The organism is Streptomyces sp. SS7, assembly GCF_037993025.1.
In the GTDB taxonomy this organism is placed as follows: Bacteria; Actinomycetota; Actinomycetes; order Streptomycetales; family Streptomycetaceae; genus Streptomyces.
Map to the genome: position 1 here is coordinate 5,689,129 of NZ_CP141223.1, position 113,716 is coordinate 5,802,844.

Here is a 113,716-nt window from a genome sequence, read left to right on the forward strand (position 1 = left end):
GCCGAACCGCGTGAGTCGTTTGTCATCGAATGAGAGGGAGAGGGAGAGCGCGTGCTGAACGCCACCCATGAGGAACTGCTGCGCCGCGCCAAGGAACTCGATCCGCCCACGCAGCACCACATCGACGGCAGGAGCGAAGCCGGTGCCGGCGGATCGTTCGCCGTGGTCTCCCCGCGCGACGGTCAGAGCCTGGTCCAGGTGGCCGACGCGAGGGAGGCCGAGGTCGATCTCGCCGTCGCGGCGGCGCGTCGCGCCTTCGACACAGGACCGTGGCCGCACCTGGCGCCCGCCGAGCGCGGCCGGGTCCTGCGGCGGATCGCCGACCTGCTGGAGGAGCGGCGCGAGGAACTGGCGCTGACCGTCAGCCTGGAGATGGGCAAGCCGATCACGGACGCGTACGCCATCGAGCTGCGGGCCGCGATCAACACGTTCCGCTGGTACGGGCAGCTCGCCGACAAGCTCACGGACGAGTCTCCCCATACCGCGCCTGACTCGCTCGCCCTGATCACCCGGGAGCCGGCGGGTGTCGTCGGCGCCGTCGTCCCGTGGAACTTCCCCCTGACGCTGGCCAGCTGGAAGGTGGCCCCGGCGCTCGCCGCCGGCTGCACGGTCGTCCTGAAGCCGTCGGAGAACTCGCCCCTGTCCGCGCTGCTCCTCGGCCGGATCGCCACCGACGCCGGACTGCCGCCCGGTGTCCTCAACGTCGTCACCGGCGACGGGCCGGTGGCCGGGCGGGCCCTCGGGCTGCACCCCGACGTGGACGTGCTGGCGTTCACCGGCTCCACCGCAGTCGGCCGCCACTTCCTGCGCTACGCCGCCGACTCCAACCTCAAGCGCGTCTGGCTTGAGCTGGGCGGCAAGTCACCGAACATCATCCTCCCCGACGCCCCCGACCTGGAGAAGGCCGCCGCCACCGCCGCCTGGGGCATCTTCTTCAACCAGGGCGAGATGTGCACCGCCCCTTCCCGGCTGCTGGTCCACTCCTCCATCGCCGAACAGGTCACGGAGGCCGTCGTGGCGCGGGCGCGCGAGCTGCGGGTGGGCGACCCGCTCGATCCGGCCACCGAGATGGGCGCCCTGGTCGGCGACAGCCACCTCGGCAGGGTCCTGGAACATGTCGCCTCCGGCCTGGACGAGGGCGCCCGACTGCGCGTGGGCGGGGGCCGGACTCTGGCCGAGACCGGCGGCAGCTACCTGCGGCCCACCGTCTTCGACCGGGTCGACCCGGGCATGCGCCTCGCCCGCGAGGAGATCTTCGGGCCGGTGCTCTCCGTGCTGACCTTCGACGACCTGGACGAGGCCGTACGCCTGGCCAACGACACCGAGTACGGTCTCGCCGCCGGCCTGTGGACCTCCGACCTGTCCACCGCGCACAAGGTCTCGCGCGCGCTCAAGGCGGGCACCGTCTGGGTCAACTGCTACGAGGAGGGCGACCTCACCGTGCCCTTCGGCGGCATGAAGCAGTCCGGCAACGGCCGCGACAAGTCCGCGCACGCCATCGAGAAGTACACCGAACTGAAGACCACCTGGATCCAGCTGTGACCCGCACGCACACGCGACCCCTGACACCCGCGCGACCCCTGATCGCGGTTCCGGCCCGGTTCGCCGCCACCACGTCCGCGCTCCGCTACGCCGCAGAGGTCAACGCCCGCGCCTTGATCGAGGCGGTGTGGCGGGCCGGGGGCGAGCCGGTGAGCATCCACCCCGCCGAGCCGGCGGCGGCCGACGTGGCCGATCGGCTCGCCCGCTTCGACGGCGTGCTGCTCCCGGGCGGCGGAGATCTGGCCCCGCACCGCTACGGAGCCGCCGACACCCACGACAGCGTCTATGACGTCGACGACCTCCAGGACGTGTTCGACCTCGAAGTCGCCCGCCGGACCCTGGACCTGGGGCTACCCCTGCTGGCGATCTGCCGCGGGCTGCAGGTGGTGAACGTCGCCCTCGGCGGCAGCCTGGAACAGGACATGGGCGGCGCCGACCGCGAACACCGGCACGTCGTGCACCCGGTCGCGATCCAGCGCGGCACCCTGCTCGAACAGGCCATCGGCGCCGAGAAGACGGAGGCCTCCTGCTACCACCATCAGCGGGTCGACCGCATCGGTGTCGGGCTCAAACCCACCGCGCGGGCCGCCGACGGCACGGTGGAGGGGCTCGAACTGCCAGGACACCCCGGCTGGTTCACGGCGGTGCAATGGCACCCCGAGGACACCGCGGACCAGGATCCGGCCCAACAGGCCCTGTTCGACGCACTGGTGCACGCCGCCCACCACAGACAGTGAACAGGACATGGTGTTCTTCGGCCCCAAGCGACAGGCACCCCGCCTCGCACCCGAACTCGACGACGTCCCGCTGGGCCGGGTGCTGAGAGGCATCGCCGCCGCCCGGGGCCCGGGGCCGCAGGACCTCGCGATCGCCCAGGTGGAACGGCTCCTGCGCGGCACTGGCGAGGACTGGGACCGCCGCTGCCACCGGGTCGGCGTCCTCGCGCAGGCCGCGCCCGCACTGGCCCGGGGCTGGCGCGAACGTCGGCCCCGCGACCCGGACGCCCTGGTGCTGGCCACCTGGGGCGAACTGGCGACCGATCCGCGGGGCGCGCTGGCGCTCTGCCGCGTCGCCGCCGACGCCCGGCCGGCTGATCCGACCCCGTGGGTGGCCGCGTTGGCGGCGCTGCGGCTTCTGGGGCGGCCGAGCTCTGAGCTCTCTCCCGTCTGGCAGGAGATACGCGCGCGTGATCCATGGCACCGGGAGGCGCACCTGCAGATCCTGGGCCACCTCTCCCCGGAGGAGCAGGGCAGCCAGGCCGCGCTGCGGGACTTCCTCGACGATGCCCTCGCGGTCATGCCGTGGGACGCGCCGACGGCCTGCCTGCCGCTGACGGCGGCCGTGCGGCAGTACCACCGCGCAAGGAGCAGCGGGGGGATCGAGGCGCTGGGGGTGAGTCAGTACTGGTCGCAGCCGCACACCGCACGGCTGCTGGACCAGGCCAGAACGCACTGGCTGCGACCCGGCCACCCGCGTCACGCGGCCGCCGTCACGGATCTGGGCACACTCGCCTACGCCCTGGTCAGGGCGGGCCGCGGCGGCGACGCCGGCCCGGTCTTCTCCGCGGTCGGCGGGCTGGTGACGCCTTGGCCGTGGACCTACGAGGGGGACCCGGTGGAGTGCTACACGGACTACTCCGGTCGGGGGTAGACGTGCGTGCGGCTCTCGGCCGCATGGCCGCCGCCGGCGTGCGGGGAGACGGCGGCGGAGAGAGCCCAGCAGGGTGTCCGACGCCCGCGTCCGGAGTCCGAAAGCGATGCCCTGGGGGTCGGTGAGCACGGCGAAGGCCCCCAGGGAGGTGCCGGTACTCGGCACGCGCACCCGTGCACCCGACTCGACGAGGCGGGCGACCTCGGGCCCCAGATCGTCGACGGGGACATAGGGCAACCAGTACGGGGCCACGGACGGCGGCAGAAAGTCGTCCATGCCGAGGATGCCCGCGACGGGGCGCCGGTTCGCGACCAGCAGGCGGTACTCACCCGGACCGTCCACGGGCCCGTCCACCGGACGAAGGCCCAGGGCAGAGCCGTACAGGCGCAGGGCGGCCGGAACGGCCCGGCTGTGGAGGTCCACGAAACCGAGACCGCCCACCGGCTGATCGCCGGGTGAGGTGTCGCCGTCGGACACCGCGAACGCCACACCTTCGCTGTCGGAGAGCACAGCCCAGCGTGTCCGGCCTTCGCGCGGTTCGTCGAGTGCGCTGCCACCGGACCTCAGAACCAGGTGGCGGGTGACATCCGGGTCGCCGACCAGGAAGGCGGGAACCCAGCAGTGCCCGGGGACGCCGGAGCGGTGGTGGGGCCTGATCCAGGCGACGCGCACACCGCATGCGGTCATCCAGGCTTCGTCGCGCCCCCGGTCGAACGCCGCGCGGTAGAAATCGTGGCTCTCGGCGGCGTTCTCGCTGAAGAGGATCACGGGGCCGCCGGCCGTTGCGGGGTTCTGGCTGCTGGTCATCGCCGGCGCTCCAGGTCAGTACGGATTCGGCACCGGCCCGGTGTGCACGCGATGCCCTCGGTCGCGTGCGGTCAGGACGGGCACGGGTCGTCGGGCCCGGGGAGGATCCGCTCGTAGCCGTGGACACGGCTCGGACGTCCCTGGGGGGCGGGCCCGTAGACCGCGAGCATCCGCGCGCACCTGGGAGCCCAGTACGTGCCGACCGCGCCCGCCGGGACCAGGACGAGATCCCCGGCGCTCACATCCGTCGTCTCCCCGTCGCACCGCACGAACAGGTGGCCCTGGAGGACGTAGTGGAGCTCGTCGTGGGGATGCTCGTCGGTCCGGGACTCGCCGCGCAGCTCCCACTCCATGACGGCGAGTCGCTGAGGCCGGCCCGGGGGCGCAGGGGGGATGAAGGCATGGCCGCGAGGGCCCATGCCTCGCCGCGTCAACGGAGTCGCGGGGAACTTCCGTGGAGGCATGATGCCGTCGACTCCGTGGCGTACGGGGATGCGGATCCCGTGGGACGGGGCCGCATCGTCCGCGCGGCGCGGGCCCCGTGCCTTCTCAGCCGCGCTCCGCCGCCTCGACGATGTTGGTCAGCAGCATGGCGCGGGTCATGGGTCCTACTCCGCCGACGGGCGGGGCGAGGGAGCCGGCGACCTGGTCGACGTCCGGGTGGACGTCTCCGAGGACGCCTTCGACGGTCCGGGTGATGCCCACGGACAGGACGGTGGCGCCCGGCTTGATCCAGTCGGGTTTGACCAGGTGGGCCACACCGGCCGCGGCCACGACCACGTCGGCGACGCGAGCATGGGCGGCGATGTCCTGGGTGGCCTCGTGGCACAGGGTCACCGTGGCGTGCTCGGTGCTGCGGGTCAGCATCAGGCCGAGCGGGCGGCCCACGGTGAGCCCGCAGCCGATGACGCAGAACTGCTGTCCGGTGATGGGCACCTGGTTGCGGCGCAGCAGGTCGATGATGCCGCGCGGGGTGCAGGGCAGCGGCCCGGGCATGCCCAGTACGAGCCGGCCCAGGTTGGCGGGGTGAAGTCCGTCGGCGTCCTTGGCGGGGTCGATGAGCTCCAGCACGGCGTGGGTGTCGATGTGGGCCGGCAGCGGCAGCTGGACGATGAAGCCGGTGCACGCAGGGTCGGCGTTGAGCCTCCGCACGGCGTCCTCGACCTCGGCCTGCGTCGCTGTGCCGGGCAGCTCCACCCGGATCGAGGCGATGCCGACCTGGGCGCAGTCGCGGTGCTTGCCGCCGACGTAGGAGTGGCTGGCGGGGTCGTCGCCGACGAGGATGGTGCCCAGGCCGGGAGCGACGCCCCGGCGCTTGAGCACCTCCACCCGCTCGGCGAGTTCACGTTTGGTCTCGGCTGCCGCGGCCTTCCCGTCGAGCAGCGTGGCGGTGGTCATGTCGTACGAGCCTCTCGATGCGGTCGTCAGGCGAAGACGACGGTGCGGGAGCCGGTGAGGACGACGCGGTCCTCCGCGTGCAGCCGGACCGCCCGGGCCAGCACGATCCGCTCGACGTCCCGGCCGATCGCGACCAGTTCGGGCGCGGTGTGGCGATGACCGACGCGCACGACGTCCTGCTCGATGATCGGGCCCTCGTCGAGGTCGGCGGTGACGAAGTGGGCGGTGGCGCCGATGAGTTTGACGCCCCGGTCGTGGGCCTGGTGGTAGGGCTTGGCGCCCTTGAAGCCCGGCAGGAACGAGTGGTGGATGTTGATGACCCTCCCGGACAGCTTGCGGCACAGGTTGTCGGAGAGGACCTGCATGTAGCGGGCGAGCACCACGAAGTCGACCTGGTGCTCGGCCACCAGGCGCAGCAGTTCGGCCTCCGCCTCGGGCTTGGTGTCGCGGGTGACGGGAAGGTGGACGAAGGGGATGCCGTACCGCTGCGCGACCGGTTCGAGGTCGGGGTGGTTGGAGACGATCAGCGGGATGTCGACGGGCAGTTCCCCCAGGTCCCAGCGGTAGAGCAGGTCGACCAGGCAGTGGTCGAACTTCGACACCATCAGCAGTGCCCGGCGGCGCTGCTCCTCGGGCCGGACGGTCAGGACGGGGTCGAAGCGGGCCAGCCGCAGCGTGAGCTCGTCCCGCAGGCGCTCGGTGCCGGCCTCGGACGTCTCCAGGCTCACACGGATGGTGAAGACACCGGTGCCGGGATCGGAGAACTGGGCGCTCTCCAGAATGTTGCCATGGGCCTCCGCGACGCCCGCGGCGAGCGCGTGGACGATGCCCGGCTGGTCGGGGCAGCGGAGCGTGAGAACGTAGCGTTGCACTGTAGGGATCTCCGTCGGGTCAGGCCCGCACGCGGGCGCGCTCGGGGTCGTACACGGGGGTGGGCCGGACGGTGGCGTCGGCCTTGGAGCCGTCGGCGGCGACGGCGGTGAGCGCGGTGCCGGACTTCACGGCGTCGCGGTGGACCCGGGCCAGGCCGAGGGTGGCGCCGTCGAGGACGGGGGAGGGCAGCGCCATCGTCACGTAGCCGATGTCCCGGCCGTCCAGTTCCAGCCGGGCGCCCTCGGCGGCCTCCGGCGCGGCGTCGACGACGACGCTGACGACACGACCGGTGGCGCTGTCCTTCTTGGCCAGCAGCGCGTCCCGGCCCTGGAAGGGGCCCTTGTCGAAGTCGAGCGCCCAGCCCATCCGGCACTCGAACGGGGTGACGGTGTGGTCGTACTCCAGCTCCCCCATGATCATTCCGGCTTCGGTGCGGCAGGTCAGCAGGGCGATGGCGCCGAAGGCCCTGATCCCGAGGTCCGCACCCGCTTCGAAGACCGCGTCCCACAGCGCGAGCGCCTGCTCCCGCGGGACCTGGATCTCGTAGCCGAGCTCGGCGGTGAAGCCCAGACGGCTCACCTGGGCCGGTATGCCCGCGATGAGGGCGTCGCGCAGGAAGGTGTAGTAGGGGAACGCGGCGTTGGACACGTCGACGTGGGTGAGGCGCTGGAGCACGTCCCGGCTGCGCGGGCCCTGCAGGGTGAGCACGGCGGACGCGTCGCGGCGTTCGGTGACCGTGGTCCCGGCGGGGGCGTGGGCGGTCAGCGACTGCTGGGTGGCCGGGTTGCCGCCGGTGACGACGACGTGGTCGGGCGCGAGGACGGCCACGGTCACGTCGTCCAACATCATCCCGTCGGCGTCGACCACGACCCCGTAGGCGATGCGTCCGGCGCCCAGACCCTTGACGCTGCGCGAGAAGACGGCGTCGACGGCGGCGACCGCAGCCTCACCCTCGACATGCCACTTGTAGAGCATCGAGTACTCCGAGGCCCCGACGGCGGTCCGGATGGCCAGGTACTCCTCGACCGGGTCGCTGATGGCCAGCGGTACGGCGTTGCCGTAGATGTCGATCCACTCCTCGACTCGGTCCGCGTAGCGGGGAGCGAACGGGGTGGTGGTCAGTCCTTCGGGGATGGCCATGGGGACTCCAGCGGAGAGAGGAGAAGACGTGCGCTGCAGCGAGAATCTATCCATCTGGATAACTTGTCAATAGGATAGATTGAGTCGAAGGGGAAGAGCGGACAGAGGGAGGGCGAGTGACTGCCGAGGTGGAGGCGGACGGTGAGACCGGCCAGGAGGCCCGGCCCGGTTACGGCGAAGGGCGAGGGGCGCTCCTGGCCGCGGCGGTGAGGGTGGTGGGCCGGGGCGGCCTGCGGAAACTGACCTACCGTGCTGTCGCCGCCGAAGCCGGTGTCACGCACGGACTGGTCGCCCACCACTTCGGTTCGCGCGACACGCTGCTCGAGGAGGCGCTGCGGTGGTGTGTCACACGCAGCATCGAGACGTCGTCGCTGGTGCCTGCCAGCGGAAGGCTGGAGGACTTCGCCGCGACCCTGGCCGAGTTCATCGCGGCCGACCCCGACGTCCAGGCCTTCCAGTACGAGCTGAAGCTCGAAGCCAGCCGGCGGCCGGAGCTGCGCCACCACGTCGACCTGCTCTACGACGCGTACCGCGATGCCGTGCGCGAGGCACTGGCCTGCTTCGACGTGTCGCAGGAGATGACGGAGATCGTGTTCGCGGCCCTGGACGGCCTGGTGTTCCACCAGGTCACGTCCGGCGCACCGGACCGCACCGAGGAGAGCATCGACGCCTTGCGCCGGCTCCTCGCGGCTCACCGCGTGCGGGCATCACCGAAGGCGACCGGCGTACATTGAATGGGCCGAAGCTCTCCTGCACCAACCTCAGGAGCGGCGATGACGAGCATGTTCAAAGGGCGTGACCAGCAGGTCCGGCCGCGCGGTACGACGTCCTCGACCATACCTGCGCCCGTCGGCGCGACCGCGGTGCTGGACCAGCATCTGCGGTTCACCGGCTGGAGCAGGGAAGCCGAGGAACTGTTCGGACGGGCGTCCATGGAAGTCCTCGGCCGGTCCGCCGACGCCGTCCTGGCCGATGCCGAGACGGGAGCCGGCGTCTCAGTCGCCGCCGGCGGTGGCGGTGCGGCGTGGTCGCTCGGCCCTCGGCCGGTCCGCCGCGGTGACGGCCGCCCGGTGTCCGTGTCCCTGTCCCTCATCCCGCTCGCCCTGGGGACGGACGCGACGGGCTGGCTGCTGACGGCCATGGATGCCGAGCTGGCGCACCGGGAGGCCGTCCGCCGGGCCCTGCTAGACGGACTCGACCGGGAAGCGCCCGTTCAGCTGGTGGTCTACGACACGGACGCCCGGGTGCACTGGATCAACGCCGCGATCGAGAAGCAGTTCGGAACCCCGCTCGAGGACGCTGCCGACAGGTTCGTGAAGGACATCCTGCCGCAGGGCGAGGTGCTGGCGGAGGGCGACGGGACGGTCACGAGCGTCGAGGAGATCGTCCAGCGCGTGGCCCGCACCGGCGCACCCGTGGTCGACGTCCGTTACCGCAGCGCCACCCTCCTGGACCCCCATCACGAACGCGTCTGGTCGTGTTCCTACTTCCGGCTCCAGGACGGGGAAGGCCGTCCGGTCGGAGTCTGTGAGGCGGCCCTCGACATCACCGACCGCTATGTGGCGCGCCGGCGTCTCGCCTTGCTCAGCCGGGCGAGCGGCACTATCGGAAGAACCCTGGACATCCGGCGCACGGCCGGAGAGCTGGCGGAACTCGCGGTTCCCGAGTTCGCCGATGCCGTCACCGTGGATGTCTTCGAACCTGTCCTGAGCGGGCAGGAACCACAGCACTTCGGCACTCGTCCCACCCTGTGCCGGGTGACTCACCGCACCGATCACGCCGCGGCCAAGGACACCGCGTACGACGCGCTGGACGCCGTCCGCCTGCGGTGCCTGGCCGAGAACACGTCGGTCACCGACGCGGCCGCCCGTGCGCTCGCCCTTCCGCTCAAGGCCCGTGGTGCCACCCTGGGCGTGGTGGCCTTCGCACGCTCCCGACACGCTGACCCCTTCGAGCAGGAGGAGGTCCAGCTCGCGGAAGAGCTCGTCTCCCGCACCGCGGTCTGCCTGGACAACGCCCGCCGTTACACCCGGGAACACGCGACCGCGCTCATGCTCCAGCGTGATCTTCTCCCTCGTACCCTGCCCCAGCAGCCGGGCGTGGAGGTCGCCCATCGCTATCTGCCCGCGGCAGGTCCCGCCGGCGTCGGAGGGGACTGGTACGACGTCATCCCCCTCTCCGGGGCACGTGTGGGGCTGGTGGTGGGCGATGTGGCCGGACACGGCACGGGCGCGGCAGCCACCATGGGCCGGGTGCGCACCACCGTCGCGGCGCTCGCGGCGCTCGACCTCGCGCCGGACGAACTGCTCGCCCGGCTCGACGACCTGGTGGCGCGGACCGGTGCCCCGGCTTCCGGGCCCGCCGAGGCCGAGGACCAGGCACTGGGCGTCACCTGCCTGTACGCGATCTACGATCCCGTCTCCCGGCACTGCGTCATGGCGCGGGCGGGCCATCTGCCACCCGTACTGGTCACCCCCGACGGACACGCCGAGCTGGTGGACCTTCCCGCCGGACCACCCCTCGGTCTGGGCGGCCTGCCGTTCGAATGCGCCGACATCGAGCTGTCGGAAGGCGCCATGCTCGCTCTCTACACCGACGGACTCGTCGAAGACCGTCAGACGGACATCGACGCAGGAGTCCGCGCTCTCTGCGCCGCGCTCGCCGGACCCGCGGACGACGGACTGGACAGGACATGCGACCGGGTCGTCACCAGACTCCTGCCCCAGGCCCCCGAGGACGACGCCGCACTGCTGCTGCTCCGAGTCCACGCCCTGGCCGAGAGCCTGGTGGCGACGTGGGACGTGGCCCCCGACCCCGGAGAAGTGGCAAGAGCGCGGTCGCTGGCCTGCGATCAGCTCGCCACGTGGGGAGTCGACGAAGCCGCGTCGTTCGTCGTCGAGCTCGTCGTCAGCGAGCTGGTCACCAACGCGATCCGCTATGGCGGCGCTCCGGTGTGTCTACGGCTCATCCAGGAGCGTGGCCTCATCGTCGAGGTCTCGGACGGCGGCCACACCTCGCCCCACCTGCGGCGGGCCGCTATGGAGGACGAGGGCGGCCGAGGTCTGTTCCTGGTCGCACAGCTGACCCGAAGCTGGGGAACGCGGTACACGTCGAGAGGCAAGACCATCTGGACCGAGGTGCCGCTGTCGCCGGCCAAGCTGCTGGCGACCTTCGTCGGCGAGCAATTCGAGCTGTAGCGATGCGGCGTCCTCGTCCGGGATCTCGTCGGGGCCGGTCGCGGCTCAGGCCTTGCGGCGACCGCTGCGGCGTGGTGCGGGGGCGGCACCGCCCAACAGATCCCGGCGGCGCTCCTCGCCCTTCTCCTCCACCTGCAGCACCACCCGGCGCAGTCCGGCGGCGACGGTCCGGCAGTCAGCGTCGCTGAGCTGCCCGGTGACGAAGGCTTCCTCCTCGTTGAACGCCGGAAAGACGCGCTGCATCAGCTTCTCGCCGTCGTCGGTCAGGCTCAGGAGCACCAGCCTGCCGTCGGTGGGATGGTTTGCTCGCCGCACGAGCCCTCGTCTCTCCAGCGTCCGGGCAACCCCTGTGAGCGTGCCCTTGGAAATCCCGGCCTCTTCGGCCACGTGCCGCGTCTCCGACTCGCCCCAGATCCAGACGACCCAGAGCACCACGAAGGCGGTCCAGGTCAGATCGACGCCGCGCAACACGGAGTTCTCCAGGTGCTGCCGTACCGCTGAGGCGGCGCGATAGATGTTGGCGACGACGGCCATCTGGTCATGCCGGACGCGACCGCCGAGCTTGGCCTCTGCCAGCTTCTCGGCTTCGGTGATGGATCGTTGGCCGGGCACGGGCACGCTCCTTCGGGCCGCCTGCGGAGGCGTGGGACATCAGAATTGTTCGGGCCCAAATCATGAGGTGCTCGGCCTCATGTGGCCGATCCCTCCGGGCTCGGGCACCGTCTGCTCGCACCCCACGCGGACTGCTTCCTCCGGCTTCGGACCTGCTGCGGATCTGCTGCGGATCTGCTGCGGATTTGCTGCAACCCCGGCCCACCCCCTTGCCGAGAGGCCAGCCACGCGGTGCGGACTTCGATACAGCCGACCTTTGTTGGCCTACGGTCGACGCTGTCCTCAACGATCTGGCGGCGAGCGGCCCCTGTTCTTCCGGATTCCGCTCGGCGTGAAGCCGGCTGCCGTCGACGACGGTCACGCACCTCCGACAGGGCCTGTCCAGCCGTTCAGAGAAGCAAGCGGCGAGCAGTCGGCTGGTCGTCTCGGCAGTACTACGCCGGCTTCCGCCCCGTACCCACCTCCTGCGGTGCACCTGATCGCTCCAGGAAGACGCGTCTACCGGTGGCTTGTCCAGGGTGCCGACGGCGGATCGTCTGGAACCGGTGACGGTCATCAGGGTGGCGAGTGGAAGGCAGACGACGGCCGGGTACTGGCGGGGGCAGCCGCGGCTGGCCGGCTCCTGGTGTTTCCTACTTGTCCACCAGCGACATGTGGTGCTCGTTGTAGCGGTCTCCCCGGACGCCGACGCGTCCTGCGAGTGCGTCGAGGTCCGACAGTTCGTCGGCGGAGAGCGGAACACGCGTGGCGCCGATGTTCTCCCCGACGCGGGCGGTGCGCCGGGTTCCGGGGATCGGCACGATCGACGGATGCCGGGCGAGCAGCCAGGCGAGGGCCACCTGTCCCGGTGTGGCGGCCTTGGCCTGCGCGAGCGTGGTGACGTGTGCGACGAGTGCCTGGTTCGCCGCCCGGTTCTCGGCGGTGAACCGCGGGATGGTGGTGCGGACGTCGTCGGCTGCGAACGGTGTCGAGGCGTCCACAGCCCCGGTGAGGAACCCCTTGCCGAGTGGGCTGAAGGGCACGAATCCGATACCGAGCGCGGTGCACGTCGGCAGGACCTCCGGCTCGGGGTCCCGGGTCCACAGCGAGTACTCGCTCTGCACCGCCGTCACCGGGTGGACGGCGTGGGCGCGCCGGATGGTCCGCGCACTGGCCTCCGAGAGCCCGAAGCAGCGGACCTTGCCCTCCCGCACGAGTTCGCCGACCGTGCCCGCGACGTCCTCGATGGGCACCTCCGGGTCGACGCGATGCTGGTAGAACAGGTCGAGCCGCTCGACTCGCAGGCGTGTGAGGGAGGCGTCCGCGACGGAGCGGATCTGCTCGGGCCGGCTGTTCAGCCCGACGGCCGCACCGTCCTCGATGCGGAATCCGAACTTGGTGGCGATGACCACCTGGTCGCGCACCGGGGCCAGGGCCTCTCCGACGAGCTCCTCGTTGCCGTAGGGGCCGTACACCTCCGCGGTGTCGAAGAACGTGACGCCCAGATCCACGGCGTCACGGAGCACGGCGATCATGTCGTTCCGGTCGCCGGGGTTGGGGCCGTAACTCTGGGACATGCCCATGGCGCCGAGGCCGACGGCGGAGACGCGTAGCTCGCGTCCGAGGGTGCGCATGTGCATTTTTCCTCCCTGGGGATGTGTCACCGTGGCGGAACGTTCGGGAACAGGCGCGTGGCGTTGGCCGCGGTGAGCGAGCGCCATGTGGCGCCTTCGGCCGGTGGGGCGGCCGCGTCGATCGCGGCGATGTGGGCGTCGGCAAGGGGCGGCGGCGTCCAGCAGTAGTCGCTGCCGAAGAGCACACGGTCGGGGTCGACGAGCTTCAGCAGTGCGGGAACCTGGCGCGGGAAGGCCGTACCCGCGATGTCGTAGTACAGGGCGCGCAGTTGCTCGACGGCGTCGCGCCGGGGCGCCTCCTGCGACGGGACGAAGAGGTGCATGAACTCGTTGATGCGGTCGGCCAGGACCGGGATCGCGCCGCCGCAGTGCGGGACGATCACCCGCAGGTTCGGGTGGCGGGTCAGGACGCCCGCCATCACCAGGTCCGTGACGGTGCGCGCCGTGTCGAAGACGTACTCGACCATCGGACGCGGCCTGCCGAGAGCCGACTGCTCCCAACACGCGGGTGAGGTGGGGTGCAGGAAGACCACGGCCCCCCTGCGGTCCAGCTCCGCGAAGACCGGTTCGAGGCGTTCGTCGCCCAGGTAGACGCCGTGGGTGTGGGTCAGCAGAGCCACGCCGTCGGCGCCCAGTTCGTCGAAGGCGAAGGCGATCTCCTCCAGCGCGCCGTCCACGTCCGGCAGCGGAAGCGAGACGAAGGTCCCGAAGCGGCCGCGATGGTCGCGCGCCAGTTCGGCGCTGTACTCGTTGACGCGCCGGGCGAGGAGGCGGGCCGCCTCGTCGTCACCGAAGTGGACGCCGGGAGAGGACAGGGAGAGCATCGCGGTCCCGATGCCGTTGCGGTCCATGAGATCCAGGTGATCGCGCACGGACCACGACGGCCAGCCACCCATGCCGTCGGGACGGGCGTGGCCCGCCGCGGTCGCCTGTTCGACGTAGAAGCCGGGCAGGTGGTGGGCGTGGACGTCGATGAGACCGGAGGTCATGGCGGCGGGCTTCCTTCTCGCGGGCGGGGACGTGGACGCCAGGTGGTGGCTTCCGGTGGTTGCTTCCGGCGGTGGCCACCGGTGGTTGCTACCGGGGGTTGCTTTCGCTACTCCACCTGCTCGCCTCCGGCCAGCCGGACCTCTTCCGCATCCAGGGCCGCCTGGAGCCGGCGGAGCACGGTGTCGTCGATCTGCGCCTCGTCCCTCAGACGGACGACCGTGGCGCGCTTCGTGGCGATGAGGGCGAGGCGGAGGTCCGTGTAGTGGCGGTTGTGGAGCAGGGCGGGATCGTCGTCCGTGCCCGCGCCCCGCGCTCGTACGGTCGCCAGATGGGCCTCGTACTCCTGCCGCAGCCACTCCATGACCTTGGGGGTGGCGCCCAGTCGCGCCGCGAGCCCGGGCAGTGCCTTGATGGCCTCCTCGGTGGCCGTGGTCTCGGCGAGGATCTGCTCCTCGTCGACGGAGGTGTCGCGGGGCAGCCGGGCCCAGCGCACCACGCCCGGCAGCAGCAGCCCCTGCACCACGAGGGTCACCACGATGACGCCGGAGGTGACGAAGACGATGAAGGCGCGGTCCGGGAAAGGTGCTCCCGAGTCGAGGGTCTCGGGCACCGACAGGGCCACGGCCAGCGAGACCGCGCCCCGAAAGCCCGCCAGCCCGCTGACCACTCGGGCCCGGTCGCTCATTCTCCGCAGCCGCTGCTCGGGACGCCGGTCGACAGCGCGGATCAGGTAGGCGGAGGAGAACAGGAACGCGAACCGGACCGCGACCAGGACCACGCCGACCAGTCCGATCGCGATCAGGGCGTCCCTGAGGTCGGATCGGCTCAAGTGGCGCAGCGCGTACTGGAGTTCCACTCCCACCAGGACGAACAGGGCGCCGTTGATGATGAACGTGGCCAGCGGCCAGAAGGCCAGTGCCTGGCGACGGTGCTCGGCCCGGATGAGGCTGGGCGCCACCTGGGCCATGATCAGGCCGCTCACCACGACCGCGAGGACGCCGGAGGCGTGGATGAACTCGGCCAGCAGATACGCCGTGAACGGCGCGAGGATCATGACGAGGTTGCCGAGCAGGGGATCGTCCAGCCGGCGGCGCAGGTTCATGTTGACCCAGGCGACCGCCACGCCCACCGCGGCCCCACCGCCGTACGCCAGCAGGAACAGCGCGCCCACGTGAGGGACGGTGAGGTGCTCCTCGCCGACGGTCAGGCCGACCGCCAGCCCGAAGATGACCAGCGCGGTACCGTCGTTGACGAGACTCTCCGCACGCAGGACCGTGATCTGACGGCGCGGCAGGGAACCCGCCAGGGCGCTCACCGCGGTGGCGTCGGTCGGTGCCACGGCGGCGCCCAGGGCCCATGCCGGTCCCCACGGCAGCCCCAGCGCGTGGCCCGCGACCGCCACCGCCCCCGCGGTGAGGATCACCAGCACGGTGCTGAGCAGGACGATGCCGCGCAGGTTCGTCCGGATCTCCCGCATCGACGTGGTCAGGCTCTCCCAGTACAGCAGGACGGGAAGGAAGAGCAACAGCACGACTTCGGGCGGGAGTTGTGTCTGGCGGACGGCCGGGACGAGGCCGATGAGGGCGCCCAGGGCCAGCAGCACGACAGGCGGTGCGACGCGGAAGCGCTGTCCCAGGAAGTTTCCCGCGAGCACCGCCGCCCCCAGGACGACGACGAGTTCGAGACCGAGCATGACACTTACTCCGGTGCGGGGCCGGCCGGCGGTGACGGCTCAGCGAGTTCGACGGGGATCTTCCTGGTCATCCGGGCAGCAGCCGCAGCGTCGTGGCACGCGCGGCCACCATGGGATTGACGTACGCGCCGCCGAAACGGCCGTACTTGCTCCGGTACGCCGCGTCCATGCGGTCGTTGGTTCCCGGGTCGGGTACGGCGGCGAAGGTGACGTCCTTGTCGACCCCGCCCGAGCGGACGTGGCCCGCGCGGGTCGCGACGGCGGTGCGCGACCAGTCGCCGCGCTCCCCTCGGAAGGAGCGGATGTACAGATCGTCGCCGTCGCGGACGACCCAGATCGGTACCGGAGGGCGCAGGGTGCCGTCACGCCGGAGCGGGGCCATCTCCAGTTCGTCGGCCTCGGCGATGCGGGCGAGTTCGTCGTCTGTCCGGTCGGTCATGGGAGTCACGATCACGGCCTGTCCAGTCGGTCAGGGGGCACGATCACGGACGAAGCAGCGTCTTGACGGCGCGGCGCTCGTCCATGGCCCTGTAACCCTCGGCGGCTTGGTCCAGGGGCAGGGTGAGGTCGAAGACCTTGCCCGGGTCGATACGGCCGTCGAGGACGCGGTCGATCAGGTCGGGGAGGTAGGCGCGTACCGGGGCGGGACCGCCGCGCAGGCCGACGTGGGAGAAGAAGAGTTCCTGACCGTCGATCTGCGTACCGTGAGGGAAGCCGACGAAGCCGACGTTGCCGCCCGGACGCGCGGACTGCAGGCCCTGGTGCATCGACTCCTGCGTGCCGACGCACTCGAGGACCGAGTCGGCGCCGACTCCGTCCGTCAGCTCCTTGACGCGGGCGACGCCTTCCTCGCCCCGCTCCGTGACGATGTCGGTGGCGCCGAACTCCAGGGCCAGCTTCTGCCGGGTCTCGTGGCGGCTCATGGCGATGATCCGTTCGGCGCCCAGTTCCTTCGCGGCGATGACGCCGGACAGGCCGACCGCGCCGTCACCGACGACCACGGCCGTCGAACCGGGCCGGACCTCGGCCGCCCGGGCGGCGTACCAGCCGGTGCCCATGACGTCGGACAGGGTCAGCAGGCTCGGGATCAGTTCCTCGTCCGGCTGCTCCGGGGTGGCGACCAGCGTGCCGTCGGCGAGGGGGACGCGGAGGTACTCGGCCTGGGCACCGTTGACCCACTGCGCGTGCCGGCAGGAGGTCTGGTAGCCGGCCCGGCAGTTGGGGCAGGTGTTGTCGGAGGCGACGAAGGAACCGATGACGAACTGTCCCGGCCTGACGGTCGAGACCTCGCTGCCGACCTCCTCGACGACGCCGACGTACTCGTGGCCGATCGGCTGCGGCCCGGCGACCGGCAGGACGCCCCGGTAGCTCCACAGGTCGGAGCCGCACACGCAGGCGGCGACGGTGCGGACGACCGCGTCCGTCGGCGCCTCGATCCTCGGCTCCGGGGCGTTCTCCACCCGGATGTCGCCCGGCGCGTGGATGATGGTTGCTCGCATGGTGTCTTCCTGGCTCTCGTGGTGGTGGCGTGACCGTCAGGGGCGGGCGCGGCGGGCGTGTCCCTCAGGCGTCGGCCTGCTCCGCCTTCTCCACGACGGGGAGGCCGGAGCGGTGACGGTGACGAGGCCGCGGTCGCCCTGCGTGGATTCGAGTAGGGGGATTGTGCGGGTCACCGGTGAAATCCCGGATTCCCGGTCGCTCGTCATCCCGGTATTCCGCCACGGCACCGACTTTGTCACTTCCCCGAGGGCCCACAAAGGGGAGAATTCCATCCGGGGATCTGCGTATCCAGGGGAGAAAACCTTACCCCCCTCGCGGCGGCCGGATGATGCCACACTGGCGTCATGACCGGCAACCCGCAACCGAACGAACTAGGGGAATTCCTCAAGGCGCGGAGGGCCGAGTTGAACCCGCGCACCGTCGGTCTGCCCGACACCGGCGGCCGACGGGTGCCCGGCCTGCGCAGGGAAGAGGTCGCCCTGCTCGCCGCCATCAGCACCGACTACTACACACGGCTGGAACAGGGACGCATTCAGCCGTCCGCGTCAGTGCTGGCCACGCTCGCCCATGTCCTGCACCTGTCCGATCGCCAGCGTGACCACGTGTTCGAGCTGGTGGGCCGGCCGCGGGCACGACACCGCCGGCCGGCCGCGCAGAAGGCGCACCCGCAGCTGTGCCGCGTGCTCGACGATCTCACCGCGAGTCCCGGCGTGGTGATCGGCCGCCGTATGGACATCCTGGCGTGGAATCCGCTCGCCGTCGCCCTGTTCACCGATTTCGCGAAGGTGCCGGAAAGCAGGCGTAATTACGTCCGCATTCTGTTCACCGATCCCGCCATGCGGACGCTCTGCACGGACTGGCGGGGCGTCGCCCGTGACTGCGTCTCCCAGCTGCGCAGGGAGGCCGCCGAACACCCCGAGGATCCGCAGTTGATCAGTCTGGTCGGCGAACTCTCCGTGGAGGACAGGGACTTCGGCCGGTGGTGGGGGAGCAGTCGCGCGCCGTCACGAAGGCAGGGCGTCAAGCGGTTCCACCACCCTCTCGTGGGCGAACTCGTCCTGGACCGGGACACCCTCATCTGCGCCGGTGATCCCGACCAGGAACTCGTCGTCTGGACGGCGGAGCCGGGCAGTCCGTCGTATCGAGGACTGCAAGCCCTCGCCTCGCGAGCCGTCGGCCGGCCCGGCGGGCTCACGGCTGGTCGGGCCACCTGATACGGCGCTTCCGTCGAGGGCAGAGGATAGACCTGGGAGGAAATTCTCCCCCTCACAATTCGGCTCAATACTGTGACACTCGTGCTATGTGCACCGAAGGTGATGTGACGGAACTGGGAGAATTCCTCAAGGCGTGCCGGACCCGACTCGGCCCGCGTACCGTCGGTCTGCCCGAGTCCGGGACGCCCCGGCGCGTGCCCGGGCTGCGCCGTGAGGAGGTCGCCCAACTCGTGGGGATCAGCACCCACTCCTACGCGCGGCTGGAACAGGGACGGGCCGCCGTGCCGAGGACGGTGCTCGTCACGCTCGCCCGCGTCCTGCACCTCGACGACGCCCAGCGCGACCACCTGTTCGAGCTGGCAGCGGGAGCCGCCCGCGGACCGCGCCGTCGGCCGGCGCAGAAGGCCCACCCGCAGCTCAGACGCCTTCTGAACGAGCTGTCCACGAGCCCCGCGCTCGTCATCGGCCGGCACCTGGACATCCTCGCCTGGAACCCGCTGGCAGCCGCTGTGCTCACCGACTTCGGCACCGTCCCCGCGAAGAAGCGCAACTACGCGCGGCTGATGTTCACCGACCCCGCCTTCCGGGAGCTCTGCCTCGACTGGAGGACCAACGCCAGGACCTGCGTGACGCATCTGCGCCTGGAGGCCGCCCGGTACCCCGGCGACCCCGGGCTTGCCGCGCTCGTCGGCGAGTTGTCGGTCGCCGACGCCGACTTCCGGCAGTGGTGGGCAGGCCGCCAGATGAACGGCCTGCGGACGGGCACGAAGCGGCTGCGCCACCCTCTCGTCGGTGATCTCACCCTGGACTGGGACAGCCTGACCTGCACCGCCGATCCCGCGCAGAAACTGCTGATCGCCACCGCCGACCCCGGGACCCCGTCCCACGACGGGCTTCTGCTGTTGGCGTCGTGGACCGCGGATCCGAATCAGCCCGCGGGCGATGCGGCGGCCTGAGGCCTCTCGGGTCCGGTCGGGTCAGGGTGCGCCTGATCCGAGCCACGCGCGTCCGAGCCACGCGCGAGGGAATGGACCTGCTCCTCACCGACTCGGGACGCGAGGCTGCGGCAAGGCTCTCGGCCGCCCGCCAGGACTCCTTCGCCGAGCTGCTCGGTGACGTGGGGACCCGACCGGCCGAAGGGAGCTGGTCGAACTGGTCAAACTGGTCGACGAGTTGACGGGTCCGATCTCGTCCAGGGCCTCCCGGAGCACCGGCAGCGACACCTGGCAGTACTCGGCCGGCTGTCCGGCGCGGTCACCGAGCCGCGCAGCCCGTCCTCCCTGAGGAGCCGGGCCGGCGCGAAGGCGAGCAGGACGAGGCGTCGAGGGCGGTCGTCCCGGCGACAGGAGCCCATCGCCATCGTCTCGATGAGCTGCCGCCGCACGTGCCCCGCCTCAGCACGCCAGAACTCAACGCCAGAACTCAACGTCAGGACCAGAGCGGGTCAGGACTCAGAACGTCAGCACCAACCGGCCGCGCACACCGCCCGCCGCGAGGAGCCGGTGTGCCTCGGTGGCCTGTTCGGCCGCGAACGTGCGGGCGACCCGGAGGGTGATCTCGCCGTCTTCCACCTGCTGCCGCAGCCGGTCGAGCTCGGCCCGCTCCCGGGCGTAGCGGAACACGACGATCGGCTGGTAGACGATGCCTCGTTCACCGGGACCGTCATAGCCCAGCAGCGTGACCACCCGCCCCCCGTCACGCACCGCACGGGCGGTGAGCGCACCCACAGCGAGGCGCCGTCGAGGAGTCCGTCGACGCCTTCCGGGACCTCCGCGCGGACCCGGTCCGGGTATGCGGCGCCGCGACGCAGGACGATGTCGGCGCCGAGCTCCTTGACCAGGGCCTCGTCCTGCTCCGACGCGTCGGCCACCACCCGCAGCCCGTCCGCCTTGGCCAGCTGGACGGCGTAACCGCCCACCGCACCGGCCGCTCCGGTGATCGCCACGGTCTGCCCGGCCTCCAGGCCGAGCGTGTCCAGCGCCAGACGGGCGGTGAGACCGTTCATCGGCAGGGTCGCGGCCTGGACGTCGCTCGCTCCGCGGGGTGCGCGCACCACGGACTCCGCCGGGACCACGACGTGCTCTGCGTAGGCGCCGTGGGAGCCGTCGGCGACCACGATCGCCATCACGTGGTCGCCGACGCTCAGGTCCGTGTCCGTCCCCGGGCCGATCCGGTCCACGACGCCGGCGGCCTCCATGCCGGGAACGGACGGCGGACGGACGCCGGGGGAGCGGGCGGGGCCGCTGCGCCGGAGGGCGTCGACCGGGTTGACGGTCGCGGCGCGCACCCGGATGCGTACCTCTCCCGGACCGGCATCCGGGGCGGGCAGCTCGAGAACCTGGAGCACCTCGGGCCCACCGAATTCCGTGAAACCGACAGCCTTCATGCGTAGCACCTCGTTGTCTGACAGGGGTCGTCGAGGTGTTCGACTTTTCCGTCCCGCGTACGCCCGGAAAAGGGGAGGAATCCTGGCGGGGATACGGCCACAGGGGGGACGCGTCCTTCCCCCCCCCATGCGTGACAGCGTTCAGGTCGTCGCGTCGGATGCGGACGCCGTCGGCTTCTGGTCGGCGGCCCAGGAGGCGAGGAGGCGCAGCCCGTCGTGGGAGGCGGTGCCGGGCTCGGCGTTCCACACGATGATGTGCTGGTCGGGGTCCGTGCCGCAGGTCAGCGTGTTCCAGTCGAGGGTCAGCTCGCCCACCACCGGGTGCCGCAGCTTCTTGACGCCCTTGCCCCGCATCGCGACGTCGTGTGCGGTCCACCACTGCCGGAACTGCGCGTCACGGGCGGAGAGTTCCTCGACCAGCGCGGTGAGCGGCTGGTCGTCGGGGTAGCGCGCGCTCTCCATGCGCAGTTGGGCGATGGCCAGCCGGGTCACCTCCTCCCAGTCGACGTACAGCTCGCGCATCCAGGGCTCGGTGAACAGCAGCCGGACGAACACCCGCTCCGGCTCGGGGTAACGCCCGAAGTCGGTCCACAGGGCGGCGGCGAGCCGGTTCCAGCCGAGGATGTCGGTGCACCGGCCGATGACGAAGGCAGGGGAGGCGCTGAGGTCGTCCAGCATGCGCTGCAGCTGCGGGTCCACCTGCTGGCGCTCGCGGTACGCGGACGGGCGCACCCTCTCCTTCGCCGCGAGGTCGAAGAGATAGGCCCGCTGGTCGTCGTTCAGTCGCAACACCTGGGCGATCTCGTCGAGCAGGGGAGCCGATGCCTGGAGCCGGCCCTGTTCGATCCGGGTGTAGTACTCGGTGCTGATCGCGGCGAGGAGCGCCACCTCCTCACGGCGCAGCCCCTTCACACGCCGCCGTGGCCCGCCGCGGAGACCGACATCGGAGGGGGTGAGCTCAGCACGACGCGCCTTGAGGAACTCGCCCAGATCGTTCAGATGAGGGTTGCGGTTCATGACCTTCAGCCTGGCACAGACGCGGCATCTTGTGGGGGGTACGGATTCCTCCCCTGCCTGATCGGCCGGTGTGCGGCGACGGCCGGTGGCCCGGTGCGCGATCACGCGCCGGGCCACCGGCGGAGGCGTTGCCGGGATCGTCAGCCCAGCGCCTTGATCAGCTCCTGGGCGAGGGGGACGGCCGAGTACGGGTTCTGGCCGGTGTACAGGGTGCGGTCGACCTGGACGTGCGGGGTGAACGGGTCGGCCTCGCGGTAGTCGGCCTTGAGTTCGCCCACGAGGCGGTCCTGCAGCAGCCACTTCGCGCGGTCCGCGAGACCGTTCTGCTTCTCCTCGGCGTTGGACAGCCCGGTCAGACGGTAGCCGGTGAACGGGGACGTGCCGTCGGGGCCGATGGTGGCCAGCAGGGCCGCGGGGCCGTGGCAGACCAGGGAGACCGGCTTGCCGGAGGCGAGCCAGTCGGTGAGCAGCCTGCCGGAGGCGGCGTCGTCGGGCAGGTCCTCCATGGGACCCCAGCCGCCGGGGTAGAAGACGGCCACGTAGTCGTCGATCTCCACGTCCTCGATGCGCATCGGGTGCGCCAGCTCGGTGGCCTCCCGCAGTGCGGTGCGCATGCGCTCGGCGCCTTCCTCGCCTCCGTTGAACTCCGCGGTGAGGCTGAGCGCGTCCGCGGTCGGCGGCACACCGCCGGGGGTCGCCGCCGCGATCTCGTGTCCGGCCTCCTTGAAGACCCGGTAGGGGCCGAGGGCCTCCTCGGCCCAGAAACCGGCCGGCTGGCGGGTTCCGTCGGCCAGCGTCCAGTGGTCGGACGCGGTGATCACGAAGAGGATCTTCGCCATGGGGGAGCTCCTGAGAGAGGGGAAGGTCTGAGCTGGGAAGGCCTGAGCTGGGAGGGCCTGAGCGGGGAGGGTCAGCCCTTGAGGGCTTCCTGGAGGACGTGGCTGTCCGCGATCTGCCGCATGCGTACGGCCCGGCCGTCGCGGATCGTCCACAGATGCAGGAACCGCACATCGGCGGTGTTCCCGGTCTTCGTCACGGCGTGGTAGTGGCCGTAGACGAAGACATGGCCCTCGTCGTCCGCGAAGAACTCCTCGGGCGCCGCGCCGAAGGACTCGTAGTCCGGCATGGTCTTGCCGAAGAAGTCCGTGGCCACGCTGTCCCAGCCGTGGTAGACGCCGCTGTTCGGGAAGCCTGGGGTGATGTCCCAGACGAAGTCCGCAGCCATCACCTCCTTCGTGACCTCGGGTGCCATGCGGGACTCGTAGACCCGGCGGATGAGGGCGAGGCTCGGGGAATCGGACATGGCGTACTCCTTGCGGGGGGTGGGTGGAGCGGAAAGAGGGTCCTGGGATCAGGCGGCGAGGGCGGCCGGCCCGGCGCGGAAGATCGCGGCCTGCCGCGCGAAGCGCGCGCCGAGGTGCTCCGCGGTGGCGATGCCCGAGGGGTGCACGGCCTCGGGACCGGCGTCGGTCGGGCTCTGCGCGCCGGCACCCAGGAAGAAGCCCAGCTGGTTGATGTCGTCCTCGCTGCCCTGGGCGGAGTCCCATCCGGGCAGCGGACCCAGGCTGATCCAGTGTGCCCACTGCTCGTCGGTGATGATGTCGACGGAGATCGGGACGACCTCACATATATGTCTTCGGCGGGACTAGAGGGCGGCGAAGAATTTCACCATTTTGGTGAGCGCCTGATCCATGTACTCGGGCACGTCGTACATGGCGATGTGGGTCGCGCCGTCGACGACGAACAGTTCCTTCGGGCCGTTGGAAAGCTCGTACGCCTGGTCGCTGAACACCTTTGTGTCCGCCTTGCTCCCGGCGATGAGAAGCAGCGGCTGGGTCAGCAGTTGGGGAATCTGGTCGAACGCCGAGAAGGCGTACATTTTGTCCATGCTGGTCAGCAGGAAACGGCCCTTGGAACGGGGATGCCGACCACGCGGAGTCCGGTAGTAGTCGTATCCCTCGCGCAGGAGGTCCGGCGTGTTGTCGTCGATCTCCTCCAGCGTCTCCGGGACGAACGGGGCGTAGGCCGGTGCCGCTCCCCTCGCCTCCGCCGTGCGCTGCTGGGCGACCATCTCCAGTGTCTTGATCTGCTCGGCCACCGGGGACAGACGGCCCAGGAAGCCCCGGGAACCCTCGCCCATCGGGGCCGCGCTGACGGTGGCCACCGCCTTGAAGCGGCGCTCGGTCTGCGCCACGCTGATCGCGTAACCGCCGCCGGCGCAGATACCGTAGACGCCCATCCGCTCGGTGTCGACGTACGGGAGAGTGGTGAGGAAGTCCGCCGCGCAGCGGGCGTCCTCGACCCTGACCGTCGGGTCTTCCAGGAGGCGCGGTTCGCCGCCGCTTTCTCCCTGATAGGAGGAGTCGTAGACCACGGTGACGAATCCGTGGGCGGCCAGCCGCCGCGCGTACTGGCCGATGGTCTGTTCCTTCACACCGCCCGCCGGGTGAATTCCGACCAGAGCCGGGTACGTCTTCTTCTCGTCGAAGTCGTCGGGTAGATGAAGGTGTCCCGCTATTTCTATTTCTTTGTTTCGGAATGAAACGGACTCGACCATGGTGCCTGTCCCCTTCTCGCCCCTGTTCCGCCGATTGGCGGTCCGCACACCATGATTCGCCGGTGGCGAGGTGGTGTCCACTCGCGATGGGGGGAAGAAAACGTCCCCTGGATATGAATTACCGGGTAGTGGAGTCCCTGCTCATTCAGTGGTCCGACAGTCGGCGTTCCGGCCTGAGCGAGCCCGGGCTCGGGCGGGCGTCCGGTCCGGGTCATCGGCCCGCGAGGATCTCCAGGTAATGCCTGTTCTCCATGATTCCCAGGACATTGCCGAACGGGTCCAGCACGGAGCCGCCCACGAAACCGTCGCCGAACGCGCGGAGCGGCTCGTGGCGGGTCGCGCCCAGGGCGAGGAGGCGGGCCAGCGTCGCCTCGGCGTCGTCCACGTGCCAGTACGTCACCGCGCCTCCCGCCGCGTCCGCGTGGCCGCCCAGCGTTCCCGTGAACCTGCTGTCCAGCAGGCCCAGTTCGTGCTGGTAGTCGCCGATGCGGAACTCGGCGTAGCCGGGGCGCTCGAAGTACGGCCCGACGCCCAGGAGTTCGGTGTACCAGCGCTTGGCGGCCTCCAGGTCGGCGGCGTGGAAGCGGACGGTCGTGAGGCCTCGCAGCATCGGCGCTCCTTGGGAGAAGGGCTCGTGTGCTGAGGACCGTAGGGGCCCATTAGGTCGGTTCTTGTCCTAGACGGTCGGTTCTTGTCCTGGACGGTGTCCTGGGTGATGTCCTGGACGGTGTCCTGGACTGAACGCGCGTCGCCTCAGGACAGCGGAACCCGCGTGAAGCGGGCGGCCACCCGCAGATCCGTCTCCACGAGCGCGGCGGTCGCCGTCAGTTCCGGGACCAGGTCGCGGACGCACTCCTCGGCCGTCCGCCGTGCCGTGTGGGTGGCGATCCCGAGTGCGGCGACGACGCGGCCCGTCCGGTCCCGTACCGGAACCGCGACCGACCGCAGCCCCTGCTCCAGCTCCTCGTCCACGAAGGCGAACCCGCCTCCGGAGCCGCCCTCGGAGTCACCGGACGCGAACCCGCCCCCGGCGCCGCCGCCCGCATACCCGCCGACGCCGCCCCCGTACCGCCCCGTCAGTACCCGGCCCGCCGCCGTCAGACCGGCCGGGCGCCGGGCGCCCACGGTCACGTCCACGTCCACGCTCATCCGGTGGTGCGCGGCCACCCCGGCCGTGTACTGGATCTCGTCGCCCCCTTCGGTGAGGACCGCGAGCGCCGTCGACTCGTGGACCCGTTCCGCGAGCGCCGCGAGGTGCGGGGTCGCGATGCGGGGGAGCGTCGTACGGGACAGGGGCGGGAAGCCGAGGGAGAGGACGCGCGGGGTGAGCGCGAAGGTCTGTCTGGGGCGGCCGGGTCCCACCAGACCCAGGTGCTCGTAGGTGATGAGGGCGCGGCGGGCGGTGGCCCGGGCCAGCCCCGTCGACTTGGCGACCTCCGTCAGCGTCAGCTCGGCCCGGCCCTCGCCGAACGCGGTGAGGACGGTCAGCCCGCGCGCCAGGGACTCGATGAACTCCCGGCCCAGCTCCTGCTTGGACGCGCCCGTCCACAGCGCGAGCCCGGCGGGCGGCGGCCCCGGACGGGGCGCCGGTGCCCGCCGCAGCTCGTCCTCCATCGCCACGACCGCCGTGCGCAGCCGGGGCAGCAGGGTGTCGCGCAGGTCGGCCGCCGTGTGCCGGCTGGTGTGGCTGACGACGTTCGCGACGCACACGACCTGCCCCGTGCCCGGCGCCCGCACCGGCACGGACACGGCCACCAGCCCCGGCTCGATCAGCTGGTCGTCGAGGGACCAGCCCTCCTCGGCCGCCCGCTCGGCCCGTCGTACGAAGTCCTCGTCCAGCGTCCGGTGCGGGGCGGCCGGTACGGCGGTGAAGGACCGGTCCTGCGGGTCCGCCGCCCGCCGCTCGCGCCACCGCTCCCAGTCGGCGTCCGTCCACTCGGCGGCGAACAGCGGGCCCGGCGCGGTGCGTTCGGCGGGCAGCAGATCGCCGATGCGGAAGCTCAGGGACATCGCGCGGCGGCGGGTCGCCTGGTGGATGAAACGGATGCCGTCCCGGTCGGCGACGGCCAGGGACACCGACTCGTCGAGCTCGTCGGCGAGCGCGTCGGCCCGTGCGCCCAGCAGCGCGGGCAGCCGGAGCGCGGCCAGACAGGCGTTGCCCAGCTCCATGACGCGCGGGGTGAGGATCGCCTCCCGGCCCTCCAGCCGGGCGTACCCCATGCGCACCAGGGTCGCGACGATGCGGTCCACCGTGGAGCGGGCCAGCCCGGTGGCCCGCTCCAGCTCGCTCAGCCGCATCGCCCCGCCCGCCGCCGTCAGCTGCCGCAGCACGGCCACCCCGCGCATCAGCGGCACCACGGCCTCCGTGGGCGCGCCCGCCTCGGGGCCGGGGATGGTGGTCGTCTTCGCGGGCATCGGCTCTCCCGTACGGGGATCTGGGCAGCCCTACGGTAATGCGGCCTCACGGCACACGGCTCACGGCCTGCGGTCCTACGACCTTGCTCTTACCCCTCACCGCCCCCGCCCCCACCACCGCCGTCACGGCCCCCACCGCCTTCGCCCCGCCCCCACCACCTCCGTCACCGCCGGGTGACCCGCACCCGGTAGTCCCCCTTCAGGTCCGCGCCCGTCACCGAGATCCGGATGCCCCGCTGGGTGTCGGTGAAGGACTCACCGGGTGCGTAGGGCGCGTCGGAGAGTTCCGCGTGGACGTTCGGGCTGCGGGTGCAGCCCCCGCTGTCCTCGGCCGAGTCGTACACGGTCACCGGCCCCATGCCGGTGTCGATCCCGGCGTCCACCTTGTAGACGAGCACGCCGGGCCGGCACACCGTCTCGTCGTTGCCGCCGCGGGTGCGCAGCTCGACGGCGTAACCGGTGCGCGCGTCGACGGGTACGAACACCAGCTTCGGGCCGCCGGTCCGCCACAGCGGGGTCAGCCGGTACTCCGCCGACCCGCGCACCGCGGAACAGGCGATCTGCTGCGCGTCCAGCCAGCCCAGCTTCCACTTGTGCCAGCCGAGCAGGTCGTTGTTGGCCCCCCAGTCCTCGCTCATGATGTCCCAGTGCCCGACCGCGCCCCCGCCGTCCTGGGTGTAGAGGTCGGGCAGCCCGAAGACGTGCCCGTTCTCGTGCGGCAGGACCCGGTAGCCGGTGCGGCCGTAGGAGCCGGAGCCGTCGTCCTGGCGGGAGTAGACGAAGGACGCGTTGGCGACGGTCACCCCGTCGGCGACCGGTGCCTCGGTGTTCCCGGCGAACGTCACCGACAGGACCGTGTCCAGCGCGGAGGGGCCCGCGTTCGGGGTGACCAGCACGTTCAGCAGGTCGTACGAGCGGAAGTCGACGCTCGGGTCGGCGGCGGCCACGATGTCCTGGACGAGGCGGCGGTAGCCGGGGTCGAAGGGCGCGCCGCGTTCTATGCCGTACGCCCGGAACGTCTTCGGCATCCGCAGCCAGTGCCGGATCGGGGTCTCGGAGCGGTAGTCGAGACGGCCGTAGGACGCGGTGCGGAACCATTCCTCGGTCTGCGGGAAGAACTCGTGGTAGCGGTCCAGCGCGGTGCCCCGGCCCGGCGCGTCGGAGAAGTCGACCATCAGGGTGAGGGCGCGGACGGTGCCGGTGGATCGGGCGTAGCCGCCGGGGGTCGGCAGGCCCTCGGACATCTGCACGGAGGGGCCGCTTCTGATCATGCACGGGGCGAGGCCCACGGTACGGCCCAGCGAGATCGGGCCCGCCCCGGCCCGGGTCGGCCCGAGGGAGAGGCCGGGGTCGAGGCGGCCGGTGCCGGCCGAGGTGCTGACCGCGAAGGTCAGCGCGGTCACGGAGGCGAGGACGGCGGCGCGGCGCGGGCGTATCCGGCGGCGGAGGGGTTCCGGCGCGGTGCGCGCGGGGTGCGGCTGCATGCGGGGCCTTTCCCTCCGGGCAGCCACCCGGTCACCGGCTGCTCCCTTTCGCTCACCCTGTGACGCGGGACGGGCGGGCGCGCGCTGGGAACGACCGATCGTGTGCATGTGATCCAGGTCACGAAGAAAAGTTGCGGCGGGGGGAAATAACCGGGGATCGCTTCCCCGTTTAGTCAGGTGTCCGAGCGAAACGGGGAGAGCTTCCCCGGATCGCCCCGCCCCAGCTTCGAGGAGTACGCCGTGCAGACCGCGACCGCGACCTCGGCGCAGCCCGCCACGCGCAAGGCGCCCCGCCCCCGGGCCGACGCCCTGCGCAACCGGGAGCGGATCGTCACCGCCGCCCGCGAGATGTTCACCGAGCTCGGTCCCGACGTACCGCTCGACGACATCGCCCGCCGGGCCGGCGTCGGCAACGCCACGGTGTACCGCCACTTCCCCGACCGCGACGCCCTGGTCCGCGAGGTCGTCTGCTCCGTCCTGGACCGCACGGTCCTGGCCGGCCAGGCCGCCCTCGCCGAGTCCGGGGACGCTTTCGCGGCACTGGAGCGTTTCGTGCACGCCTCCGCCGACGAGCGGGTCAGCGCGCTGTGCCCGATGGTCTCCAGCACCTTCGACCAGCACCACCCCGACCTGGAATCCGCCCGCCTGCGCGTGGAGCGGATCATCGAGGAGGTCATGGACCGCGCCAAGGCCGCGGGACAGCTACGGCACGACGTCGGCGTCGGCGACGTGATGATCGCCGTGGCCCAGCTCAGTCGGCCCCCGGCCGGCACGGGCTGCCTGAGTGCCGACCGTTTCGTCCACCGCCACCTCCAGATGCTCCTGGACGGACTGCGGGCCCCGGCGCCCTCCGTACTGCCGGGCACCGCCATGACCATGGAGGACCTCCGTCAGGCCTGACCCCGACCCGTAACCAGCCGGTGCTCCGGCGGCCGTCACCGTGGACGAGCCGCTCCCTCACCTCGCAATTTTTCAGCTCTTCCCAACTTTTTTCCGTCACGAAGTTCCGAAGTGGGTACCTCCATGTCCGAAACAGCCCTCAAGGCCCCCGGCGTCCCGGACGCCAACCGCTGGAAAGCCCTGGCCTTCATCGCCATAGCCCAGCTGATGGTCGTGCTCGACGCCACCATCGTGAACATCGCGATGCCCTCCGCCCAGCAGGATCTCGGCATCTCCGACGGCAACCGGCAGTGGATCGTCACCGCCTACGCCCTCGCCTTCGGTGGACTGCTGCTCTTCGGCGGCCGTATCGCCGACCTGTGGGGCCGCAAGCGCGCCTTCGTCACCGGTCTCGCCGGCTTCGCCGCGGCCTCCGCGCTCGGCGGCGCCGCCACCAACGAGGCCATGATGTTCGGCGCCCGCGCGCTCCAGGGCGCCTTCGGCGCGCTCCTCGCGCCCGCCGCGCTCTCCCTGCTCGCGGTGATGTTCACCGACGCCAAGGAGCGCGCCAAGGCCTTCGGCATCTACGGCGCGATCGCCGGCGGCGGTGGCGCGGTCGGCCTGATCCTCGGCGGCTTCCTCACCGAGTACCTCGACTGGCGCTGGACCTTCTTCGTCAACATCCCGTTCGCGATCGTCGCCGCGGCCGGCGCGTACTTCGTCATCCGTGAGCCCGAGGGCGGCCGCAACCGCTCCTCCCTCGACATCCCCGGCGTCATCCTGTCCACCCTGGGCCTGGTCTCCCTGGTCTACGGCTTCACCCGCGCCGAGTCCGAGGGCTGGAGCGACTCCCTGACCGTCGCGATGTTCGTCGCCTCCGGTGTGCTGCTCCTCGCCTTCGTGATCGTCGAGGCGAAGGTCAAGGCCCCGCTGCTTCCCCTGCGCGTGATCACCGAGCGCAACCGCGGCGGTGTCTACCTCTCCCTCGGCCTCGCCATCATCGCGATGTTCGGCCTGTTCCTGTTCCTGACCTACTACCTGCAGGTCGTCAAGGGCTACTCCCCGGTCAAGACCGGCTTCGCGTTCCTGCCGATGATCGCGGGCATGATCACCGGCTCCACCCAGATCGGTACCCGACTGATGACCCGGGTCGCCCCGCGCCTGCTGATGGGTCCGGGCTTCCTGGTCGCCGCGCTCGGCATGCTGCTGCTGACCCGCCTGGAGATCGGCTCCTCCTACGCGGCCGTCCTGCTGCCAGCGATGCTGCTGCTCGGCCTCGGCATGGGTACGGCGTTCATGCCGGCGATGTCCCTGGCCACGTACGGCATCGAACCGCGTGACGCGGGTGTCGCCTCCGCGATGGTCAACACCTCGCAGCAGGTGGGCGGCGCGATCGGCACCGCCCTGCTGAACACGATCGCCGCGTCCGCGACGACGTCGTACATCAAGGACCACATCGCGGGCGCCGCCTCCCGGCCCCAGCAGCAGCTGGTCCAGCTGGAGGGCATGGTGCACGGCTACACCAGCGCCATCTGGTTCGCCGTGGGCATCCTGGTCGCCGCCGCCGCGATCGCGCTGACCCTCATCACCGCCGGCAAGCCGGAACTGGGCCCGGCGACGGGCGAGGGCGCGACGGACGCGGAGGACGCGGTCCAGATCCCGGTGGTGGCCCACTGACGCAAGCGGCAGCGCCCCCGAGGGGGCGCGGGGCCGCGGCCGTGTCGCTGCCCGGCCCCGCCGCATGGGCGCGACACGCCACGACGGCGCCGCACCCGGAGCACGGCACCGACCGGCGTTCCTAACGGAGCCAGGGAAGGTCGGCCCCCGCCTCGTCCGGCTGAAGGCCCTCGGCGATGATCAGCATGATCTCGCCGAGGGCCTTCTGCTGTTCTCCGCTGAGCCGGTCGAACACCGCGTTGCGTACGGCCGTGACATGCCCCGGCGCCGCCCGTCGCAGCACGTCGATCCCCTCCTCGGTGATCACGGCGAACTGCCCGCGCTTGTCGGAGGGGCAGTCCTCACGCCGTACCCAGCCGCTCTTCTCCAGCCGGGCGACGGCGTGCGAGAGCCGCGAGCGGGTGATCTTCGCGTGCATGGCGAGCTCGGTCATCCGCAGCCTGCGCGCGGGCGAATCGGCGAGTTTGACCAGAAGGCCGTAGTAGATGTGGGGCATCCCCGCGTCCCGCTGGAGCTGCCGGTCCATGTGGTCCTCGAGCAGCATGCTCGCGTGGACGTAGGAGCGCCAGACGATCTGTTCTTCGTCGGTGAGCCATCGGGGCTCTTCAGCGGAAGTGGATGCGGTGTTCATGTAGTCCACTGTAAGCGCACGCTCCTTGAAATTTAAACCAACTGGGAATATGCTGTCGGACGTTGACGTTTTAGATTTCAAGCAACGGCTCCGGAAGGGAGTCGACCGGGAACCGGAAGGAGCCGCCGTCATGTCCGCCGCCACTCAGGAGCGCATGCCCGCCCTGTACCTCAGCCATGGCGCGCCGCCGCTCGCGGACGACCCGATCTGGCCGGGTGAACTCGCCGCCTGGTCCGCGGGCCTGCCCCGCCCCAAGGCGATCCTGATGATCTCCGCCCACTGGGAGGAGGCCCCCCTCGCCCTCGGCGCCGTCGAACCCGTACCCCTGGTCTACGACTTCTGGGGCTTCCCCGAGCACTACTACAAAGTGAAGTACGACGCACCCGGCGCACCGGAGCTCGCCGAGAGCGTGCGCAAGTTGCTGCGCGCCCCCGGAATCCCCGTCCAGGACATCCCCGACCGCGGCCTCGACCACGGCGCGTACGTCCCGCTCGTCGAGATGTTCCCGGCCGCCGACATCCCCGTCCTCCAGGTCTCGATGCCGACCCTCGACCCCGTCCGCCTCATGGAGATCGGCCGCAAGCTGGCCCCCCTGCGCGACGAGGGCGTCCTGATCGTCGGCTCCGGCTTCTTCACCCACAACCTCGCCGCCCTGCGGCAGGGCGGCATTCCCTCCTGGTCCGTGGAGTTCGACGACTGGGGCCGGCGCGCGATGGAGGCCCGCGACTGGGACTCCCTGCTGGACTTCCTCCACAAGGCCCCGGCCGGCCGCTACGCCCACCCCCGCACCGAGCACTTCGCCCCGCTCTTCGTGACCATGGGCGCCGCCGAGGTCTCCGGTGAACTGGACGTGCAGCGGTCGGTGATCGACGGGTTCTGGATGGGGCTGGCCAAGCGGTCGGTGCAGTTCGGTTAGGAGTCTGATGAAGATCTTGCTCCGGCCGCCTGACTCGCCCCGGATTGCCAGTAAATGTCAATCACTATGAACCGGTGCAAGTCGGGCGCGATTTCAAGATCTTCAGGACGCTTCTAGTGTCATGAGTCTTTATTTCGATACAGAAGTAGGCTGGGCTCATGGCGCGTATGGGTCGGCCGACGGTCGAGGTGGTTCTGACGGATGAGGAGCGAGAGACGCTGCTGCGCTGGTCACGGCGGGCAACGTCCTCGCAGGCTCTGGCGTTGAGGTGCCGGATCGTACTCGCGTGTGCTGATGGCGGCTCGAACACCGCGGTGGGAATGGAGCTTGGGGTCCACCCGGTCACGGTGGCCAAGTGGCGTAAGCGGTTCGCGGCCGACCGGCTCCAGGGTCTGTCGGACGAGCCGCGGCCCGGCCCGCCCCGCACGGTGAGCGACGAGAAAGTCGAGGAGGTGGTCGTGCGGACCCTGGAGACCACTCCGAAGAACGCCACGCACTGGTCGACACGGGACATGGCCGCGGCCAGCGGCCTGAGCCAGTCCACCGTCTCGCGGATCTGGCGGACCTTCGGCCTCAAACCACACCTGGTGGACACCTTCAAGCTGTCCAAGGACCCGCAGTTCATCGAGAAGGTCCGCGACGTTGTCGGCCTGTACCTGGACCCGCCCGAGCGGGCCATCGTCCTGTGCGTGGACGAGAAGTCACAGATCCAGGCGCTGGACCGGTCGGCGCCGGTGCTGCCGATGATGCCGGGCATGCCCGAGCGCCGCACCCACGACTACTTGCGCGGCGGCGTGACGACCCTGTTCGCCGCCCTGAACGCGGCCACCGGCGAGGTCATCAGCTCGCTCCACCGCCGGCACCGCGCGGTGGAGTTCAAGAAGTTCCTGGCCAAGCTGGACAAGGAGGTCCCAGACCATCTCGACGTCCACCTGATCTGCGACAACTACGCCACCCACAAGACGCCCGCGATCCAGAAGTGGCTGCTGGCCCATCCCCGGTTCCACATGCACTTCACCCCGACCAGCTCGTCCTGGCTCAACCAGGTGGAGCGCTGGTTCGCACTGCTGACGGACAAGCAGATACGGCGTGGCGTCCACAGGAACGTCCAAGCCTTGGAGAAGGACATCCGGGCCTGGATCGCCGACTGGAACGACAACCCGAGGCCCTTCGTCTGGACGAAGACCGCTGACGAGATCTTCGAACGCCTCACCGGATATCTGAATCGAATCAAAGACTCAGGACACTAGGAGCCCGTCCCCCAGGATCCCGGCAGCTCCTTCTCGTACCAGGCCACGTCCCAGTAGCGGCCGAACTTGCGGCCCACCTCGCGGTAGGTGCCCACATGCCGGAAACCGAAGCGTTCATGCAGCCGCGTGGACGCTTCGTTCGGCTGCGCGATCCCCGCGTACGCCCGGTGCAGATCCTCTCCGGCGAGCGCCTCGAAGAGCGCCTTGTAGAGCAGTGTGCCGATCCCGCGGCCCCCGGCGTGCGGGGCCACGTAGACGGTTACCTCCACCGAGGTCGAGTAGGCGGCCTTCGGTCTGTAAGGGCTGGATGTGGCGTACCCCAGAATCTCCTGTGAGTCCGCGTCCGCGGCAACCTTCAGCCGGTAGGGGCCGTCTTCAGGGTGGGAGAGCAGCCAGGGACGGCGCTCTTCCGGAGTGAAGACCGCGGTATCGAATGTGATGGGCGTCTCACGCACGTAGTGGTTGTAGAGGCCGGTGAGGGCCCCGAGGTCCCCCTCGACTCCTGGCCTGACCTGCACCTCTGCGTGCTCGGACGCCATCGCTTCTCCCCGTGTGGCCCGCCAATGGCCGGACAGGGTACTGCATGATCAGAAAATCCGGGGTGCCGGTTGGGAATTCTGTCCTGATTCCAGTCGTTGTTTCCATCGGATGCAGGGCACACGAGCAGAGTCCCGAAGCGAGTCCCGGGACCACTGAGCGAGTGCCCGGTGTCCACGGACCACCCGCTGACCCCACCATCGCAAGGGAGCACGCATGGCAACCCGTGCCGTCGCCCGTCGTCAGTCCGCCAGTGGCCGGACCGGCGCGGCAAGCAGTGTTCGCGCCCATGGCGGCGAGATCGCCGACCGCGACCTGGTCGGCATGTACCTCGACGAGATCGCGCGCACACCGCTGCTCGACGCCGCCAAGGAAGTCGAGCTGTCCCAGATCATCGAGGCGGGTGTGTTCGCGCGACAGGTCCTCGACGGGTACGAGGAGTCCCGCGCGGACGCCACCCGTGAGGAACTGGAGGCCCTGGTCGCCGAGAGCGAGCGCGCCAAGGACGTCTTCATCCGCTCCAACCTCCGTCTGGTCGTCGCCGTCGCCCGCCGCTACCCGCGCAGCGGTCTTCCCCTGCTCGACCTGATCCAGGAGGGCAACGCCGGACTGGTCCGCGCGGTGGAGAAGTTCGACTACCGCAAGGGCTTCAAGTTCTCGACGTACGCCACCTGGTGGATCCGCCAGGCCATCACCCGTTCGATCGCCGACCAGTCGCGCACGATCCGCCTGCCCGTCCACCTGGTGGAGGAGCTCGGCCGGATCCGCCGCGTCCAGCGCGAGTTCAACCGCGAGCACGGCCGCGAACCCGAGCCCCAGGAGATCGCCGCGGAGCTCGGCTCCACCCCGGAGCGTGTCACGGACGTCCTGGACTGGGCCCGCGACCCGGTGTCCCTGAACATGTCGGTGGACGACGAGGGCGAGACCCAGTTCGGCGATCTCCTGGAGGACACCTCGGCGGTGTCGCCCGAGCAGTCGGTCCTCACGCTGCTGCGCAGCGAGGAACTCGACGGCCTCATCGACCGCCTCGACCCGCGCACCGCCTCCATCATCAAGATGCGGTACGGCATCGAGGACGGCCGGGAGCGCACCCTCACCGAGGTCGGCAAGGAGCACGGCCTCACCCGCGAGCGCATCCGCCAGATCGAGAAGCACGCCCTGCTGGAGCTGAAGAAGCTGGCCCGCGACACCGGGTTCGAGGCCGCGGCCTAGGCACGGGGGTTTCCCGGCTCACGGCTCCCCGCCGAGCGTCCTCGGGACACCCTGGGGTACGCGGTCCCGCCCCGCGTGCGCCTGTGGTCCCGTCCGGCGTGCGCTGGTGGTCCCGGGCCGCGTGCGGTCGCGCGCGCCAGGTGGTCCTCGGTCACGTGTGAGGGGTGGCCGCGGACCGCGTGTGCGGGGCGGGCCCGCCCGCGCGAACATGGCGATACAACGCCGCTTCAAGGCCGGGGACCGGGGAACAAGACTTCAGGGCACGGAAGTTCGAGACCTGCGAGCCACCCGTCCCGCTTCCCTGGAACCACGTCCCGACGCACCATCCCCCCGGCGCCGGGACTTTCCCCGAGCCGGGCTTCGGCGCCTTCCCCCGGGCGCCGGGCCCGGCTCGCCCTTGTCCGCCGGTCCACGCCGGCCGGTGCAGGCCCGGGCCTTGCCGGTGCCGAGGTGGGCCGCCGATGCCGAGGTGGGCGGGTCACCCCGTACCTGAACCACGGGGTGCCCCGCCCGGATGGCAGATTGTGCCACATGGGCATAGCCTGCCGAGCGTGACCAGCTCCACCCCCGCCACGGCCTCCCTGACCGAGCGGCGCAAGGCGGCGACCCGGATGGAGATCGCCAGGGCCGCGGCGGGCCTCTTCGTCGCCCATGGCCTCAAGGCCACCCGCGCCGAGGACATCGCCCAGGCCGCCGGCATCGCCCCGCGCACCTTCTACCGCTACTGCGCCACCAAGGAAGAGGCCGTCGCCCCCCTCTACGCGGCGGGCGCCCAGCGCTGGGTCGAAGCGGTCCGCGAGGCCCCGCCCGCCCTCCCGCTGCCCGACGCGCTCGCCCACGCCGTCCACCACACCCTCGTCCCGGGCCGGGGCGTCTCGGCCGCCTCCTGGGAAGGGGTCCGCACCCTGATCCGCCTGGCGGAGGCCGTGCCCGCCCTCGGGAAGGTCTGGGCGGAGGTCTGCCAGGCATCGGAGGAGTCACTGGCACGGGTGCTGGCGGAGCGGCTCACCGGGGCGCAACGGCCTACGGGTGAGGGTAGGGCGAGTGACGCCGGGATGGGGGACGCCGGGATGGGGGACGCCGGGACGGGTGATGCCGGTACGGGAGGTGGCGGGACGGGCGGTGTCGGGGAGGGTGGGGTCGGTACGGCCGGCGTAGGGGCGGGCGCCGTCGGGGCGGGCGCCGTCGGGAACGCCGGGGTCACGCCGCATCTGCGTTTCGGCGCCGCCGTAGTGAGCGCCGCGGTCCGGGTCGCCGTACAGAGCTGGGCCGCGAACGACACCCCCGCCACCGCCCCGGACGGCCCGGCGGCGCTGGCGCTGCGCAACCTGGAGGCGCTGAGGGGGTTCGCCTGGGAACCGGAGCGCACCTGACTCAACGCGCGCCCCCGGCACCTCCCGCGCGCCCCAACCGCGCCCCCAACTCCCGTACGCACTCCACCAGTTCCCGGGGCTCCCGCACCGCGAACTCGTACCCCAGCATCGCGAGTCGCAGCGCCAGCCACTCCACCGGATCGGCCGTCGTCCCGCGCAGCCGGCTCCCGCCCGCACCGTCCTGCTCCGGCCGGCCCATCCAGGCCGGCAGCCGCGCCGCGACGGCCTCGGGCGGCTCCGCGAAGGTGACGTCGAACGCGTACTCGGGCGCCTGCCCCTGCAGGGACCGCCGCAGGTACCGCGCCGCGTCCCCCTCCGGCAGCTCCCGGGGCGTGAACCGGGCCCCGGTCGCGAACGGCTCGCTCACCCGGTCCACCCGGAAGGTCCGCCAGTCGGCCCGGTCGACGTCGTACGCCACGAGGTACCAGCGCCGCCCCGTCGACACCAGCCGGTACGGCTCGGTCAGCCGCCGCGACTCCGTGCCGTCCTTCGCCTGGTACGCGAACCGCAGCCGCTCGTGCCCGGCGACCGTGGAGGCCATCACGGTCAGCGTCTCCGGCGCGATGGTCGCCCCGTCCCCGCTGGTCAGTGGGGTGGTCGCGGCCTGGAGCGTGGTGACGCGGCGGCGCAGGCGGGCGGGCAGCACCTGCTCCAGCTTGGCCAGGGCCCGTACGGACGCCTCGTCCACGCCCTCCACCGCGTGCCCCGCGCCCGCCCGCAGTCCGACCGCGATCGCCACGGCCTCCTCGTCGTCCAGCACCAGCGGTGGCATCGCCTTGCCCGCGACCAGCCGGTACCCGCCGTCCGCGCCCTTGCTGGCCTGCACCGGGTACCCCAGCTCGCGCAGCCGGTCGATGTCCCGCCGCACGGTGCGCCGGGACACGCCGAGCCGCCGGGACAGCTCACCGCCGGGCCACTCGCGGGGCGTCTGGAGGAGGGAGAGCAACTGCAGCAGCCGTGCCGGAGTGTCCGTGGTCATGCGTCCGAGCATGCCGCAGAAGTAGGACGGGAACCGACCTACTTCGTGATCCTTTGGGGTAAGGAAGTCCGTTCATGCCCGAATCAAGCCCGAACCTGTTTACTTTGCGGAAATCCGGGCGTAGCCTCGGCTTGAAACCACAAGTTCGGGCATGATCCGGAACCAATCGGAAGGGGCCGGACGGTCGATCGGGCGCCGTCGAGCGCAGGCGGAAGGCGAGCGGACATGTACGCACCGGAGCGGCAGCAGGAGATCCTGCGGCTCGCCCGTGAGGGCGGCCGGGTGGACGTCCTGTCGCTGGCCGAGGAGTTCCAGGTGACGGCGGAGACGATCCGCCGCGACCTGAAGGCCCTCGACCGCGCCGGACTGGTGCGCCGGGTCCACGGTGGTGCCATACCGGCCGGACGCCTCGACTTCGAACCGGACCTCGCCGAACGCGAAGGCACCTCCGCCGACGAGAAGGACCGCATCGCCAAGGCGGCCCTGACGGAAGTGCCCTCCGAGGGGACGATGATCCTCGATGCGGGTACCACGGTCGCCCGCCTCGCGGCCGCGCTCCCGCTGGAGGCCGAGCTCACCGTCGTCACCCACAGCCTGCCCGTCGCGGCCCGCCTCGCGGACCACCCCGGCATGCAGCTCCACCTCGTCGGAGGGCGCGTACGGCACCGTACGCGCGCCGCCGTGGACGCCTGGGCGCTCCGTGCTTACGGCGAAATCCGGGCTGATGTACTTTTTGTGGCGGCCAACGGTTTCTCCACCGAGCACGGACTGACCACCCCCGACCTCGCCGAGGCCGCGGTCAAGCGGGCGGCCGTCGCCGCGGCGCGCCGGGTCGTCCTGCTCGCCGACTCGGCCAAGCACGGCCAGGAGCACTTCGCCCGCTTCGGCGACCTGAGCGACGTGGACCTGCTGATCACCGACAGCGGGCTGAGCGACGACGACGCGGCCGCCATCGAGCGCGGCGGCACGGAAGTGGTACGAGCATGAGCGGCACCCCCACGACCCCCTGCGGAGTGATCCTCACGGTCACCCCCAACCCGTCCCTGGACCGCACCTACGAGGTCCCCGCCCTCGACCGCGGCGAGGTCATCCGCGCCACCGGCGAGCGGATGGACCCGGGCGGCAAGGGCGTCAACGTCTCCCGCGCGGTCGCCGCCGCCGGCCGGCGCACGGTCGCCGTCCTGCCCCTCGGTGGTGCGCCCGGCGCACTCGTCGCCGAGCTCCTCCACGCGCAGGGCATCGAGGTCGCCCCCGTCCCGGTCGCCGGGGCCACCCGCTCCAACATCGCGCTCGCCGAGTCCGACGGCGTCCTGACGAAGATCAACGCGCCGGGACCCGAGCTCTCCCCCGACGAGCAGGAACTGCTCCTGGAGACCGTCCGCACGCAGTCGCGCGACGCCGACTGGATCGCCTGCTGCGGCAGCCTGCCCCGGGGCCTCGCCCCCTCCTGGTACGCCGAGGTCGTCGCCCGAGCGCACGCCGGGGGCGCACGGATCGCCCTGGACACCTCCGGACGCGCCCTCCTCGAAGCGCTGCGCGAGCGGCCCGACGTGGTCAAGCCGAACGCCGAGGAACTCGCCGAGGCCGTCGGCCGCCCCCTGGCCACGGTCGGCGACGCGGTGAAGGCGGCCGAGGAACTGCGCGAGATGGGCGCCCGTACCGTCCTCGCCAGCCTCGGCGCCGACGGACAGCTCCTCGTCGAGGACGCGGGCACCTGGTTCGCTAGCGCCCGCGTCGACGCCGTCCGCAGCAACGTCGGCGCCGGCGACTCCTCCCTCGCCGGGTTCCTCATCGCCGGCGGCCGCGGACCGGCGGCGCTCGCCTCCGCCGTCGCCCACGGCGCGGCGGCCGTACAGCTGCCCGGCAGTGTCATGCCGACCCCGGGCGACCTGGACCCGGCGGCGGTGACGGTCACCGCGGACGTGCCGGTGGACCGCGAACTGAGGGAGCCGGCGTCATGACGACCCTCCTGTTACGCGCCGCCCGCCTCCCCTCTCCCCACCTCACCCCCACCCCCGTCCCCACCCTCACCCGCGCCCACCTCACGTCCCGGGCGATACGCGTGCGAAGGAGCCCGCGATGAGCGACATGATCACCGCGGACCTGGTCGACCTCGACCTGTCCGCCGACACCAAGGAAGCCGCCGCGCGGTCCCTCGCCGCACGCATGGTGGCCCAGGGCCGGGTGACCGACCTGGACGGCTTCCTCGCCGACGTGGCCGCCCGCGAGGCCCAGATGCCCACCGGCCTCGACGGCGGCATCGGCATCCCGCACTGCCGCAGCGAGCACGTCACCGAGCCGACCCTCGCCTTCGGCCGCAGCGCCGCAGGCATCGACTTCGGCGCGGCCGACGGCCCCGCCGACCTGATCTTCCTGATCGCCGCCCCCGCCGGCGCCGACGACGCCCACCTCACGATCCTGTCGTCCCTCGCCCGGCAGCTGATGAACACCGAGTTCACCGACGCACTGCGGGCCGTCGGCGACCCGGCCGCCGCGGCGGCCCTGATCCGCGGCGAGGAAGCCCCGGCCGTGACGGCCGAGGGCGCCACCGCGAGCGAGGGCGCCTCCGCGGGTGAGGGTGGCCCTACGGCCGAGGGTGCCACCGCTGGTACGTCAGCTGGTGCCGCAGCGGGTGCCTCCGCCGGCGCCCCCGAGAACTCCGTGTCGGTGTCGGCGGCGGCCTCCGCCGACACCGACACGGCCACCACCCCCGAGCCCGCGGCCCGCCCCTTCCGGATCGTCGCCGTCACCTCCTGCCCCACCGGCATCGCCCACACCTACATGGCCGCCGAGTCCCTGGAGAACGCCGGCCGCGAGGCGGGCGTCGAGGTCACCGTCGAGACCCAGGGCTCGGCCGGCTTCACCCGGCTCGACCCGGCCGTCATCGCCGCCGCCGACGGCGTGATCTTCGCCCACGACGTCCCCGTCCGCGAGAAGGACCGCTTCGCCGGGAAGCCCACCGTCGACGTCGGCGTGAAGGCGGGCATCAACCGCCCCGCCGAACTCATCACCGAGGTGCGCGGCAAGGCGGAGCGCGGCGAGGTCACCGCCGCGACCGCGCCCGGCACCCCCGTGGAACGCGCGGGCGACTCCTCCGAGGGCTACGGCACCAAGCTCCGCAAGTGGCTGATGTCCGGCGTCTCCTACATGGTCCCGTTCGTCGCGGCCGGCGGTCTGCTCATCGCCCTCGGCTTCGCGATCGGCGGATACAAGATCAACAAGGCGCCGTCGGTCATGGACCACTTCGTGTGGACCCAGAGCGACAGCTGGGCCGCGCTGCTCTTCCAGATCGGCGTCGTCTCCTTCGGCTTCCTGGTCCCCGTCCTCGCCGGCTACATCGCCTACGGCATGGCGGACCGGCCGGGACTCGTGCCCGGCTTCGTCGGCGGCGCGATCTCCGTCACCATCAACGCGGGCTTCCTCGGCGGCCTCGCCGCCGGTCTGATCGCCGGTGGTGTGGTGCTGTCGATCCAGAAGGTGAAGATCCCACCGGCCGTGCGCGGCATCATGCCGGTCGTGGTGATCCCGCTGATCTCGTCGGCCGTCGTCGGATTCCTGATGTTCGTCGTCATCGGCAAGCCCATCGCCTCCGCCCAGAAGGCCCTCACCGACGGACTGAACGGCCTCACCGGCACCAACGCCGTCCTCCTCGGCGCCCTCCTCGGCCTGATGATGTGCTTCGACCTCGGCGGCCCCGTCAACAAGGTCGCGTACACCTTCGCCACCGCCGGCATCGCCGTCGCCAGCCCCAGCGACTCCGCCATGAAGATCATGGCCGCGGTCATGGCGGCCGGCATGGTCCCGCCCCTCGCGATGGCGCTCGCCACCACCGTGCGCGGCAGGCTCTTCACCGAGACCGAACGCGAGAACGGCAAGGCCGCCTGGGTCCTCGGCGCCTCCTTCATCTCCGAGGGCGCGATCCCGTTCGCCGCGGCCGACCCGCTGCGCGTGATCCCCTCCTCGATGGTCGGCGGAGCTGTCACCGGTGCCCTGTCGATGGCCTTCGGCGCCACCCTGCGCGCCCCGCACGGCGGCATCTTCGTCGTCCCGCTGATCGGCAACCCGTTCCTCTACCTGATCGCCATCGCGGCCGGCGTCTGCGTCACCACCGCCCTGGTCGTCGTCCTCAAGGGCCTGCGCAAGCCGGCCCCCGGCAGCACCCCCACCACGACGACCCCCGGCGGCGCGTCCGCCCCCGCGTCGGAGACCAAGCAGCCGGTCGCGGCCTGACCCACAGGCCCCGCGCCACCTGCACCAGCGGCCGGTCGCAGCCCCACGAGGGGGCCGCGACCGGCCGCTGTACGTCAGCCCGGAGCCCGGGAGTCAGGAGACCTGCGCCGCCCGGCGCTCCATCGCCTCCCGGGCCTCGGCCTCCGACTCGTACACCTCGCACATGTGCCGCCCGTCCGGCGTCGCCGTGTGCTCGACCTCCCACAGGGAGATCTCCCGGCCGTCACGCAACAGGAACGCGTGCTCGTACAGCGAGAACCCCAGACCCGCCCGGCCCGCCCGGCAGGGCCGCCCGAACGCCTGCGTGATCTGGTGCGCGAACGCCGACCTCAACAGCTCGGTCGTGTCCGGACCCGGCCGGTCGGGGTTCTCCGCGCGGCGCAGCAGCCGCCGCGCGTGGTCCGCCGAGTCGTCCGGGACATACACGTGCCGGGGCGCGGACACCGGCTCCAGCGGCGCCAGCACCGGCAGCTCGAAATCCGGCTCGTCCGGCGGCAACGGCAGCCGCGCGGTAGCCGTACGCAACTCCTCCTCGTCGACGTACACCTCGTGCTGCGGTTCGCTGCCCGGAGTGGCGTTGTGCACCAGCTCCCACAGCGTCAGCGCACACCCGTCGGCCAGCAGCCAGGTGTGCCGGTAGGTCTCACGATGCAGGCCCGCGCTGTGATGCGCGGAGTGCAGCGAGCTGTCGTGCGCCAGCGCACAGTCGAGCCGCCGAAGGACGTCGTCCGGCAGCTCGAACGAGTTCAGGGCACGACCTAGCAGTCGCGCGAGATGCTCCTCCGGAGACTCGGGCGACTCGGCTGGTTCGTACGCTGCGGTCTCGTACGGAACGCTCAAGGTTTCTCCCGGCGTTGCTGCATGTCACCTTGTGGGTGCATACCGTAGCCCCTCGGTCCGACATCATGTCCGGGAACCGAGAAACCTACGTCGGAGAAAACGCGAGGACCGCGCGAAAAGTTCCCGCGCGGCCCCACGGCCCCTCAGAAACCGCCGGTGGGAGGCCTGTTGCCCAGGAACACCGGCATCCGCACCGCCCCGCTCAGGCCGCGCTCCCCGCGGTCCACTCGGCCCACGACATGTTCCAGCCGTTGAGCCCGTTGTCCGGCGCCACCGTCTTGTCCGGCGAGTTCTTCACGATCACGACGTCCCCGATCAGCGAGTTGTCGTAGAACCACTTCGCCGTCGTGTCGCCCTGCGCGCCCTGCACGTCCGCGAGCCCCACGCACCCGTGGCTCGTACCCACCCGGCCGAACGGCGGGTTCCCCTTGTCGTACCAGTAGTTGCCGTGGATGAACGTCCCCGACGTCGTCAGCCGCATCGCATGCGGCACGTCCGGGATGTCGTACTCCCCGCCCAGGCCGACCGTCTGGCTGTTCATCCGCGTCTGCGTGAACTTCTCCGAGATCACCATCTGGCCGTTGTACGTGGTGTGCTGCGGGCTGCCCGAGGAGATCGGCACCTTCCGCAGGACCTGCCCGTCCCGCACGACGGTCATCATCTCCGTGTTCACGTCCACCGTGGACACCTGCGAACGCCCGATCTCGAAACTGACCGTCTTCTTCTGCACCCCGTAGACGCCGTTCGCGCCCTCGACGCCGTCCAGGTCGATCTTCATCGTGACCTTGGAGCCGGCCTTCCAGTACTCCTCGGGCCGGAAGTCGAGCCGCTGCGCCCCGAACCAGTGCCCCACCACCTGCTGCCCACTGCTGGACGTCACCGTGATGTGCGACTGCACGGCCTTCTTGTCGCTGATCACCTTGTCGAACGTGAACGACACCGGCATCCCCACCCCGACCGTCGTCCCGTCGTCCGGCGTGTACGTCCCGATGAAACTGTTCGACGAGGTGACCGTGGTGAAGATCGAGTTGGCGGCGGCGACCTTGCCGCTCCCGTCCTTCGCGGTCGCCGATATCTCGTACTTCGTCCCGCGCTCCAACTGCTCCATCGGCTTCCAGCTGCTGCCGTCGGCCGACAGCGAGCCCGCGACGACCTGCGCCGTGCCGGCCACCGTCATCTTCACCTCGGTCAGCCGCCCGTCACTGACCCTCACCCCGGTGGTGTTGATGGACGCCCCCGTCGAGCCGTCCTTGGCCGAGATGACGATCTTCGCGGTGGACGTCTTGGGCGAGGTCCCCCTACCGCCCTTGCCGTCGTCACCGCTCTTGGCGTCGGCGCTCCCCCCGCAGGCGGTCAGGGTCAGGGCGCCGACCACCAGGACGGCACAGGTTCCCAGTACGCGCCGCGCTGCTATGTCCGGCGTTGTCACGGGCTGCTCCAGCTTCATGTGATGTGCGTGATCCGCTCCAGTACGTGAGAAAGGAGGGCCCCCGCACCCACCGGGGTTCCCGCCTTGGTCCAATGAACGCGATGACGTGACAGAACCAAGACAATGACCCTGCCGCCGGCCCCTCAGCCCCCGTACAACTCCGTGTACGACGGCCAGGCCCCGCCCGCCCCCTCCACCGACTCGGCGGCCCGCACGGCCCGTACGATCGCCCGCGTCACCACGTCGGCGCCCGCCGCGAGGACGTCGTTCAGGGCCAGGGGATGCGCGGGGGTGAGCGGCCGGCCCCCCGTGGCCAGGGTGAACACCGTGTCGCCGTCGTGCAGCAGATGCACCGGACGCACCGCCCGCGCGATCCCGTCGTGCGCCGTACCCGCCAGCTTCTGCGCCTGTGCCTTCGTCAACTCCGCGTCGGTGGCGACCACCGCGAGCGTCGTGTTCAGCGGGGGAGGGGCGTTGCGCGCGGCGCTCTCGGCGAGCCGCCGACGCGCCGCCTCGTGCACATGTGCCTCGGGATACTCCACCCGCCCCTGGAACAACTCCCCGTACAGCACTCCCGTCCCGGGATCCGTCACCGACCCCACCGCGTTGGCCACCACCAGCGCCGCCACCGTGATCCCCGCGCCGAGGACGACACTCGCACTGCCGACCCCACCCTTCATCGCCCCGACCGCCGCACCGGTCCCGGCCCCCACGCACCCCTCCGGCACCGGTGCCCCCGGCGTGCTCGCGGCGGCCGCCTCGACCGCGGCCCTCCCGAGCTGCGCGTCCGGCCGGGCCCGGAAGTCACCGCCCCGCCCCAGATCGAAGACGCAGGCCGCGGGCACCACCGGCACCACGTGCGCGGGGTCCGCCCCCACGGGCACCCCGCGTCCCTGCTCCTCCAGCCAGGCCATCACCCCGGACGCCGCGTCCAGCCCGTACGCGCTCCCGCCGGTCAGTACGATCGCGTCCACCCGCTGCACCACATTGCGCGGATCGAGGGCATCGGTCTCCTTGGTGCCGGGACCACCCCCGCGCACGTCCACGGCGGCCACTGCGCCGCCCTTCGGCGCGAGCACGACCGTGGTGCCCGTGAGCCAACCGTCGCCGACGCGGGTGGCATGCCCCACCCGCACGCCCGCGACATCCGTCAGAGCGTCAACTGTCATGACCGCCAGTCTCGCCCAGCCCCGGCCCCGGTACGGCTATCCCGCTCGGCCCGCTCCGTCCGCCGCGCTCTCCCGCACGGCCGCGCGCGCCGTCAGCGTCGTCCCCGTGGCCACCGTCAGCGCCGCCACCAGGCCGGCCGCGAGCACCGCCCAGTCGCCGAGGAAGGTGCAGCAGATCACCAGCAGCGCGGCGCCGGGCAGCACCAACTGCTGGGCCAGACCCACCTTGAAGTGACGGGCGTGCAGCGCCCAGACCGTCAGCAGATACAGCGCCGTGGGCAGTGTCACCGCCGCCGACGCGGCGAGCGTCGACAGATGCGCCTTGCCGACCGCCTGCTCCACCGCCACCTCCAGGCCCGCACCGATCGCCGCGGCAGAGGCGAACACGAAGTAGTGACCGTAACCCCACACGAACGACTGCTGGTTGGAGCGCAGATGCCCGTGGATGGGTACCACGAAGTAGATCCACCACGCGGCGAAGACGATCAGCAGACCACCCACCGCGATCGGCAGCAGCTCGCCCAGCGCGTCGCTCTCGTCGACGGCCGACTTCACGGCGACCGTGGCCGCCGCGATCGTCTCGCCCAGCACGATGATCGTGAACAGCCCGAACCGCTCCGCGATGTGATGCGGATGCCAGGTCGTCGGATGGTCCTTCTCCGCGTACACCGGCACGCACATCTCCAGCACCGCCATCACCAGGAACAGCCAGGCCCTGGCGCCCTCCGGCAGGACCAACAGCCCCACCCAGCCCACCTGGCACAGCAGCACGCCCCCGGCGTACCGCAGCGCCATCGTCCGCTCCGGGCCCTCGGCCGACCACGCGACGCGCAGCCACTGCCAGCTCAGCGCGAACCTCATGATCACGTAGCCCAACCAGACGACCACGAAGTCGTGGTCCTCGAACGCCCGCGACACGCCCGCCGCCAGCACCAGCACCCCGGCGATCTGTACCAGCGTGACCACCCGGTACAGGACGTCGTCGTTGTCGTACGCCGACGCGAACCACGTGAAGTTCATCCACGCCCACCAGATGGCGAAGAACACCATCGCGTAGTTGAGGATGCCCTCCCCCGCATGGGACTCGGCCACCGCGTGCACCAGCTGCACGCCCGCCTGGGCAACGGCAACCACGAAACACAGGTCGAAGAAGAGTTCGAGCGGGGAGGCGACCCGGTGCGCCTCCCCGCGCCCCCGCGCGGTGAGTCTGCGCAGCGGTCTCGCGTGATCGCGAGCAGTACTGGACGTCATGAGCGACAGCACAGCAGATGCGCGTCGGAAAGTCCTGACCGGGGGAGACGTACCCTGGAGGCATGAGCACCCCGACCGCCCCCGAGCCGCGCGACCCGAAGGCCGCGCTGTCCTTCGACGACCCGCTGGACCAGCAGTCCTCGGACGACACCGACGGCGGCTGGGGCGAGCGTCCCACCTCGTCCGGCGACAGCGCGGCCGACCTCAGGCGCTTCCTGGACGAGAAGCCGCCCCACCACCTCTGAACCGTCCCACGCACCGTCCGAACGGCGCCGCACAGCCTCCGGTAAGCGGCGACTACCGCCCGACGGACCCCGGACCCCGCTGCGCCACCATCACGTCGCGGATCTCCTTCAGCACCTCCAGCTCGGTCACCTCGATGACCTCCTGCGTGCCCTCGCGCGCCTTCCTGCGGGCCTCCACCCGAGCCAGGTACTTCGCCATCGGCAGCACCATCAGGAAGTAGACCACCGCCGCGGTGATCACGAAGTTCAGTGCCGCACCGAGGACGGTGCCCCACAGGATCGGCACACCGCTCTTCACCGTCCCGTCCGCCGCGACCTTGCACGGGGCTTCCAGGCACGAGCTGTAGCTGTCCAGGCTCTTCGTCCCGATCGCGCCGACCAGCGGGTTGATGATGCCCTTCACCACCGAGTTCACGATGTTCGTGAAGGCCGCGCCGATCACCACCGCGACGGCCAGATCGACGACGTTCCCTCGCATCAGGAAGGCCTTGAAGCCGTGCCAGATGCTCGGATTCTGGTTCTTGCTCACCGCGGGAACTCTCCTTGTGTGGACGCTTCGTGGCACACGGGGTGACACAAGTCGTGGAACGAACAGCTCCGCAACCTACGTCACCCTGATCCACGCGTGCCCCGTCCGGTAGCCCCAACGAAGGACTTGACTTCTTCTTCACCACAAGGTCACCGCCAGCAGGGACGATGCGCTCGCGCCCGCCAGGCGCGTTGCGGTCGAGCGGGACACCGACAGCGCCACCAGCGCTCCTCCGTCACCGTCACCGCTGACCGCGGAGGGGTCCAGGGGCTCGGGCACCTTCGTCACGCGCGCCCCGCGGGCGACCACCCGCGCCTCTGTGTCCGCCGCCGTGGGGCCGTTCGAGGGTACGGCGATGACGTCGACCCGGTCACCGGGCCGCAGCAGCCGGACGGTCGCCGCGTCCGCGATCCGTACCGGCGCCGTCACCTTCACCTCCGCGCTCGCGGGGCGCCTGCGGACGGGCTCGCCTGCTGTGGAGCGCGCACGAGTGGATGCGTCACCGTCCGGATGCCCGCGCGCCGGAGCCGGCTCGCCGCCCCCGGGTCCCGCCGCCACGAGGGCGGCGGCGGTGACGGCCAGCCCCAGCGCCACGGCACGCTGCCGGTTCCGCACGAGCCGACGCAGCAGATACCACCCGCCTTTGACCCGCACCGGCGCGAACTGCGGCACCTCGCACGGCGGAGGCACCGGGTGGGCGGGAGAAGAGGAGAAGGGGGAGGAGGCGGAAGGAGAGGAGGCGGAAGGAGAGGAGGAGAACTGCGACAACGGGATCACCACCTGCGGCGAGGGAACGGTCAGCCAGGCCACGATGCCCGCTCACGCAGCCGCCCGCCGAAGCCGGTGGATCATCCACTGATTGTGGAAAACTCCGCCACCCGAACGATGCGTTCCGCTACGGCAGCTCGAAGCCCGGATCCATTCCGCCCAACGCCTTCCCGCAGGCGCAGTCCCGCGCCTCGTTCGACGGCAGGGCGGCCACCGCGTCGAACAGCACGCCCCGGAGCCGGTCCACGTTCGCCGCGAACACGGTCAGTACCTCCTCGTGCGACACGCCCTCACCGGACTCGGCGCCCGCGTCCAGGTCGGTGACCAGGTTCAATGACGTGTAACAAAGCTCCAGTTCACGGGCGAGCGCCGCCTCCGGGTGGCCTGTCATGCCTACCACCGACCAGCCCTGTGCCCGGTGCCACAACGACTCGGCGCGCGTCGAGAACCGGGGCCCCTCGATCACGACCAGAGCCCCGCCGTCCACCGGCTCCCACTCCCGCCCGCGCGCCGCCTTGAGCGCGGCCGCGCGCCCGGCGGGGCAGTAGGGATCGGCCAGGGATACGTGCACCACGTTGGGCACCGTCCCGTCGGGCAGCGGCAGCCCGTCGAAGTAGGTGCCCACCCGGGATTTCGTACGGTCGACCAGCTGATCGGGCACCAGCAGCGTGCCCGGCCCGTACTCGGGGCGCAGCCCGCCCACGGCGCACGGGCCCAGAACCTGCCGCGCCCCCACCGAACGCAGCGCCCACAGGTTGGCCCGGTAGTTGATCCGGTGGGGCGGCAGGTGATGCCCCCGCCCGTGCCGGGGCAGGAAGGCGACCCGTCGGCCGGCGATCTCGCCGAGGAAGAGGGAGTCACTGGGCGCCCCGTAGGGGGTGTCCACCTGGATCTCTGTCACGTCGTCGAGGAACGAGTAGAAGCCCGAGCCACCGATGACGCCGATCTCTGCGTTCGCCATGACCAGCACAGTAGCCGGAAATCGAACACGGTCAGCTCCCGACCTTGAAAACACCGAGGACCCGGCCGTCGTACGACGGCCGGGTCCTCGGGAGGAGGTCTACGCGGCGGAGGTGCCCGCCGAGGTGCCGGAGCTCGACTTCGAGTCCGAGGAGGACGCCGAAGACGAAGAGGAGGAGGACGAGGAGTCCGTGGAGGACGCCGAGGACGTCGACGGCTTCGACGAGGCCGGCGAGCTGCTCGACGAGGAGCCACGGCTGTCGTTGCGGTAGAAGCCGGAGCCCTTGAAGACGATGCCGACCGCGGAGAACACCTTCTTGAGGCGGCCACCGCACTGGGGGCACTCGGTCAGCGCGTCGTCGGTGAACTTCTGCACCGCCTCGAGGCCCTCGCCACACTCGGTGCACTGGTACTGGTAGGTCGGCACTGTCTTCCTCCTGGCACTCTCACTCAATGAGTGCTAACGAGGCTCCATAGTGACGTATTCCTGAGGATCAGTCCACTGTCAGCGGCACGCGGTGACCGACGCCACGTGCCACGGTACGGCCCCGAGGGTGCGCCACCAGCCGCGATCGCCGTGCCAGCAGCGTGGTCAGGGCGAGCAGCGTGCCGCCCAGCGGCACCAGGAATCCGGCACCCGACCACAAGCGGTCCTCCAGCTGGCCGGCGACCGTGACGGCGGCCGCCTGGCCCAGCGCGACCGCGCCCGTCAGCCAGGTGAACGCCTCGGTGCGCGCCTGGGCCGGCACCAGGCTCTCGACCAGCGTGTAGCCGGTGATCAGCGCGGGCGCGATGCACATGCCGACGAGCAGGCCCAGGCCTGCCAGCAGGAGCGCCGAGTGCGCGGCCCACAGACCGGAGGCCGTCAGCGCCAGTGCGGCGTATCCGACGAGCAGACGGTACTGGGGGGCGGTCTTCCAGGCGACGGCGCCGCACACCAGGCCGGACAGCATGTTGCCGGCCGCGAACGTCCCGTACAGGACACCGTTGAGGCCGGGCTCGCCGATCGACTCGCTGAACGCGGCCAGCGAGACCTGCATGCCGCCGAAGACCGAACCGATGCCCAGGAAGGCCACGACCAGCACGCGCACACCGGGGACGCGCAGCGCTGAGGCGTGTTCCACGCGCGCGTGCCCGGCGACGGCGGTCTGCGGCTGGGTGCTCTTCTGCGCAGCGAACAGCAGACCGCCGATCAGGGTCAGCGAGGCCTCGGCGATCAGTCCGGCCGCCGGGTTCACGGCAGTGCACAGGGCCGTCGCCAGCAGCGGGCCGACGACGAAGGTCAGCTCGTCCGTGACGGACTCGAAGGCCGCCGCGGTGGTCATCAGCGGCGACCCGTTCAGCTTCACGCCCCAGCGGGCCCGCACCATGGGTCCGATCTGCGGCACAGAGGCACCCGTGGGCACGGCCGCGGCGAACAGTGCCCACAGGGGCGCGTCGGCCAGGGCGAGCGCCGTCAGCGTCAGGGCCGAGAATCCGTGCACGAGGACGCCGGGAACCAGCACCGCGCGCTGTCCGTAGCGGTCGGCGAGCCGTCCGCCGTAGGGAGCGAACAGCGCCATGGAGACGCCGGTGGCCGCGGCGGCGGCGCCTGCCACGCCGTAGGAGCCGGTGGTGTGCTGCACGAGCAGCACGATGGAAATGGTGAGCATCGCGAACGGCTGGCGCGCCGCGAAACCGGGAAGCAGGAACGTCCACGCGCCGCGCGTGCGCAGCAGCCGGCCGTATCCGATGGAGACCGTGGATGCCACGGCCCGTGCCTTTCTGCCGCCTGGTAGCGCGACCCCACTGTGCGGGCGAGGGGCGCCGAGAGCTGTCCTCTTGCGCTACTGCGGTAGATACCGGACCCGTCGGGGAGGCGTCCCGGCCGCCATACGGTCGCGCCAGCTCTGCGTCAGGCAGAGTTGGTTCGATCAAGGTGCTCGATCATCGTACCGGGCGTGGCGTGCTCATGGCCTGTGAGAGTGAGCACTTCGAAACCTGCCCTTAACGGGTCGCGGACGTGACCGGACGCGGCGCGGGACGTGCTCTCAGCGGTTTCCGCCCGTGCCCAGCCATCCGGCCAGCTTGCCCCCGTGGCCCACGGCGCGCAGGCGCTTCTCGGCGGCATCGCGGACGGGGTCGGTGGCGACGACGAGGAGTTCGTCACCGTGCCGCAGCACGGTTGTCGGCATAGGAACGAACGATTTCCCCTCGCGGACGACGAGAGTGACGGCTGCTCCGGCGGGCAGCCGCAGCTCGTTGACCTCGACGCCGTGCATCTTGGACCCCTCGGGGATCGCGACCGAGAGCAGATGCCCGCGCAGCCGTTCCAGCGGCGCCGACTCGACTCCGAGGTCGGCGGCCTCGGAGTCCTCGCCCAGGCGCAGTTTGCGGGCCAGCCAGGGCAGCGTCGGCCCCTGGACCAGGGTGTAGACGACGACCAGGACGAACACGATGTTGAAGATGCGACGACTGGCCTCGATGCCGCTGACCATGGGGATCGTCGCCAGGATGATGGGGACGGCGCCACGCAGCCCCGCCCAGGACATCAGGGTCTGCTCCTGCCAGGGCACCCGGAACGGGGTCAGGCACAGCACCACGCTCAGCGGGCGCGCGACCATCGTGAGCACCAGGCCGATGACGAGTGCGGGCCATACGTCGTCGCCCAGTTCGTGCGGGGAGACCAGCAGGCCGAGCAGGACGAACATGCCGATCTGCGCGATCCAGCCGAGCCCGTCGGCGAACCCGCGCGTGGCCGGCCAGTGCGGCAGCTTCGCGTTCCCCATGACCATGGACGCGAGGTAGACGCCGAGGAAGCCACTGCCGTGCGCCAGGGCGCCGGCCGCGTACGCCGTGACCGCGATCGCCATGACCGCGATCGGATAGAGGCCGGAGGCGGGCAGCGCGACATGCCTGAGGCCCCAGGAGCCGAGCCAGCCCACGGCGAGCCCGACGGCCGCGCCGATGGCCAGCTCCAGGGCTATCTCGCCCACCAGCACGTACCAGTGCTCGACGGGGCCGGTCCGGGAGAAGGCCACCACCAGGATGACCACGGGGGCGTCGTTGAAGCCGGACTCGGCCTCCAGCGTGCCCGTCACGCGCGCGGGGAGCGGGATACGCCGCAGGACGGAGAACACCGCTGCCGCGTCCGTGGAGGACACCACCGCGCCGATGATGAGGGCCTGCCGCCATTCCAGCCCGGTCAGATAGTGCGCGCCTGCCGCGGTGACCCCCACGCTCACCGCGACGCCGCCGAGCGCCAACGCCGAGGCAGCCGGAAGGGCCGGCTGGATCTCCTTCCACTTCGTGCCCAGACCGCCCTCGGCCAGGATCACGACCAGGGCCGCGTAGCCGATGACCTGGGTGAGCTCGGCATTGTCGAAGCGGATGTCGCCGATGCCGTCCTGGCCCATGAGGACGCCGATGCCGAGGTACACGAGCAGGCTGGGGAGCCCGCTGCGCGAGGAGATGCGTACCGCCGCGACGGCGACGAGCAGGACGAGCGAGCAGACGAGCAGGAGCTGGTTGAGGTGGTGGACAGTCAGCGGCGGTTCCCTTCCCAGGCGCGCACGACTCGCGCGCGGGCGCACACGTACATGGGACACGAAGCGGTCCGCCCCGAGCCCAACTACTTCATTACCTTACCTAACTCTTGACGATTTCTTGACGCTCGAAGAGGCAAGATCGAACATCCTTCCGTGCTGGTACCCGACTCCGCGTCAAGTGGCGCAGACCCCTGCGCCTATGGTTGCTCCAGCACTCCAGGACCGCCTGCCGCTCGCGTTAGGACAGCAAGGACAGCGATGCCCCCCAACACCACCGCCACAACGGGTGACAAGCCCGGCAAGTCCGGCAGGAAGAAGGGGCGAAAAGCCCGTCTTATCGTGCTCGTACTGGTGCTGGCCGTCATCGGCGGCATCGCATTCGGCGCCTACTGGTCCATCAGTACGGTGCGCGCCTCCTTCCCGCAGACCAAGGGTTCGATCACACTCGACGGCCTCTCCGGGTCGGTGGACGTGCAGCGGGACAGCTACGGCATCCCGCAGATCTACGCGTCCTCCGACGAGGACCTGTTCATGGCGCAGGGCTACGTCCAGGCGCAGGACCGGTTCTACGAGATGGACGTGCGCCGCCACATGACGTCCGGCCGCCTGTCGGAGATGTTCGGCAAGAGCCAGGTCGACAACGACGAGTTCCTGCGCACCCTGGGCTGGGACCGGATCGCCAAGAAGGAGTACGACACCAAGCTGTCGGACTCCACCAAGAAGTACCTCCAGGCGTACTCCAAGGGAGTCAACGCCTACCTCAAGGGCAAGGACGGCGCGGACATCTCCCTGGAGTACGCGGCGCTCGGATTCACCAACGACTACAAGCCGGCCGAGTGGACCCCCGTCGACTCGATCTCGTGGCTGAAGGCGATGGCCTGGGACCTGCGCGGCAACATGCAGGACGAGATCGACCGCGCCCTGATGACGAGCCGCCTCGGCCCGCAGCAGATCGCCGACCTGTACCCGGAGTACCCGTACAAGGTCGACGGCAAGTCCAACACGATCGTCCAGCAGGGCGAGTACAACGAGCTCACTGAGGCGTTCGGGGACAGTGACGGCGCCGGCACGAGCGGTGGCTCGGGCGACACCTCGTCCAGCGGTTCCACGGGGACCGGTGGCTCGACGGGCGGCTCCGGGACCTCCTCGGGGGCCTCCGCGGACGGCACGGGCCTGCAGGGCCAGCTGGAGGGCCTCTACGAGGTCCTGGACGACCTGCCCACGGCCGTCGGTGTGAACGGCAACGGCATCGGCTCCAACTCCTGGGTCGTCTCCGGCGACCACACCATCACCGGCAAGCCCCTGCTCGCGAACGACCCGCACCTGTCGGCCTCGCTGCCGTCGGTCTGGTACCAGATGGGCCTGCACTGCCGCACCGTCTCCAGCAAGTGCCAGTACGACGTGTCCGGCTACACCTTTGCCGGCATGCCCGGTGTGATCATCGGCCACAACCAGAACATCGCCTGGGGCATGACCAACTCCGGCGTCGACGTCACCGACCTCTACCTGGAGAAGCTGTCCGGCGACGGCTACCTCTATGACAGCAAGACCAAGCCCTTCGAGACGCGCACCGAGACCATCAAGGTCGCCGGCGGCAGCCCGAAGAAGATCGTCGTCCGCGAGACCCAGGACGGCATGCCCCTGCTGTCCGACCGCAGCAAGGAACTCGTCAAGGTCGGCCAGAAGGCCACCGTCGACAACGAGGCGCCCGACCGCGGCGACGGCTACGGCGTCGCCCTGAAGTGGACCGCCCTGGAGCCCGGCACCACCATGGACGCCGTCTTCGCGCTGGACCGGGCCAAGGGCTGGGACGACTTCCGTGACGCGGCCAAGCTGTTCGAGGTGCCCTCGCAGAACCTGATCTACGCCGACACCGAGGACAACATCGGCTACCAGCTCCCCGGGAAGATCCCCACGCGCGCGAAGGGCGACGACGGCGCCATCCCGGTGGCCGGCTGGGACTCGAAGAACGCGTGGACCGGCTACATCCCCTTCAAGGCGCTGCCCAACGAGCTCAACCCGAAGCGCGGCTTCATCGTCACCGCCAACCAGGCCGTGGTCGACGACACGTACCCGTACACGCTCACCACGGACTGGGGTTACGGCACCCGCAGCCAGCGCATCACCGACCTGATCGAGCAGAAGATCAAGGGCGGCGGCAAGATCTCCACCGATGACATGCGTCAGATGCAGATGGACAACAGCAGCGAGATCGCGAAACTGCTCGTCCCCACCCTGCTGAAGATCAACATCGATGACCCGGACGTCCGCGAGGCGCAGGAGCTGCTCCAGAACTGGGAGCGCACGCAGGACGCCGACTCGGCGGCGGCCGCCTACTTCAACGCGGTCTGGCGCAACATCCTCAAGCTCGCCTTCGGCAACAAGCTGCCCAAGGAGCTGCGCGTCGAGGGCCAGTGCCTGTGGGTCGACCCGGCGAACGCCACCAACGCCGTCGACGACACCTCGAAGGTCCGCGAGTGCGGCCAGCGCGACGCCACCCAAGCGCAGCCCGACGGCGGCGACCGCTGGTTCCAGGTCGTGCGCAACCTCATGGACAAGCCGGACAGCGACTGGTGGACCACGCCCAAGTCGGCCACCGGCCGCGAAGGCGCCGACCACAACCGCGACGACCTGTTCAAGCGCGCCATGATCGACGCCCGCTGGGAGCTCACCGCCAAGCTCGGCAAGGACATCGACACCTGGAGCTGGGGCCGGCTGCACCGCCTGTTCCTGAAGAACCAGACCCTCGGCACCAGCGGCCCCGGCTTCCTGCAGTACATCCTCAACCGCGGCCCCTGGAAGCTCGGCGGTGGCGAGGCGGCGGTCGACGCGACCGGCTGGAACGCGGCCGGCGGCTACGGCGTCGTGTGGGTGCCGTCGATGCGCATGGTGGTCAACCTGGAGGACTTCGACAAGTCGAAGTGGATCAACCTCACCGGCGCCTCCGGGCACGCCTTCAGCGCCCACTACACCGACCAGACCGGCAAGTGGGCCAAGGGCGAACTGCTCGACTGGTCCTTCTCGCGGGAGGCGGTCAGCAAGACCACCAGCGACACCCTCGTGCTCAAGCCATGACCGACTGAGAGCGGGCATGCAGAAGGGGCCCTTCACGCACACGCGCGTGAAGGGCCCCTTCTGCGTCGGAGGCGCGCTAGGAGAAGCGCCGTACTCCGGACGGCGTCACCACCGCCCGCACCGGCAGATCGTGCGGCTCCGCGGGGACGTGCTCGACCACCTCGTTGTCGTACAGCAGCACCACGAGCGAGGGGCGCACCCCGGCGCGTTCCAGGCGGGCCAGGACGCGGTCGTACGATCCTCCGCCGCGCCCGAGGCGCATCCCGCGCGTGTCGACCGCGAGCCCCGGCAGCAGCACCACGTCCGCACCCGTCACGGCGTCCGCGCCGAGCCGCTCGCCGACCGGCTCCAGAAGCTCCATTCTGCCGCCGTGCCGGACCGGCGTGAGGGAGCCCGGACCGTCGTACGCGCCCCAGTCGAGGTCGTTGTCCGGCAGCAGCGCGGGCAGCAGCACGCGCACGCCCCGGGCGCGCAGCGCGTCCAGGAGAGCTGGCGTGCCTGGCTCGGTGCCCACGGAGACGTACGCCGCCACCACGCGCGCGTGCGCCAACTCGGGCAGCTCCAGGGCATGCCCGGACAGCGCCGCGGCCGCCGTGTGCACGTCGTCCGCCGTCAACCTGCTCCTCATGTCGAGGAACCCTCGCCGCAACACAGTCTTGTCAGAGTCCGCTGTGCCGTTCCCACGGCCCATGGATCGCATCCGCACTGCTCCAATACGCTCAAATGAACACTTATTAACCGGAGCTACAGATTCCTCTCAAAGTCACCGGATAAGGTTGCGAACATGACTCAGTCTCACCCCAGGATCAGTAAGGCTGTCATCCCCGCAGCAGGCCTCGGCACCCGGTTCCTCCCGGCGACGAAGGCCACTCCCAAGGAGATGCTGCCGGTCGTCGACAAGCCCGCGATCCAGTACGTGGTCGAGGAGGCCGTGTCCGCCGGACTCGACGACGTCCTCATGGTCACCGGCCGCAACAAGCGCCCCCTCGAGGACCACTTCGACCGCAACTACGAACTCGAGTCGGCGCTGGAGAAGAAGGGCGACGCCCGGCGGCTCGCCAAGGTCCAGGAGTCCAGCGACCTCGCCACCATGCACTACGTCCGCCAGGGTGACCCCAGAGGCCTCGGGCACGCCGTCCTGTGCGCCGCCCCGCACGTCGGGAACGAGCCGTTCGCCGTCCTCCTCGGGGACGACCTGATCGACCCCCGGGACCCGCTGCTGCAGCGCATGATCGAGGTTCAGGAACTGTACGGCGGCAGCGTCGTCGCCCTCATGGAGGTCGCGCCCGAGCAGATCCACCTCTACGGCTGCGCCGCCGTGGAGTGCACCGCCGACAGCGACGTCGTCAAAGTCTCCGGCCTGGTCGAGAAGCCCGAGCCGGCGGACGCCCCCTCCAACTACGCGATCATCGGCCGCTACGTCCTCGACCCGGCCGTCTTCGAGGTGCTGCGCGAGACCGAGCCGGGCCGCGGCGGCGAGATCCAGCTGACCGACGCCCTCCAACTGCTCGCCCAGGACGAGAAGGTCGGCGGGCCGGTGCACGGCGTCGTCTTCAAGGGCCGCCGCTATGACACCGGCGACCGCGGCGACTACCTGCGTGCCATTGTCAGACTCGCGTGCGAACGTGAAGATCTGGGTCCGGACTTCCGTTCCTGGCTTCGCAGTTACGTCACCGAGGAGATGTAGCCACTTTGAGCACCGCCGCGCCCCGCCCCACCGGCCAGGACCACCTCTGGTCGGTGGACGAGCACCTGGAGGACATCCTCGCCACCGTCCGCCCCCTGGAGCCCATCGAGCTGCAACTCCCCGACGCCCAGGGCTGCGTCCTGGTCGAGGACGTCACGGTCGCGCTCTCCCTGCCGCCGTTCGACAACAGCTCCATGGACGGGTACGCGGTACGGGTGGCGGATGTCGCGGGCGCGAGCGAGGAGTTCCCGGCGGCCCTGGAGGTCGTGGGGGACGTCGCGGCGGGACAGGCGGCCGATCTGCTGTACGTGGGGCCCGGCCAGGCCGCCCGCATCATGACCGGTGCCCCGCTGCCCCACGGCGCCGAGACCGTCGTCCCCGTGGAGTGGACCGACGGAGGCCTCGGTGAGGGCCCGGTCACCGGCATGCGCGCCCGCAGTCTCGCCCCCGAGCAGACCTCCGGGCACGTGCGCGTGTACCGCCCCGCGGAAGCACGCGCGCACGTGCGCGCCAAAGGCAGCGACGTCCAGGCCGGGGACCGCGCCCTCGATGCCGGCACCGTCCTCGGACCGCCCCAGATCGCCTTGCTCGCCGCGATCGGCCGCGGCACCGTCCGGGTGCGGCCACGTCCGCGCGTGGTCGTCCTGTCCACCGGCAGCGAGCTCGTGCAGCCGGGCGAGGAACTGGGCGCCGGCCAGATCTACGACTCCAACAGCTTCGCCCTGACCGCCGCAGCCCGTGACGCCGGCGCCATCGCCTACCGGGTCGGCGCCGTCGCCGACGACGCCGAGACCCTCCGCTCCACCATCGAGGACCAGCTGGTCCGCGCCGACCTCCTGGTCACCACGGGCGGCGTGAGCGTCGGGGCGTACGACGTCGTCAAGGAGGCCCTTTCGCACGTCGGCGACGAGGACGAGGCCGGCAGCGGCATCGAGTTCCGCACACTCGCCATGCAGCCCGGCAAGCCCCAGGGCTTCGGTTCCATCGGCCCCGACCACATCCCCCTGCTGGCCCTGCCCGGCAACCCGGTCTCCTCGTACGTCTCGTTCGAACTGTTCGTCCGCCCCGCGATCCGCACGCTCATGGGACTCGAGGACGTCCACCGGCCCACCACGCGCGCGAGGTTGGCCGCCGACAAGGCGATCCGCTCGCCCAAGGGGCGCCGACAGTTCCTGCGTGCCACCTGTGCCGACGGCACCGTCCGCCCCGTCGGAGGCGCCGGCTCGCACCTGGTGGCCGCCCTCGCGCACGCCGACGCCCTGATCGTCGTCCCCGAGGACGTGGAGTCCGTCGAACCGGGCGCCGAGGTCGAGGTGGTCCTGCTCGGCTGAGCACCCCCCGTTGGGGGTACCGTGTCGCGCACAACAGGCCCGGACCGGGAGCGCCGCACCACCATGAGTACGCAGGACCGACTGACGCACATCGACGACGCGGGCGCCGCGCGCATGGTCGACGTATCCGGCAAGGACGTCACGGCACGCACCGCGCGCGCCAGTGGGCGCGTCCTCGTCTCGCCCCGCGTGGTCGAGCTGCTGCGCGGCGAGGGCGTCCCCAAGGGCGACGCCCTCGCGACCGCGCGGATCGCCGGGATCATGGGCGCCAAGCGCACCCCGGACCTGATCCCGCTGTGCCACCCGTTGTCGGTGTCCGGTGTGAAACTGGACTTGTCGGTCGCGGACGACGCCGTGGAGATCAGCGCCACCGTGAAGACGACGGACCGTACGGGCGTCGAGATGGAGGCGCTCACCGCGGTCTCCGTCGCCGCGCTCACCGTGATCGACATGGTGAAGGCGGTCGACAAGGGAGCGGTCATCACGGACGTGCGCGTGGAGGAGAAGACGGGCGGCAAGTCGGGCGACTGGAGTCGGACATGACCTTGGACGCGTCGACAGGAGGTGCCCTCCTCGCGCCCTACAGCGCGCTGGTGGTCACCGCCTCCAACCGGGCCTCGGCCGGGGTGTACGAGGACCGGGGCGGCCCGCTGGTCGCCGAGGGTCTCGGTGGCCTCGGTTTCGCCGTGGACGGGCCGCAGGTCGTGCCCGACGGCGACCCGGTGGAGGAGGCGCTGCGGGCGGGCGCCGAGGCCGGCTTCGACGTGATCGTCACCACCGGCGGCACGGGCGTGTCGCCCACGGACCGCACCCCGGAGGCGACCCGCAGGGTGATCGACTACGAGGTGCCGGGCATCGCGGAGGCCATCCGCGCGTACGGCCGTGACAAGGTGCCGACCGCGGCGCTCTCCCGGGGCCTGGCCGGCGTCGCGCGCGGGACCCTGATCGTCAACCTGCCCGGCTCCACCGGCGGTGTGAAGGACGGCCTCACGGTCCTCGCGCCGCTGCTGAAGCACGCCGTGGACCAGATCCGGGGCGGAGACCACCCCAGACCGGCCCCCACCGCGGGGGGTGCGAGCTGAACGGCGCATCCTGGCCCGTGGAGCTGACGGAGGGCGACATCGTCCTGCGGCCGATAAAGCTGCGCGACCAGCGGGCCTGGCGCGAGGTGAACCGGCGCAACCGGGACTGGCTGCGCCCCTGGGAGGCGACCATCCCGCCTCCGGCGCCCAGCGGGCCGATCGCGCACCGGCCGACCTACCGCCAGATGGTGCGCCACCTGCGCTCCGAGGCGAACGCGGGACGGATGCTGCCGTTCGTCATCGAGTACCAGGGGCAGCTCGTCGGGCAGCTGACCGTCGCCGGGATCACCTGGGGGTCGATGTGCTCGGGGCACATCGGCTACTGGGTGGACGAGGCGGTGGCCGGCCGCGGGGTGATGCCCACGGCCGTGGCGCTCGTCGTCGACCACTGTTTCCGGACCGTGGGGCTGCACCGCATCGAGGTCTGTATTCGCCCGGAGAACGGGCCCAGCCGACGGGTCGTGGAGAAACTCGGATTCCGTGAGGAAGGGCTGCGGCCGCGCTATCTCCACATCGACGGCGCCTGGCGCGACCACCTCGTGTTCGCGCTGACGGCGGAGGAAGTTCCGGAGGGCATGCTGGGCCGCTGGCGGCGCGCACGCTCACAGAACGCCTCCAATTAAATACGGCACTCCGGAACCCGTGCGGGAAAGGCCCCGCACTCTCCGAATAAACGTTCGAAAGTGATCGGTTGATCGCACTGGTCGCAAAAAAAGCTCGAAATATCAGCCAGATCGTGCGACACACCGGCCCAATTGGCGGATGGCCCCACGCGAATCCCTCTACGGTGTGAGGCGTGAGCAGCAGCGGCCTCATCTACGCAGTCATCGTCGGGGCCTGGGCCGCCTACTTGGTGCCGATGTGGCTCCGTAGGCAGGACGAGCTGAACGAGGCCCGTCCGACGGAACGCTTCAGCACCGCCATCCGGCTGCTGTCCGGACGGGCGGGTATGGAGCGCCGGTACGCCAAGGACCTGCGGGCGCGCTCCACCGACGAGGGGGAGCGGGACTCCGGCGCCCCGGACGCCGTCACCGATTCGGTGGACGTCCGGGCCTTCGCCATGCCTCCCGCACGTCCGCAGGTGAAGGCGCCGGTTCAGGAACGGACGCCGGAACGGACGCAGGAGCGAGCGCCGGAGCGCGGCCACGCCCGCCCGGACGCGGCACGCGACCCGGGGCGCGAGCCGAAGCGTGATCCCGCGCCGAAACCCGCACGCGAGCAGGTCCCCGCCGCGAGGCGCTCTCCCGGCGGGCAGGCGGCCGCAGCGCGCGCCCAGCGCTCGAAGGCGCTCGCGCGCCGCAGGCGCACCACGATCATGCTCTTCCTCGCGTTCACGCTCGGCACGGTCGTCGCCGCCGTAGGAGGGCTCGCGTTCCTCTGGGCGCCGGGCGTGCCCGCCGTCCTGCTCAGCGGGTACATCGCCTACCTGCGCGCCCAGGAGCGCCGCCGCTTCGCCTTCCAGATGGACCGCAGACGCGCCGAGGCCGCCGCGCAGCGGCTCCGCGAGCGCCAGCCCCGCCGCCGCGCCCCCGCTGCGGCCTCGCCCGCCGCGACCGCCGAGCCGGCCGCGGACGCAGGCGAAGAGGAGCCGCACGAGGCCGCCGAGCCGGAGACCGATCCCGGCCTGCTGGCCCTCGCCGCCGACCGCAGGGCGCTCGTCGAGCAGACCGACCACGCGGAGTGGGTCGACCAGCAGCGCGAACGGCAGCGCAGGCCCGGCCACGGCGACAGCTGGGACCCGGTGCCCGTCCCGCTGCCCACGTACGTGACCGCGCCGGTCGCACCCCGGGCCACCTCCGACGTCGACCTCGGCGCCCCGGACGCGTGGAGCTCCGCCCGCTCCAGCGCGGTCGTGCCGGAGCAGGCCCCCGCGGACGCCGGCGCCGTACCGGACGCGGAGCCGCGGGAGCCGGGGCACGCGGACGGCGGGACGGCGGACGGCGACGAGCGCAGCGACGCCCGCCGTGCGGTCTCGGCCCGGCGCTCGCGCGAGCGCGGCCACACCCCGCTCTTCGACCAGTACGAGGACGGCGAGCGGCCCCGGGCGGCCAACGAGTGACACGCGCGTGTGCCCCGCGGCGGTCCCGGGAAGCCTCCGCGCGCCCGGCCCCCCGGCCTCCGGGAACGGATTTTCAAGCAGCCCGATCGGGGTGCTAGAGTTTCACTCGTTGCAAGGGCCTGTGGCGCAGTCCGGTAGCGCACCTCGTTCGCATCGAGGGGGCCAGGGGTTCAAATCCCCTCAGGTCCACGCAGCATGAAGGTCCGCCCCCGTCGGGGGCGGACCTTCTGCCATGTCCGGGGTGACCGTTCACCCCCCGGACAGAGTCCTCCGCGCGGCCGACACGGCCACCGGTACGACCGCCGAGCCCACCGCCAGCACCGCGCACGCCGCCGTCACCGCGCCGAGCGCCGGCCACGGCACGACGAGCGTTGCCGGGGCCGACACCAGACGCAACGCGCCCCACATGCCCGCCAGGTTGACGAGCGTCACCAGCAGGCCCAGCACGGCACCCACCCCCACGACCGTCAGCGCCTCCGCCACGGTCAGCCGCAGGATCTGCCCGCCGGTGACCCCCGCCAGCCGCAACACCGCCCTCTCCCGCCGCCGTTCCGCCGCCGCCATGACCAGGGTGTTGACGAGCGCGATGCCCGTGTACACCAGCGCGACGCCCAGGACGAGCAGCACCCCCAGCCGGGTCGTCCGGTTGGTCCCGGGATACGCCGAGGCCACCCACTGCGCCCGGCTCAGCACCCGCACCCCGTCGACCGCGCGCAGCTTTGCCGCGACGGTCTCCGGATCGGCACCCGCACGCGCGCGTACGTCGACTCGGTCCACCGGGGCGCCCCCCGCGTTGTGCGTGCTCAGCCACACACCGCTCTCCCCGGTCCCGGTGGCCAGTACGGCGGCGATCCGCAGCGACCGAGACGTACCGTCACCGAGCCACACCCGCACCCGCTGTCCCACCCGGTGCCGTGCCCACTCCTCGGTCACCACGATCGAGCCGTCGTCGAGATCCGCGAGCCGCCCCGCCGCCACCGGCAGCCGAACGGTCGTGCCGAGCGGCCCCGGATCGACCGCCCGCGCCTCGGACTTCACCAGGGCGACCCCGTCCTCCAGGGTGTACACGGCGGTCGCCGCGGTCGCCGACACCAGGGCGCCGGGAACCCTCCGCAGCCGCGCCACCGCGTCCGTCGGCAGCGCCGTACCGCTCCCCGGTGTCACCACGAAGTCCGCCATCGTCCGCTGCCGCACCTCCGCGGCCCGCGCCTCGGTCAGCGTGGCCGTCGCGCCCAGCAGAGAGCCCGCGAGCGCCACGGTGACCAGCACGGGCGCGGCCACGGCTGCGGTACGGCGGACCCCGGCGACCGCGTTCTCCCGCACCAGCAGCCCGATCACGCCCGGCAGCCGCGGCACGAGCGGGCGCACCAGCGCGGGCGACAGCAGCGCCACCGCAGTGGTCACGAGCAGGGGCCGGCTGATGTACGTCTTGCGGTGCAGCAGGTCGCCCGGGTCCGTCAGCAGGGCGTACGACAGGGTTGCGCACGCCGTGAGGAGCAGCGCGGCGCCGAACCAGCGGCGCCCGCCCGTGAGCGGGCGCCCGTCGACCGACACCTCACGCAACGCCTGCGCGGGCGCGATCCGCCCGGCCCGCAGACTCGCGGTCAGCGCCCCGCACACCGAGACCGACAGGCCCGTCCAGAACGCGAGATGGTACGGCCACCCATGGCCGCCGATCGTGTACCAGGCCGGCGCGAGACCGCCGTCGACCACCAGCGCGGCCAGCCACGGAGCGCCGTACGCGCCCAGCACGCAGCCGGTCGCCGAGGCGAGCGTGCCCACGAGCAGCGCCTCCGCCAGCACCGACCGCCGGATCTGACCCGGTGTCGCACCCGCGGTGCGCAGCAGTCCGAACTGGCGTCGGCGCCGGTCCACGGCGAACGCGAACGTGGAGGCCACCACGAACACCGAGACGAACGCCGTCACCCCGCCCGCCGTGCCGAACAGGGCGTTCAGCGCGGTCAGCGACTCCGCGTCGCGATACGGATCCGCGTCCGCGAACCGGCGGTCGTCGCCCGTGAGCACGCGCGCGCTGTCGCCCACCGCCGCGCGGACCGCCGCCGCGTCCGCCGTCACCACCAGCTGCGCCGAGCGGGGTTCCAGACGGGCGGCCCGCACGTCCGTGTAGAAGACGGCGTTCTCGATGTCGCGTGGCCGCGTGCCCGCGTCGGACCGGGCCGACTGTTCCGTGCCGCCACGCGCGCGTACCACGACCTCATCCGCGTGTCCCGTGCCGCCACGCGCGTGTCCCGTGCCGCCACGCGCGTGTCCCGTGCCGCCACGCGCGCGTACCGTGCCGCCACGCGCGCGTACCGTGCCCACGACCCGCACCGGCCCGTCGCCCGTCTCCAGCCGGTCGCCCACGGAGGCCCAGTGCCCGGTGGTCACCACCTCGTCGGCGGTCCGTGGTGCCCGGCCCGTGGTGAGGTCGTACGGGGCGAACTGCGCCGTCGACCAGGGGTGACCGACCAGCGTGGCCGGGCCGCCGTCCGCTCGGACCGGGAAGGAACGGTCCTGCACGACCGTGCCGAGGGCGCGCAGCGCGGCGACCGTGGCGGCCGGCACCGCGCGCGGCACCGCCAGCTGTGCCGTCCGCACCCCGGTCGGGGTCGCCACCCGCAGGGTGTCGTGTCCCCGCACGACCACCGGTGCCGCGGCGAACCGTTCCGGCGTCCGCACCGGCGCGTCCCGCGAGGCGGCCAGCGCCTGCCCCATCACGGTCACCAGCCCCACCCCCAGGGTGAGGGCGACGAAACTGCCCACGAAGGCGGCCCAGCGCGCCCGCAGGGTCCGCACGGCGACGCTCAGCACGGGGCGACCTCCGCGGTGACGGAAGCACGCGCGTGGCCGTCCTGCGCCGAACCCGGCCCGGGATCCGCCTCCAGGGCGGCCATCCGTGCCGCGATCCGTTCCGCGCCCGCCCCGGCCAGTTCGCCGTGCACCCGGCCGTCGACGAGGAACACCACCCGGTCCGCGCGGGAGGCGGCCAGCGGATCGTGGGTGACCATGACGACCGTCTGCCCGTGCGCGTCGACCAGGTCGCGCAGCAGGACCAGCACCTCGCGGCCGGTCGTGGAGTCGAGGGCGCCGGTCGGTTCGTCGCCGAAGAGCACCTCGGGGCGGGTGATCAGGGCGCGGGCGAGCGCGACCCGCTGCTGCTGGCCGCCGGAGAGTTCGGCGGGCCGGTGTCCGGCCCGTTCGGCGAGGCCGACCCGCCGCAGCGCCTCGCGCACCTCCGCCTTGGCGGGGCGGCGACCGGCCAGCCGTAGCGGGAGGGCGACGTTCTGCGCGGCGGTCAGGGCGGGCAGCAGGCTGTACGACTGGAAGACGAAGCCGATGCGTTCCCGCCGCAGCAGGGTGAGCCGGCGCTCGCTCAGCCCGGTCAGCTCGGTGCCGCCGATCCGCACCGACCCGGACGTCGGCCGGTCCAGCCCGGCGGCACACTGCAGCAGCGTCGACTTCCCCGAGCCCGACGGGCCCATGACGGCCGTGAAGGAACCACGGGGGAGGGTGAGCGTGACGTCGTCGAGCGCGGTGACTCCGGCGTCGGCGGTGCCGTAACGCCTGCTCAGGGAGGTCAGTTGGACAGCGGGTGTGGTCATGGGTCCACGAAACCGCGGCAGGGGGTGCGCAGTCGGTCGGCCAGGGGCGAGACTTCAGGTAGGGACAGCCCTACCCCGGAGGCTCGTGCGGGAGGGATGGCCGGCCCGCACGGCGCCCTTCTACGGTGATCCGTATGGACAGGGACCCCCGGCACCCCAGGGACATGGGGCAGGCACTGACCCACCCGCGCTATCTGCTGTCGTCGTGGCCCTGGCGCGCCGCCGTCTATCTGGCGAGCGGGGCGATCCTCGGGGCCGTCCTGCTGATCGGGCTCGCGGCCTGGGTGACGGCCGGCGGAGTCCTCGCGATCGTGCTCGTGGGGCTGCCCCTGCTCGCGGCCACCGTCCTCACCGGGCTGCCGGTGGCCGCCCTGGAGCGGCGCAGACTGGGCCGGCTGGCGCGAACCGGTGCCGCCGTCCCGCACGAGGACCACCCACACCCCCACCCCCATCCCCTCGCCCCGACGCCCCACATCGATCCCCCCGCCCTCGGGTTGCGTGCCTGGCTCACCACCCGGTTGCGGGAAGGGGCCACCTGGCGCGAGTTCGGTCACACCCTTCTCGTCGCCTGCCTCCTCTGGCCGGCCGAGGCGCTCCTGCTGCTCGTCGCGTTCGTGTCCCCCCTCGCGATGATCGCGACCCCGGTGCTGCTCGCCACGGTCGGTGGCGGGCGTGAGGTGAAGGTGCTGAAGGTGTGGACGGTCACCGGGCAGCCGACGGCGTGCGCCGCCGCCGCACTCGGGGTGCTGCTGCTCGCGGCCGGGGCGTACGTCCTCGGTGCGGCCGCCGCGGCGCGTGCCGCGCTGACGCGGCGTCTGGTCGCCCCGTCCGAGGGCGGCACGCGCGCGAGAGTCGTCGAACTCACCCGCTCGCGCGCCCGCTTGGTCGACGCCTTCGAGGCGGAGCGCCGCCGGATCGAACGCGATCTGCACGACGGCGCCCAGCAGCGCCTGGTCGCTCTCAGCATGAGCCTCGGTCTGGCCCGGCTCGACGCCCCGCCCGGTGGCCCGCTCGCCGCACAGCTCACGCGCGCGTGCGAGGAGGCGGGCGCGGTCCTCGCCGAGCTGCGCGAGCTGATCCACGGCATCCACCCCCAGGTGCTCGCCGACTACGGGCTGGAGGCCGCCGTCGCCGACGCCGCCGACCGCTCCCCGGTCCCCGTGGACGTCGGGTTCGGGTCGCCGCTGCCCCGGCTGCCGCAGGCGGTGGAGGCCGCCGCGTACTTCGTGGTCCGCGAGGCGCTCGCCAACGTCGCTCGGCACAGCGCGGCGGGGCGGGCCCGTGTCGCGGGGGAGTACGGCGACGGACGGCTCGTCCTGGAGGTGGCGGACGACGGCCGCGGCGGCGCGGACCCCGGCCGGGGCACCGGCCTCACCGGTCTCGCCGACCGGGTGTCAGTGCTCGATGGAAGACTGTCCGTGACCAGTCCGACGGGCGGACCGACCCTGCTGCGTGTGGAGATCCCTTGCCAGCCGACACCGAAGCCGACATCGACGCCGAAACCGAAGCCGACGCCGGGGCCCGCACCGGAGGACGGGCACTCCGGGTGGTCCTCGCCGAGGACGGAGTCCTCCTCCGCGACGGCCTGACGGCCCTGCTCACCCGGTTCGGCCACGAGGTCGTCGCGGCCGTCGGCGACGCCCCCGCCCTCCTCGCCGCCGTCGCCGAACACAGCCCCGACGTGGTCGTCACCGACGTCCGTATGCCGCCCGCCTTCCAGGACGAAGGACTGCACGCGGCGGTCCGGCTGCGTGCCGAGCGCCCCGGCCTGCCCGTCCTCGTCCTCAGCCAGTACGTCCAGCGCGCGTACGCCGCCGAGCTCCTCGACTCCGGTGACGGCACCGGGGTCGGCTATCTCCTCAAGGACCGGGTCGGCCAGGTCGAGGAGTTCGTGACCGCCCTGCACGAGGTGGCGGCCGGCGGCACGGTCGTCGACCCGGAAGTCGTACGGCAGCTGCTGCGCCGCCGCCGCGACCCGCTGGCCCGCCTGACTCCGCGCGAGCGGGAGGTGCTGGCGCTGGTGGCCGAGGGCCGGTCCAACGGCGCGATAGCCAGGGCACTGGTGGTCTCCGAGGCGGCCGTCGGCAAGCACATCGGCAGCATCCTCACCAAGCTGGACCTGCCCCCGGCGGACGACACCCATCGCCGGGTGCTCGCGGTGCTGGCCTACCTCAGGGGCTGAGTCACCCCGAGACGAGCGGCTTGGCGAAGCACCGGCTCGAGTCGTACTCCCGGTAGTAGCCGAACTTGGTGCACGGCGCGTACCCGCTGGAGGTGTACAGGGCGATCGCCTCGGGCTGCTCGGTGCCGGTCTCCAGGACCATCCGCACCCGGCCGGCCGCCCGCGCGTCCTCCTCCAGGGCGGTCAGCATCCGCCGCGCCAGCCCGCGCCCGCGCATCTCCCGGATCACGAACATCCGCTTCAGCTCGGCGTCGCCGTCCTCGTTGCCCTCGCCGTTGCTGTCCTGGCTGCGCCAGCCGCCGGTGGCCACGGGCCGGTCGCCCTCGTCGTAGGCGATGAGGTAGACGCCGCCCGGCGGCTCGAAGTGGGACGGTTCCAGAACCGTTGCGTCGCCGCCGTCGCCGTAGCGCTCGTGGTACTCCGCCTGGACCTCGTCGTTGAGCGAGACGGCGTCGGGGTGGTCGAAGGACACGCGGCGTATGTTCATGCTGATCACAGTACGTCTATGCACAATCGTGGTGGAATCTGCTGTCAGGGCCTCGTCCAGTGTGCCGGTATCGTGCCCGGGTGCTGACTGTGACCTCCGTCAATGTGAACGGGCTGCGTGCCGCCGCGAAGAAGGGCTTCGTCGAGTGGCTCGCGGACACCTCCGCCGATGTGCTGTGCCTGCAGGAGGTGCGCGCCGAGCCGGAGCAGCTGCCGGAGGCGGTCCGCGCGCCCGAGGGCTGGCACGTCACGCACGCCCCCGCCGCCGCCAAGGGCCGGGCCGGCGTCTCCCTCTGCACGCGCCGTGAACCGGACGCCGTGCGCGTCGGTTTCGGTTCGTCCGAGTTCGACGGCAGCGGAAGGTACGTGGAGGCCGACCTGCCCGGTGTGACGATCGCCTCCCTCTACCTCCCCTCCGGCGAGGTCGGCACCGACCGGCAGGACGAGAAGGTCCGTTTCATGGACGCGTTCCTCGTCCACCTGAAGGACCTGCGCGCGCGTGCCGCCGCCGACGGCCGGGAGGTCCTGGTCTGCGGCGACTGGAACATCGCCCACCAGCAGGCCGACCTGAAGAACTGGCGCTCCAACACCAAGAACTCCGGCTTCCTGCCGCAGGAGCGGGAGTGGCTGACCAAGGTCTACGCGCCCGGGGACGGCGGCTACGTCGACGTCGTACGCGCCCTGCACCCGGACGTGGAGGGGCCGTACACGTGGTGGTCGTACCGGGGGCGGGCCTTCGACAACGACTCGGGGTGGCGCATCGACCTCCATGTCGCGACGCCCGGCCTCGCGGACAAGGCCGTCAAGGGCTTCGTGGAGCGCGCCGCCACCCACGCCGAACGCTGGTCGGACCACGCGCCGGTCACGGTGGTCTACGACCTCTGACGACCACAGGTCACCGAGGAGATTCGTCGGCCCCGTCGGGTTGGTCCGTCCTCCCGGCGCCGTCGCTCCCCCCGGCTTCCTTCCGCAGCCGCCGGTCCAGTGCCAGTGACAGTTCCGCCTCGACCACGCTCCTCGCCAGTGGCCGCAGACGGGGCAGGTCGGATTCGGGTGCGTGGCGGAGGACCAGGGTGGTGAAGAGGTCGGCGAGGGCGTCGGCGTGGGCGCGGACGCGGGCGCCGGCCGCGAGGACCTCGGCGAGCGGGATGCCCTCGCGGACCAGGGCGGCGGAGACGTCCAGGAGGCGGCGGCTGATGTGGACGATGTCGTCGCCGTCGGTGCCGAGGTAGCCGAGTTCGAGGGCGGCGGCGAGGTTCTCGGGGGTGACCTGGCCCTCGAAGCGGGCGGCGAGCTCCTCGGGGGTGAGGCGGATGGGCTCCTCCTCGGTGGGCCCGCAGACGCCGATCAGGTCGGCCACGTCCCGCCCGTGGTCGAGGGCGTCGGCCAGCTCCGCGATGCCGTTCAGGGTGTGGCCGCGCTCCAGGAGGGCGGCGATGGTGCGCAGCCGGGCCAGGTGGTGGTCGTCGTACCAGGCGATACGGCCCTCGCGGCGTGGCGGCCCGAGCAGTTTGCGCTCACGGTAGAAGCGCAGGGTGCGCATGGTGATGCCGGCCTGGCCGGCCAGCTCCTCCGCCCGGTATTCGCGCTTGTCCGCCACGGCGGAAGCCTATGTCGAACCGCCGGTAACTTTCCTTCCCCGGGCCCTACCGCTGAGTACGGAGCTGCTCTACAGTCCGATTGCGCCAGCGTTCACTGGCGCGGTTGCGAGGAGTCGTCGCGCCGAGGCGTCGTACGGCAGGAGGAGTCGGCATGACCGAACACGTGCGGGTCGCGGTGATCGGGTCCGGGTTCGGCGGCCTGGGGGCCGCCGTGCGGCTGCGCCGCGAGGGGATCACCGACTTCGTCGTGCTGGAGCGCGCCGACGCCGTCGGCGGCACCTGGCGCGACAACAGTTACCCGGGATGCGCCTGTGACGTGCCCTCCCACCTCTACTCCTTCTCCTTCGCGCCCAACCCGGACTGGCCGCGCACCTTCTCCGGGCAGGAGCACATCCGCGCCTACCTGGAGCACGTCACGGACACGTTCGGGCTGCGGCCGCATCTGCGGTTCGGCCGCGAGGTCCGGCGCATGACCTGGGACGCGCAGGAACTGCGCTGGGACATCGAGACGAGCGCCGGGCGGTACGTCGCCGACGTGGTCGTCTCCGCGACCGGGCCGCTGTCCGATCCCAAGGTGCCGGACGTGCCCGGCCTCGGCACCTTCCCCGGCGAGGTCTTCCACTCCGCCCGCTGGGACCACGGCCACGACCTCGCCGGCAAGCGGGTCGCGGTGATCGGGACGGGTGCCTCCGCGATCCAGATCGTGCCGGCCCTCCAGCCGGACGTCTCGCGGCTGACCCTGTTCCAGCGCACCCCGCCGTGGGTGCTGCCGCGCGTCGACCGGGCCGTCAGCGGCGCCGAGCGCGCCCTGCACCGGGCGCTGCCGTTCACCACGCGGCTGCGGCGCGGACTGCTGTGGGGCATCCGTGAGCTCCAGGTGCAGGCGTTCACCAAGCACCCGAACGAACTCGGGTTCGTCGAGCGGCTCGCCAAGGTCCACCTGGCCCGCTCGATCAAGGACCCGGTCCTGCGGGCCGGGCTCACCCCCGACTACCGCATCGGCTGCAAGCGGATCCTGCTGTCGAACACCTACTATCCGGCCCTCGCGCAGCCGAACGTCGACGTCGTCGCGAGCGGGCTCAGCGAGATCCGCGGCTCCACGCTGGTGGCGGCCGACGGCACCGAGGCCGAGGCCGATGTGATCGTCTTCGGTACGGGGTTCCACGTCACGGACATGCCGATCGCCGAGCGGGTGGTGGGCGCCGGCGGGCGGACCCTCGCGGAGAGCTGGAAGGACGGGATGGCCGCGCTGCGCGGCGCGTCCGCCGCCGGCTTCCCCAACTGGATGTCGATCATCGGCCCCAACACCGGTCTCGGGAACTCCTCGATGATCCTGATGATCGAGTCCCAGCTGAACTACATGGCGGACTATCTGCGGCAGCTGGACGTCCTCGGAGGGCGTGGCGCCCTCGACGCCCGGCCCGGCGCGGTCGACGCCTGGCACGCGCGCGTGCAGGAGCGTATGAAGAGGACCGTGTGGAACACCGGCGGCTGCACCAGCTGGTACCTCGACGCGAACGGCCGCAACACCACCGTCTGGCCGGGCACGACGAGCGAGTTCCGGCGCGCGACCCGGCGCGTGGACCTCTCGGAGTACGAGCTGCTGCGGGCCCCCGCCCCGGCGGCAGCGGCCCCGGCGGCGGCCCCGACGGCACAGGTCCTGGACGCCGCCGGGAAGAGCGAGGTCACCGCATGAGGACCAGCGGGAGCGCGCAGCCCGCCCGCGAACTCACCGCCGTGTCCGCCGACGGCACCCGGCTGCACGTCGAGGTGCACGGCCCGGAGGACGCGCCCCCGGTCGTCCTCGCCCACGGCTGGACCTGCTCGACCGCGTTCTGGGCGGCCCAGATCGGGGACCTCGCCGCCGACCACCGGGTCGTCGTCTACGACCAGCGGGGCCACGGACGCACCCCGCCGTCGCCGGTGTGCAGCACGGACGCGCTCGCCGACGACCTGGAGGCGGTGCTCGCCGCGACCCTCGCGCCCGGTGAACGCGCGGTGCTCGCCGGGCACTCGATGGGCGCCATGACCGTGCTGGCCGCCGCCGCGCGCCCCCGGGTGCGGGAGCACGCGGCGGCCGTCCTGCTGTGCAGCACCGGCGCCTCGCGGCTGGTCGCCGAGTCCACCGTCGTACCGCTGCGGCCGGGCCGGCTGCGGACCTGGCTGACCGGGCGGGTCCTCGGCTCGCGGGCACCCCTGGGGCCGGTCACGCCGGTCGCGAAGTCGGTCCTCAAGTACGCGACGATGGGCGCCGCTTCGGCCCCGCACCTGGTGGAGCGGTGCGCGCGGATCGTGCACGCCTGCCCGCGACAAGTGCGGCACGCCTGGTCGCGGGTGCTGAGTGCGCTCGATCTCGACCACGCCGTGGGGGAGTTGCGGGTGCCGACGGCCGTCGTGGTCGGCACCGAGGACCGGCTGACCCCGCCGGTGCACGCGCACCGGATCGCGGCGGCGCTGCCGCACTCCCTGGGCGTCACCGAACTGCCCGGACTCGGCCATATGACGCCGGTCGAGGCGCCCGGGGTGGTCACGGGCAGGATCCGGGAACTCGTCGTCACGTATACGCAGTTGAAGGAGGGCGCATGAACAGGGTCGGACTTGAGGGACAGGTCGTCGTCGTCACCGGCGCGGCGCGCGGGGTCGGTGAGCTGCTCGCCCGCAAGCTCTCCGCGCGCGGGGCGACCCTCGCGCTGGTGGGGCTGGAGCCGGACGCGCTCAAGCAGGTCTCGGAGCGGCTGCACGGCGACAGCGGTCACTGGTACGCCGACGTCACCGACCACGAGGCCATGACCCGGGTCGCGGCGGAGGTGAAGGAGCGTTTCGGCAAGGTGGACGTCGTCGTCGCCAACGCCGGTGTGGCCTCCGGCGGTCCGTTCGCCGACTCCGATCCGGAGTCCTGGCGCCGGGTCATCGAGGTGAACCTCATCGGCTCGGCGGTCACGGCCCGCGCCTTCCTCCCGGCGCTGCTGGAGAGCCGCGGCTACCTCCTCCAGATCGCCTCGCTCGCCGCGATCACGCCCGCGCCGATGATGACGGCGTACTGCGCCTCGAAGTCCGGGGTGGAGGCGTACGCGCACAGTCTGCGGGGCGAGGTCGGCCACCGGGGGGTGCGGGTCGGCGTGGGCTATCTGTCCTGGACCGACACCGACATGGTGCGCGGCGCCGATCAGGAGCAGGTCATGCGGGAGTTGCGGCAGCGGCTGCCGTGGCCGTCGAACAAGACGTACCCGCTCGGGCCGGCGGTGGACCGGATCGTCGCCGGCATAGAGCGGCGGTCGTCCCATGTGTACGGGCAGTGGTGGCTGCGGGGGATGCAGGGCGTACGCGGCTACCTCCCCGGGATCATCGGGACCGTCGGGCAGCGGGAGATGAGGCGGTTCGCGCCCAGGTTGCAGGGGATGCGGACGGGGTTGGTGGGCGCGGGCGGCGAGGCCGACGAGGCGGCCCGCGCTACGCACCGTAGTTGATCGACATGCGCAGCGTGTCCGCCCGTGTGAATCTGGTCGAGGCCCCAGCACGGGGCCGGATCCCCTCATCTCCCTACAGGAGTGAACCCACATGGGTATGAAGGACAAGATGCAGGACCAGTCCCAGCAGTGGCAGCAGCAGGCCAAGCAGAAGGCCCAGCAGGCCAAGGAGCAGGTCCAGCAGCGTGGCCGCCGGCGGGACACGGAGCCGGAGCCGGAGGCGGAGCGGATGCGGCGTGAGGACGAGGACCGGCTGGACCGGGACTACGACGCGTAGGCGCTGCGCTCGGCTTTGGCCGTGAACGTGGGGTGCCCTTCCCTTGCCGGGGAGGGCACCCTGCGTTTCTGGCCCTGCGTTTCTGGCCCTGCGTTTCTGGGCTTGCGTTTCTGAGGCTGCGTTTCTGGTTGGTTCCGCGGGCGTGGTCGGGTGCGGGGTGGTGGGGGCTTGTCGCGCGGTTCCCCGCGCCCCTTGGAGGTGTGCGGGGTCAGGTGCGGGGTGGGAGTTTGGGGCGGGTGCGGTTTGGGGCGGTGCTGTAGTCCGGTGGGGACGCCGGGGGGTGGGTGTCGAGGAGGTCCAGGGCGAGGCGGACCGCGTCGTCGAGTTGGGCGTAGCGGCCCTCCGCCCAGTCCAGAGGGGTGCGGAGGATCTCCAGGTCGGGCAGGACGCCGCGGTTCTCGATGCTCCAGCCGTAGGCGTCGAACCAGGCCGCGTTCATGGGGACGGTGATGACGGTGCCGTCGCCGAGCTGGTGGCGGCCGGTCATGCCGACGACCCCGCCCCAGGTGCGCTGCCCCACCACCGGCCCGAGCTTGAGCAGTTTGAACGCGGCGGTGATCATGTCGCCGTCCGAGGAGGTCGCCTCGTCCGCGAGGGCGACGACCGGGCCGCGGGGGGCGTTCGAGGCGTACGACACCGGCTGGGCGTTGCGGGTGAGGTCCCAGCCGAGGATCGTGCGGGTCAGCTTCTCCACGACGAGTTCGCTGATGTGGCCGCCCGCGTTGCCGCGCACGTCCACGATGAGCGCGGGCCGCGACACCTCCATGCGCAGGTCGCGGTTGAACTGGGCCCAGCCGGAGCCGCCCATGTCGGGGATGTGGAGGTAGCCGCACCGGCCGCCGCTCAGCTCCCGCACCACCTCGCGCCGTTTGGCGACCCAGTCCTGGTAGCGCAGGGGGCGCTCGTCGACGAGGGGGACCACGGCCACGCGCCGTGCGCGCCCCGCGGTGCCCTCCGCCGGGGTGAACGTGAGCTCCACCGTCGTACCGCCCGCCCCCGCGAGGAGGGGATACGGGCCGTGCAGCGGGTCCACGGGGCGGCCGTCGACGTGGGTGAGCACCGCGCCCTCGCGGATGCCGGTGCCCGCGAGTGGCGAGCGGGCCTTGGAGTCGGAGGAGTCGCCGGCCAGGATGCGCTTGACGGTCCAGCCGCCGTCGCGCCGTACGAGGTTGGCGCCCAGCAGGCCCTGGCGGCGCTGGTAGTGCGGTGGCCCCTCGTTGCGGCGGGCGGGGGTGACGTAGGCGTGCGAGGTGCCCAGTTCGCCGAGGACCTCGCGCAGCAGGTCGGCGAACTCGTCGGGGGAGGCGACCCGTTCGACGAGCGGGCGGTACTGGTCGAGCACCGCGTCCCAGTCGATGCCGCACATCCCCGGGTCCCAGAAGTAGGCGCGGATGAGCCGGCCCGCCTCCTCGTACGCCTGCCGCCACTCGGCGCCGGGGTCGACCTCGTGCAGGATGCGGCGCAGGTCGATCCAGACGGTGGTGTCGAGGTCGCCGGACTCGCTCGACGGCACGGCCCGCAGCTCGCCCTCGTCGACCACCACGAGCCGGGTGCCGTCGCCGCTGACCCCGAACCAGTCGAGGTGGCCGACGAGTTCGGACTTCTTGGCCTTGCTGACGGTGAAGTGCTCCAGGGTGGGCCGCCCGCTCATGTCGTCCGGGTTGGCGAAGGTCTCGCCGAGCGCGCCGGAGATCGGCCAGCGCAGCCAGACCAGTCCGCCGCCCGCGACCGGGTGCAGCGAGGAGTACTTGGAGGCGGGCACGGGGAACGGGGTGACCCGGTTCTCCAGGCCCTCGACCTCCACGGTCACGGTCCCGTCGGCGCCGCCCTCGTCCTCCTCCACCGGGTCGAGTCCCCCGGCGGCCGGCCGGCCCTCCGGGGTCAGCGCGAACGGGGACGGGGTCGCGGAGGACAGGGGCACGAGGTACGGGCGGCAGCCGAGCGGGAAGGAGAGGTCGCCGGTGTGGACGTCGTACACCGGGTCGAAGCCGCGCCAGGAGAGGAAGGCGAGGTAGCGGCCGTCCCGGGTGAACACGGGGTTCTCGTCCTCGAAGCGGCCGTTGGTCACGTCGACGATCAGCCGCTCGCCCTGTCCGACGCCGGGGATCCGGGCCATCTTGATCTGCCGCAGGGATCTGCCGATGCCGGGGTGCGACCAGGTCAGCCAGGTCCCGTCGGGGGAGAAGGCGAGGTCGCGGACCGGCCCGTTGACGGAGGTGATCAGCTCGGTGACCTCGCCGTTGGAGTCCTCGGTCGCGTCGACGAGGAGCAGCCGTCCGTCGTGCGCGGCGATGGCGAGCCGCTCGCCGTCGGGGTCGGCGACCATCTCCAGGACCCGGCCCAGGTCACCCGAGGCCAGCCGGCGCGGCTCGCGGTCCCCGCTGGCGCGCGGGAGGTAGGCGATCTCGACGGCGTCCTCGCCCTCGGCGTCGGTGACGTACGCGACCTGTCCGCCCGAGCCGAGCATCTCGGGGACCCGTACCCGTACCCCGGGCGTGTCGGTGATGGTCCGGGCGGGGCCGTCGCGGTGGGTGAGCCAGTACAGGCTGCCGCGGACCACGACGGCGCTCGCGCGGCCGGTCTCGTCGACCGAGAGGCCGTCCACGTGCTGGGCGGCCGGGATCTGGTAGCGGCGCCGGCCGGCCCGCTGGCCGCCCATCCGTACGTCGATCCGGCGGGGCTCGGAGCCGGCGGCGAGGTCGTCGACGATCCACAGGTCGCCGGCGCACTGGTACACCACGCGCGTGCCGTCGGTGGCGGCGTGGCGGGCGTAGAAGGCGTCGTGGTCGGTGTGCCGGCGCAGGTCGGAGCCGTCGTGGGCGCAGGAGTAGAGGTTGCCGACGCCCTCGTGGTCGGAGAGGAAGGCGATCCGGCCGCCGGCGAAGAGGGGCGAGTGGAGGTGGCCCTCGAGGTCCTCCAGGAGGCGCTGTCCGTGCAGCCACAGGCGGCCCGTGGCGCCGCCCCGGTAGCGCTTCCAGCCGGCGGGTTCGTGCGGGGGAGTGCCGGTGAGCAGCAGGGTCCTGCGTTCGTCGTCGAGGTCGGCGACCTGGATGTCGGAGACCGGGCCCCAGGGCAGTTTGCTGCCGGGGGAGCCGTCGACGGGGACCTTGTAGGCCCAGGTGAAGTAGGAGAAGGGTTCGCCGTGGGAGGCGACGGCGAGGATGTCGCCGTCGGGGGTCCAGCCGCACACCTGGGTGTCGGGGCTGCCCCAGTAGGTCAGCCGGCGTCCGGGGCCGCCGTCCACCGGCACCAGGTGGATCTCGGGGACGAGACTTCGCCAGCTCGTGTACGCGAGGTGGCGGCCGTCGGGGGAGAAGCGGGGGTGTCCGGTCTTCGTGCGGTCGACGGTGAGCCGCCAGGCACGGTCCGGGCCGTCCAGCCGGGTCAGCCAGAGGTCGTCCTCGGCCACGAAGCACAGGAGGTCACCGCTGAGATGGGGCAGGCGCAGATAGCTCACCTCCCCATGCTTTTCCGGCGAAACGGGCCGGGCAACTTCTCGGGGCCCGCGGTCCGCGTTTATGCGGCCTTCACGGACGTGAGTCAGCACACGTACGAAACGGTTTCGTTTCGTTGGGTCTCGGGGTATCTTCATGGATGTACGCGATGGACGTACGGGACCAGTAGGTGACGGAGCCGAAAGGTGAGCGGGATGACCGAGACCGCAACCGCGCGTCGCAGTCGGATCACACCCGAGCGCGAGGCCGAGCTGTACGGCGCCGTGCTCGATCTGCTCCGCGAGGTCGGCTACGACGCCCTGACCATGGACGCCGTCGCCGCCCGCACCCGTTCCAGCAAGGCCACGCTCTACCGCCAGTGGGGCGGCAAGGCCGAGCTGGTGGTCAAGGCCATCAAGCACGACAAGCCGGGACTGGCCGACGAGGTCGACACCGGCTCGCTCCACGGCGACCTGCACGCGCTGATGTCGCGCGAGGACGACTGCACCATGGAGCGCAACTCCGCGCTGATGCGCGGGGTGGCCATGGCGATCCACAACGACGGGCATCTGCGCGAGGTGTTCCGCAGTCAGCTGGTCGAACCCGAGATGGCCGCGTTCCGGCGCGTCCTGCAGCGGGCCGTCGACCGGGGCGAGATCCGAGCGGACTGCCCGGCCCTGGAGTTCCTCATCCCCATGATGGTCGGGGCCTTCGCCACCCGGGCGCTGATCGACGACCAGCCGCCCACCCGGGCCTACCTCACCTCGTACGTCGACGCCGTGGTCCTCCCCGCCCTCGGCGCACCCATCCGCTGACCCTTTCCCACCGCCCCACCTGTATCCACCGCCCCACCTGACGTCACCGCTCACGTCGTCGGGCCGATCACCCCTGCCTCCCCCCTGTGGGCTGATCACCCCTGCCCTGAAACCCACGACTGACCGGGAGTACGCCTCCGTGGCCACGTTCCTCTATCGACTCGGCCGGTTCTCGTTCCGGCGGCGGCATTTCGTCGCCCTCCTCTGGATCGCCCTGCTGACGCTCGCCGGCGTCGGTGCCGCCTCCGCGCCCGCCGCGGGGTCCTCCTCCTTCTCGATCCCCGGCGTCGAGGCCCAGAAGGCCTTCGACCTGCTGGAACAGCGCTTCCCCGGCTCCAGCGCCGACGGCGCCACCGCGCGGGTCGTCTTCAAGGCGCCCGACGGGCAGAAGATGACCGACGCCGCCCAGAAGGCGACCGTCGAGAAGACCGTCAAGGAGCTGGGCGACGGCTCCGAGGTCGTCTCCGTCACCGACCCCTACACGACGAACGCCGTCAGCAAGGACGGCACGGTCGCGTACGCCTCCGTGAAGTACGAGGTCTCCTCCGTCGAGCTGAAGGACTCCTCCAAGGAAGCCCTGGAGACCACGGCCGACAAGGCCAGGGACGCCGGGCTGACCGTCGAGATGGGCGGCGACGCCCTCCAGGCCGAACCCGAGCAGGCCGCCACCGGTGAGATCATCGGCCTGGCGCTCGCAGCGGTCGTCCTCGTCGTCACCCTCGGCTCGCTCGTCGCCGCCGGACTGCCCCTGCTGACCGCGGTCATCGGCGTCGGCATCGGCGTCTCCACCATCACCGCGCTCGCCAGCGCGCTGGACCTCGGCGACACCACCTCCACCCTCGCCCTGATGATCGGTCTCGCGGTCGGCATCGACTACGCGCTGTTCATCGTCTCCCGCTACCGCGCCGAGCTCGCCGAGGGCCGCAGCCGCGAGGAGGCGGTCGGCCGCGCGACCGGCACCGCCGGTTCGGCCGTCGTCTTCGCCGGTCTCACCGTGGTCATCGCCCTCGCCGGTCTCTCCGTCGTCGGTGTCCCGATGCTGACCAAGATGGGGCTCGCCGCGGCCGGCACGGTCGTGGTCGCCGTCCTCATCGCCCTCACCATGATCCCGGCGCTGCTCGGGTACGCGGGCCGCAAGGTCAAGCCGGCCGGCGAGAAGGGCAAGCGGTTCGGACGCCGTACCGCCGAGGACACGGCAGGGGACGTGCGCGGCGACACGCGCGGCGACACGGCCGGGGACACGGCCGGGGCCGCGAGGCCCAACATGGGCGCCCGCTGGGCCAGCTTCGTCGTGCGCCGTCCCGTCGCCGTGCTGCTGCTCGGCGTGGTGGGCCTCGGCGCGATCGCCCTGCCCGCCACCAGCCTGGAGCTGGGCCTGCCCGACGACGGCTCGCAGCCGACGTCCACCACCCAGCGCCGCGCCTACGACCTGCTCTCCGAGGGCTTCGGCCCCGGCTTCAACGGCCCGCTGATGGTCGTCGTCGACGCCAAGGGCAGCGACGACCCCCAGGCCGCGGCCACCGCGGTGAGCGACGAGGTCAAGGGCCTCAAGGACGTCGTCACCGTCACCCCCGCCACCTTCAACAAGGCCGGCGACACCGCGATGATCACAGTCGTCCCGGACTCCAAGCCGTCTTCGACCGGCACCGAGGACCTGGTGCACGCCATCCGCGCGGCCGGCACCGGGGTCACCGCCGACACCGACGCCAAGGTGCTGGTCACCGGTACCACGGCCATGAACATCGACTTCTCGCAGAAGCTCACGGACGCCCTGATCCCGTACCTGGCCCTGGTGGTGGGCCTGGCCTTCCTCCTGCTGATCGTGGTCTTCCGGTCGATCCTGGTCCCGCTGAAGGCCGCCCTCGGCTTCCTGCTCAGCGTGCTGGCCGCGCTCGGCGCCGTCGTCGCGGTCTTCCAGTGGGGCTGGCTGGCGGGCCTGATCGGCGTCGAGGAGACCGGCCCGATCATGTCGATGATGCCGATCTTCATGGTCGGCGTGGTCTTCGGCCTGGCCATGGACTACGAGGTGTTCCTCGTGACCCGGATGCGCGAGGCGTACGTCCACGGCGAGAGCCCCGGCCAGGCCGTGGTGACCGGGTTCAGGTACAGCGCCCGGGTGGTCGCCGCAGCCGCGGTCATCATGATGGCCGTCTTCGCCGGCTTCATCGGCTCCGGCGAGTCGATGATCAAGATGATCGGCTTCGGCCTCGCGATCGCCGTCTTCTTCGACGCGTTCGTCGTCCGCATGGCGATCGTCCCCGCCGTCCTCGCCCTGCTCGGCAAGAAGGCATGGTGGCTGCCGAAGTGGCTGGACCGCGCCCTGCCCAACGTGGACGTCGAGGGCGAGGGACTGCGTACCCCCGCCGACGCCAGGGACACCGATCCCGACGACGACAGGGAGCTCGTACGGGCGTGATCCGACCGCTCGTGTGAAGACCGCCGGTGAGGGTTCCGTGGGGACGGGGCGCCCTCACCGGCTTTTTGTTCGCCTCGCCCGTTGTGACCCACTTTCGGGTGACGGCGGATCGGTACGACCGCCCGGAGGGTAGATCTGACAACGACTCAGAGCGTTCAGTACATAAATGGACAGAGCAGGTTACTGTCACTGAAATATGGATGATTCGTAACGTGAAGCGCCAATCGGATGCTTGCTGGACGTGTGGTGGTCAAGTGTGGGTTCTGCGGCCGATGCGGTCGTAACTCGCACAAAACTAGGAGACCTTGTGTCCGCTTCCGTTGTTTCCGCCCGCAGCCTGGCTGCCGCCACGCTCGCCGCCGCCGCCGTGGTCGGTGCCGTGGCGCTCCCGGCGTCCGCCGCCGGCTACCCCCGTGCCGAGCGGCCGAGGGTGGAGATCAGCGCCGTCCAGTACGACGCGCCGGGCCGTGACGACCGCTCCAACCGCTCCCTCAACAAGGAGTGGGTCGAGCTCACCAACACCACCCGCCACACGGTCAACCTGGACGGATGGACCCTGTCGAACCGGGACGGCGACACCTACACCTTCGACAACTACCGCCTGGCCCCCCGCGCCTCGGTCCGGATTCACACCGGCGAGGGCCGCGACACCCGCACCGACCTGTACCAGGACCTCCGCCGCGAGGTGCTGGACGACCGCAGCGACACGGTCACCCTGCGCAACGACCGCGCCCGCTTCGTCGACGACGAGTCCTGGGGCGGCCGCCGCCACCACGGCGGATACCGTCACCACGGTGACTACCGCCACCACGGCGACTACCGTCACCACGGCGACGAGCGCCGCGACCACGGCGGCGACCGCCACGACCGCGGCGACCGCCACTGATCCACCCTCACCGGCGGCGCGCCCGACCCCCTCTGCCGGGGGCGGGCGCGCCGTCGTTCGTCGTCGAACCGTCCCGCGTCGTGATCGGCGGTATGGCATCATCCCGGCTCAGGCGCCCACGCCAGGGGAGTCCCTGGACCTCGTCGAACAGGCGCCGGGGGAGACCATGAGCGCCACCGAACGCGACCGGTTCGGCGTCGGATGAGCACGCGCGTACGGATACATCAGGTACGGCAGGCCGGCGGCGCCGGGCTCCGGGTGGTCCGGGCCGAGCCCGCCCCCGTACGACTGGCCCTGCGGGACGACCGGCACTGGCTGTCGATGTACGCCGACCGGGAGGGCGCGGGCCGGCTCGTCGAGCTGTGGGCGCTGGCCGCGCGGTCCGCGCACTCGCTGGTGTACCTGCCGATCCGGGCCAACCCGGTGCCGGAGGGTGTCGTCGGTGAGGGCGAACCGGTCGCGCTGGACCTGGTGCTGCTCCACCACAGCCTGCAGTTCCCCACCGCGTCCTGGAAGGACGTACGGGGGCGGCTCGGGGCCGGGAAGCCGCAGACCGTGTCCACCTCCGAGGGGGACCTCCCGGACGGGACGGACGTCGACCACGAACGGTGGCGGCACCAGGAGTACCGCGACCACCTCGACTTCCACGTCGCGGCGCACACCCTCTTCGTCGTGGGCAGCGCCACCGCCTTCCGCGAGCAGGGCGCGGCCCTGCGCGGCCTCGTCGAGGAGGCCCCCTCCCACCTGCACGACCACCCCGGTGGGCACTACTGCGTCGAACTGGGCCCCGGCCCCTGGCCGCACACGAGGACCCGCCGTCACGTACCGGGCCATCTGCACATCCAGTACGCCGACACCTGGCGCGTCTAGGGAAGAACCGCCGTCGCCTCGATCTCCACCAGGTGCTCGGGGATGTGGAGGGCCGCGACGCCCAGCAGGGTGAGCGGCGGGGTCGCGGTGACGCCGAGGCGGTCGGCCGCGCGGGTGACGCCCGCCATCAACGCCGGCATCTTCTCCGGCGTCCAGTCGACGACGTGGACTGTCAGCCGGGTGACGTCGTCGAAGCCGGCGCCGGCTCCGGCGAGAGCGGCGCCGACGTTGACGTAGCACTGCTCGACCTGGGCGGCGAGATCGCCCTCGCCGACCGTGGTGCCCTCGGCGTCCCAGGCGACCTGCCCGGCGACGGAGACGAGCCGGGAGCCGGTCCCTACGGACACCTGGCTGTAGGCGTCGGTCCGCGGCAGTCCGGACGGATTCACGAGCGTGACGGGCATGGGCGCCTGCCTTCCTTGGGAGCGGTCGAGAGCAGCGGTCGTGCGGAGTGGCCGTGCGGAGTGGCCGTGCGGAGCGGCCGTGCTCTCTTGTGGTTACTGGGAAACCGTAGGAGAGTGAGCGCTGACATGGAAGAACGCACTTTTCGGTGACTGGGGAACCCGATGGTGACCAAGCAGTACACGGGCACGCCCGACGAACAGGCCGACCTCAGAAGGGCCGACTCGCTCGGCCGGGAGATCTTCTCGGACGTGGCCAACAAGTGGGCGCTGCTGATCATCGAGGCGCTCGGGGACCGCACCCTGCGGTTCAGCGGCCTGCGCGACGAGGTCGAGGGCGTCAGCCACAAGATGCTCACCCAGAACCTGCGCATGCTGGAACGCAACGGCCTGCTGGTGCGGACCGTGCACCCGACCGTGCCGCCGCGCGTCGAGTACACCCTGACCGAGGCGGGACAGGGACTGCGGGCCACGGTCGACGGGATGTGCGCGTGGACGCACCGCTGGTTCGGGCACATCGAGGACTCCCGCCGCAGCTTCGACGGCTGAGCACGCGGCGGGCAACTCCGTCGCGTGGCCCCTGCGACGACCGCTAGCGTGCCGTGCATGACGACCACCACCGGGGCCCACCCCCGTTTCGCCGAGGCCCTCGCCGAGCTGGGGCTCGCCGAGCTGAACGCCCGCGTGCGGCGCTTCCCGGAGGCGACCCGCACCGCCGCCTAGGCCGCCGCGGCGATCGGGTGCGAGCTGAGCCAGATCTGCAAGTCGCTGATCTTCGCGGCGGACGGCGTGCCGGTGCTGGTGCTGATGGACGGCGCGTCCCGGGTCGACGTGGAGCGGGTGCGCGCGGAACTCGGCGCCGCAGAGGTGACCAGGGCCGGCGCGGGCGTCGTACGGGAGACCACCGGGTACGCCATCGGCGGCGTGCCGCCCTTCGGGCATCGCACCCGCACCCGGGTCCTCGCCGACCGCGGTCTCCTCGCGCACGACGTCGTGTGGGCCGCCGCCGGCACCCCGTACACCGTGTTCCCCATGGCCCCGGACGCCCTCGTCGCCCATGCGGACGCCACCGTCGTGGACGTCCGCGAGCGCACCGCGTGACGCCACTGGTCACCACCGCCGTCCTGCTGGCGGCGGTCACCCACGCCGGCTGGAACGCCATCGCGCACCGGATCACCGACAAGCTGGCCGGCTTCACGCTGATCGCGGGCGGCGGCATGCTCATCGGCCTCGCCCTCGTGCCGTTCGTCGCGTTCCCGGCGGCCGGCGCGTGGCCGTACCTGCTGTCCTCCGCCGTCATCCACATGGCGTACTACGCGCTGCTGATGCGGTCCTTCCGGCTCGGCGACTTCGGGCAGGCCTATCCCCTCGCGCGCGGCTCCGCGCCGCTCGTCGTCACCGTCCTCGCCGCCGTCTTCGCGCACGAGGTGCCGGGCGGCTGGGCGGCCGCCGGCATCGCGGTGTCCTGCGCGGGCCTGACCGGCGTCGCCCTGTGGGGCCTGCGCGGAAGGCGTCCGAACCGGGCGGCGATCGGCGCCGCCCTCGCCACCGGGCTGACGATCGCCGCGTACACGGTCGTCGACGGTCTCGGTGTCCGCGCCTCCGGCTCCTCGCTCGGCTACATCGCCTGGCTGATGGCCGTTCAGGGCGTGGTGATCCCGGCGTACGCCGCCACCCGCTGGCGCGGCGCGACCGTCGCCGTGCTGCGTCCCTTCGCCGCCCTCGGCCTCCTCGGCTCCGCCCTGTCCGTCGCCGCCTACGCCCTCGTCCTGTGGGCCCAGACCCGCGCCGACCTGGCCCCCGTGGCAGCCCTGCGCGAGTCGTCCATCATCGTGGGCGCCGCCATCGGCGCCCTCTTCTTCAAGGAGACGTTCGGCGCCCCGCGCGTCGCCGCCGCCTGCCTGCTGGTCATGGGCATCGGTCTGATGCTGCACGCCGGTTGACCGCCGTGGTGGTGGCCCGCGGTGCCGACGCGGGGACCCTGCGCGCGTTGCGCGTTGCACCACGCGCGCGTGCGGGCGTGGCCCTCCGGCGGGTCGCTGCTGCCGGGCCGGGCCCGCGTGGGTGCGGGTGCCCGTGGGGAGGAGCACCCTGGAAGCAGGAGTTCCGGAGGTGACCGACATGACGCACACCGCTGTGGGATGGCACGTCGAGCTGGAGTTCAAGGAGGACGACCAGCACACGAGCGCCGCCGCGCTGGTCCGGCTGCCGGACGGGACCGAGGTACGGTCCCACGGGCACGCCAGCCGCCACCGGGTCGACAGCAACCAGCCCCGGGTCGGTGAGGAGATAGCGGGCGCCCGCGCCCTCAACGAACTCGCCATGCAGCTGTTGACGAAGGCGCACGGGGAGATCGACGAGGCCTCGGGGCGGACGTCCCACTCGATCAACATCTGAGGCCGTCGGACGGGCGGGATACGCCGGAACGGAGGTGGTCCCGGGGCCCGTCAGGCCACGGCGACCGCCGTCCGGACCGCACGCAGCAGCGCCTGTGCCCTCGGGTCCGCCGTCACGCCGGTGCGCAGGCCATTGGTGACGTAGCCGAGGGCGATGCCCGTCCCGGGGTCCGCGAGGCCGAGCGCGCCGCCGCGGCCGGGGTGGCCGAAGGAGGCGGGGGAGAGCAGCGGCGACGCGCCGCCGTGCAGCATGTAGCCGAGGCCGAACCGGGTGGTGACCACCAGCACCCGGTCCGGTCCGGCGGACTGCTCGGTGCGCGCCAGGGCGGCCGTCTCGGGGACGAAGAGCCGCACGCCGCCGTCGACTTCGCCGATGAGGGAGGCGTAGAAGCGGGCGAGGCCGTCGGCGGTCGCGATGCCGTTGGAGGCGGGCAGGGCGGCCGCGCGGTAGGCGGGGTCGTTCTCGTCGGGCAGCGGGGTGATCGCGGCGAAGGCGCGGCGGGTGAGGGAGGCGGGGTCGGCGTAGGCGTCGGCGACGGACCGTTTGGGCCGGGTCCGCAGCCCGCCGGCCGGTAGGGGCGCGTCGACCGGCCCGACGCGCCCCACGCGCGCGTGGAGCGACTGCGGCAGCCCGAGCCACAGCTCGGCCCCGAGCGGTCCGGCGATCTCGTCGGCGATCCACTCGCCGATCGGCCGCCCGGTGACCCGTCGCACCAGCTCGCCGGTCAGCCAGCTGTAGGTCTGCGCGTGGTACCCGTGGTCGCCGCCCGGCTCCCAGACGGGTGCCTGCGCGGCGACCGCCGCCGCGCCCAGATCGGGGTCGGCGGCCTCGGCGGGCGTCAGCGGCCGGTCGAGGACGGGAACGCCCGCGCGGTGCGCGAGCAGGTGGCGCACCAGCGTGCGTTCCTTGCCGGCCGCCTTGTACTGCGGCCAGTACGTCCCCACGGGCGCGTCCAGGTCCAGGTGTCCGCGCTGGTGCAGCAGCAGGAGTACGGCGGCGGCGACGCCCTTGGTCGCGGAGCGCACGATCTGCGCGGTGCCGTGCTCCCAGGGAGCCGTGCCGTCCACGTCCCGCGTGCCGCCCCACAGGTCGACGACCTTGCGCCCGTCGCGGTAGACGGCGACGGCGGCGCCGCGCTCCCCGAGGGTGGCGAAGTTCCGGGCGAACGCCTCCCGGACCGGCTCGAACCCCTCGGCCACCGCACCGTTCACGTCCACGCCCGCACGTCCCTCTCGTCCCGCTCGACCGGCTCGCCCGGCCCGCTCCGATCACCTTCGGCCTTGCGGTCAACAGGTGCGGCGGGCCTGCGATTCCTGCGTCGCGTCAGCCGAGGATGATCGTTACGTCGATGTTGCCGCGGGTGGCGTTGGAGTACGGGCAGACCTGGTGGGCCGCGTCGACCAGTTTCTCGGCGAGGCCCTGGTCGAGGACGGGCAGCGAGACGCTGAGGGCGACCGCGAGGCCGTAGCCCTTGGTCTTGTTGGGCCCGATGCCGACCTTCGCGGCGACCGTGGAGCCGGTCAGGTCGAAGCCCGCGCGGTTGCCGACGAGGATCAGCGCGTTGTGGAAGCAGGAGCTGTAGCCGGCGGCGAAGAGCTGTTCCGGGTTGGTGCCGTTGCCGTCGCCGCCGAGCTCCGGCGGCATCGCCACCTTCAGCTCGATCTGGCCGTCCTGGCTGGTCACATACCCGTCGCGGCCTCCGTGCGCGGTCGCCTCGGCGACGTACATGATCTTCGTCGGACGGGTGTCGACGGTGTCGACGGCGTCACCTTCGCTCACAGCGGGACCCTCCCCCCTGAAATTTTCCCCGATTACATCGTGCACAAGGTACCGGCCGGTAGGTCTGTGGGTGTCCGGCAGGGGGTGGTAACCGCGGGTAACGTCAGCTCGCGGCGGTCGTCGGGGCTAGTGCCGTGACCGGAAAGGTTCACCGGCTCGCGACGCCCGGCACGGCACCTCGCCGCGTTGTCGCATCACCCGAGTACATCCAGTACGCGGGCGACGCTCCGCCTTGCGATGCGCCGCACCGGACGCCGCGAGCTTCCCGGCGAACCTTTCCGGTCACGGCACTAGCGCGCGCGGCCCGCCGCGCCGTGGGCGCGTTCGGCGAGGCCCCAGAGTTCCTCGCGCAGACGGGCGACCTCGGCCGGCTCCAGGCCGGTCGCGGTCATCAGGGCCCCGGGGACCCTCGCCGCCCGGCCCTTCAGCTCCTCGCCGCGGCCCGTGCAGGCGACGAGGACCGTCCGCTCGTCGCGCCCGGAGCGCTCCCGGCGCACCAGGCCCGCCGCCTCCAGGCGCTTGAGCAGCGGCGACATCGTGCCGTAGTCGAGCCGCAGGGCCGACGCCAGCTCCTTGACGGTGGTCTCGCCGCGCTCCCAGAGGGCCAGCAGCACCAGGTACTGCGGGTAGGTGAGCCCCAGCTCGTCCAGGACGGGCCGGTAGGCGGAGGTCACCGCGCGCTGGGCCGCGTACAGCGCGAAGCACAACTGCTCGTCGAGCAGCGGCGTACGCTCGGCCGTCCGGTTCTCGTCGGTCACGCGCCCATTCGTCACGCACCCATTGTGACGGAGCGCGGGTCGAACCCGAAGGGCAGCTCCAGTCGATGCGCGTTCATCAGGGCCTCGTCGGCGAGGAGTTCGCCCGTGCGGCCGTCCGCGGCGATCACGCCCTCGCTCAGGATCAGCGCCCGCGGGCACAGTTCCAGGGCGTACGGCAGGTCGTGCGTGACCATCAGGACGGTCACGTCCAGGGAGCGCAGGATGTCGGCGAGCTCACGGCGCGAGGCGGGGTCGAGGTTGGAGGACGGCTCGTCCAGGACGAGGATCTCCGGCTCCATCGCGAGGACGGTCGCGACGGCGACCCGGCGGCGCTGGCCGAACGACAGGTGGTGCGGCGGGCGGTCCTTGAACTCCGTCATGCCGACCCGCGCGAGCGCACGGTCCACGCGCTCCTCCAGCTCCGCGCCCTTCAGCCCGGCCGCGGCCGGACCGAACGCCACGTCCTCGCGGACCGTCGGCATGAACAGCTGGTCGTCCGGGTCCTGGAACACGAGACCGACCTTGCGGCGGATCTCCGCCATGTGCCGTTTGCCGACGGGCAGTCCGGCGACCGTCACCGTGCCCGCCCCGCCGGTCAGGATGCCGTTGAGGTGCAGGACGAGGGTGGTCTTGCCGGCGCCGTTCGGCCCGAGCAGCGCGACCCGCTCCCCGCGCGCGACGCTGAAGTCCACGCCGAACAGCGCCTGATGGCCGTCGGGGTAGGCGAAGGCGAGGCCGGAGACCTCCAGTGAAGCAGTCACAGCGTCCATCCCACCACGCAGACGACCAGGGCGGCGACCGGCAGGGTGAAGGCGTACGACCACTGCGCCCGGGACGCGGTCACCTCGTCGATCACGGGCATCGAACCGGCGTACCCGCGGCTGACCATCGCCAGGTGCACACGCTCGCCGCGTTCGTAGGAGCGGATGAACAGCGCGCCCGCCGACTTGGCGAGCACGCCCCAGTGCCGCACGCCCCGGGCCTCGAAGCCGCGTGACTCGCGCGCGATCCGCATCCGCCGCATCTCGTCGGTGATGACATCGCCGTAACGGATCATGAAGGACGCGATCTGCACGAGCAGCGGGGGCAGCTTCAGGCGCTGCAGGCCAAGAAGCAGCTCCCGCAGCTCCGTGGTGGCCGCCAGGAGGACGGAGGCGGCGACACCCAAGGTGCCCTTGGCGAGGACGTTCCAGGCGCCCCAGAGGCCGTTCACGCTGAGCGACAGCCCGAGGACGTCCACCCGCTCGCCCTCCGCCACGAACGGCATCAGCACCGCGAACGCGACGAACGGCACCTCGATCAGCAGACGTTTGAGCAGGAAGCCGGCGGGCACGCGCGCGTGCCGGGCGGCCAGCGCGAGCAGCGCGGCGTACAGGCCGAACGCCCACATCGCCTCCCGGGGCGTCGACACGACGACGACCACGAACGCGAAGACGGCGGCGAGCTTGGTGTGCGGCGGCAGGGTGTGCACGGGCGAGTGGCCGTGCCGGTAGAGCCGGTGCGCGTGTCCCGCTCCCATGCCGTCAGACGTTCTCTACGGCGGTGGGGGCGACGTCCGCGTCACGGCGCCGGCGCACCGCCCAGAACACCGCGCTGCCCGCGACGACGGTCACGCCCACGCCGATCACGCCCGCGAGACCGCCGGACAGCCGGGCGTTCGTGACGTCCTTGACGCCGTAGTCGGCGAGCGGGGAGTCCGCGCTCGCGTGGTCCTCGGTCCTGCGGTCGATGCCGTGGTCGGCGGCGACCTTCTCCAGGCCGTCGGGGTTCGCGGAGGCGTAGAAGCTGACGAAGCCCGCGAGGACCAGGGAGGTGACCAGGCCGGTCACCCACAGTGTGCGCCGCGAGGTGCGCGCCGCGACGGGCGCCGGGTGGGCGGCGGGCACGTCGACCAGTTCGCCGTCGACGCGCAGCTTGAGCCGCTGGTGCAGCCCGCGCGCGCCGTGGACGAGGTCCGGCCGTACGGCGATCACGGCGCCGACCGTCAGCGCGGTGATGGTGGCCTCGCCGAGGCCGATCAGCACATGGACGCCGACCATCGCGGTGGCGACCTTGCCGATCGCCACGTCGGTGGTGCCGCCGACCGCGTACAGCAGCGTGAACGCCACGGCGGCGGCGGGCACGGACAGCAGGGCGGCGGTGAAGGAGGCGACCGTGACCGAGCGGCGGGTGCGCGGCAGCACCTTCACCAGGCCGCGGAAGACGGCGTACGCCACGACCGTCGTCACGATCGCCATGTCGGTGATGTTCACGCCGAGCGCGGTCAGCCCGCCGTCGGCGAAGAGGATGCCCTGCATCAGCAGCACCACGGACACGCACAGGACCCCGGTGAAGGGGCCCACGAGGATCGCGGCCAGCGCGCCGCCCAGCAGGTGGCCGCTGGTGCCCGCCGCGACGGGGAAGTTCAGCATCTGCACGGCGAAGATGAACGCCGCGACCAGACCGGCCAGCGGGGCCGTCCGCTCGTCGAGCTCACGGCGCGCGCCGCGCAGGCTCACGGCGATGGCGCCCGCGGCGACGACTCCGGTCACGGCGGAGGTCGGGGCGTTGATGAATCCGTCGGGTACGTGCACCCGTCGATGATAGAGGCTTAATGCGAACGGTTCGCAAGAGCGAGGCGCTCGTGAATCGCGGCGCGTTTCTCCGCGATATCGCACAGATGAGATAGATCTGCCCGAAGGGGCGCATTGGGGGAAATGTGCGACATTGGAGGGGGAGCTGGTCCACAACTTCCCCCCTGGGTCACGCAGCGTGAGAGGGTCGGCCGATGTCCGTAGTCGAGCAGTACGCGCGAGCCCACATCGTCACGGACGCCGACATGGTCGAGGAGGAACGCGACGCCGTCCCCGTCGTCCTGCGCTACGACCCCGACGACGATCCGCGGTCCGTGCGGGTGGGGCTGCCCGACCGGCACGAGTGGACGTTCTCCCGGACCCTGCTGGAGCAGGGACTGCGGGCGCCGGCCGGGACGGGGGAGGTCCGGGTGTGGCCGCTGGGGCGGGTGCAGGCGGTGGTCGAGTTCCACTCCTCGCAGGGCGTCTCGGTGGTGCAGTTCGACTCCCAGGCGCTGCTGAGGTTCCTGCGGCGGACCTACATGGCGACGGCGGGGGAGCCGGTGGCGCGCTGACGGGGGCGCTCAGCCGCCCGTCCTCAGCAGCGCCGCCACGATCGGGCCCGCCGTGTCCCCTCCGTGGCCGCCGGCCTGCACCACGCCCGCTGCCGCCAGGTCGCCCCGGTAGGCCGTGAACCAGCCGTTCGGCTTGGACTGGCCGTCGACCTCCGCCGAGCCGGTCTTCGCGCCGTAGTCCGGCCCGAGACCCGACATCGCCTCGGCGGCGGTGCCGTAGGCGGCGGTGTAGCTCATCAGCTCGCGCAGCTGGGACAGGGTGGACGCGGACATCGTGCGGGAGGCCGTGGCGAGGGTGCGGTGGTCGACCGACGGCGAGACCAGGTACGGCTGGTGGAAGGTGCCCGACTTCACCGTCGCCGACACCGACGCCATGTTCAGCGGGTTCATCCGCACCCCGCCCTGGCCGATCAGGGAAGCCGCCATCTGCGCCGCCGACTGCACCGGTACCGAGCCGTCGAACGACGGGACGCCGATGGCCCAGTTGTTCATCGACAGGCCGAACACCTGCTGCGCCTGCCGCGTCAGGCTGTCGTTGTCGAGCTCACCCGCCTGGCTGATGAAGGCCGTGTTGCAGGAGCGCGCGAAGCTCGCCTTGAAGGTGCCGCCCTTGATCTGGAAGTCGTCGTCGTTGTGGAACTTCCAGCCGCCGTAGCTGAACGTCTTCGGGCAGGGGTGCACCTTGTCCGCCGACGCCAGCCCCTTCTCGATGAGCAGCGACGACGTGACGACCTTCATGGTGGAGCCGGGCGCCAGGGAGCCGTTGAACGCGGTGTTGAAGCCGTGTCCGGTGTTCGCCACCGCGAGGATCTCTCCGGTGGAGGGGCGCAGGACGACGACCGACGCGCGCGTGGTCTTCGCGACCTGCTGCTCGGCCGCGGCCTGGAGGGCCGGACTGAGGGTCGTCCGCACGGTGCCCGGGGTGCCCTTGCTGAACTCCAGGAGGGTCTTGTCGGAGGCCTTCTTCGCCTTCGACGCCTTGCCGCGCACCACCCGCAGCTCCACGCCCGCCGTGCCGCCCGCCTTCTTGCCGTACTTCTCGCGCAGCCCGTCCAGCACCGTGCCCAGGGACGGGTAGCGGGCCGTCGTGATCTCGCCGCCGTCCCGGTCGAGCGCCCTGACCGGGGGGTTGCCCGCCTCGCCGGTCACCAGGGTGTCCCCGTCGAGGAGGTCGGGGTGGACGACGGACGCGTGCCAGTCGACGGTCGCCCGGCCGTCCTTCGCCCGGCGGACGACGGTCAGCGCGCTGTCGTACGAGAGCGGCTTGGTGATCTTCCCGTAGGTCACCGTGCCCTTCACCCCGAAGGCGACCTTGTCGCCCGTGCGTTTGCCGGCGGTGAGGGTGACGTGCGAGACGCGGGCGTCCTTGGTGTAGCCGGTGAGCAGGGCGGCGGCGGCCGCGGAGTCGTCGGTGGCGGCCGCCGCCTTCGCGACCGCACCCTCCTGCCAGGCCGTGAGGAACGTACGGGCCGCGGTGGTCACCTCGGTCCGCGACAGCGGCCCGGTCCTGACGACCGGCTTCAGCCGGGCCCCCGCGGCGGCATCGGCCGCGGCCCCGCCGCCGTAGAGGGCGTAGACGCCGATCCCGGCCCCGCCGAGGACGACGGCGACCATGCCGCCGACGACGGCGGGACGCCGCTTGCCGCGCCGCTCGTCGACGCGTCTTCTCTTGCCCACAGCCTGTGATCCTCCGGATCCCCAGGGGGCTCCTCTCGCCCCAGTGCCCTCGTTGCCCTCACTCACCCCAACGACGGCAACCACCCTAGAGTCCCGTGCTGTGGGGGTGACGTCATGTGTGACGTCAGCCACCCACCTGTTACCGACCTGAACCAGTGGGTCGGACCGCGGTCACCCGGCGCGCAGCACCTGCGCGACGAGCGGGCCGGAGGCGTCCACGCCGTGGCCGCCGTCCTGGACGAGGGCCGCAGCGGCGACGTCGCCGCGGTAGCCGGTGAACCAGCTGTCGGACCTGGCCTGGCCGTCGACCTCCGCGGAGCCGGTCTTCGCGCCGTAGTCGGGGCCGAGCCCGGACATCACCTCGGCGGCGGTGCCGCTGGTCGCGGTGCGGTTCATCATGGCGCGCAGTTGCGCCACGGTGCTCGCCGACAGCCCACGCGCGCGTGCCAGTTCACGGTCGTCGAGGCTCTGCGGCACGATCACCGGCTGCCGGAAGGAGCCCGTCATCGCGGTCGCCGTCACCGAGGCCAGGTTCAGCGGGTTGACCTGGACCTGGCCCTGCCCGATCAGGTTGGCCGCGGTGTCCGGGCCGCCGGAGGCGGGGACCGAGCCGTCGAAGGACGGGATGCCGGTCTTCCAGTCGAGGCCGATCCCGAAGCGGTTCTTCGCCTCGTCGGTGAGGGAGTCGACCTTCACCTCGTCGGCGAACTTCACGAAGGCCGTGTTGCAGGAGCGGGCGAAGCTCGCGGAGAGGGTGGCGTTCTCGTCGGCGGGCATGTTCTTGATGTTGTGGAAGGTCTGGCTCTGCCACACGGCTTCGGCGGGACAGGGCGCGGGCCCGTTCGCCGTGGTGATGCCGCTGTCGATGAGGGTGGCGGCGCTGACGATCTTCCAGGTGGAGCCGGGGGCGACCTGGCCGAGGAAGGCGGCGTTCCAGCCGTCGGTGCGGTTGTTGGCGACCGCCAGTACCTCGCCGGTGCTCGGCTTGACGGCGACCACCGAGGACTGGGGGTACTTGTCGACGGCCTTCTCGGCCGCCGCCTGCACGCGCGCGCTGAGTGTGGTGGGCAGCTTCCCCGGCGTGCCCTTCGCCAGGGTCAGCAGCGCGGTGTCGGCGGTGTCCGGGGCGGCGTGCCGGATCGCCAGCTCGACGCCCGGGGTGCCGCCGGCCTTGGCGCCGTACTTGGCGCGCAGTTCGTCGAGGATCGGGCCGAGCGAGGGGTACGTCTCCTTGGTGAGCACCTTGCCGCCGCGGTCGACGGCCTCGATCGGCGGGGCGGAGGCGTCGCCGGTGACCAGTGTGTCGTCCATGTCCTTCAGCTGCGGGTGGACGACCGAGGGCTGCCAGTCCACCAGCGCCTTGCCGGTGGTGACCCCACGGACGACGGTCAGCTCGCTCTTGTAGGCGAGCGGTTTGCTCCTGCCCTCGTAGGACACGGTCGCCCGCACGCTGAACGGCACGGTGTCCCCGGTGGCGGCACCCGGCGTGATCTTGACACCGCCGATGTGGGCGGTCCCGCCGTACGCGGTCAGCAGCGGCTCGGCCTTCTCCGCATTGTTGGTGAGCGCGGCCGCGGCCGCCGCCTCGCCCTTCTCCCAGGCGGCGAAGAACTTCGTGCTGGTGTCCTTCACCTCGCCGCTGCTGGGCGGCCCGGTCCGCACGGGCGCGGGCCCGCCGCCCCCCGCGTCCCCGCTGAGCGCGTTCACGATGTTGAAGGCCCCGTACCCGGCCCCGCCCACCATCACGACGAACACCGAGCCGACTATGGCCGCCTTCGCCCCCTTGCGCATGTGTGAACCCTCCCCGTCGACACCCTCCCGGGCGTTTTCTGAACGTGTTCAGAAACCTCTGTCCTGGCTCACAGTAAGCCGAAAGGGAGGCGCGCGTGGCGGTAGTTTCCGCAATCGTTAGCGGGGGTGCTCAAACATGTATGTGAACGCCGACTACACCCACGTATCGATCCACATCCGTGACCGCCACTGGTCGATCGGGATCGCGGTCCCGGTGAAGAGCGGCCAGAAGTAGATGAAGTTCCAGGCGATCAGGAGGACCAGGACGCCCGCGCCGGTCGCGCCCGCCACCCGGCGGGTGTCCGTCGAGCCCGGCGGGCCGATGATCGCGCCGAGCATCATCGCCACCGCGAGGCACAGGAAGGGGAGGAAGACGACGGCGTAGAAGAGGAAGATCGTGCGCTCCTGGTACATGAACCAGGGGAGGTAGCCGGCCGCGATGCCGCAGGCGATCGCGCCCGCGCGCCAGTCGCGGCGGAAGAGCCAGCGCCACAGGACGTACAGCAGCGCGAAGCAGGCGGCCCACCACAGCAGCGGGGTGCCGATCGCGAGGACCTCACGGGCGCACTTCTCGCCCGCGTCGACGGGGCAGCCGTCCGTGCCGGGGGACGGGGACTCGTAGAAGTAGGAGACCGGGCGGCCGAGGACCAGCCAGCTCCACGGGTTCGACTGGTAGTTGTGCGGCGAGGTGAGGTGGGTGTGGAACTCGTACACCTCGTGCTCGTAGTGCCACAGGCTGCGCCACCAGTCCGGGAACAGCCAGGTCCAGCTGCCGCCCCTGCCGTCGGTGGCCGCCCAGTTGCGGTAGTAGCCGCCCGAGCCGTCGCCCGGCGAGAGGATCCAGCCCGTCCAGGACACCAGGTAGGTGACCAGGGCGACCGGGACCGTCGCGAGGAAGGTCAGGCCCGTGTCGTGCCGCAGGACCGCCCGGTAGGGGTGGCGGGCGCCGGCCACCCGGCGCGAGCCCACGTCCCAGAGCAGGGTCATCAGCAGGAACGCGGCCATGATGTACAGCGCGTTCCACTTGGTGCCGATCGCCAGGCCGAACATCAGACCCGCCGCCCAGCGCCAGGGGCGCGCCCCGAGGCGCGCGGTCTCGGCGATGTGCGCGTCCGGGCGGACCCGGCCGTCCGCGTCCGCCGGCAGGGCCGCGGCGAGCCGCTCCCGGGCCCGGTCACGGTCGATCACCAGACAGCCGAACGCCGACAGCACGAAGAACATCAGCACCCCGTCGAGCAGCGAGGTGCGGCTCATCACGAAGGCCAGCCCGTCCACCGCCATCAGCGCGCCCGCGAGACACCCGAGGAAGGTGGAGCGGAAGATGCGACGGCCGATCCGGCACAGCAGCAGCACGGACAGCGTGCCCAGCAGCGCCGTCATGAAGCGCCAGCCGAACGGATCGAAGCCGAAGATCAGCTCGCCCAGCCCGATGACGTACTTGCCGACCGGCGGATGCACGACGTACGCCGCGTCGGTGGGGACGGCGACATGACCGCCCGAGGAGAGGATGAGGTCGTTGGCGTTCTTGTCCCAGTTGACCTCGAACCCGCGGTGGACGAGCGCCCACGCGTCCTTGGCGTAGTACGTCTCGTCGAATATCACCTTCTTCGGGTTGCCCAGGTTCCAGAACCGCATGACGCCCGCCACCAGCGTGACCAGCAGCGGACCGCCCCAGCCCGACCAGCGCGCGATCCGGTCCGCCCACACCGGTGGCAGCCCCAGCGTCTGCCACAGCCGGGGACCGGGCCGTGTGTACGGCGGCACCAGCCGCGCCCGGACGTCGGCCGCGGGCTCGGCCGCGTACCCGAAACGGCGCAGCCGCTCCCGCCACGACGAGGGCCGCCGGTCGTGCGGGTCGTCGTGCGCGGTCGCTGCGGGCCGGTGGTCAGTGGAGCCCGTGGAGTCCGTGGAGGACGCGGTACTGGTCACCGCGCCATCGTAGGGAACAGGGCTGTGTGAGTCCCGTGCATGGGTCCAGTCGGCCGGTCATGCCGGGCGTCACCCGGGGCACGCGGCGCCTGGGAGGATGGGGAGCGTGACAGACACGCCCGCTCTCGCGCCCGGAACCCTCGTCCTCGCCGGCACCCCCATCGGTGACGTCTCCGACGCCCCGCCGCGGCTCGCCGAGGAGCTGGCCGGCGCCGATGTCGTCGCCGCCGAGGACACCCGCAGGCTGCGCCGGCTGACCCAGGCCCTGGGGGTGACGCCCAAGGGGCGGATCGTGTCGTACTTCGAGGGCAACGAGTCGGCCCGTACGCCCGAGCTGGTCGAGGACCTCCTGGGCGGCGCGCGCGTGCTGCTCGTCACCGACGCGGGCATGCCGTCGGTCTCCGACCCGGGCTACCGGCTGGTGGCCGCGGCCGTCGAGCGGGACATCCGGGTCACCGCCGTGCCCGGCCCGTCCGCGGTGCTCACCGCGCTCGCCCTGTCCGGGCTGCCCGTCGACCGGTTCTGCTTCGAGGGGTTCCTGCCCAGGAAGGCGGGGGAGCGGCTGTCGCGGTTGCGGGAGGTCGCCGGGGAGCGGCGCACCCTCGTCTACTTCGAGGCCCCGCACCGCCTCGACGACACCCTCGCGGCGATGGCCGAGGTGTTCGGCGCGGACCGGCGGGCCGCGGTCTGCCGTGAGCTGACCAAGACGTACGAGGAGGTCAGGCGCGGTCCGCTGGACGAACTCGCGGCGTGGGCGGCCGAGGGGGTGCGCGGGGAGATCACCGTCGTCGTCTCCGGCGCGCCCGAGCGCGGCCCCGAGGAGCTCGACGCGGCGGAGCTGGTGCGGCGGGTGCGGGTGCGCGAGGAGGCCGGAGAGCGACGCAAGGAGGCCATCGCGGCGGTCGCGGCCGAGGCGGGACTGCCCAAGCGCGAGGTGTTCGACGCGGTGGTGGCGGCGAAGAACGCCGGGGGGCTGTGACAGCGGGGGCGGGCGTGTGCGTGAGACGGCGGGCGCCGGGTCAGGGAGACAGCCGACCGCCGCTGTCGGGGGTTTGTCGGAAAGCCGGCGCAGGGCGTCCGTGAGGCAGCCGGGCGCCGGGGGTCCGTGAGGCAGCCGGGCGCCGGGGGTCCGTGAGGCAGCCGGGCGCCGACGTTCGTGACAGCGGGTGACGGGCGGGCCGGGACGCACGGCGAGCGGTGGCCGTGACGCCGGGGGAACGCGGTGCGACCTGCCGCACATCGTCTCTGTGAACGCGCTCACACCCCCTCTGAGCAGGGCGCATGTCGGATGAGCGTGCGCCCCATGTGCGGGCAAAGGGCGCCGGTGCTTGGGGCAAGGGACGCCCAAATCGCCTTCAACACTGCACAGATCGGGTGCCTTTCGGCCGGTGCGAGGCATCCACTGGATGACGGGACGTGACACGTCCCTCCAGCGGACAACAGGAGCTGGCCATGAGTGAGATCACAGGGCAGACCGGCCTTCGCCACGGGGCGACCGGCGTGGTCAACGAGTCGTATTCCTTCGCCTGCATGCGCTGCGGGCACGGCTGGGAGCAGTCGTACGCGATAGAGCACCACATCGACGGCGGCGGGCACGAGTTCGTGCAGTACGTGGCGGACGGGCGCGTCGTGCCGTCCCCGCTGAGCCGGCCCGCGTGCCAGAACTGCGACGGGCACGTCGTGCGCATCATGCGGGCCGGACAGGTGTCGTCGGTGCAGGGCGCGGCCCGCCGCTCCCGCCCGGTGCCCCCGGCGGGCCCGGTGGAGGTGCCCGAGGTGCCGGCGCAGACCAGGGAACCCCATCACTGGCACCTGTCCGACCTCCTGCACCCCTTCCGCAAGGCGAGCTGAGCGGACGGCGAGCCGGGCGCACGGCAGCGAGCGCGCCCCGGCCCGCGGTGGCGGACCGCGGGCCGGGGCGGGGCGTGCCCCTTCCGTAGGATCGGGGCATGCCTTCCTCCAGCGACAAGAACGCGGCGCCGCCGCTGCCGGAGCCCCTGCGGGTGCCGGTCGCCGACTCCCACACCCACCTCGACATGCAGTCCGGCACGGTGGCGGAGGGCCTCGCGAAGGCCGCGTCGGTCGGGGTCACGACGGTCGTCCAGGTCGGCTGCGACATCAAGGGCTCCCGCTGGGCGGCCGAGACGGCGGCGGCGTACGAGAACGTCCACGCGGCCGTCGCCCTGCATCCCAACGAGGCGCCCCGCATCGTGCACGGCGACCCCGACGGCTGGTCGCGGCAGGGCGCGCGCCAGCCGGGGGGCGCGGCGGCGCTCGACGAGGCGCTCGCCGAGATCGACCGCCTCGCCGCACTCGGGCACGTCAAGGCCGTCGGCGAGACCGGCCTGGACCACTTCCGCACCGGGCCCGGGGGCAAGGAGGCGCAGGAGCGTTCCTTCCGCGCCCACATCGAGATCGCCAAGCGGCACGGCAAGGCCCTCGTCATCCACGACCGCGACGCCCACGCCGACGTCCTGCGGGTCCTGAAGGAGGAGGGGGCCCCCGAGCGGACCGTCTTCCACTGCTACTCCGGCGACGCCGAGATGGCGGAGATCTGTGCCCGCGCCGGGTACTACCTGTCCTTCGCCGGCAACGTCACCTTCAAGAACGCCCAGCATCTGCGCGACGCCCTCGCCGTCGCCCCCCTGGAACGGGTCCTGGTCGAGACCGACGCCCCCTTCCTCACCCCGGCCCCCTACCGCGGCCGCCCCAACGCGCCCTATCTGATCCCCGTCACGGTCCGCGCCATGGCCGCCGTACGGGACCTCGACGAGGACACCCTGGCGACGGCACTCGCCGCCAATACCGCACGCGCGTTCGATTACTGACCGGTTCGCGCGTCACCCGAACACAACGCTGGGTAGCTGCGCCGCTTTGGAGAGTGACCGCCTCTCCGCTAGGTTCTGGGGGCCCGATCTGGACCCCCAGGACCCCTGGAGCATGTCGGCGTGAGCAACTCGCAGCAGTACTACGAGCCGTACGGCGGCGGCGACACGTACGTCGACCTGCACAACGCGGAGACCGTCGCCCACGGCGTGCGCACCGGCCCCGAGACCGGTCACGCCCCCCACCGGCCGCCGTACGACGACACCTACCGGCCCGCCTACGAGACGGCCCGGCCCCCCGACACGCTGCGGCTGCCGGGCCCGTTCCTGCCGCAGCAGGGCGCACCGGTGCCCGCGGACGAGACCGGGCGGGCCGCGCGCCGGCGCCGGGCCCGGCCCGCCGAACGCCCCGACTCCGCCCTGCGCCGCCTGCTCCCGCAGGCCCTCGTCGTCGCCTTCCTGGCCGGCGGCACCACCGCGTTCGTCGCCGAGGACAAGGCGGTCGAGCTGACCGTCGACGGGCAGGCACGCCCCCTGCACACCTTCGCCGACGACGTCACCGAACTGCTGGCCGACGAGGGCGTGCCGGTCGGCGCGCACGACGTCGTGGCACCCGCCCCGGGCACCGCCCTCACCAGCGGCGACGAGATCGAGGTGCAGTACGGGCGGCCCGTACGGCTCACCCTGGACGGCCACCGGCACGACGTGTGGACGACCGCGCGCACGGTGGAGGCGGCGCTCGAACAGTTCGGGGTGCGCGCGGACGGCGCGTACCTCTCCGTGGCGCGCACCCGGCGCATCGGGCGGGAGGGGCTCGCGCTGGACGTGCGCACCGAGCGCTCCGTGACGGTCCTGGCCGACGGCCGGGCCCGCACCATCCGCACCAACGCGGCGACCGTCCGCGAGGCCGTCGAGCAGGCCGGGATCACCCTGCGCGGCGAGGACACCACCTCCGTGCCGGCCGGCAGCTTCCCGCGCGACGGGCAGACGGTGACGGTGCTGCGGATCACCGGGAGCAGGGAGGTGCGGGACGAGCCCATCCCGTTCGCGGTACGGCACACCGCGGACCCGTCCCTCTTCCGGGGCACGGAGGTCGTGGAACGGGCCGGACAGCCCGGCCTGCGGCGCATCACCTACGCCCTGCGCACCGTCAACGGGGTGCGGCAGAAGCCGCGCCGGACCGGCACCGAGCTGGTGCGCCCGCCCCGGGAGCAGCTCGTCAGGGTCGGCACCAAGCCGCTGCCGACGTCGGCGCGGCGGGCCGACGGGCTGAACTGGCAGGGACTCGCGGCCTGCGAGTCCGGCGGCCGGCCCGACGCGGTCGACCCCTCGGGGACGTACGGCGGGCTGTACCAGTTCGACGACCGCACCTGGCACGCCCTCGGCGGCAGCGGCCGCCCCCAGGACGCACCGGCGGCGGAACAGACCCTGCGCGCCAAGAAGCTCTACGTGCGCCGGGGCGCGAGTCCCTGGCCGCACTGCGGGGCACGGCTGCACGGGTGAGGACCGCCCGCCGGGCCCCCGTACCCTTGTCCCGTGAGCAGCCCCACCCCCGACGCCCTCCTCGGTCCCGCCGACATCCGTGAACTCGCGGCTGTCCTCGGTGTGCGCCCGACCAAGCAGCGCGGCCAGAACTTCGTGATCGACGCCAACACGGTCCGCCGTATCGTCCGTACCGCGCAGGTCCGCCCCGACGACGTGGTCGTCGAGGTCGGCCCGGGGCTCGGCTCCCTCACGCTCGCCCTGCTGGAGGTCGCCGACCGGGTCACCGCCGTCGAGATCGACGACGTCCTGGCCGCCGCCCTGCCCGCGACGATCACGGCGCGCATGCCGGAGCGCGCCGAGCGGTTCGCGCTGGTGCACTCCGACGCGATGCACGTCACCGAGCTGCCCGGCCCGGCCCCGACCGCGCTGGTCGCGAACCTCCCCTACAACGTGGCCGTGCCCGTCCTGCTGCACATGCTCGCCAGCTTCCCGAGCATCGACCGCACCCTCGTCATGGTCCAGTCCGAGGTCGCCGACCGCCTCGCCGCCACGCCCGGCTCGAAGGTCTACGGCGTCCCGTCCGTCAAGGCGAACTGGTACGCCGAGGTCAAGCGGGCCGGTGCCATCGGCCGCAACGTGTTCTGGCCGGCCCCGAACGTCGACAGCGGGCTCGTCTCGCTCGTCCGCCGCACCGAGCCGCTCAAGACCGAGGCGTCCAGGGCGGAGGTGTTCGCCGTCGTCGACGCGGCCTTCGCGCAGCGGCGCAAGACCCTGCGCGCGGCGCTCGCCGGCTGGGCGGGTTCGGCGGCGGCGGCCGAGGCGGCGCTGGTCGCAGCCGGGGTCTCCCCGCAGGCGCGCGGCGAGTCGCTGACCGTCGAGGAGTTCGCCCGGATCGCCGAGAACAAGGCCGCCGACGAGCAGGAGAACACAGAGTGAGCGTCACCGTCCGCGTGCCGGCCAAGGTCAACGTCCAGCTCGCGGTCGGTGCCGCGCGCCCGGACGGCTTCCACGACCTGGCGAACGTGTTCCTGGCCGTCGGCCTGTACGACGAGATCACGGTGACCCCGGCCGACGAACTCCGCGTCACCTGCGAGGGCCCGGACGCCGCCCAGGTCCCCCTGGACCGGACGAACCTCGCCGCCCGCGCCGCGCTCGCCCTCGCCGAGCGGTACGACCGTGACGCCCGCGTCCACCTCCACATCGCCAAGGACATCCCGGTGGCCGGCGGCATGGCGGGCGGCAGCGCGGACGGCGCGGGCGCGCTGCTCGCCTGCGACACGCTGTGGGGCATCGGCGCGCCCCGCGGTGAACTCCTCGACATCTGCGCCGAGCTGGGCAGCGACGTCCCGTTCAGCCTGGTCGGCGGTGCGGCCCTCGGCACCGGGCGCGGCGAGAAGCTGACGCCGCTGGAGACGGGCGGCACCTTCCACTGGGTGTTCGCGATGGCCGAGCGGGGGCTGTCGACGCCGGCCGTCTTCCGTGAGTTCGACCGCCTCGCCGAGGGACGGGACATCCCCGAGCCGGTCGCCTCCGAGGCGCTGCTCGACGCCCTGGCCGCCGGTGACCCCGACGCGCTCGCCGCGACGGTCTCCAACGACCTCCAGCCCGCCGCGCTCTCCCTCTTCCCCGAACTGGCCGACACGCTGGCGGCGGGACGCGGGGCGGGCGCGCTCGCGGCGCTGGTCTCGGGCTCAGGACCGACGACGGCTTTCCTGGTCCGCGATCCGGGTGCGGCTCGGACGGTGGCCGAGGCGCTCCGCGCCTCCGGCACCTGCCGCACGGTACGGGTGGCGACGGCTCCGGCTGCGGGGGCGACGGTGCTCTGAGGGGCCGGCCGCGGTCAGAGTTCGTCGATGGCGGTCAGGTCGATGTCGATGGAGTAGGGCTCGTCGACCTTGATGCGATCACGGTGGGTACCGGTCGACCTGTACGCGCCCGTGTCCGGCGACAGCTCGAAGACCTCGATCACCGGGTGACCGTGCGGCTCCGTCATCTCGACCAGCCAGTAATGGCGGATTCCCGCTGCGGCGTACTTGTGCGTCTTGGTGAGACGGTCGCGTGCCTCGGACTCCGGGGAGATGACCTCTACGGCGAGCACGACATCCGCGGCCTCGAAGTACGTCTGGTCCGGCCCCTTCCGCGCCGTGCTGTTGATCACGGAGATGTCCGGTTCGGGGCCGTTGCGGCGATCGAGCACCACGGTCATCTCACGTGCGACCCTCAGGCCGGGCGGCAGAGTACGGCGCAGACCGCTGACCAGCAGGTCGATCGCTGTGAAGTGGAACCAACGCTGCGGACTCACCAGGACCAGGCTCCCGTCGATCAGCTCTGTGTGCGGCGGGAGATCGGGCAGCGTCAACAGATCGTCGACGGTGTAGCCGTCCAGCGGGGGCATCCGCCATCCGGACTGCTCAACGGGTTCGGCTGTCATGGTTCCTCCCATGGACGGGATCCTGCTGCCCGTCCTCCACGGTAGCGGTCCTTTCCCGATCACGTCATCACAAAGAGTGACAACACCCTCGCGCCCCGTCCCTCACCCGGCAGGCCCTACGCTAGAAGGCTGACCGACCCCCATGCGCAGGAGTGAAATGGCCGTCAACCTGGTCAATGTCGAGAACGTCAGCAAGGTGTACGGCACCCGTGCGCTCCTCGACGGCATCTCACTCGGCGTGTCCGAAGGGGACCGGATCGGGGTCGTGGGCCGCAACGGCGACGGCAAGACCACCCTGATCCGGATGCTCGCCAAGCTGGAGGAGGCCGACTCCGGGCGGGTCACCCACTCGGGCGGGCTGCGCATGGGCGTCCTCACCCAGCACGACTCCCTCGACCCGGCCGCGACCGTGCGGCACGAGGTCATCCGGGACATGGCCGATCACGAGTGGGCGGGCAACGCCAAGGTCAGGGATGTGCTGACCGGCCTGTTCGGCGGCCTCGACCTGCCCGGGTTCCCGCAGGGGCTCGACACGGTCATCGGGCCGCTCTCGGGCGGTGAGCGCCGCCGGATCGCGCTCGCCAAGCTGCTCATCGAGGAACAGGACATGATCGTCCTCGACGAGCCGACGAACCACCTCGACGTCGAGGGCATCTCCTGGCTCGCCCGCCACCTCCAGGCCCGCCGCTCCGCGCTCGTGTGCGTCACCCACGACCGCTGGTTCCTCGACCAGGTCTGCACGCGCATGTGGGACGTCCAGCGCGGTGACGTCCACGAGTACGAGGGAGGCTACTCCGACTACGTCTTCGCGCGCGCGGAGCGGGAGCGGATCGCCGCGACCGAGGAGGTCAAGCGGCAGAACCTGGTCCGCAAGGAGCTGGCCTGGCTGCGCCGCGGTGCCCCCGCGCGCACGTCGAAGCCGCGCTTCCGCGTCGAGGCCGCCAACGAGCTGATCAAGGACGTGCCGCCGCCCCGGGACAGCAGCGAGCTGATGAAGTTCGCGTCCTCGCGGCTCGGCAAGACCGTCTTCGACCTCGAGGACGTCTCCGTGCAGGCCGGACCCAAGGTGCTGCTCAAGCACGTCACCTGGCAGCTCGGCCCCGGCGACCGCATCGGCCTGGTCGGTGTCAACGGCGCCGGCAAGACCTCCCTGCTGCGCGCCATGGCCGAGGCGTGGCGCACCGAGGGCGAGACGCAGCCCGCGGGCGGCCGGGTCGCCGTCGGCAGGACCGTGAAGCTCGCCTACCTCTCCCAGGAGGTCGCCGAACTCGACCCGAACCTGCGGGTCCTGGAGGCGGTCCAGCGGGTGCGCGAGCGCGTCGACCTCGGCAAGGGACGCGAGATGACGGCGGGCCAGCTGTGCGAGACGTTCGGCTTCAACAAGGAGAAGCAGTGGACGCCGGTCGGCGACCTGTCCGGCGGTGAGCGGCGCCGGCTCCAGCTGCTGCGGCTGCTGATGGACGAGCCGAACGTCCTCTTCCTCGACGAGCCCACCAACGACCTCGACATCGAGACCCTCACCCAGTTGGAGGACGTCCTCGACGGCTGGCCCGGCTCGATGATCGTCATCTCCCACGACCGGTTCTTCGTCGAGCGCACCACCGACCGGGTGTTCGCCCTCCTCGGCGACGCCACGCTGCGGATGCTGCCGCGCGGCATCGACGAGTACCTGGAACGCCGGGCCCGGATGGAGGAGGCCGCGGCCGCCTCCGCCCCGGCCGCCGCGGCCAAGCCGGCCACGACCGAGAAGAGCGCCGCCGACCAGCGCGCCGCCAAGAAGGAACTCCAGCGGATCGAACGCCAGTTGGACAAGATCTCGGAGCGGGAGGCCAAGCTGCACGGCCAGATCGCCGACAACGCCACCGACTTCGCGAAGGTCGCCGAACTCGACGCGGAACTGCGCGGACTGGCCGGAGAGCGGGAGGACCTGGAGCTGCGCTGGCTGGAACTCGCCGAGGACGCGTAGCACTTCGACACGCGCGCGTGGACCCCGTGAAGGGGGCGTGAAGGCGCATAACAAGGGCATCACGGGCCGGTCCTCCCTTGGGAACAGGGGTGGATCCGGCCCGATTTGGTGTCCGGGCCGGGTGATACAAAGGGCTGGCCAAAAATCAGTGACAAGGGGGAACACGCTGATGGCCCAGCCGCCTGATCAGCCGCCGCAGCAGGGCGGTTTCGGAGCACCGCAGATGCCGCCCCAGCCGCAGGCCGCGCCCGGGTACGGCTATCCGCAGCAGGCAGGGCCCTACAGCCCGCCGGCCGCACCGGGACCGTACGGACCGCCCCAGCCGCAGGGACCGTACGGGCAGCCGGGGCCCTATGGCCGGCCCGGCCCCTACGCCCAGCAGCCCCAGCCCGGTTACGGCTATCCCCCCGGCCCGCCCCAGTTCCCCGGCGCCCCCGGCACCCCGCCGCCCGGCCCCGGCTCGCGGGGCCCCTTCAAGGGGCGCACGGCGATGGTCGTGGCCGCCGCGGTCGCCGCGCTCCTGGTGATCGGAGGGGTCGTCCTCGCGGTCACCCGCGGCGGCGACGACGGCGGCAAGCCGGTCGCCGGCGCGAGCGAGGACCACAAGGGCGCGAGCGACAGCCCGGTCAACCCCGGCGACGGCAGCGGGGACGGCGGCGCCGACCCGCAGGACCTCAACGCGGGCCGCAAGGCGGGCGAGGCCAAGGTGCTCTGGTACAAGGAGGCACCGGACGCACCCGCCGACGGCGCCGACGCGCCCGGCATGTGGATCACCTCGAAGGTGGCGGCGAAGGCCGCGTACAAGGAGGTCGTCGCGTACGGCGTCGCCGACGGCAAACCGGCCTGGGACCCCGTCACGTTCCCCCAGAAGATCTGCTCGGTCACCCGCGACAGGACCGCCGACGACAAGATCGTCGTCGCGTACATGAGCGGGGTCAGCGACCGCGCCCAGTGCAACCAGCTGCAGCAGATCGACCTCGCCACCGGCGCCAAGGGCTGGACCGCCAAGGTCGCGGACGGGCAGCTCTTCGACAGCGTCGGCAGCGACATCGGGCTGTCCCTCGCCGGGAACACACTGGTCGTGGGCCGCTCGCAGTCCGGGGTGGCGTACGACGCCCGCACCGGCAAGAAGCTGTACGACATCGAGAAGTACGGCGACTCGTGCTTCCCCAAGGCGTTCGCGGGCGGGACCCGGCTGGTCATGGTGGCGTCCTGCGCCGCGCTGAAGGCCGACGAACACGTCGAGCTCCAGGAGCTGGACGCGGCCACCGGCAAGGCGAAGTGGACCCGCAAGCTCGACAAGGGCTGGGAGGTCGAGCGGGTGTACTCCCTCGACCCGCTCGTCGTCTACAGCACCAACGACGACAAGAACAGCTGGAACATCTCGACGTTCAAGGCCGACGGCGGCTTCCGCTCGCAGGTCGGTGTCGACGAGGACTTCGACCCGCAGTGCGGCTGGGCGCTCTTCGACAGCGACCTCACCGGCTGCCTCGGCACGGCGGTCGACGCGAACACGCTCTACCTGCCCACCGACGCGAGCGGCTCCGCCAACGAGATCGTCGCGATCGACCTCTCCACCGGCAAGGAGAAGTGGCGCGTGAAGTCGCCCACCGACGAGCCGATGACACCGATGACGACCGAGAGCGGCAAGCTCGTGGCGTACGTCGAGCCGTCCTCCGACGCGGGCGGGCGCGTGGTGTCCGTCCCGACGGCCGGATCCGCGCACACCCCGGCGACGCTGCTCCGGCTGCCCGCGGGCACGGTCGACCTCGAGGACGGCTTCTCGGGCGGCGACCGCGCCTGGGCCGACGGCCGTCTCTACCTCTCCTCCACCCAGCTGACCGGCGAGGACGACGGGAAGGAGAAGCTGATGCTCGCCTACGGCAAGTGAGCGGACCCCCTCCACGCCCTTTCCGCCCGTCGTCCCCCCGCGCTTCGCCGAGGAAATCCACACCATGACGCAGCCGCCGCCCTCGTCCCCTCCCCCGAACCAGCCCCCGCAGCAGGGCGCCTTCGGCCCGCCCGAACCACCGCAGGACGCGGCACCGCGGGACGCCGTACCGCAGGCGCCCGCGCCGCAGGACGCCGTACCGCAGGGTCCCGCGCCCGAGGGCGCCCCGCCCTTCGGGCCGCCGGCGGCGGCGCCACCCGCCCCGCCCGAAGGCCCGCAGCTCAGCCAGTCGCCCGGCGGCCCGATGCCGCACCAGGCACCCGTGGCGGACCAGCTCCGGAAGAACGCCCAGTCGGCCCAGTCGGCCCAGTCGGCCCAAGCTCCCCAGCCCCAGCCCCAGTCGGGCTACGGGCAGCCGACGCCCCCTCAGCCCCAGCCCGGTTACGGCTACCCGGCCACCGCGCCCCAGCCCCAGCCCCAGCCGGGGTACGGCTACCCGGCCGCCGCGCCCCAGCCCCAGCCCCAGCCGGGGTACGGCTACCCGGCCGCCGCGCCCCAGCCCCAGCCGGGCTACGGCTACCCCGGGGCCGCCCCCCAGCAGCCGTCCCCGTACGGCGCGCCGGGCCCCTACGGGCAGCAGCCCGGCTACGGCTACCCCGGGCAGCCGATGACCGTGCCGTTGCAGCCGCCCGCTCCCGCCGCCCCGGCGGGCGGGCGGAGGATGAACGCCTCGATGGTGATCATCGTCGCGGCGGTCGCGGCGATCGCGCTGATCATCGGCGGCGGGGTCTGGTACGCGAAGTCCTCTGGCAGCGGCGGGCAGGACGGCCCCACGGCCTCCGGCGGCACCGGCGGCGGCACCGGCGGTGACGACAAGGACGGGGTCGCCAAGGGCAGCGAGAAGGTGCCCTCCGACCCGGGCGCCAAGGCCCTCTTCCAGCTGCCGATGCCCACGGTCGCCAAGGACGACAGCGTGGCCGTGGACGGCTCCTGGCTGACCGACAGGGCGTATGTGAAGAGCGGGGTCGCCGAGATCGTCGGCTACGACCGCGACAAGGGCACGAAGCTGTGGACGGTGAAGCTGCCCGGCCCGGTGTGCGCGGCGAGCCGCCGGACCGACGACGACGGCCGCACGGCGATCGTGTTCCAGCCGAAGATGCCTCCGAAGGACTCCACGGCCGGCTGCACCCAGGTCGCGGCGATCGACCTGAACGCGGGCAGACAGCTGTGGACGAAGACGGTCAACTCGGGTGACGCCCTGATCGACTTCGACAACGTCACCGTCAGCGCGAACACCGTCGCCGTGGGCAGCACCGACGGCGGCGCCGCCTTCGACATCGCGAGCGGCAAGGTGCTGTGGGCGCCCAAGACCTCCGACACCTGCTACGACGCCGGCTACGGCGGCGGCGCCAAGCTGGTGGCGGTGCGCAAGTGCGGTGCGTACGACGCGCCGCAGCTGCACATCCAGACCATCGACCCGGCCTCCGGGAGGGTGCTCTCCGAGTACAAGATGGCCACCGACATCGAGTACGCCGGCGTGGTCTCGACGGACCCGCTGGTTGTGGCCGCCGACGTCGGCGACAGCGCCGGTGACGGCAGCGGCATCTCGGACTTCTTCTCCATCGACAACAAGACCGGCGCCCTGCGCACCCGGATCTCCGCGCCGGGCGACGAATACGCGGCCGAGTGCGACAGCATCGACACACCCGAGGCCTGCACGGGCCTGACCGTCGGCAACGACCGGTTGTACGTGGCGACCGAGCAGCGCGACGACAACGGCGCCCGCAGCAACTCGATCGTCGCCTTCGACCTCGCCACCGGCAAGCAGACCGGCCAGCGCGCCGACTCCGGCACCGACTACACGCTCTTCCCGCTGCGGATGGACGGCGGCAACGTGATCGCGTACAAGGAGCCGCCGTACGACAAGGGCGGACAGGTCGTCAGCATCGACGGCGGCTCGTTCAAGGAGACCACGCTGCTGGAGAACACGGACTCCGAGGACGCCCGGGACATGGAGAGCGCCATGTCCCCCGAGTACTCGGAGATCCTGTACTCCGACGGCCGGCTGTATCTGGCGGACACCTACGCCGACGCCGACACCGGTGGCGACAAGGGGTACCTGGCGATCGCGTTCGGCACCTCCGGCTGAGCCGTACCGGCCCGCCCGGACGCACGGCCCCGCCCCTGCTCAGGGGCGGGGCCGTGCACTTACCGCTCATCACCCACGAATGCGAGGAATTTCGACGATCCGGGGCACTTCTCGCCGGTAGGGGGAGCGCAACGTCGAACAAGCGTGTAGCTTCCGGGGGCATGAGGAACGGGGTGCCGGGGGGCACCTTTTGTCTGTTGCGACAGTTCTGCTGTGTTCCGTCTTGTTGTGTTCCGTGGGGGGACTGGGGGGTTGCCGATGGGAGTGCGGCTGATGGTGGTCGACGACCACCGACTGCTCGCCGAGGCGCTGGCCTCGGCGCTGAAGCTGCGGGGGCACCGGGTGCTCGCCGCGGCGGCGCCGGCCGCGGGGGCGGCGGAGCTGGTGATCACCCGGGCGCCGGAGGTGTGCCTGCTCGGGACGGCGGCCCCGGCCGAGCCGGGCATCTTCGACCCGGTGGTCCGGATCAAGAGGGAGCGCCCGCAGGTCGCGGTCCTGGTCCTCGGGCCGGTGCCCAGCCCCCGGGGCATCGCGGCCGCGTTCGCCGCGGGCGCCTCCGGCTACGTACGCCACGACGAGCGCATCGAGGGCGTCGAGCGGGCCATCATGAAGGCGAGGGCGGGTGAGGCCGCGGTCGCCCCGCAGCTCCTCCAGGGCGCCTTCGGCGAACTCCTCAACCCCGCCGCCCAGCCGGACGACGAGGGGCAGCGGCTTCTGCAGCTGCTCACCCCGCGCGAGGTCGAGGTCCTGGTCCGGGTTGCCGACGGCGAGGACACCCGCCTCATCGCGGCGGGCATGGGCATCGCCCCCTCCACGGCCCGCACCCATGTCCAGCGCGTCCTCATGAAACTCGGCGTCGGCTCCCGGCTGGAGGCGGCGGCCCTGGCCGCCCGCACCGGCCTGCTGGACCGCGCGGGCCCCGTGGGCCTGGGCCGCGCGGCCGCCGACGCCGATCACTCCCACGGGTGACCGCTGCGGACCGCCGACCCGTCCGGTGCCGGTCGGCGATCCGGCCGGGCCGCGCGCGAGGCCTGGGTTCCGGCCGTGTCGGCGGCCGGACACCGTCCCCGCTGTCACCATCCTGTGCAGGAGCACGAGTCCACCGACGACCTCGTACCCGAGAGCCTGCCCAGGGAGCCGCGATGACCCTGCCCGCCCCGCCCTCCGGAGTGATCCCGCCGGTCTGCACCCCCCTGACCCCGGACCGCGAGGTGGACGTCCCCTCGCTGCGCCGGCTCGTCGACCATCTCCTGGACGGCGGGGTGGACGGGCTGTTCGTGCTCGGATCCACCTCGGAGGTCGCGTTCCTCACCGACCGGCAGCGTCGGCTGGTCACCGAGACCGTCGTCGCGCACGTGGCGGGCCGGCTGCCGGTCCTGGCCGGCGCCGTCGACATGACCACGCCCCGGGTGCTCGACCACGTCGCGGCCGCCGGGGCGGCGGGCGCGGACGCGGTCGTCGTCACCGCGCCGTTCTACACCCGCACCCACCCCGCCGAGATCGCCCGTCACTACCGGCTGGTGGCCGAGCGCGGCGGCCTGCCGGTGATCGCCTACGACATCCCGGTCGCCGTGCACACCAAGCTGCCCGCCGGGCTCGTCCTGGAGCTGGCCGCCGAGGGCGTGCTGGCCGGGCTGAAGGACTCCAGCGGCGATCTGGCCGGCCTCCGCGAGGTCGTCACCGGCGCCCGCGACCTGCCCGGGTTCGGCGTCCTGACCGGCTCCGAGCTGCTGGTCGACGCGGCCCTGGCCCTCGGCGCGGACGGCGCGGTGCCCGGCCTGGCCAACGTCGACCCGCACGGATACGTCCGGCTGGTGCGCCGGTGCCGTTCGGGCGACGTGGCGGGCGCGCGGGCCGAGCAGGAGCGGCTGTGCGCCCTGTTCGGCATGGTGTCCGTCGGCGACCCGGCCCGGATGGGCGCGGGCTCGGCGGCCCTGGGCGCGTTCAAGACGGCCCTGCACCTGCGCGGTGTCATCGACTGCCCGGCGACGGCCGAGCCCCAGGTCCCGCTCTCCCCCGAGGAGACCGCGGGCGTGGCCGGCTTCCTGGAGCGGGCCGGGCTGCTCCAGCGCGTCAGTCGGACGGCGTGTCCCCCGGAGCCGGCAGCGGCGGGGCCGGGGCGGACGCCGGGCGCAGCCACAGCCACACCAGGAAGAAGACGCCGAGGAGCAGCATCCCGACGCCGGTCCAGAGGTTGATGTTGATGCCCTGGGCCTTGTCGATCTCGGCGTCGCTGTCGGTGAGGCCGGTGAGCGTGAGGATGACGCCGTACAGGACGAACAGGCCGCCGATGATGCGGCGCAGGTCGAAGATGCGGGCCGCGGTCGCCGACTTCTGCTCCAGTTCGGTGACCTCGCGCTGGACGTCGGCCTCGGAGTACCCGGCGCGCCGCAGCCGCTCGGCGGCCTCGTGGCGTTCCTCGGGGTCGAAGTGCTCGGACATGGTCTCTCCAGTCTCCCGCGCGCGGCGGTCCCCCGCGCGGGGCGCGAGCGGGCTCAGATCGAGAACGGGATGTAGCAGGCCGCCGCCAGGATCACGGCCCCCCAGCCCAGCAGCGCGGGCCTGCGGTACCAGGCGTCGTCGCCGGCCGCGGGGGGTTCGGCCATGCCGGGGGAGCGGGTGCCGTAGACCAGGCCCTGCAGTTCCTCGTCGGGCTTGGGCGCGGTGAACAGCGAGACGGCCACCATGACGACCGCTCCGGCCACGAACCCGGCGATGGCGGAGACGAAGTTCGCGCCCTGGTCGGTGGGGATGCCGATGACGTCCTGCTTGTAGAGGACGAAGTAGTTGACCATCGCCGCGGTGGTGCCGGCGAGCAGGCCCCAGAAGCCCGACTTCTTCGACGCCCGCTTCCAGAACATCCCCACGATGAAGACCACGAACATGGGGACGTTGAAGAAGGAGAACAGGGTCTGGAGGTAGCTCATGATGTTGGAGAAGGAGGAGGCCAGGAAGGCCGTCCCGACCGAGGCGGCGACCCCGATCGCGGTGATCAGCCGGCCGAAGCGGACGTAGTAGGCGTCCTCACGGCCGCGCACCACGTACTTGGCCCAGATGTCGGTGGTGAACACCGTGTTGAAGGAGGACACGTTGGCCGCCATGCCGGCCATGAACGCCGCGAGCAGACCGGTCACCGCGATGCCGAGCACGCCGTTGGGCAGCAGCTCCACCATGAGGAACGGGATCGCGTCGTTGTACTGGTAGCCCGAGTCGCCGGTGCCGAACCCCGGGATCAGGGCCGCCGCGACCAGGCCGGGGATCATCACCAGGAACACGATGAAGATCTTCGGGTACGCGGCGATGAGCGGCGTCCGCTGGGCCGCGGAGAGGTTCTTCGCCGACAGGGCGCGCTGGACCTCGGCGAAGTTCGTCGTCCAGTAGCCGAAGGAGAGGACGAAGCCGAGGCCGAGCACGATCGTGAGCCAGTTCGCGCCCAGCGGGTTGTCGCTGCCGATGCCGGTGCCGCCCCAGGCGGTCGTGAAGTTCTCCCCGTGGGTCGCGGTGAGCTTGTCGGTGAGGCCGTCCCAGCCGTTCACCCGCTTCAGGCCGAGCACCGACAGCGGGATCAGCGCGGCCAGGATCACGAAGAACTGCAGCACCTCGTTGTAGATCGCCGAGGACAGGCCGCCCAGGGTGATGTAGGCGAGGACGAAGAAGCCCGCGACCACGATGGCCACCCACTGCGGCCAGCCCAGCAGGGCCTCCACGACGATCGCCAGCGCGTAGAGGTTGACGCCCGCGATGAGGATCGCCGCGAAGGCGAAGAGGACCGAGCTGAGCAGATGGGCCCCCCGGTCGAAGCGCAGCAGCAGGAACTCGGGCACCGAGCGGACCTTGCTGCCGTAGTAGAACGGCATCATCACCAGGCCGAGGAACACCATCGCGGGGATGGCGCCGATCCAGTACCAGTGCACGGTGTAGGCGCCGTACTGGGCGCTGTTCGCGGCCATGCCGAGGATCTCGGTGGCGGCGAGGTTGGCCGAGATGAAGGCGAGGCCGGTGATCCAGGCGGGCAGCGAGCGCCCGGAGAGGAAGAAGTCGAGGCTGGTCCGCACCGACTTGCGGGCGGCGAAGCCGATGCCCAGGACGACGACGAAGTAGATGCCGAGGATCGTGTAGTCGAGCGCGTTCGTGGGGAGCCGCAGCTCGGCTGCCAGGTGCACGGAGGGTGTGGGGGTCTGCATCCGGAGCTCACCTTGTCTGGTGGTCTTTGTTTGGTTGTGGGGGGTTACTTCCCGCGCGTGTTTATGTTTCTATGTGTTCGGTTCTGTTTGAAGTCTTACTCGGTACCTGCTTGGCACTTACTAGGCACTTACTTGGCAATGGAGAGTCGCGGTGAAGAAGACCTCGACCCGGCTGGCCGACGGTCGTGAGCTGATCTACTACGACCTGCGGGACGACTCGGTGCGCGACGCGGTGGACCGGCGTCCGCTGGACCCCACGGTCACCACTTCGGAGGTACGCCGGGACCCGCTGCTGGGCGACTCGGTCGCGATCGCCTCCCACCGGCAGGGGCGCACCTACCACCCGCCGGCCGACGAATGCCCGCTCTGCCCCTCCCAGGGCGAGCGGCTCAGCGAGATCCCGGACTCGTCGTACGACGCCGTCGTCTTCGAGAACCGCTTCCCCTCCCTGGCCGGCGACTCCGGGCGGTGCGAGGTGGTCTGCTTCACCTCCGACCACCACGCGTCCTTCGCCGACCTCACCGAGGAGCAGGCGCGCCTCGTCCTCGACGCGTGGACGGACCGGACGTCCGAGCTGTCGCATCTGCCCTCCGTCGACCAGGTCTTCTGCTTCGAGAACCGCGGTGCCGAGATCGGCGTGACACTGGGTCACCCGCACGGGCAGATCTACGCCTACCCGTTCACCACCCCCCGCACCGCCCTGATGCTGCGTTCGGTCGCCGCGCACAGGGAGGCCACCGGCGGGGAGAACCTCTTCGACGCCGTCCTGGAGCGTGAACTCGCCGGCGAGCGGGTCGTCCTGGAGGGTGAACACTGGGTCGCCTTCGTGCCGTACGCGGCGCACTGGCCGTACGAGGTGCACCTGTACCCCAAGCGCCGCGTCCCCGACCTGCTCGCGCTCGACGAGGAGGCCCGCGCGGAGTTCCCCAGGGTCTACCTGGAACTCCTGCGGCGCTTCGACCGTATCTTCGGTGACGGTGAACCGCCCACGCCCTACATCGCCGCCTGGCACCAGGCGCCGTTCGGCGCGCTGGAGGAGTTCGACGGCGTCAACCGCGACGACTTCGCACTCCACCTCGAGCTTTTCACCATCCGCCGGACGTCCGGCAAGCTGAAGTTCCTCGCGGGCTCCGAATCCGGCATGAACGTCTTCATCAACGACGTGC

General features: G+C 71.8%; 101 protein-coding genes, 1 tRNA gene and 3 pseudogenes (1 of these 105 cut by a window edge). 54 read left to right on the forward strand and 51 right to left on the reverse strand.

All coding sequences use genetic code 11. The features are described 5' to 3' along the window. Nucleotides 1-51 precede the first annotated feature (51 nt). From U5640_RS26410 to U5640_RS26420, 3 genes are read left to right on the forward strand one after another with little or no spacing between them, the layout of a single operon-like run. On the forward strand, nucleotides 52-1,542 hold the full coding sequence (locus U5640_RS26410) for an aldehyde dehydrogenase (protein ID WP_340378218.1): 1,491 nt from the start codon (nucleotides 52-54) through the stop codon (nucleotides 1,540-1,542). Further along, nucleotides 1,539-2,279, forward strand: coding sequence for a gamma-glutamyl-gamma-aminobutyrate hydrolase family protein (locus tag U5640_RS26415; protein WP_340378219.1), 741 nt, complete (start codon nucleotides 1,539-1,541; stop codon nucleotides 2,277-2,279). Before U5640_RS26410 ends, U5640_RS26415 begins: the two co-directional genes overlap by 4 nt. A 7-nt stretch (nucleotides 2,280-2,286) precedes the next feature. Beyond that, nucleotides 2,287-3,192, forward strand: coding sequence for a hypothetical protein (locus U5640_RS26420; protein WP_340378220.1), 906 nt, complete (start codon nucleotides 2,287-2,289; stop codon nucleotides 3,190-3,192). A gap of 878 nt (nucleotides 3,193-4,070) precedes the next feature. Here U5640_RS26420 and U5640_RS26425 read toward each other — a convergent pair. The 4 genes from U5640_RS26425 to U5640_RS26440 all read right to left on the reverse strand — a co-directional run bounded on the left by U5640_RS26425 (nucleotide 4,071) and on the right by U5640_RS26440 (nucleotide 7,410). Beyond that, a complete protein-coding gene (locus tag U5640_RS26425) occupies nucleotides 4,071-4,352 on the reverse strand; it encodes a cupin domain-containing protein (RefSeq protein WP_340378221.1) in 282 nt (93 codons plus the stop codon). Between the two features lie 196 nt (nucleotides 4,353-4,548). Then, a complete protein-coding gene (locus U5640_RS26430) occupies nucleotides 4,549-5,397 on the reverse strand; it encodes a bifunctional methylenetetrahydrofolate dehydrogenase/methenyltetrahydrofolate cyclohydrolase (RefSeq protein ID WP_340378222.1) in 849 nt (282 codons plus the stop codon). Nucleotides 5,398-5,423: 26 nt separating this feature from the next. Continuing rightward, nucleotides 5,424-6,269, reverse strand: a complete 846-nt coding sequence (gene purU, locus U5640_RS26435) for a formyltetrahydrofolate deformylase (protein ID WP_340378223.1) — start codon at nucleotides 6,267-6,269, stop codon at nucleotides 5,424-5,426. A gap of 19 nt (nucleotides 6,270-6,288) precedes the next feature. Next, nucleotides 6,289-7,410: an aminomethyltransferase family protein gene (locus tag U5640_RS26440; protein ID WP_340378224.1), complete on the reverse strand. Its 1,122-nt coding sequence runs from the start codon at nucleotides 7,408-7,410 to the stop codon at nucleotides 6,289-6,291. Nucleotides 7,411-7,526: 116 nt separating this feature from the next. Between U5640_RS26440 and U5640_RS26445 the strand changes: the two genes are divergently transcribed. Together U5640_RS26445 and U5640_RS26450 are read left to right on the forward strand one after the other, a co-directional pair. Further along, on the forward strand, nucleotides 7,527-8,144 hold the full coding sequence (locus tag U5640_RS26445) for a TetR family transcriptional regulator (protein ID WP_340378225.1): 618 nt from the start codon (nucleotides 7,527-7,529) through the stop codon (nucleotides 8,142-8,144). Nucleotides 8,145-8,183: 39 nt separating this feature from the next. Continuing rightward, nucleotides 8,184-10,607: a SpoIIE family protein phosphatase gene (locus U5640_RS26450; protein ID WP_340378226.1), complete on the forward strand. Its 2,424-nt coding sequence runs from the start codon at nucleotides 8,184-8,186 to the stop codon at nucleotides 10,605-10,607. A gap of 45 nt (nucleotides 10,608-10,652) precedes the next feature. Here the strand turns inward: U5640_RS26450 and U5640_RS26455 are convergent, their stop codons facing one another. The 6 genes from U5640_RS26455 to U5640_RS26480 form a co-directional block, all read right to left on the reverse strand. Further along, nucleotides 10,653-11,219, reverse strand: coding sequence for a MarR family transcriptional regulator (locus U5640_RS26455; protein WP_340378227.1), 567 nt, complete (start codon nucleotides 11,217-11,219; stop codon nucleotides 10,653-10,655). Nucleotides 11,220-11,851: 632 nt separating this feature from the next. After that, a complete protein-coding gene (locus tag U5640_RS26460; RefSeq protein ID WP_340378228.1) occupies nucleotides 11,852-12,838 on the reverse strand; it encodes an aldo/keto reductase in 987 nt (328 codons plus the stop codon). Nucleotides 12,839-12,858: 20 nt separating this feature from the next. Further along, on the reverse strand, nucleotides 12,859-13,821 hold the full coding sequence (locus U5640_RS26465; protein WP_340378229.1) for an amidohydrolase family protein: 963 nt from the start codon (nucleotides 13,819-13,821) through the stop codon (nucleotides 12,859-12,861). A gap of 107 nt (nucleotides 13,822-13,928) precedes the next feature. After that, nucleotides 13,929-15,515, reverse strand: coding sequence for a Na+/H+ antiporter (locus U5640_RS26470; protein ID WP_340378230.1), 1,587 nt, complete (start codon nucleotides 15,513-15,515; stop codon nucleotides 13,929-13,931). A gap of 67 nt (nucleotides 15,516-15,582) precedes the next feature. Beyond that, the gene (locus U5640_RS26475) at nucleotides 15,583-15,954 is read right to left on the reverse strand and encodes a DUF2255 family protein (protein WP_340378231.1); all 372 of its coding nucleotides are present in this window, start codon (nucleotides 15,952-15,954) and stop codon (nucleotides 15,583-15,585) included. A gap of 43 nt (nucleotides 15,955-15,997) precedes the next feature. Then, a complete protein-coding gene (locus U5640_RS26480; RefSeq protein WP_340378232.1) occupies nucleotides 15,998-17,014 on the reverse strand; it encodes a zinc-dependent alcohol dehydrogenase family protein in 1,017 nt (338 codons plus the stop codon). 345 nt (nucleotides 17,015-17,359) lie between these two features. Here U5640_RS26480 and U5640_RS26485 point away from each other — a divergent pair, with 345 nt between their 5' ends. The 3 genes from U5640_RS26485 (at nucleotide 17,360) to U5640_RS26495 (ending at nucleotide 19,406) form a co-directional block, all read left to right on the forward strand. Beyond that, nucleotides 17,360-18,229, forward strand: coding sequence for a helix-turn-helix domain-containing protein (locus U5640_RS26485; protein ID WP_340378233.1), 870 nt, complete (start codon nucleotides 17,360-17,362; stop codon nucleotides 18,227-18,229). Between the two features lie 86 nt (nucleotides 18,230-18,315). Then, on the forward strand, nucleotides 18,316-19,185 hold the full coding sequence (locus U5640_RS26490) for a helix-turn-helix transcriptional regulator (RefSeq protein ID WP_340378234.1): 870 nt from the start codon (nucleotides 18,316-18,318) through the stop codon (nucleotides 19,183-19,185). A gap of 71 nt (nucleotides 19,186-19,256) precedes the next feature. Continuing rightward, on the forward strand, nucleotides 19,257-19,406 hold the full coding sequence (locus U5640_RS26495; RefSeq protein WP_340378235.1) for a hypothetical protein: 150 nt from the start codon (nucleotides 19,257-19,259) through the stop codon (nucleotides 19,404-19,406). 274 nt (nucleotides 19,407-19,680) lie between these two features. On the opposite strand, the gene U5640_RS26500 is transcribed toward U5640_RS26495, so the two are convergent. The 9 genes and pseudogenes from U5640_RS26500 to U5640_RS26540 form a co-directional block, all read right to left on the reverse strand. Then, nucleotides 19,681-19,956, reverse strand: coding sequence for a zinc-binding dehydrogenase (locus U5640_RS26500; RefSeq protein WP_340378236.1), 276 nt, complete (start codon nucleotides 19,954-19,956; stop codon nucleotides 19,681-19,683). Between the two features lie 71 nt (nucleotides 19,957-20,027). Further along, nucleotides 20,028-20,744, reverse strand: a pseudogene (locus tag U5640_RS26505) (NADP-dependent oxidoreductase); the annotation flags it as partial. Nucleotides 20,745-20,756: 12 nt separating this feature from the next. Further along, the gene (locus U5640_RS26510; RefSeq protein ID WP_340378237.1) at nucleotides 20,757-21,632 is read right to left on the reverse strand and encodes a helix-turn-helix transcriptional regulator; all 876 of its coding nucleotides are present in this window, start codon (nucleotides 21,630-21,632) and stop codon (nucleotides 20,757-20,759) included. A gap of 140 nt (nucleotides 21,633-21,772) precedes the next feature. Then, nucleotides 21,773-22,471: a type 1 glutamine amidotransferase domain-containing protein gene (locus tag U5640_RS26515; RefSeq protein ID WP_340378238.1), complete on the reverse strand. Its 699-nt coding sequence runs from the start codon at nucleotides 22,469-22,471 to the stop codon at nucleotides 21,773-21,775. A 71-nt stretch (nucleotides 22,472-22,542) separates the two neighbouring features. Then, nucleotides 22,543-22,935 carry a nuclear transport factor 2 family protein gene (locus U5640_RS26520; RefSeq protein ID WP_340378239.1) on the reverse strand — a complete coding sequence of 131 codons (393 nt, stop codon included), beginning with the start codon at nucleotides 22,933-22,935 and terminating at the stop codon, nucleotides 22,543-22,545. Nucleotides 22,936-23,277: 342 nt separating this feature from the next. Continuing rightward, on the reverse strand, nucleotides 23,278-24,189 hold the full coding sequence (locus tag U5640_RS26525) for an alpha/beta hydrolase (protein WP_340378240.1): 912 nt from the start codon (nucleotides 24,187-24,189) through the stop codon (nucleotides 23,278-23,280). A gap of 211 nt (nucleotides 24,190-24,400) precedes the next feature. Beyond that, nucleotides 24,401-24,799, reverse strand: coding sequence for a VOC family protein (locus tag U5640_RS26530; RefSeq protein ID WP_340378241.1), 399 nt, complete (start codon nucleotides 24,797-24,799; stop codon nucleotides 24,401-24,403). Nucleotides 24,800-24,942: 143 nt separating this feature from the next. Continuing rightward, on the reverse strand, nucleotides 24,943-26,604 hold the full coding sequence (locus U5640_RS26535) for a helix-turn-helix domain-containing protein (protein WP_340378242.1): 1,662 nt from the start codon (nucleotides 26,602-26,604) through the stop codon (nucleotides 24,943-24,945). A 164-nt stretch (nucleotides 26,605-26,768) separates the two neighbouring features. After that, the gene (locus U5640_RS26540) at nucleotides 26,769-28,088 is read right to left on the reverse strand and encodes a M6 family metalloprotease domain-containing protein (protein ID WP_340378243.1); all 1,320 of its coding nucleotides are present in this window, start codon (nucleotides 28,086-28,088) and stop codon (nucleotides 26,769-26,771) included. A gap of 240 nt (nucleotides 28,089-28,328) precedes the next feature. On the opposite strand from U5640_RS26540, the gene U5640_RS26545 reads away from it, so the two are divergent. Beyond that, the gene (locus U5640_RS26545) at nucleotides 28,329-28,988 is read left to right on the forward strand and encodes a helix-turn-helix domain-containing protein (RefSeq protein WP_340385353.1); all 660 of its coding nucleotides are present in this window, start codon (nucleotides 28,329-28,331) and stop codon (nucleotides 28,986-28,988) included. A gap of 123 nt (nucleotides 28,989-29,111) precedes the next feature. Next, nucleotides 29,112-30,644: an MFS transporter gene (locus tag U5640_RS26550; protein WP_340378244.1), complete on the forward strand. Its 1,533-nt coding sequence runs from the start codon at nucleotides 29,112-29,114 to the stop codon at nucleotides 30,642-30,644. Nucleotides 30,645-30,765: 121 nt separating this feature from the next. Here the strand turns inward: U5640_RS26550 and U5640_RS26555 are convergent, their stop codons facing one another. Beyond that, on the reverse strand, nucleotides 30,766-31,275 hold the full coding sequence (locus U5640_RS26555; RefSeq protein WP_340378245.1) for a MarR family transcriptional regulator: 510 nt from the start codon (nucleotides 31,273-31,275) through the stop codon (nucleotides 30,766-30,768). A gap of 130 nt (nucleotides 31,276-31,405) precedes the next feature. Here U5640_RS26555 and U5640_RS26560 point away from each other — a divergent pair, with 130 nt between their 5' ends. Both U5640_RS26560 and U5640_RS26565 read left to right on the forward strand, forming a co-directional pair. After that, the gene (locus tag U5640_RS26560; RefSeq protein WP_340378246.1) at nucleotides 31,406-32,191 is read left to right on the forward strand and encodes a class III extradiol ring-cleavage dioxygenase; all 786 of its coding nucleotides are present in this window, start codon (nucleotides 31,406-31,408) and stop codon (nucleotides 32,189-32,191) included. Between the two features lie 158 nt (nucleotides 32,192-32,349). Continuing rightward, a complete protein-coding gene (locus U5640_RS26565) occupies nucleotides 32,350-33,441 on the forward strand; it encodes an IS630 family transposase (RefSeq protein ID WP_340373790.1) in 1,092 nt (363 codons plus the stop codon). Here U5640_RS26565 and U5640_RS26570 read toward each other — a convergent pair. Then, nucleotides 33,438-33,980: an N-acetyltransferase family protein gene (locus tag U5640_RS26570; protein WP_340378247.1), complete on the reverse strand. Its 543-nt coding sequence runs from the start codon at nucleotides 33,978-33,980 to the stop codon at nucleotides 33,438-33,440. The genes U5640_RS26565 and U5640_RS26570 overlap by 4 nt on opposite strands. 214 nt (nucleotides 33,981-34,194) lie before the next feature. On the opposite strand from U5640_RS26570, the gene U5640_RS26575 reads away from it, so the two are divergent. After that, the gene (locus U5640_RS26575) at nucleotides 34,195-35,190 is read left to right on the forward strand and encodes a sigma-70 family RNA polymerase sigma factor (RefSeq protein ID WP_067251246.1); all 996 of its coding nucleotides are present in this window, start codon (nucleotides 34,195-34,197) and stop codon (nucleotides 35,188-35,190) included. A gap of 611 nt (nucleotides 35,191-35,801) precedes the next feature. Beyond that, a complete protein-coding gene (locus tag U5640_RS26580) occupies nucleotides 35,802-36,563 on the forward strand; it encodes a helix-turn-helix domain-containing protein (RefSeq protein ID WP_340385355.1) in 762 nt (253 codons plus the stop codon). Nucleotide 36,564: 1 nt separating this feature from the next. Here U5640_RS26580 and U5640_RS26585 read toward each other — a convergent pair whose 3' ends face one another. Next, nucleotides 36,565-37,542 (reverse strand): YafY family protein, encoded by a 978-nt coding sequence (locus U5640_RS26585; protein WP_340378248.1) that lies wholly within the window; start codon nucleotides 37,540-37,542, stop codon nucleotides 36,565-36,567. Nucleotides 37,543-37,767: 225 nt separating this feature from the next. Here U5640_RS26585 and U5640_RS26590 point away from each other — a divergent pair, with 225 nt between their 5' ends. From U5640_RS26590 to U5640_RS26600, 3 genes are all read left to right on the forward strand, one after another. Continuing rightward, nucleotides 37,768-38,529 (forward strand): DeoR/GlpR family DNA-binding transcription regulator, encoded by a 762-nt coding sequence (locus tag U5640_RS26590; protein ID WP_340378249.1) that lies wholly within the window; start codon nucleotides 37,768-37,770, stop codon nucleotides 38,527-38,529. A 26-nt stretch (nucleotides 38,530-38,555) separates the two neighbouring features. Next, the gene (gene pfkB, locus U5640_RS26595; protein WP_340385357.1) at nucleotides 38,556-39,503 is read left to right on the forward strand and encodes a 1-phosphofructokinase; all 948 of its coding nucleotides are present in this window, start codon (nucleotides 38,556-38,558) and stop codon (nucleotides 39,501-39,503) included. 118 nt (nucleotides 39,504-39,621) lie between these two features. Further along, the gene (locus tag U5640_RS26600) at nucleotides 39,622-41,772 is read left to right on the forward strand and encodes a fructose-specific PTS transporter subunit EIIC (RefSeq protein WP_340378250.1); all 2,151 of its coding nucleotides are present in this window, start codon (nucleotides 39,622-39,624) and stop codon (nucleotides 41,770-41,772) included. 93 nt (nucleotides 41,773-41,865) lie between these two features. On the opposite strand, the gene U5640_RS26605 is transcribed toward U5640_RS26600, so the two are convergent. The 4 genes from U5640_RS26605 to U5640_RS26620 all read right to left on the reverse strand — a co-directional run bounded on the left by U5640_RS26605 (nucleotide 41,866) and on the right by U5640_RS26620 (nucleotide 46,461). Then, on the reverse strand, nucleotides 41,866-42,612 hold the full coding sequence (locus tag U5640_RS26605; RefSeq protein ID WP_340378251.1) for a DUF6227 family protein: 747 nt from the start codon (nucleotides 42,610-42,612) through the stop codon (nucleotides 41,866-41,868). Between the two features lie 202 nt (nucleotides 42,613-42,814). Next, nucleotides 42,815-44,041, reverse strand: coding sequence for an Ig-like domain-containing protein (locus tag U5640_RS26610; RefSeq protein ID WP_340378252.1), 1,227 nt, complete (start codon nucleotides 44,039-44,041; stop codon nucleotides 42,815-42,817). 143 nt (nucleotides 44,042-44,184) lie between these two features. After that, nucleotides 44,185-45,210 (reverse strand): P1 family peptidase, encoded by a 1,026-nt coding sequence (locus U5640_RS26615; RefSeq protein ID WP_340378253.1) that lies wholly within the window; start codon nucleotides 45,208-45,210, stop codon nucleotides 44,185-44,187. Between the two features lie 36 nt (nucleotides 45,211-45,246). Further along, nucleotides 45,247-46,461: a low temperature requirement protein A gene (locus U5640_RS26620; RefSeq protein ID WP_340378254.1), complete on the reverse strand. Its 1,215-nt coding sequence runs from the start codon at nucleotides 46,459-46,461 to the stop codon at nucleotides 45,247-45,249. Between the two features lie 62 nt (nucleotides 46,462-46,523). On the opposite strand from U5640_RS26620, the gene U5640_RS26625 reads away from it, so the two are divergent. Continuing rightward, nucleotides 46,524-46,706 (forward strand): hypothetical protein, encoded by a 183-nt coding sequence (locus tag U5640_RS26625; RefSeq protein WP_067251232.1) that lies wholly within the window; start codon nucleotides 46,524-46,526, stop codon nucleotides 46,704-46,706. A gap of 52 nt (nucleotides 46,707-46,758) precedes the next feature. Here the strand turns inward: U5640_RS26625 and mscL are convergent, their stop codons facing one another. The 6 genes from mscL to U5640_RS26655 all read right to left on the reverse strand — a co-directional run bounded on the left by mscL (nucleotide 46,759) and on the right by U5640_RS26655 (nucleotide 52,550). After that, on the reverse strand, nucleotides 46,759-47,235 hold the full coding sequence (gene mscL, locus U5640_RS26630) for a large conductance mechanosensitive channel protein MscL (protein ID WP_340378255.1): 477 nt from the start codon (nucleotides 47,233-47,235) through the stop codon (nucleotides 46,759-46,761). Between the two features lie 138 nt (nucleotides 47,236-47,373). Then, the gene (locus tag U5640_RS26635; RefSeq protein WP_340385359.1) at nucleotides 47,374-47,925 is read right to left on the reverse strand and encodes an RcpC/CpaB family pilus assembly protein; all 552 of its coding nucleotides are present in this window, start codon (nucleotides 47,923-47,925) and stop codon (nucleotides 47,374-47,376) included. Between the two features lie 205 nt (nucleotides 47,926-48,130). Next, on the reverse strand, nucleotides 48,131-48,964 hold the full coding sequence (locus tag U5640_RS26640) for an S-methyl-5'-thioadenosine phosphorylase (RefSeq protein ID WP_340378256.1): 834 nt from the start codon (nucleotides 48,962-48,964) through the stop codon (nucleotides 48,131-48,133). 99 nt (nucleotides 48,965-49,063) lie between these two features. After that, nucleotides 49,064-49,390 (reverse strand): FmdB family zinc ribbon protein, encoded by a 327-nt coding sequence (locus U5640_RS26645; RefSeq protein ID WP_340378257.1) that lies wholly within the window; start codon nucleotides 49,388-49,390, stop codon nucleotides 49,064-49,066. Nucleotides 49,391-49,457: 67 nt separating this feature from the next. Next, complete coding sequence (locus U5640_RS26650) at nucleotides 49,458-50,714, reverse strand: MFS transporter (RefSeq protein ID WP_340378258.1); 1,257 nt, start codon at nucleotides 50,712-50,714, stop codon at nucleotides 49,458-49,460. A 279-nt stretch (nucleotides 50,715-50,993) separates the two neighbouring features. Then, complete coding sequence (locus tag U5640_RS26655) at nucleotides 50,994-52,550, reverse strand: potassium/proton antiporter (RefSeq protein ID WP_340378259.1); 1,557 nt, start codon at nucleotides 52,548-52,550, stop codon at nucleotides 50,994-50,996. A 198-nt stretch (nucleotides 52,551-52,748) separates the two neighbouring features. Here U5640_RS26655 and U5640_RS26660 point away from each other — a divergent pair, with 198 nt between their 5' ends. Continuing rightward, nucleotides 52,749-55,565 (forward strand): penicillin acylase family protein, encoded by a 2,817-nt coding sequence (locus U5640_RS26660; protein WP_340378260.1) that lies wholly within the window; start codon nucleotides 52,749-52,751, stop codon nucleotides 55,563-55,565. A 76-nt stretch (nucleotides 55,566-55,641) separates the two neighbouring features. On the opposite strand, the gene U5640_RS26665 is transcribed toward U5640_RS26660, so the two are convergent. After that, a complete protein-coding gene (locus U5640_RS26665; RefSeq protein WP_340378261.1) occupies nucleotides 55,642-56,265 on the reverse strand; it encodes a 5-formyltetrahydrofolate cyclo-ligase in 624 nt (207 codons plus the stop codon). 84 nt (nucleotides 56,266-56,349) lie between these two features. Between U5640_RS26665 and galU the strand changes: the two genes are divergently transcribed. From galU to U5640_RS26700, 7 genes are all read left to right on the forward strand, one after another. Then, nucleotides 56,350-57,252, forward strand: coding sequence for a UTP--glucose-1-phosphate uridylyltransferase GalU (galU, locus tag U5640_RS26670; RefSeq protein ID WP_340378262.1), 903 nt, complete (start codon nucleotides 56,350-56,352; stop codon nucleotides 57,250-57,252). Between the two features lie 5 nt (nucleotides 57,253-57,257). Next, the gene (gene glp, locus U5640_RS26675) at nucleotides 57,258-58,583 is read left to right on the forward strand and encodes a gephyrin-like molybdotransferase Glp (RefSeq protein WP_340378263.1); all 1,326 of its coding nucleotides are present in this window, start codon (nucleotides 57,258-57,260) and stop codon (nucleotides 58,581-58,583) included. 63 nt (nucleotides 58,584-58,646) lie between these two features. After that, a complete protein-coding gene (gene moaC, locus U5640_RS26680; protein ID WP_340378264.1) occupies nucleotides 58,647-59,126 on the forward strand; it encodes a cyclic pyranopterin monophosphate synthase MoaC in 480 nt (159 codons plus the stop codon). After that, nucleotides 59,123-59,665, forward strand: coding sequence for a MogA/MoaB family molybdenum cofactor biosynthesis protein (locus U5640_RS26685; protein ID WP_340378265.1), 543 nt, complete (start codon nucleotides 59,123-59,125; stop codon nucleotides 59,663-59,665). The genes moaC and U5640_RS26685 overlap by 4 nt, the downstream gene beginning before the upstream one ends. 17 nt (nucleotides 59,666-59,682) lie before the next feature. Continuing rightward, nucleotides 59,683-60,288 (forward strand): GNAT family protein, encoded by a 606-nt coding sequence (locus U5640_RS26690; RefSeq protein WP_340378266.1) that lies wholly within the window; start codon nucleotides 59,683-59,685, stop codon nucleotides 60,286-60,288. A gap of 173 nt (nucleotides 60,289-60,461) precedes the next feature. Continuing rightward, entirely contained in the window at nucleotides 60,462-61,724 is a 1,263-nt protein-coding gene (glpR, locus tag U5640_RS26695) for a gephyrin-like molybdotransferase receptor GlpR (protein WP_340378267.1), read from the forward strand. Between the two features lie 115 nt (nucleotides 61,725-61,839). Further along, nucleotides 61,840-61,913, forward strand: a tRNA-Ala gene (locus U5640_RS26700). Nucleotides 61,914-61,973: 60 nt separating this feature from the next. Here U5640_RS26700 and U5640_RS26705 read toward each other — a convergent pair. Further along, the gene (locus tag U5640_RS26705; RefSeq protein ID WP_340378268.1) at nucleotides 61,974-64,535 is read right to left on the reverse strand and encodes an ABC transporter permease; all 2,562 of its coding nucleotides are present in this window, start codon (nucleotides 64,533-64,535) and stop codon (nucleotides 61,974-61,976) included. Next, nucleotides 64,529-65,326, reverse strand: coding sequence for an ABC transporter ATP-binding protein (locus tag U5640_RS26710; RefSeq protein WP_340378269.1), 798 nt, complete (start codon nucleotides 65,324-65,326; stop codon nucleotides 64,529-64,531). Before U5640_RS26710 ends, U5640_RS26705 begins: the two co-directional genes overlap by 7 nt. 134 nt (nucleotides 65,327-65,460) lie before the next feature. On the opposite strand from U5640_RS26710, the gene U5640_RS26715 reads away from it, so the two are divergent. Continuing rightward, nucleotides 65,461-66,915, forward strand: coding sequence for a sensor histidine kinase (locus U5640_RS26715; protein ID WP_340378270.1), 1,455 nt, complete (start codon nucleotides 65,461-65,463; stop codon nucleotides 66,913-66,915). After that, a complete protein-coding gene (locus U5640_RS26720; protein ID WP_340378271.1) occupies nucleotides 66,873-67,508 on the forward strand; it encodes a response regulator transcription factor in 636 nt (211 codons plus the stop codon). Before U5640_RS26715 ends, U5640_RS26720 begins: the two co-directional genes overlap by 43 nt. A 1-nt stretch (nucleotide 67,509) precedes the next feature. Here the strand turns inward: U5640_RS26720 and U5640_RS26725 are convergent, their stop codons facing one another. Further along, nucleotides 67,510-67,995, reverse strand: a complete 486-nt coding sequence (locus U5640_RS26725) for a GNAT family N-acetyltransferase (RefSeq protein ID WP_340378272.1) — start codon at nucleotides 67,993-67,995, stop codon at nucleotides 67,510-67,512. Nucleotides 67,996-68,075: 80 nt separating this feature from the next. On the opposite strand from U5640_RS26725, the gene U5640_RS26730 reads away from it, so the two are divergent. Further along, complete coding sequence (locus tag U5640_RS26730) at nucleotides 68,076-68,879, forward strand: exodeoxyribonuclease III (protein ID WP_340378273.1); 804 nt, start codon at nucleotides 68,076-68,078, stop codon at nucleotides 68,877-68,879. Between the two features lie 10 nt (nucleotides 68,880-68,889). Here the strand turns inward: U5640_RS26730 and U5640_RS26735 are convergent, their stop codons facing one another. Beyond that, nucleotides 68,890-69,594, reverse strand: a complete 705-nt coding sequence (locus U5640_RS26735) for a MerR family transcriptional regulator (RefSeq protein WP_340378274.1) — start codon at nucleotides 69,592-69,594, stop codon at nucleotides 68,890-68,892. Between the two features lie 152 nt (nucleotides 69,595-69,746). Here U5640_RS26735 and U5640_RS26740 point away from each other — a divergent pair, with 152 nt between their 5' ends. From U5640_RS26740 to U5640_RS26755, 4 genes are all read left to right on the forward strand, one after another. Next, nucleotides 69,747-71,291: an NAD(P)/FAD-dependent oxidoreductase gene (locus U5640_RS26740; RefSeq protein ID WP_340378275.1), complete on the forward strand. Its 1,545-nt coding sequence runs from the start codon at nucleotides 69,747-69,749 to the stop codon at nucleotides 71,289-71,291. Next, complete coding sequence (locus tag U5640_RS26745; RefSeq protein WP_340378276.1) at nucleotides 71,288-72,181, forward strand: alpha/beta hydrolase; 894 nt, start codon at nucleotides 71,288-71,290, stop codon at nucleotides 72,179-72,181. Before U5640_RS26740 ends, U5640_RS26745 begins: the two co-directional genes overlap by 4 nt. Next, nucleotides 72,178-73,062 (forward strand): SDR family oxidoreductase, encoded by an 885-nt coding sequence (locus U5640_RS26750; RefSeq protein WP_340378277.1) that lies wholly within the window; start codon nucleotides 72,178-72,180, stop codon nucleotides 73,060-73,062. The genes U5640_RS26745 and U5640_RS26750 overlap by 4 nt, the downstream gene beginning before the upstream one ends. Nucleotides 73,063-73,153: 91 nt before the next feature. Further along, nucleotides 73,154-73,339, forward strand: a complete 186-nt coding sequence (locus U5640_RS26755; protein WP_340378278.1) for a hypothetical protein — start codon at nucleotides 73,154-73,156, stop codon at nucleotides 73,337-73,339. 208 nt (nucleotides 73,340-73,547) lie between these two features. On the opposite strand, the gene U5640_RS26760 is transcribed toward U5640_RS26755, so the two are convergent. Beyond that, the gene (locus tag U5640_RS26760; RefSeq protein WP_340378279.1) at nucleotides 73,548-76,796 is read right to left on the reverse strand and encodes a S41 family peptidase; all 3,249 of its coding nucleotides are present in this window, start codon (nucleotides 76,794-76,796) and stop codon (nucleotides 73,548-73,550) included. Between the two features lie 192 nt (nucleotides 76,797-76,988). Here U5640_RS26760 and U5640_RS26765 point away from each other — a divergent pair, with 192 nt between their 5' ends. The 4 genes from U5640_RS26765 to U5640_RS26780 all read left to right on the forward strand — a co-directional run bounded on the left by U5640_RS26765 (nucleotide 76,989) and on the right by U5640_RS26780 (nucleotide 81,760). Further along, complete coding sequence (locus U5640_RS26765; protein ID WP_340378280.1) at nucleotides 76,989-77,588, forward strand: TetR/AcrR family transcriptional regulator; 600 nt, start codon at nucleotides 76,989-76,991, stop codon at nucleotides 77,586-77,588. A gap of 139 nt (nucleotides 77,589-77,727) precedes the next feature. Next, nucleotides 77,728-80,004, forward strand: a complete 2,277-nt coding sequence (locus U5640_RS26770) for an MMPL family transporter (protein WP_340378281.1) — start codon at nucleotides 77,728-77,730, stop codon at nucleotides 80,002-80,004. A gap of 307 nt (nucleotides 80,005-80,311) precedes the next feature. Continuing rightward, nucleotides 80,312-80,890 (forward strand): lamin tail domain-containing protein, encoded by a 579-nt coding sequence (locus U5640_RS26775; protein WP_340378282.1) that lies wholly within the window; start codon nucleotides 80,312-80,314, stop codon nucleotides 80,888-80,890. 201 nt (nucleotides 80,891-81,091) lie between these two features. Next, nucleotides 81,092-81,760, forward strand: a complete 669-nt coding sequence (locus U5640_RS26780) for a hypothetical protein (RefSeq protein WP_340378283.1) — start codon at nucleotides 81,092-81,094, stop codon at nucleotides 81,758-81,760. Here the strand turns inward: U5640_RS26780 and U5640_RS26785 are convergent. Then, nucleotides 81,757-82,164, reverse strand: coding sequence for a RidA family protein (locus tag U5640_RS26785; RefSeq protein WP_340378284.1), 408 nt, complete (start codon nucleotides 82,162-82,164; stop codon nucleotides 81,757-81,759). The genes U5640_RS26780 and U5640_RS26785 overlap by 4 nt on opposite strands. Nucleotides 82,165-82,326: 162 nt before the next feature. Here U5640_RS26785 and U5640_RS26790 point away from each other — a divergent pair, with 162 nt between their 5' ends. The 4 genes and pseudogenes from U5640_RS26790 (at nucleotide 82,327) to U5640_RS26805 (ending at nucleotide 84,558) form a co-directional block, all read left to right on the forward strand. Next, entirely contained in the window at nucleotides 82,327-82,710 is a 384-nt protein-coding gene (locus U5640_RS26790) for a helix-turn-helix domain-containing protein (RefSeq protein ID WP_340378285.1), read from the forward strand. Between the two features lie 57 nt (nucleotides 82,711-82,767). After that, nucleotides 82,768-83,262: pseudogene (locus U5640_RS26795) on the forward strand (YbaK/EbsC family protein). Next, nucleotides 83,259-84,104, forward strand: a complete 846-nt coding sequence (locus tag U5640_RS26800) for an EamA family transporter (protein WP_340378286.1) — start codon at nucleotides 83,259-83,261, stop codon at nucleotides 84,102-84,104. The pseudogene U5640_RS26795 and the gene U5640_RS26800 overlap by 4 nt, the downstream one beginning before the upstream one ends. A gap of 178 nt (nucleotides 84,105-84,282) precedes the next feature. Further along, nucleotides 84,283-84,558, forward strand: a complete 276-nt coding sequence (locus tag U5640_RS26805) for a DUF1876 domain-containing protein (RefSeq protein WP_340378287.1) — start codon at nucleotides 84,283-84,285, stop codon at nucleotides 84,556-84,558. A gap of 50 nt (nucleotides 84,559-84,608) precedes the next feature. Here the strand turns inward: U5640_RS26805 and U5640_RS26810 are convergent, their stop codons facing one another. The 6 genes from U5640_RS26810 to U5640_RS26835 form a co-directional block, all read right to left on the reverse strand. Next, the gene (locus U5640_RS26810; protein WP_340378288.1) at nucleotides 84,609-85,775 is read right to left on the reverse strand and encodes a serine hydrolase domain-containing protein; all 1,167 of its coding nucleotides are present in this window, start codon (nucleotides 85,773-85,775) and stop codon (nucleotides 84,609-84,611) included. Between the two features lie 106 nt (nucleotides 85,776-85,881). Continuing rightward, the gene (locus U5640_RS26815) at nucleotides 85,882-86,337 is read right to left on the reverse strand and encodes an organic hydroperoxide resistance protein (RefSeq protein ID WP_340378289.1); all 456 of its coding nucleotides are present in this window, start codon (nucleotides 86,335-86,337) and stop codon (nucleotides 85,882-85,884) included. A gap of 290 nt (nucleotides 86,338-86,627) precedes the next feature. Further along, nucleotides 86,628-87,095, reverse strand: coding sequence for a MarR family transcriptional regulator (locus U5640_RS26820; RefSeq protein ID WP_340385361.1), 468 nt, complete (start codon nucleotides 87,093-87,095; stop codon nucleotides 86,628-86,630). 11 nt (nucleotides 87,096-87,106) lie between these two features. Continuing rightward, entirely contained in the window at nucleotides 87,107-87,865 is a 759-nt protein-coding gene (locus U5640_RS26825; protein WP_340378290.1) for an ABC transporter ATP-binding protein, read from the reverse strand. Continuing rightward, nucleotides 87,853-88,614 carry a cobalt ECF transporter T component CbiQ gene (gene cbiQ / locus U5640_RS26830; protein ID WP_340378291.1) on the reverse strand — a complete coding sequence of 254 codons (762 nt, stop codon included), beginning with the start codon at nucleotides 88,612-88,614 and terminating at the stop codon, nucleotides 87,853-87,855. Before cbiQ ends, U5640_RS26825 begins: the two co-directional genes overlap by 13 nt. A 4-nt stretch (nucleotides 88,615-88,618) precedes the next feature. Beyond that, complete coding sequence (locus U5640_RS26835; protein ID WP_340378292.1) at nucleotides 88,619-89,668, reverse strand: energy-coupling factor ABC transporter permease; 1,050 nt, start codon at nucleotides 89,666-89,668, stop codon at nucleotides 88,619-88,621. A gap of 194 nt (nucleotides 89,669-89,862) precedes the next feature. Between U5640_RS26835 and U5640_RS26840 the strand changes: the two genes are divergently transcribed. Continuing rightward, the gene (locus U5640_RS26840; RefSeq protein ID WP_340378293.1) at nucleotides 89,863-90,222 is read left to right on the forward strand and encodes an SsgA family sporulation/cell division regulator; all 360 of its coding nucleotides are present in this window, start codon (nucleotides 89,863-89,865) and stop codon (nucleotides 90,220-90,222) included. Between the two features lie 9 nt (nucleotides 90,223-90,231). Here the strand turns inward: U5640_RS26840 and U5640_RS26845 are convergent, their stop codons facing one another. The 3 genes from U5640_RS26845 to U5640_RS26855 form a co-directional block, all read right to left on the reverse strand. Further along, nucleotides 90,232-91,899: a penicillin-binding transpeptidase domain-containing protein gene (locus tag U5640_RS26845; protein WP_340378294.1), complete on the reverse strand. Its 1,668-nt coding sequence runs from the start codon at nucleotides 91,897-91,899 to the stop codon at nucleotides 90,232-90,234. 171 nt (nucleotides 91,900-92,070) lie between these two features. Beyond that, nucleotides 92,071-93,690 carry a penicillin-binding transpeptidase domain-containing protein gene (locus U5640_RS26850; RefSeq protein WP_340378295.1) on the reverse strand — a complete coding sequence of 540 codons (1,620 nt, stop codon included), beginning with the start codon at nucleotides 93,688-93,690 and terminating at the stop codon, nucleotides 92,071-92,073. A 153-nt stretch (nucleotides 93,691-93,843) separates the two neighbouring features. Beyond that, a complete protein-coding gene (locus U5640_RS26855) occupies nucleotides 93,844-95,619 on the reverse strand; it encodes a phospholipid carrier-dependent glycosyltransferase (protein ID WP_340378296.1) in 1,776 nt (591 codons plus the stop codon). A gap of 106 nt (nucleotides 95,620-95,725) precedes the next feature. On the opposite strand from U5640_RS26855, the gene rsmI reads away from it, so the two are divergent. The 6 genes from rsmI to U5640_RS26885 all read left to right on the forward strand — a co-directional run bounded on the left by rsmI (nucleotide 95,726) and on the right by U5640_RS26885 (nucleotide 101,755). Then, nucleotides 95,726-96,598: a 16S rRNA (cytidine(1402)-2'-O)-methyltransferase gene (gene rsmI / locus U5640_RS26860; protein WP_340378297.1), complete on the forward strand. Its 873-nt coding sequence runs from the start codon at nucleotides 95,726-95,728 to the stop codon at nucleotides 96,596-96,598. 473 nt (nucleotides 96,599-97,071) lie between these two features. After that, complete coding sequence (locus U5640_RS26865; protein WP_340378298.1) at nucleotides 97,072-97,470, forward strand: hypothetical protein; 399 nt, start codon at nucleotides 97,072-97,074, stop codon at nucleotides 97,468-97,470. A 98-nt stretch (nucleotides 97,471-97,568) separates the two neighbouring features. Next, nucleotides 97,569-98,447: a TatD family hydrolase gene (locus U5640_RS26870; RefSeq protein ID WP_340378299.1), complete on the forward strand. Its 879-nt coding sequence runs from the start codon at nucleotides 97,569-97,571 to the stop codon at nucleotides 98,445-98,447. Between the two features lie 120 nt (nucleotides 98,448-98,567). Further along, nucleotides 98,568-99,947, forward strand: coding sequence for a ubiquitin-like domain-containing protein (locus U5640_RS26875; protein ID WP_340378300.1), 1,380 nt, complete (start codon nucleotides 98,568-98,570; stop codon nucleotides 99,945-99,947). Between the two features lie 33 nt (nucleotides 99,948-99,980). Continuing rightward, nucleotides 99,981-100,865: a 16S rRNA (adenine(1518)-N(6)/adenine(1519)-N(6))-dimethyltransferase RsmA gene (gene rsmA / locus U5640_RS26880; RefSeq protein ID WP_340378301.1), complete on the forward strand. Its 885-nt coding sequence runs from the start codon at nucleotides 99,981-99,983 to the stop codon at nucleotides 100,863-100,865. Beyond that, nucleotides 100,862-101,755 (forward strand): 4-(cytidine 5'-diphospho)-2-C-methyl-D-erythritol kinase, encoded by an 894-nt coding sequence (locus tag U5640_RS26885; RefSeq protein WP_340378302.1) that lies wholly within the window; start codon nucleotides 100,862-100,864, stop codon nucleotides 101,753-101,755. The genes rsmA and U5640_RS26885 overlap by 4 nt, the downstream gene beginning before the upstream one ends. A gap of 14 nt (nucleotides 101,756-101,769) precedes the next feature. On the opposite strand, the gene U5640_RS26890 is transcribed toward U5640_RS26885, so the two are convergent. Beyond that, nucleotides 101,770-102,360, reverse strand: coding sequence for a Uma2 family endonuclease (locus tag U5640_RS26890; RefSeq protein ID WP_340378303.1), 591 nt, complete (start codon nucleotides 102,358-102,360; stop codon nucleotides 101,770-101,772). Between the two features lie 157 nt (nucleotides 102,361-102,517). On the opposite strand from U5640_RS26890, the gene U5640_RS26895 reads away from it, so the two are divergent. From U5640_RS26895 to U5640_RS26915, 5 genes and pseudogenes are all read left to right on the forward strand, one after another. Further along, nucleotides 102,518-104,326, forward strand: a complete 1,809-nt coding sequence (locus U5640_RS26895; RefSeq protein WP_340378304.1) for an ABC-F family ATP-binding cassette domain-containing protein — start codon at nucleotides 102,518-102,520, stop codon at nucleotides 104,324-104,326. Nucleotides 104,327-104,495: 169 nt separating this feature from the next. Continuing rightward, entirely contained in the window at nucleotides 104,496-106,217 is a 1,722-nt protein-coding gene (locus U5640_RS26900; protein WP_340378305.1) for a PQQ-binding-like beta-propeller repeat protein, read from the forward strand. Nucleotides 106,218-106,281: 64 nt separating this feature from the next. Then, on the forward strand, nucleotides 106,282-108,366 hold the full coding sequence (locus U5640_RS26905) for a PQQ-binding-like beta-propeller repeat protein (RefSeq protein WP_340378306.1): 2,085 nt from the start codon (nucleotides 106,282-106,284) through the stop codon (nucleotides 108,364-108,366). A 258-nt stretch (nucleotides 108,367-108,624) separates the two neighbouring features. Next, on the forward strand, nucleotides 108,625-109,335 hold the full coding sequence (locus U5640_RS26910) for a response regulator transcription factor (protein ID WP_340378307.1): 711 nt from the start codon (nucleotides 108,625-108,627) through the stop codon (nucleotides 109,333-109,335). Nucleotides 109,336-109,508: 173 nt separating this feature from the next. Further along, a pseudogene (locus U5640_RS26915) lies at nucleotides 109,509-110,432 on the forward strand (dihydrodipicolinate synthase family protein); the annotation flags it as partial. Between the two features lie 7 nt (nucleotides 110,433-110,439). Here U5640_RS26915 and U5640_RS26920 read toward each other — a convergent pair. Beyond that, a complete protein-coding gene (locus U5640_RS26920; protein WP_340378308.1) occupies nucleotides 110,440-110,808 on the reverse strand; it encodes a hypothetical protein in 369 nt (122 codons plus the stop codon). A gap of 53 nt (nucleotides 110,809-110,861) precedes the next feature. Continuing rightward, a complete protein-coding gene (locus tag U5640_RS26925; RefSeq protein ID WP_340378309.1) occupies nucleotides 110,862-112,550 on the reverse strand; it encodes a sodium:solute symporter family protein in 1,689 nt (562 codons plus the stop codon). 151 nt (nucleotides 112,551-112,701) lie between these two features. On the opposite strand from U5640_RS26925, the gene galT reads away from it, so the two are divergent. Continuing rightward, on the forward strand, nucleotides 112,702-113,716 hold the 5' portion of the coding sequence (gene galT, locus U5640_RS26930) for a galactose-1-phosphate uridylyltransferase (RefSeq protein ID WP_340378310.1). 47 nt of this gene lie beyond the right edge of the window; 1,015 of the gene's 1,062 nt are visible here — the first part of the coding sequence; the start codon lies at nucleotides 112,702-112,704; its stop codon lies off the right edge, out of view.

What these genes read in the sequence shown, in the direction of transcription:
- U5640_RS26420 (WP_340378220.1), top strand. Translation starts at nt 2,287, where the DNA reads ATGGTGTTCTTCGGCCCCAAGCGACAGGCACCCCGCCTCGCACCCGAA.
- U5640_RS26425 (WP_340378221.1), bottom strand. Translation starts at nt 4,352, where the DNA reads ATGGAGTGGGAGCTGCGCGGCGAGTCCCGGACCGACGAGCATCCCCAC.
- U5640_RS26430 (WP_340378222.1), bottom strand. Translation starts at nt 5,397, where the DNA reads ATGACCACCGCCACGCTGCTCGACGGGAAGGCCGCGGCAGCCGAGACC.
- U5640_RS26440 (WP_340378224.1), bottom strand. Translation starts at nt 7,410, where the DNA reads ATGGCCATCCCCGAAGGACTGACCACCACCCCGTTCGCTCCCCGCTAC.
- U5640_RS26450 (WP_340378226.1), top strand. Translation starts at nt 8,184, where the DNA reads ATGACGAGCATGTTCAAAGGGCGTGACCAGCAGGTCCGGCCGCGCGGT.
- U5640_RS26460 (WP_340378228.1), bottom strand. Translation starts at nt 12,838, where the DNA reads ATGCACATGCGCACCCTCGGACGCGAGCTACGCGTCTCCGCCGTCGGC.
- U5640_RS26465 (WP_340378229.1), bottom strand. Translation starts at nt 13,821, where the DNA reads ATGACCTCCGGTCTCATCGACGTCCACGCCCACCACCTGCCCGGCTTC.
- U5640_RS26470 (WP_340378230.1), bottom strand. Translation starts at nt 15,515, where the DNA reads ATGCTCGGTCTCGAACTCGTCGTCGTCCTGGGGGCGGCGGTGCTCGCG.
- U5640_RS26475 (WP_340378231.1), bottom strand. Translation starts at nt 15,954, where the DNA reads ATGACCGACCGGACAGACGACGAACTCGCCCGCATCGCCGAGGCCGAC.
- U5640_RS26480 (WP_340378232.1), bottom strand. Translation starts at nt 17,014, where the DNA reads ATGCGAGCAACCATCATCCACGCGCCGGGCGACATCCGGGTGGAGAAC.
- U5640_RS26485 (WP_340378233.1), top strand. Translation starts at nt 17,360, where the DNA reads ATGACCGGCAACCCGCAACCGAACGAACTAGGGGAATTCCTCAAGGCG.
- U5640_RS26490 (WP_340378234.1), top strand. Translation starts at nt 18,316, where the DNA reads ATGTGCACCGAAGGTGATGTGACGGAACTGGGAGAATTCCTCAAGGCG.
- U5640_RS26495 (WP_340378235.1), top strand. Translation starts at nt 19,257, where the DNA reads ATGGACCTGCTCCTCACCGACTCGGGACGCGAGGCTGCGGCAAGGCTC.
- U5640_RS26510 (WP_340378237.1), bottom strand. Translation starts at nt 21,632, where the DNA reads ATGAACCGCAACCCTCATCTGAACGATCTGGGCGAGTTCCTCAAGGCG.
- U5640_RS26515 (WP_340378238.1), bottom strand. Translation starts at nt 22,471, where the DNA reads ATGGCGAAGATCCTCTTCGTGATCACCGCGTCCGACCACTGGACGCTG.
- U5640_RS26520 (WP_340378239.1), bottom strand. Translation starts at nt 22,935, where the DNA reads ATGTCCGATTCCCCGAGCCTCGCCCTCATCCGCCGGGTCTACGAGTCC.
- U5640_RS26525 (WP_340378240.1), bottom strand. Translation starts at nt 24,189, where the DNA reads ATGGTCGAGTCCGTTTCATTCCGAAACAAAGAAATAGAAATAGCGGGA.
- U5640_RS26530 (WP_340378241.1), bottom strand. Translation starts at nt 24,799, where the DNA reads ATGCTGCGAGGCCTCACGACCGTCCGCTTCCACGCCGCCGACCTGGAG.
- U5640_RS26535 (WP_340378242.1), bottom strand. Translation starts at nt 26,604, where the DNA reads ATGCCCGCGAAGACGACCACCATCCCCGGCCCCGAGGCGGGCGCGCCC.
- U5640_RS26540 (WP_340378243.1), bottom strand. Translation starts at nt 28,088, where the DNA reads ATGCAGCCGCACCCCGCGCGCACCGCGCCGGAACCCCTCCGCCGCCGG.
- U5640_RS26550 (WP_340378244.1), top strand. Translation starts at nt 29,112, where the DNA reads ATGTCCGAAACAGCCCTCAAGGCCCCCGGCGTCCCGGACGCCAACCGC.
- U5640_RS26555 (WP_340378245.1), bottom strand. Translation starts at nt 31,275, where the DNA reads ATGAACACCGCATCCACTTCCGCTGAAGAGCCCCGATGGCTCACCGAC.
- U5640_RS26560 (WP_340378246.1), top strand. Translation starts at nt 31,406, where the DNA reads ATGTCCGCCGCCACTCAGGAGCGCATGCCCGCCCTGTACCTCAGCCAT.
- U5640_RS26565 (WP_340373790.1), top strand. Translation starts at nt 32,350, where the DNA reads ATGGCGCGTATGGGTCGGCCGACGGTCGAGGTGGTTCTGACGGATGAG.
- U5640_RS26570 (WP_340378247.1), bottom strand. Translation starts at nt 33,980, where the DNA reads ATGGCGTCCGAGCACGCAGAGGTGCAGGTCAGGCCAGGAGTCGAGGGG.
- U5640_RS26575 (WP_067251246.1), top strand. Translation starts at nt 34,195, where the DNA reads ATGGCAACCCGTGCCGTCGCCCGTCGTCAGTCCGCCAGTGGCCGGACC.
- U5640_RS26580 (WP_340385355.1), top strand. Translation starts at nt 35,802, where the DNA reads ATGGAGATCGCCAGGGCCGCGGCGGGCCTCTTCGTCGCCCATGGCCTC.
- U5640_RS26585 (WP_340378248.1), bottom strand. Translation starts at nt 37,542, where the DNA reads ATGACCACGGACACTCCGGCACGGCTGCTGCAGTTGCTCTCCCTCCTC.
- U5640_RS26590 (WP_340378249.1), top strand. Translation starts at nt 37,768, where the DNA reads ATGTACGCACCGGAGCGGCAGCAGGAGATCCTGCGGCTCGCCCGTGAG.
- U5640_RS26600 (WP_340378250.1), top strand. Translation starts at nt 39,622, where the DNA reads ATGAGCGACATGATCACCGCGGACCTGGTCGACCTCGACCTGTCCGCC.
- U5640_RS26615 (WP_340378253.1), bottom strand. Translation starts at nt 45,210, where the DNA reads ATGACAGTTGACGCTCTGACGGATGTCGCGGGCGTGCGGGTGGGGCAT.
- U5640_RS26620 (WP_340378254.1), bottom strand. Translation starts at nt 46,461, where the DNA reads ATGACGTCCAGTACTGCTCGCGATCACGCGAGACCGCTGCGCAGACTC.
- U5640_RS26625 (WP_067251232.1), top strand. Translation starts at nt 46,524, where the DNA reads ATGAGCACCCCGACCGCCCCCGAGCCGCGCGACCCGAAGGCCGCGCTG.
- U5640_RS26640 (WP_340378256.1), bottom strand. Translation starts at nt 48,964, where the DNA reads ATGGCGAACGCAGAGATCGGCGTCATCGGTGGCTCGGGCTTCTACTCG.
- U5640_RS26660 (WP_340378260.1), top strand. Translation starts at nt 52,749, where the DNA reads ATGCCCCCCAACACCACCGCCACAACGGGTGACAAGCCCGGCAAGTCC.
- U5640_RS26665 (WP_340378261.1), bottom strand. Translation starts at nt 56,265, where the DNA reads ATGCGATCCATGGGCCGTGGGAACGGCACAGCGGACTCTGACAAGACT.
- galU (WP_340378262.1), top strand. Translation starts at nt 56,350, where the DNA reads ATGACTCAGTCTCACCCCAGGATCAGTAAGGCTGTCATCCCCGCAGCA.
- moaC (WP_340378264.1), top strand. Translation starts at nt 58,647, where the DNA reads ATGAGTACGCAGGACCGACTGACGCACATCGACGACGCGGGCGCCGCG.
- U5640_RS26685 (WP_340378265.1), top strand. Translation starts at nt 59,123, where the DNA reads ATGACCTTGGACGCGTCGACAGGAGGTGCCCTCCTCGCGCCCTACAGC.
- U5640_RS26710 (WP_340378269.1), bottom strand. Translation starts at nt 65,326, where the DNA reads ATGACCACACCCGCTGTCCAACTGACCTCCCTGAGCAGGCGTTACGGC.
- U5640_RS26715 (WP_340378270.1), top strand. Translation starts at nt 65,461, where the DNA reads ATGGACAGGGACCCCCGGCACCCCAGGGACATGGGGCAGGCACTGACC.
- U5640_RS26725 (WP_340378272.1), bottom strand. Translation starts at nt 67,995, where the DNA reads ATGAACATACGCCGCGTGTCCTTCGACCACCCCGACGCCGTCTCGCTC.
- U5640_RS26740 (WP_340378275.1), top strand. Translation starts at nt 69,747, where the DNA reads ATGACCGAACACGTGCGGGTCGCGGTGATCGGGTCCGGGTTCGGCGGC.
- U5640_RS26745 (WP_340378276.1), top strand. Translation starts at nt 71,288, where the DNA reads ATGAGGACCAGCGGGAGCGCGCAGCCCGCCCGCGAACTCACCGCCGTG.
- U5640_RS26750 (WP_340378277.1), top strand. Translation starts at nt 72,178, where the DNA reads ATGAACAGGGTCGGACTTGAGGGACAGGTCGTCGTCGTCACCGGCGCG.
- U5640_RS26755 (WP_340378278.1), top strand. Translation starts at nt 73,154, where the DNA reads ATGGGTATGAAGGACAAGATGCAGGACCAGTCCCAGCAGTGGCAGCAG.
- U5640_RS26765 (WP_340378280.1), top strand. Translation starts at nt 76,989, where the DNA reads ATGACCGAGACCGCAACCGCGCGTCGCAGTCGGATCACACCCGAGCGC.
- U5640_RS26780 (WP_340378283.1), top strand. Translation starts at nt 81,092, where the DNA reads ATGAGCACGCGCGTACGGATACATCAGGTACGGCAGGCCGGCGGCGCC.
- U5640_RS26785 (WP_340378284.1), bottom strand. Translation starts at nt 82,164, where the DNA reads ATGCCCGTCACGCTCGTGAATCCGTCCGGACTGCCGCGGACCGACGCC.
- U5640_RS26790 (WP_340378285.1), top strand. Translation starts at nt 82,327, where the DNA reads ATGGTGACCAAGCAGTACACGGGCACGCCCGACGAACAGGCCGACCTC.
- U5640_RS26805 (WP_340378287.1), top strand. Translation starts at nt 84,283, where the DNA reads ATGACGCACACCGCTGTGGGATGGCACGTCGAGCTGGAGTTCAAGGAG.
- U5640_RS26825 (WP_340378290.1), bottom strand. Translation starts at nt 87,865, where the DNA reads ATGGACGCTGTGACTGCTTCACTGGAGGTCTCCGGCCTCGCCTTCGCC.
- cbiQ (WP_340378291.1), bottom strand. Translation starts at nt 88,614, where the DNA reads ATGGGAGCGGGACACGCGCACCGGCTCTACCGGCACGGCCACTCGCCC.
- U5640_RS26840 (WP_340378293.1), top strand. Translation starts at nt 89,863, where the DNA reads ATGTCCGTAGTCGAGCAGTACGCGCGAGCCCACATCGTCACGGACGCC.
- U5640_RS26850 (WP_340378295.1), bottom strand. Translation starts at nt 93,690, where the DNA reads ATGCGCAAGGGGGCGAAGGCGGCCATAGTCGGCTCGGTGTTCGTCGTG.
- U5640_RS26865 (WP_340378298.1), top strand. Translation starts at nt 97,072, where the DNA reads ATGAGTGAGATCACAGGGCAGACCGGCCTTCGCCACGGGGCGACCGGC.
- U5640_RS26870 (WP_340378299.1), top strand. Translation starts at nt 97,569, where the DNA reads ATGCCTTCCTCCAGCGACAAGAACGCGGCGCCGCCGCTGCCGGAGCCC.
- U5640_RS26890 (WP_340378303.1), bottom strand. Translation starts at nt 102,360, where the DNA reads ATGACAGCCGAACCCGTTGAGCAGTCCGGATGGCGGATGCCCCCGCTG.
- U5640_RS26895 (WP_340378304.1), top strand. Translation starts at nt 102,518, where the DNA reads ATGGCCGTCAACCTGGTCAATGTCGAGAACGTCAGCAAGGTGTACGGC.
- U5640_RS26900 (WP_340378305.1), top strand. Translation starts at nt 104,496, where the DNA reads ATGGCCCAGCCGCCTGATCAGCCGCCGCAGCAGGGCGGTTTCGGAGCA.
- U5640_RS26905 (WP_340378306.1), top strand. Translation starts at nt 106,282, where the DNA reads ATGACGCAGCCGCCGCCCTCGTCCCCTCCCCCGAACCAGCCCCCGCAG.
- U5640_RS26910 (WP_340378307.1), top strand. Translation starts at nt 108,625, where the DNA reads ATGGGAGTGCGGCTGATGGTGGTCGACGACCACCGACTGCTCGCCGAG.
- U5640_RS26920 (WP_340378308.1), bottom strand. Translation starts at nt 110,808, where the DNA reads ATGTCCGAGCACTTCGACCCCGAGGAACGCCACGAGGCCGCCGAGCGG.
- U5640_RS26925 (WP_340378309.1), bottom strand. Translation starts at nt 112,550, where the DNA reads ATGCAGACCCCCACACCCTCCGTGCACCTGGCAGCCGAGCTGCGGCTC.